Source organism: Pseudomonas sp. Tav-5-1A, from assembly GCF_055755055.1.
Genome location: NZ_CM146901.1, coordinates 2252187 through 2362410 on the forward strand (window position 1 = coordinate 2252187; position 110224 = coordinate 2362410).

General features: G+C 65.8%; 111 protein-coding genes (2 of these 111 only partly in view). 57 read left to right on the forward strand and 54 right to left on the reverse strand.

Annotation, left to right across the window (positions count from 1 at the left end; genetic code table 11):
• Positions 1 to 557, reverse strand: the beginning of a protein-coding gene (tcuC, locus tag AC0J42_RS10250) for a tricarballylate/proton symporter TcuC (RefSeq protein ID WP_473006040.1). The gene continues 733 nt to the left of window position 1, outside the view; the window shows 557 of its 1290 coding nt (coding positions 1–557); its start codon is at positions 555 to 557; its stop codon lies beyond the left edge, outside the window.
• Between the two features lie 159 nt (positions 558 to 716).
• Positions 717 to 1340, reverse strand: a complete 624-nt coding sequence (locus tag AC0J42_RS10255; protein ID WP_416423437.1) for a chalcone isomerase family protein — start codon at positions 1338 to 1340, stop codon at positions 717 to 719.
• Here AC0J42_RS10255 and AC0J42_RS10260 point away from each other — a divergent pair.
• Positions 1335 to 2357, forward strand: coding sequence for an FAD:protein FMN transferase (locus AC0J42_RS10260; RefSeq protein ID WP_473006041.1), 1023 nt, complete (start codon positions 1335 to 1337; stop codon positions 2355 to 2357). The two genes, AC0J42_RS10255 and AC0J42_RS10260, sit on opposite strands and share 6 nt — an antisense overlap.
• Positions 2358 to 2510: 153 nt before the next feature.
• Positions 2511 to 3905 (forward strand): Si-specific NAD(P)(+) transhydrogenase, encoded by a 1395-nt coding sequence (sthA, locus tag AC0J42_RS10265; protein ID WP_416423439.1) that lies wholly within the window; start codon positions 2511 to 2513, stop codon positions 3903 to 3905.
• 42 nt (positions 3906 to 3947) lie between these two features.
• Here the strand turns inward: sthA and AC0J42_RS10270 are convergent, their stop codons facing one another.
• Together AC0J42_RS10270 and AC0J42_RS10275 are read right to left on the reverse strand one after the other, a co-directional pair.
• On the reverse strand, positions 3948 to 4670 hold the full coding sequence (locus tag AC0J42_RS10270) for a glycerophosphodiester phosphodiesterase (protein WP_416423440.1): 723 nt from the start codon (positions 4668 to 4670) through the stop codon (positions 3948 to 3950).
• Between the two features lie 44 nt (positions 4671 to 4714).
• Positions 4715 to 5302 carry a PilZ domain-containing protein gene (locus AC0J42_RS10275; RefSeq protein ID WP_473006043.1) on the reverse strand — a complete coding sequence of 196 codons (588 nt, stop codon included), beginning with the start codon at positions 5300 to 5302 and terminating at the stop codon, positions 4715 to 4717.
• A gap of 94 nt (positions 5303 to 5396) precedes the next feature.
• Between AC0J42_RS10275 and AC0J42_RS10280 the strand changes: the two genes are divergently transcribed.
• The 4 genes from AC0J42_RS10280 to queF all read left to right on the forward strand — a co-directional run bounded on the left by AC0J42_RS10280 (position 5397) and on the right by queF (position 9643).
• Positions 5397 to 6644, forward strand: a complete 1248-nt coding sequence (locus AC0J42_RS10280) for a lipoprotein-releasing ABC transporter permease subunit (protein ID WP_416423442.1) — start codon at positions 5397 to 5399, stop codon at positions 6642 to 6644.
• A 7-nt stretch (positions 6645 to 6651) separates the two neighbouring features.
• Complete coding sequence (gene lolD / locus AC0J42_RS10285; protein ID WP_416423443.1) at positions 6652 to 7335, forward strand: lipoprotein-releasing ABC transporter ATP-binding protein LolD; 684 nt, start codon at positions 6652 to 6654, stop codon at positions 7333 to 7335.
• Positions 7336 to 7395: 60 nt separating this feature from the next.
• Entirely contained in the window at positions 7396 to 8640 is a 1245-nt protein-coding gene (locus AC0J42_RS10290) for a lipoprotein-releasing ABC transporter permease subunit (protein ID WP_473006044.1), read from the forward strand.
• A gap of 172 nt (positions 8641 to 8812) precedes the next feature.
• Positions 8813 to 9643 (forward strand): NADPH-dependent 7-cyano-7-deazaguanine reductase QueF, encoded by an 831-nt coding sequence (gene queF / locus AC0J42_RS10295; protein WP_473006045.1) that lies wholly within the window; start codon positions 8813 to 8815, stop codon positions 9641 to 9643.
• A 108-nt stretch (positions 9644 to 9751) separates the two neighbouring features.
• Here the strand turns inward: queF and AC0J42_RS10300 are convergent, their stop codons facing one another.
• On the reverse strand, positions 9752 to 10015 hold the full coding sequence (locus AC0J42_RS10300) for a DUF4404 family protein (protein ID WP_416423446.1): 264 nt from the start codon (positions 10013 to 10015) through the stop codon (positions 9752 to 9754).
• A 122-nt stretch (positions 10016 to 10137) separates the two neighbouring features.
• Complete coding sequence (locus AC0J42_RS10305) at positions 10138 to 10725, reverse strand: phosphonoacetaldehyde phosphonohydrolase-related protein (protein ID WP_473006046.1); 588 nt, start codon at positions 10723 to 10725, stop codon at positions 10138 to 10140.
• 197 nt (positions 10726 to 10922) lie between these two features.
• On the opposite strand from AC0J42_RS10305, the gene AC0J42_RS10310 reads away from it, so the two are divergent.
• Entirely contained in the window at positions 10923 to 11624 is a 702-nt protein-coding gene (locus AC0J42_RS10310) for an MlaA family lipoprotein (RefSeq protein ID WP_416423448.1), read from the forward strand.
• Between the two features lie 50 nt (positions 11625 to 11674).
• Here AC0J42_RS10310 and AC0J42_RS10315 read toward each other — a convergent pair whose 3' ends face one another.
• Positions 11675 to 11974, reverse strand: coding sequence for a PilZ domain-containing protein (locus tag AC0J42_RS10315; RefSeq protein WP_416423449.1), 300 nt, complete (start codon positions 11972 to 11974; stop codon positions 11675 to 11677).
• Positions 11975 to 12243: 269 nt separating this feature from the next.
• Here AC0J42_RS10315 and rssB point away from each other — a divergent pair, with 269 nt between their 5' ends.
• Positions 12244 to 13428: a two-component system response regulator RssB gene (gene rssB, locus AC0J42_RS10320; RefSeq protein ID WP_473006048.1), complete on the forward strand. Its 1185-nt coding sequence runs from the start codon at positions 12244 to 12246 to the stop codon at positions 13426 to 13428.
• Positions 13425 to 13907: an anti-sigma factor antagonist RssC gene (rssC, locus tag AC0J42_RS10325; RefSeq protein ID WP_416423451.1), complete on the forward strand. Its 483-nt coding sequence runs from the start codon at positions 13425 to 13427 to the stop codon at positions 13905 to 13907. The genes rssB and rssC overlap by 4 nt, the downstream gene beginning before the upstream one ends.
• 124 nt (positions 13908 to 14031) lie before the next feature.
• On the opposite strand, the gene tal is transcribed toward rssC, so the two are convergent.
• The 6 genes from tal to AC0J42_RS10355 form a co-directional block, all read right to left on the reverse strand.
• Complete coding sequence (gene tal, locus AC0J42_RS10330; RefSeq protein WP_416423452.1) at positions 14032 to 14958, reverse strand: transaldolase; 927 nt, start codon at positions 14956 to 14958, stop codon at positions 14032 to 14034.
• 195 nt (positions 14959 to 15153) lie between these two features.
• Positions 15154 to 16155, reverse strand: coding sequence for a tRNA dihydrouridine(20/20a) synthase DusA (gene dusA, locus AC0J42_RS10335; protein ID WP_473006049.1), 1002 nt, complete (start codon positions 16153 to 16155; stop codon positions 15154 to 15156).
• A gap of 122 nt (positions 16156 to 16277) precedes the next feature.
• The gene (locus tag AC0J42_RS10340) at positions 16278 to 16706 is read right to left on the reverse strand and encodes a hypothetical protein (RefSeq protein WP_473006050.1); all 429 of its coding nucleotides are present in this window, start codon (positions 16704 to 16706) and stop codon (positions 16278 to 16280) included.
• A complete protein-coding gene (locus AC0J42_RS10345) occupies positions 16703 to 17566 on the reverse strand; it encodes an endonuclease/exonuclease/phosphatase family protein (RefSeq protein ID WP_473006837.1) in 864 nt (287 codons plus the stop codon). The genes AC0J42_RS10340 and AC0J42_RS10345 overlap by 4 nt, the downstream gene beginning before the upstream one ends.
• 150 nt (positions 17567 to 17716) lie before the next feature.
• Positions 17717 to 18139, reverse strand: a complete 423-nt coding sequence (locus tag AC0J42_RS10350; protein ID WP_473006051.1) for an NUDIX hydrolase — start codon at positions 18137 to 18139, stop codon at positions 17717 to 17719.
• An 11-nt stretch (positions 18140 to 18150) separates the two neighbouring features.
• On the reverse strand, positions 18151 to 19050 hold the full coding sequence (locus AC0J42_RS10355; protein WP_473006053.1) for a LysR family transcriptional regulator: 900 nt from the start codon (positions 19048 to 19050) through the stop codon (positions 18151 to 18153).
• Between the two features lie 181 nt (positions 19051 to 19231).
• On the opposite strand from AC0J42_RS10355, the gene AC0J42_RS10360 reads away from it, so the two are divergent.
• The 7 genes from AC0J42_RS10360 to AC0J42_RS10390 all read left to right on the forward strand — a co-directional run bounded on the left by AC0J42_RS10360 (position 19232) and on the right by AC0J42_RS10390 (position 26453).
• Positions 19232 to 20266, forward strand: coding sequence for an Ldh family oxidoreductase (locus AC0J42_RS10360; RefSeq protein WP_473006054.1), 1035 nt, complete (start codon positions 19232 to 19234; stop codon positions 20264 to 20266).
• An 88-nt stretch (positions 20267 to 20354) separates the two neighbouring features.
• Positions 20355 to 21659 (forward strand): CitMHS family transporter, encoded by a 1305-nt coding sequence (locus AC0J42_RS10365; RefSeq protein ID WP_473006055.1) that lies wholly within the window; start codon positions 20355 to 20357, stop codon positions 21657 to 21659.
• Positions 21660 to 21707: 48 nt separating this feature from the next.
• Positions 21708 to 22613 (forward strand): LysR family transcriptional regulator, encoded by a 906-nt coding sequence (locus AC0J42_RS10370; RefSeq protein ID WP_473006056.1) that lies wholly within the window; start codon positions 21708 to 21710, stop codon positions 22611 to 22613.
• Positions 22614 to 22698: 85 nt separating this feature from the next.
• Complete coding sequence (locus AC0J42_RS10375) at positions 22699 to 23673, forward strand: hydroxyacid dehydrogenase (protein ID WP_473006057.1); 975 nt, start codon at positions 22699 to 22701, stop codon at positions 23671 to 23673.
• 14 nt (positions 23674 to 23687) lie between these two features.
• Positions 23688 to 24377 (forward strand): RraA family protein, encoded by a 690-nt coding sequence (locus AC0J42_RS10380; protein WP_473006058.1) that lies wholly within the window; start codon positions 23688 to 23690, stop codon positions 24375 to 24377.
• An 81-nt stretch (positions 24378 to 24458) separates the two neighbouring features.
• The gene (locus tag AC0J42_RS10385; protein WP_416423459.1) at positions 24459 to 25748 is read left to right on the forward strand and encodes a CitMHS family transporter; all 1290 of its coding nucleotides are present in this window, start codon (positions 24459 to 24461) and stop codon (positions 25746 to 25748) included.
• A 9-nt stretch (positions 25749 to 25757) separates the two neighbouring features.
• Positions 25758 to 26453: a TerC family protein gene (locus tag AC0J42_RS10390; protein ID WP_473006059.1), complete on the forward strand. Its 696-nt coding sequence runs from the start codon at positions 25758 to 25760 to the stop codon at positions 26451 to 26453.
• Between the two features lie 65 nt (positions 26454 to 26518).
• On the opposite strand, the gene AC0J42_RS10395 is transcribed toward AC0J42_RS10390, so the two are convergent.
• Both AC0J42_RS10395 and AC0J42_RS10400 read right to left on the reverse strand, forming a co-directional pair.
• Positions 26519 to 27937 carry a YncE family protein gene (locus AC0J42_RS10395; RefSeq protein ID WP_473006060.1) on the reverse strand — a complete coding sequence of 473 codons (1419 nt, stop codon included), beginning with the start codon at positions 27935 to 27937 and terminating at the stop codon, positions 26519 to 26521.
• Positions 27938 to 28052: 115 nt separating this feature from the next.
• Positions 28053 to 30263, reverse strand: a complete 2211-nt coding sequence (locus tag AC0J42_RS10400) for a TonB-dependent siderophore receptor (RefSeq protein ID WP_473006061.1) — start codon at positions 30261 to 30263, stop codon at positions 28053 to 28055.
• Between the two features lie 233 nt (positions 30264 to 30496).
• Here AC0J42_RS10400 and AC0J42_RS10405 point away from each other — a divergent pair, with 233 nt between their 5' ends.
• Both AC0J42_RS10405 and AC0J42_RS10410 read left to right on the forward strand, forming a co-directional pair.
• Complete coding sequence (locus AC0J42_RS10405) at positions 30497 to 31210, forward strand: response regulator transcription factor (protein WP_473006062.1); 714 nt, start codon at positions 30497 to 30499, stop codon at positions 31208 to 31210.
• Positions 31207 to 32550, forward strand: a complete 1344-nt coding sequence (locus tag AC0J42_RS10410; RefSeq protein ID WP_473006063.1) for a HAMP domain-containing sensor histidine kinase — start codon at positions 31207 to 31209, stop codon at positions 32548 to 32550. The genes AC0J42_RS10405 and AC0J42_RS10410 overlap by 4 nt, the downstream gene beginning before the upstream one ends.
• A gap of 118 nt (positions 32551 to 32668) precedes the next feature.
• Here AC0J42_RS10410 and AC0J42_RS10415 read toward each other — a convergent pair whose 3' ends face one another.
• The 7 genes from AC0J42_RS10415 to AC0J42_RS10445 all read right to left on the reverse strand — a co-directional run bounded on the left by AC0J42_RS10415 (position 32669) and on the right by AC0J42_RS10445 (position 40643).
• Complete coding sequence (locus AC0J42_RS10415) at positions 32669 to 33838, reverse strand: fumarylacetoacetate hydrolase family protein (RefSeq protein WP_416423465.1); 1170 nt, start codon at positions 33836 to 33838, stop codon at positions 32669 to 32671.
• 16 nt (positions 33839 to 33854) lie between these two features.
• Entirely contained in the window at positions 33855 to 35639 is a 1785-nt protein-coding gene (locus AC0J42_RS10420; RefSeq protein WP_473006064.1) for an IlvD/Edd family dehydratase, read from the reverse strand.
• Between the two features lie 16 nt (positions 35640 to 35655).
• The gene (locus AC0J42_RS10425) at positions 35656 to 36540 is read right to left on the reverse strand and encodes an NAD(P)-dependent oxidoreductase (RefSeq protein ID WP_473006065.1); all 885 of its coding nucleotides are present in this window, start codon (positions 36538 to 36540) and stop codon (positions 35656 to 35658) included.
• Complete coding sequence (locus tag AC0J42_RS10430) at positions 36537 to 37895, reverse strand: MFS transporter (RefSeq protein ID WP_473006067.1); 1359 nt, start codon at positions 37893 to 37895, stop codon at positions 36537 to 36539. The genes AC0J42_RS10425 and AC0J42_RS10430 overlap by 4 nt, the downstream gene beginning before the upstream one ends.
• A gap of 53 nt (positions 37896 to 37948) precedes the next feature.
• Positions 37949 to 38923: a D-erythronate dehydrogenase gene (gene denD / locus AC0J42_RS10435; protein WP_473006068.1), complete on the reverse strand. Its 975-nt coding sequence runs from the start codon at positions 38921 to 38923 to the stop codon at positions 37949 to 37951.
• Between the two features lie 108 nt (positions 38924 to 39031).
• Positions 39032 to 39880: an ureidoglycolate lyase gene (locus tag AC0J42_RS10440; RefSeq protein WP_473006069.1), complete on the reverse strand. Its 849-nt coding sequence runs from the start codon at positions 39878 to 39880 to the stop codon at positions 39032 to 39034.
• A gap of 22 nt (positions 39881 to 39902) precedes the next feature.
• Positions 39903 to 40643, reverse strand: a complete 741-nt coding sequence (locus tag AC0J42_RS10445) for an SDR family oxidoreductase (protein ID WP_473006071.1) — start codon at positions 40641 to 40643, stop codon at positions 39903 to 39905.
• 98 nt (positions 40644 to 40741) lie between these two features.
• Here AC0J42_RS10445 and AC0J42_RS10450 point away from each other — a divergent pair, with 98 nt between their 5' ends.
• On the forward strand, positions 40742 to 41674 hold the full coding sequence (locus AC0J42_RS10450) for a LysR family transcriptional regulator (RefSeq protein ID WP_416423472.1): 933 nt from the start codon (positions 40742 to 40744) through the stop codon (positions 41672 to 41674).
• Between the two features lie 83 nt (positions 41675 to 41757).
• On the opposite strand, the gene AC0J42_RS10455 is transcribed toward AC0J42_RS10450, so the two are convergent.
• From AC0J42_RS10455 to AC0J42_RS10465, 3 genes are all read right to left on the reverse strand, one after another.
• A complete protein-coding gene (locus AC0J42_RS10455) occupies positions 41758 to 42027 on the reverse strand; it encodes a hypothetical protein (protein WP_473006072.1) in 270 nt (89 codons plus the stop codon).
• Positions 42028 to 42338: 311 nt separating this feature from the next.
• A complete protein-coding gene (locus AC0J42_RS10460; protein ID WP_473006073.1) occupies positions 42339 to 43649 on the reverse strand; it encodes a sensor histidine kinase in 1311 nt (436 codons plus the stop codon).
• On the reverse strand, positions 43646 to 44389 hold the full coding sequence (locus AC0J42_RS10465) for a response regulator (protein ID WP_416423474.1): 744 nt from the start codon (positions 44387 to 44389) through the stop codon (positions 43646 to 43648). Before AC0J42_RS10465 ends, AC0J42_RS10460 begins: the two co-directional genes overlap by 4 nt.
• 187 nt (positions 44390 to 44576) lie before the next feature.
• Here AC0J42_RS10465 and AC0J42_RS10470 point away from each other — a divergent pair, with 187 nt between their 5' ends.
• The 4 genes from AC0J42_RS10470 (at position 44577) to AC0J42_RS10485 (ending at position 48396) form a co-directional block, all read left to right on the forward strand.
• Complete coding sequence (locus AC0J42_RS10470) at positions 44577 to 45608, forward strand: alpha/beta fold hydrolase (RefSeq protein ID WP_473006074.1); 1032 nt, start codon at positions 44577 to 44579, stop codon at positions 45606 to 45608.
• A 36-nt stretch (positions 45609 to 45644) separates the two neighbouring features.
• On the forward strand, positions 45645 to 46106 hold the full coding sequence (locus tag AC0J42_RS10475; RefSeq protein ID WP_473006838.1) for a cytochrome P460 family protein: 462 nt from the start codon (positions 45645 to 45647) through the stop codon (positions 46104 to 46106).
• 103 nt (positions 46107 to 46209) lie between these two features.
• Entirely contained in the window at positions 46210 to 46974 is a 765-nt protein-coding gene (locus AC0J42_RS10480) for an alpha/beta fold hydrolase (protein WP_473006075.1), read from the forward strand.
• A 138-nt stretch (positions 46975 to 47112) separates the two neighbouring features.
• Positions 47113 to 48396, forward strand: a complete 1284-nt coding sequence (locus AC0J42_RS10485) for an MFS transporter (RefSeq protein WP_473006076.1) — start codon at positions 47113 to 47115, stop codon at positions 48394 to 48396.
• Positions 48397 to 48479: 83 nt separating this feature from the next.
• Here the strand turns inward: AC0J42_RS10485 and AC0J42_RS10490 are convergent, their stop codons facing one another.
• From AC0J42_RS10490 to AC0J42_RS10515, 6 genes are all read right to left on the reverse strand, one after another.
• Entirely contained in the window at positions 48480 to 48689 is a 210-nt protein-coding gene (locus tag AC0J42_RS10490) for a YXWGXW repeat-containing protein (RefSeq protein WP_416423482.1), read from the reverse strand.
• A gap of 83 nt (positions 48690 to 48772) precedes the next feature.
• Positions 48773 to 49246, reverse strand: a complete 474-nt coding sequence (locus AC0J42_RS10495; protein WP_416423483.1) for a periplasmic heavy metal sensor — start codon at positions 49244 to 49246, stop codon at positions 48773 to 48775.
• A complete protein-coding gene (locus AC0J42_RS10500) occupies positions 49243 to 49677 on the reverse strand; it encodes a hypothetical protein (protein WP_416423484.1) in 435 nt (144 codons plus the stop codon). The genes AC0J42_RS10495 and AC0J42_RS10500 overlap by 4 nt, the downstream gene beginning before the upstream one ends.
• Positions 49667 to 50242 (reverse strand): RNA polymerase sigma factor, encoded by a 576-nt coding sequence (locus tag AC0J42_RS10505; RefSeq protein ID WP_416423485.1) that lies wholly within the window; start codon positions 50240 to 50242, stop codon positions 49667 to 49669. Before AC0J42_RS10505 ends, AC0J42_RS10500 begins: the two co-directional genes overlap by 11 nt.
• Before the next feature lie 79 nt (positions 50243 to 50321).
• A complete protein-coding gene (locus AC0J42_RS10510) occupies positions 50322 to 50642 on the reverse strand; it encodes a YXWGXW repeat-containing protein (protein ID WP_416423486.1) in 321 nt (106 codons plus the stop codon).
• A gap of 10 nt (positions 50643 to 50652) precedes the next feature.
• A complete protein-coding gene (locus AC0J42_RS10515) occupies positions 50653 to 50820 on the reverse strand; it encodes a hypothetical protein (protein ID WP_473006077.1) in 168 nt (55 codons plus the stop codon).
• Here AC0J42_RS10515 and AC0J42_RS10520 point away from each other — a divergent pair.
• The 3 genes from AC0J42_RS10520 (at position 50819) to AC0J42_RS10530 (ending at position 52586) form a co-directional block, all read left to right on the forward strand.
• Entirely contained in the window at positions 50819 to 50959 is a 141-nt protein-coding gene (locus AC0J42_RS10520; protein WP_473006078.1) for a hypothetical protein, read from the forward strand. The two genes, AC0J42_RS10515 and AC0J42_RS10520, sit on opposite strands and share 2 nt — an antisense overlap.
• A gap of 93 nt (positions 50960 to 51052) precedes the next feature.
• The gene (gene deoC, locus AC0J42_RS10525; protein WP_473006079.1) at positions 51053 to 51715 is read left to right on the forward strand and encodes a deoxyribose-phosphate aldolase; all 663 of its coding nucleotides are present in this window, start codon (positions 51053 to 51055) and stop codon (positions 51713 to 51715) included.
• A 343-nt stretch (positions 51716 to 52058) separates the two neighbouring features.
• Positions 52059 to 52586, forward strand: coding sequence for a BRO-N domain-containing protein (locus AC0J42_RS10530; RefSeq protein WP_473006081.1), 528 nt, complete (start codon positions 52059 to 52061; stop codon positions 52584 to 52586).
• Positions 52587 to 52715: 129 nt separating this feature from the next.
• Here the strand turns inward: AC0J42_RS10530 and AC0J42_RS10535 are convergent, their stop codons facing one another.
• The gene (locus AC0J42_RS10535; protein ID WP_416423490.1) at positions 52716 to 53216 is read right to left on the reverse strand and encodes a GNAT family N-acetyltransferase; all 501 of its coding nucleotides are present in this window, start codon (positions 53214 to 53216) and stop codon (positions 52716 to 52718) included.
• A 1013-nt stretch (positions 53217 to 54229) separates the two neighbouring features.
• On the opposite strand from AC0J42_RS10535, the gene AC0J42_RS10540 reads away from it, so the two are divergent.
• The 6 genes from AC0J42_RS10540 (at position 54230) to AC0J42_RS10565 (ending at position 60751) form a co-directional block, all read left to right on the forward strand.
• Complete coding sequence (locus AC0J42_RS10540; protein ID WP_473006082.1) at positions 54230 to 54934, forward strand: energy transducer TonB; 705 nt, start codon at positions 54230 to 54232, stop codon at positions 54932 to 54934.
• 102 nt (positions 54935 to 55036) lie between these two features.
• A complete protein-coding gene (locus tag AC0J42_RS10545) occupies positions 55037 to 55765 on the forward strand; it encodes a MotA/TolQ/ExbB proton channel family protein (RefSeq protein WP_416423492.1) in 729 nt (242 codons plus the stop codon).
• The gene (locus tag AC0J42_RS10550; RefSeq protein WP_416423493.1) at positions 55765 to 56184 is read left to right on the forward strand and encodes an ExbD/TolR family protein; all 420 of its coding nucleotides are present in this window, start codon (positions 55765 to 55767) and stop codon (positions 56182 to 56184) included. The genes AC0J42_RS10545 and AC0J42_RS10550 overlap by 1 nt, the downstream gene beginning before the upstream one ends.
• Positions 56185 to 56253: 69 nt before the next feature.
• Complete coding sequence (locus AC0J42_RS10555; protein WP_473006083.1) at positions 56254 to 58383, forward strand: TonB-dependent receptor; 2130 nt, start codon at positions 56254 to 56256, stop codon at positions 58381 to 58383.
• Positions 58373 to 59647, forward strand: coding sequence for a histidine-type phosphatase (locus tag AC0J42_RS10560; protein WP_473006084.1), 1275 nt, complete (start codon positions 58373 to 58375; stop codon positions 59645 to 59647). Before AC0J42_RS10555 ends, AC0J42_RS10560 begins: the two co-directional genes overlap by 11 nt.
• A gap of 51 nt (positions 59648 to 59698) precedes the next feature.
• The gene (locus tag AC0J42_RS10565) at positions 59699 to 60751 is read left to right on the forward strand and encodes a DUF1615 domain-containing protein (RefSeq protein ID WP_473006839.1); all 1053 of its coding nucleotides are present in this window, start codon (positions 59699 to 59701) and stop codon (positions 60749 to 60751) included.
• A gap of 103 nt (positions 60752 to 60854) precedes the next feature.
• On the opposite strand, the gene AC0J42_RS10570 is transcribed toward AC0J42_RS10565, so the two are convergent.
• Both AC0J42_RS10570 and AC0J42_RS10575 read right to left on the reverse strand, forming a co-directional pair.
• Positions 60855 to 62036: a YncE family protein gene (locus AC0J42_RS10570; RefSeq protein ID WP_473006840.1), complete on the reverse strand. Its 1182-nt coding sequence runs from the start codon at positions 62034 to 62036 to the stop codon at positions 60855 to 60857.
• A 108-nt stretch (positions 62037 to 62144) separates the two neighbouring features.
• On the reverse strand, positions 62145 to 62954 hold the full coding sequence (locus AC0J42_RS10575; protein ID WP_473006085.1) for a glycosyltransferase family 2 protein: 810 nt from the start codon (positions 62952 to 62954) through the stop codon (positions 62145 to 62147).
• A gap of 408 nt (positions 62955 to 63362) precedes the next feature.
• On the opposite strand from AC0J42_RS10575, the gene AC0J42_RS10580 reads away from it, so the two are divergent.
• From AC0J42_RS10580 to AC0J42_RS10605, 6 genes are all read left to right on the forward strand, one after another.
• Positions 63363 to 63968 carry a LysE family translocator gene (locus AC0J42_RS10580; protein WP_416423514.1) on the forward strand — a complete coding sequence of 202 codons (606 nt, stop codon included), beginning with the start codon at positions 63363 to 63365 and terminating at the stop codon, positions 63966 to 63968.
• Positions 63969 to 64029: 61 nt separating this feature from the next.
• A complete protein-coding gene (locus AC0J42_RS10585; protein ID WP_473006086.1) occupies positions 64030 to 64662 on the forward strand; it encodes a TetR/AcrR family transcriptional regulator in 633 nt (210 codons plus the stop codon).
• 528 nt (positions 64663 to 65190) lie between these two features.
• Positions 65191 to 66273 carry an efflux RND transporter periplasmic adaptor subunit gene (locus AC0J42_RS10590; RefSeq protein WP_473006087.1) on the forward strand — a complete coding sequence of 361 codons (1083 nt, stop codon included), beginning with the start codon at positions 65191 to 65193 and terminating at the stop codon, positions 66271 to 66273.
• Positions 66270 to 69467 (forward strand): efflux RND transporter permease subunit, encoded by a 3198-nt coding sequence (locus AC0J42_RS10595; protein ID WP_473006088.1) that lies wholly within the window; start codon positions 66270 to 66272, stop codon positions 69465 to 69467. The genes AC0J42_RS10590 and AC0J42_RS10595 overlap by 4 nt, the downstream gene beginning before the upstream one ends.
• Positions 69464 to 72571, forward strand: coding sequence for an efflux RND transporter permease subunit (locus tag AC0J42_RS10600; RefSeq protein WP_416423518.1), 3108 nt, complete (start codon positions 69464 to 69466; stop codon positions 72569 to 72571). The genes AC0J42_RS10595 and AC0J42_RS10600 overlap by 4 nt, the downstream gene beginning before the upstream one ends.
• A gap of 17 nt (positions 72572 to 72588) precedes the next feature.
• A complete protein-coding gene (locus tag AC0J42_RS10605) occupies positions 72589 to 74022 on the forward strand; it encodes an efflux transporter outer membrane subunit (protein ID WP_473006090.1) in 1434 nt (477 codons plus the stop codon).
• 106 nt (positions 74023 to 74128) lie between these two features.
• Here AC0J42_RS10605 and AC0J42_RS10610 read toward each other — a convergent pair whose 3' ends face one another.
• The 3 genes from AC0J42_RS10610 to AC0J42_RS10620 are packed head-to-tail and all read right to left on the reverse strand — an operon-like array spanning position 74129 to position 75400.
• Positions 74129 to 74710, reverse strand: a complete 582-nt coding sequence (locus tag AC0J42_RS10610; RefSeq protein ID WP_416423520.1) for a GNAT family N-acetyltransferase — start codon at positions 74708 to 74710, stop codon at positions 74129 to 74131.
• Positions 74711 to 74749: 39 nt separating this feature from the next.
• Complete coding sequence (locus tag AC0J42_RS10615; protein ID WP_473006091.1) at positions 74750 to 75172, reverse strand: 3-isopropylmalate dehydratase; 423 nt, start codon at positions 75170 to 75172, stop codon at positions 74750 to 74752.
• A 9-nt stretch (positions 75173 to 75181) separates the two neighbouring features.
• The gene (locus AC0J42_RS10620; protein ID WP_008368335.1) at positions 75182 to 75400 is read right to left on the reverse strand and encodes a hypothetical protein; all 219 of its coding nucleotides are present in this window, start codon (positions 75398 to 75400) and stop codon (positions 75182 to 75184) included.
• Positions 75401 to 75600: 200 nt separating this feature from the next.
• On the opposite strand from AC0J42_RS10620, the gene AC0J42_RS10625 reads away from it, so the two are divergent.
• Both AC0J42_RS10625 and AC0J42_RS10630 read left to right on the forward strand, forming a co-directional pair.
• Entirely contained in the window at positions 75601 to 75894 is a 294-nt protein-coding gene (locus AC0J42_RS10625; protein ID WP_473006093.1) for a type II toxin-antitoxin system Phd/YefM family antitoxin, read from the forward strand.
• 12 nt (positions 75895 to 75906) lie between these two features.
• Positions 75907 to 76194: a type II toxin-antitoxin system RelE family toxin gene (locus AC0J42_RS10630; protein ID WP_473006094.1), complete on the forward strand. Its 288-nt coding sequence runs from the start codon at positions 75907 to 75909 to the stop codon at positions 76192 to 76194.
• Between the two features lie 75 nt (positions 76195 to 76269).
• On the opposite strand, the gene AC0J42_RS10635 is transcribed toward AC0J42_RS10630, so the two are convergent.
• The 3 genes from AC0J42_RS10635 to AC0J42_RS10645 form a co-directional block, all read right to left on the reverse strand.
• Positions 76270 to 76752, reverse strand: coding sequence for a DUF4142 domain-containing protein (locus tag AC0J42_RS10635; protein WP_416423524.1), 483 nt, complete (start codon positions 76750 to 76752; stop codon positions 76270 to 76272).
• 188 nt (positions 76753 to 76940) lie between these two features.
• Complete coding sequence (locus AC0J42_RS10640; RefSeq protein WP_473006096.1) at positions 76941 to 77585, reverse strand: hypothetical protein; 645 nt, start codon at positions 77583 to 77585, stop codon at positions 76941 to 76943.
• 26 nt (positions 77586 to 77611) lie between these two features.
• Positions 77612 to 78994: an AAA family ATPase gene (locus tag AC0J42_RS10645; protein ID WP_473006097.1), complete on the reverse strand. Its 1383-nt coding sequence runs from the start codon at positions 78992 to 78994 to the stop codon at positions 77612 to 77614.
• A gap of 503 nt (positions 78995 to 79497) precedes the next feature.
• On the opposite strand from AC0J42_RS10645, the gene AC0J42_RS10650 reads away from it, so the two are divergent.
• Positions 79498 to 80139: an HAD family hydrolase gene (locus AC0J42_RS10650; RefSeq protein WP_473006098.1), complete on the forward strand. Its 642-nt coding sequence runs from the start codon at positions 79498 to 79500 to the stop codon at positions 80137 to 80139.
• Here AC0J42_RS10650 and AC0J42_RS10655 read toward each other — a convergent pair.
• The gene (locus AC0J42_RS10655; protein ID WP_416423526.1) at positions 80136 to 81458 is read right to left on the reverse strand and encodes a cation:proton antiporter; all 1323 of its coding nucleotides are present in this window, start codon (positions 81456 to 81458) and stop codon (positions 80136 to 80138) included. The two genes, AC0J42_RS10650 and AC0J42_RS10655, sit on opposite strands and share 4 nt — an antisense overlap.
• Before the next feature lie 112 nt (positions 81459 to 81570).
• On the opposite strand from AC0J42_RS10655, the gene AC0J42_RS10660 reads away from it, so the two are divergent.
• Together AC0J42_RS10660 and AC0J42_RS10665 are read left to right on the forward strand one after the other, a co-directional pair.
• On the forward strand, positions 81571 to 81888 hold the full coding sequence (locus tag AC0J42_RS10660) for an EthD family reductase (protein WP_416423527.1): 318 nt from the start codon (positions 81571 to 81573) through the stop codon (positions 81886 to 81888).
• 60 nt (positions 81889 to 81948) lie between these two features.
• Positions 81949 to 82425: a cupin domain-containing protein gene (locus AC0J42_RS10665; RefSeq protein WP_473006100.1), complete on the forward strand. Its 477-nt coding sequence runs from the start codon at positions 81949 to 81951 to the stop codon at positions 82423 to 82425.
• 124 nt (positions 82426 to 82549) lie between these two features.
• On the opposite strand, the gene AC0J42_RS10670 is transcribed toward AC0J42_RS10665, so the two are convergent.
• From AC0J42_RS10670 to AC0J42_RS10685, 4 genes are all read right to left on the reverse strand, one after another.
• On the reverse strand, positions 82550 to 82951 hold the full coding sequence (locus tag AC0J42_RS10670) for a low affinity iron permease family protein (protein WP_416423529.1): 402 nt from the start codon (positions 82949 to 82951) through the stop codon (positions 82550 to 82552).
• A 78-nt stretch (positions 82952 to 83029) separates the two neighbouring features.
• Complete coding sequence (locus AC0J42_RS10675; protein ID WP_416423530.1) at positions 83030 to 83554, reverse strand: hypothetical protein; 525 nt, start codon at positions 83552 to 83554, stop codon at positions 83030 to 83032.
• Between the two features lie 17 nt (positions 83555 to 83571).
• On the reverse strand, positions 83572 to 84678 hold the full coding sequence (locus AC0J42_RS10680; RefSeq protein ID WP_473006102.1) for a Gfo/Idh/MocA family protein: 1107 nt from the start codon (positions 84676 to 84678) through the stop codon (positions 83572 to 83574).
• 88 nt (positions 84679 to 84766) lie between these two features.
• Positions 84767 to 85630 carry an MBL fold metallo-hydrolase gene (locus AC0J42_RS10685; protein ID WP_473006103.1) on the reverse strand — a complete coding sequence of 288 codons (864 nt, stop codon included), beginning with the start codon at positions 85628 to 85630 and terminating at the stop codon, positions 84767 to 84769.
• 81 nt (positions 85631 to 85711) lie between these two features.
• Here AC0J42_RS10685 and AC0J42_RS10690 point away from each other — a divergent pair, with 81 nt between their 5' ends.
• From AC0J42_RS10690 to AC0J42_RS10720, 7 genes are all read left to right on the forward strand, one after another.
• Entirely contained in the window at positions 85712 to 86065 is a 354-nt protein-coding gene (locus tag AC0J42_RS10690; RefSeq protein WP_473006105.1) for an ArsR/SmtB family transcription factor, read from the forward strand.
• An 11-nt stretch (positions 86066 to 86076) separates the two neighbouring features.
• Complete coding sequence (locus AC0J42_RS10695) at positions 86077 to 87330, forward strand: NAD(P)/FAD-dependent oxidoreductase (protein ID WP_473006106.1); 1254 nt, start codon at positions 86077 to 86079, stop codon at positions 87328 to 87330.
• Positions 87331 to 87341: 11 nt separating this feature from the next.
• Positions 87342 to 88142 (forward strand): sulfite exporter TauE/SafE family protein, encoded by an 801-nt coding sequence (locus AC0J42_RS10700; RefSeq protein ID WP_473006107.1) that lies wholly within the window; start codon positions 87342 to 87344, stop codon positions 88140 to 88142.
• Between the two features lie 164 nt (positions 88143 to 88306).
• Positions 88307 to 89677: a GntT/GntP/DsdX family permease gene (locus tag AC0J42_RS10705; RefSeq protein WP_473006108.1), complete on the forward strand. Its 1371-nt coding sequence runs from the start codon at positions 88307 to 88309 to the stop codon at positions 89675 to 89677.
• Positions 89678 to 89848: 171 nt separating this feature from the next.
• Entirely contained in the window at positions 89849 to 91183 is a 1335-nt protein-coding gene (locus AC0J42_RS10710) for an MFS transporter (protein ID WP_473006109.1), read from the forward strand.
• Positions 91164 to 92093 (forward strand): 2-hydroxyacid dehydrogenase, encoded by a 930-nt coding sequence (locus AC0J42_RS10715; protein WP_473006110.1) that lies wholly within the window; start codon positions 91164 to 91166, stop codon positions 92091 to 92093. Before AC0J42_RS10710 ends, AC0J42_RS10715 begins: the two co-directional genes overlap by 20 nt.
• A gap of 52 nt (positions 92094 to 92145) precedes the next feature.
• The gene (locus AC0J42_RS10720) at positions 92146 to 92721 is read left to right on the forward strand and encodes a flavin reductase family protein (RefSeq protein WP_473006112.1); all 576 of its coding nucleotides are present in this window, start codon (positions 92146 to 92148) and stop codon (positions 92719 to 92721) included.
• 130 nt (positions 92722 to 92851) lie between these two features.
• Here AC0J42_RS10720 and AC0J42_RS10725 read toward each other — a convergent pair whose 3' ends face one another.
• A complete protein-coding gene (locus AC0J42_RS10725) occupies positions 92852 to 93913 on the reverse strand; it encodes an NAD(P)-dependent alcohol dehydrogenase (protein ID WP_473006114.1) in 1062 nt (353 codons plus the stop codon).
• Between the two features lie 262 nt (positions 93914 to 94175).
• On the opposite strand from AC0J42_RS10725, the gene AC0J42_RS10730 reads away from it, so the two are divergent.
• A complete protein-coding gene (locus tag AC0J42_RS10730; RefSeq protein ID WP_416423541.1) occupies positions 94176 to 94814 on the forward strand; it encodes a Dps family protein in 639 nt (212 codons plus the stop codon).
• A 200-nt stretch (positions 94815 to 95014) separates the two neighbouring features.
• Complete coding sequence (locus AC0J42_RS10735) at positions 95015 to 97135, forward strand: hybrid sensor histidine kinase/response regulator (protein WP_473006115.1); 2121 nt, start codon at positions 95015 to 95017, stop codon at positions 97133 to 97135.
• On the opposite strand, the gene ada is transcribed toward AC0J42_RS10735, so the two are convergent.
• The 3 genes from ada to AC0J42_RS10750 all read right to left on the reverse strand — a co-directional run bounded on the left by ada (position 97136) and on the right by AC0J42_RS10750 (position 99031).
• Positions 97136 to 97969 carry a bifunctional DNA-binding transcriptional regulator/O6-methylguanine-DNA methyltransferase Ada gene (gene ada, locus AC0J42_RS10740; RefSeq protein WP_473006117.1) on the reverse strand — a complete coding sequence of 278 codons (834 nt, stop codon included), beginning with the start codon at positions 97967 to 97969 and terminating at the stop codon, positions 97136 to 97138.
• A 76-nt stretch (positions 97970 to 98045) separates the two neighbouring features.
• Entirely contained in the window at positions 98046 to 98594 is a 549-nt protein-coding gene (locus tag AC0J42_RS10745) for a cupin domain-containing protein (RefSeq protein ID WP_277961032.1), read from the reverse strand.
• 95 nt (positions 98595 to 98689) lie between these two features.
• The gene (locus AC0J42_RS10750) at positions 98690 to 99031 is read right to left on the reverse strand and encodes an FKBP-type peptidyl-prolyl cis-trans isomerase (protein ID WP_416423545.1); all 342 of its coding nucleotides are present in this window, start codon (positions 99029 to 99031) and stop codon (positions 98690 to 98692) included.
• Positions 99032 to 99349: 318 nt separating this feature from the next.
• Here AC0J42_RS10750 and AC0J42_RS10755 point away from each other — a divergent pair, with 318 nt between their 5' ends.
• From AC0J42_RS10755 to AC0J42_RS10775, 5 genes are all read left to right on the forward strand, one after another.
• Positions 99350 to 99814, forward strand: coding sequence for a GlcG/HbpS family heme-binding protein (locus AC0J42_RS10755; RefSeq protein ID WP_416423546.1), 465 nt, complete (start codon positions 99350 to 99352; stop codon positions 99812 to 99814).
• A 129-nt stretch (positions 99815 to 99943) separates the two neighbouring features.
• Positions 99944 to 100477: a sugar dehydrogenase complex small subunit gene (locus AC0J42_RS10760; RefSeq protein ID WP_416423547.1), complete on the forward strand. Its 534-nt coding sequence runs from the start codon at positions 99944 to 99946 to the stop codon at positions 100475 to 100477.
• Entirely contained in the window at positions 100470 to 102074 is a 1605-nt protein-coding gene (locus AC0J42_RS10765; RefSeq protein ID WP_416423548.1) for a GMC family oxidoreductase, read from the forward strand. The genes AC0J42_RS10760 and AC0J42_RS10765 overlap by 8 nt, the downstream gene beginning before the upstream one ends.
• A gap of 14 nt (positions 102075 to 102088) precedes the next feature.
• A complete protein-coding gene (locus AC0J42_RS10770) occupies positions 102089 to 103402 on the forward strand; it encodes a c-type cytochrome (RefSeq protein ID WP_416423549.1) in 1314 nt (437 codons plus the stop codon).
• Positions 103403 to 103521: 119 nt separating this feature from the next.
• Positions 103522 to 103875, forward strand: coding sequence for a gamma-glutamylcyclotransferase family protein (locus AC0J42_RS10775; RefSeq protein WP_473006120.1), 354 nt, complete (start codon positions 103522 to 103524; stop codon positions 103873 to 103875).
• 72 nt (positions 103876 to 103947) lie between these two features.
• Here AC0J42_RS10775 and AC0J42_RS10780 read toward each other — a convergent pair whose 3' ends face one another.
• The 5 genes from AC0J42_RS10780 to AC0J42_RS10800 all read right to left on the reverse strand — a co-directional run.
• Positions 103948 to 105546: an ABC transporter ATP-binding protein gene (locus AC0J42_RS10780; RefSeq protein ID WP_473006121.1), complete on the reverse strand. Its 1599-nt coding sequence runs from the start codon at positions 105544 to 105546 to the stop codon at positions 103948 to 103950.
• A gap of 2 nt (positions 105547 to 105548) precedes the next feature.
• Positions 105549 to 106571 (reverse strand): ABC transporter permease, encoded by a 1023-nt coding sequence (locus AC0J42_RS10785; protein WP_473006122.1) that lies wholly within the window; start codon positions 106569 to 106571, stop codon positions 105549 to 105551.
• The gene (locus AC0J42_RS10790; RefSeq protein WP_416423552.1) at positions 106571 to 107635 is read right to left on the reverse strand and encodes a microcin C ABC transporter permease YejB; all 1065 of its coding nucleotides are present in this window, start codon (positions 107633 to 107635) and stop codon (positions 106571 to 106573) included. The genes AC0J42_RS10785 and AC0J42_RS10790 overlap by 1 nt, the downstream gene beginning before the upstream one ends.
• 1 nt (position 107636) lies before the next feature.
• Positions 107637 to 109499 (reverse strand): extracellular solute-binding protein, encoded by a 1863-nt coding sequence (locus AC0J42_RS10795; protein ID WP_473006124.1) that lies wholly within the window; start codon positions 109497 to 109499, stop codon positions 107637 to 107639.
• Positions 109500 to 109625: 126 nt separating this feature from the next.
• Positions 109626 to 110224 carry the final stretch of a TonB-dependent receptor gene (locus AC0J42_RS10800; RefSeq protein WP_473006125.1) on the reverse strand. Its footprint extends 2101 nt past the window's final position, so 599 of the gene's 2700 nt are visible here — the last part of the coding sequence; the start codon falls outside the window, past its right edge; the stop codon is at positions 109626 to 109628.

Consider the following 110224-nt stretch of genomic DNA (forward strand, 5'->3'; position numbering starts at 1 on the left):
ACGCGCCAGCCCCAGTCGCCCATCTGCTCGGGGCTTAGCCAGTGGTTCAGGGCTACGCCCAGCAGGCCGGCGAACACCACGGCAGCCTGCTGGCTGGCGGACTGCCAGCTGACGAAGAAGCCCTTGCGGCCGGGCGTGGCGATTTCCGCCAGGTACACCGACACGCCGCCCAGTTCCACGCCGGCCGAGAAGCCCTGCAGCAAGCGGCCCAGCAGCACCAGCAGCGGCGCCGCCACGCCCAGGGTGGCGTAGCCGGGCACGCAGGCGATCAGCACGGTGCCCATGGCCATCATCGCCAGGGTGACGATCAGCCCTTGGCGGCGGCCATGGCGGTCGATGTAGGCACCGAGGAATATCGCCCCCAGCGGGCGCATCAGGAAGCCGGCGCCGAACGTCGCCAACGACAGCATCAGCGAGGCGAAGGCACTGTCGGAGGGGAAGAAGGTCTTGGCGATGGCGGTGGCGTAGAAGCCATACACCATGAAGTCGAACATCTCGAGGAAGTTGCCGCTGACAACGCGAAAAATCGCCTTGCCCTTGCCTGTGGTCGAGGCCATGGAAGTGCACTCACTGCAAATTGTTGTAGTTGGTGGCCGCAGCGCACGGCCTTTCGCAGGCTTTGGGGCCGTTTTGCGAAAAATAATTTGTAACAATATGTATAAGTGTAGGACTTGGCAACGATTCTGCCTGGAAGGTGTAACGTTTCAGCCGATCGATCAAGATGCCCGAGGCTGCAAAAGTGCCTCGCGCAAGTTGTCAGAAAGGCCCCTGGGGGCCAGCCAGATGTTCAGGTATAAGCGTGCCAAGTCCTTGTCTTTGCTGATAAAAATGACCTGGCCGTTGCGCTCCAGGGTGAGCCCCGATGCGCTGTTGTAGGTGAGGGCATAACGGTCACCGGCATGGATGTCGATAAAACTCTGGTGCAGGCGGTCGATTTCCGGCCGGGCCGCCCGCAGCTGGTTGGGGCTGGCCTGGCGTTGCAGGGTCTGGTTGGCGGCCTTGATCACGTCGTCGCGGCCGATGTCGTGGAAGTAGAACAGCTCCAGGCGCTGGTCGCGCAGGCTGTCCACGGCCTGCTGCGGGCTGACGTCGGCTTCGGTATAGAAAGCGGCGGCGTAGACGTCGACGAATAGGTAATTGAGCAGCGCCTGGTTTTTGCGCTGCAATGTCGGCGACTGTCCCCATTGCGTGGCGAAATTCGCCTCGTTGAGACGGTCGGCGCTGTTGCCCCAGGCCAGGGCGCAGAAGAAGAGCAGAAGCAACAGCGGCTTGTGGCGCATAATGGCGTCTTCCTCGAATGTCTGCCTCAAGGTTAAGTCAAAATTCGCCTGCCCATGCACCTTGCCCGTCCTTTTCTCCTGCTCAACCTGCTGACGGCCCTGGCGGGTTGCAGCGCTGGCGACCCGGTGGAGTCCTTCAGCGGGCCCACCATGGGCAGTCGCTACACCATTCAATACGTGCCCACCGCCCAGACGCCACGGCCCGGCCAGGTGCAGGCGGAGGTGGAGCGCATCCTCGGCGAGCTTGACCAGCAGGTGTCGCTGTACCGCGACGACTCCGAACTGGTGCGCTTCAACGCCTTGCCGGCCGACAGCTGCCGGGTGATGCCGCCGGCTGTGCTGGAACTGGTGCAGTACGGCCAGTCGCTGTCCAGTGCCAGCGATGGCGCCTATGACCAGACCGTGGGGCCGCTGATGAACCTGTGGGGCTTTGGTCCGCACAGCCGCCTGCAACAGGTGCCGCGCCCGGCCGTGCTGGCCCTGACCCGCCAGCGCGTGGGCTACCGCCACCTGAGTATCAGCGGCAACCAGTTGTGCAAGGACGCCGCCGTGCAGGTCGACCTCAACAGCGTCGCCGCCGGCTATGCGGTGGAGCGTATCGGCGCGCGGCTGCAGGCCCTGGGCATCGGCAGCTACCTGGCCGAGGCCACGGGCGAGCTGAAAGCGGCGGGGCGCAAGCCCGATGGCAGCGCCTGGCAGGCCAGCGTGCCCACCCCGCGCGCCGACGACCAGCAGGCCAGCCAGGTGCTGGGCGTCGACGGTTACGGCGTGTCCACTTCGGCCGAGCACCGCCACTACTTCGTGCAGGAGCACCGCCGTTATTCGCACCTGCTCGACGCGCGCACCGGCGCGCCCATCACCCACGCCCTGGCCTCGGTCACGGTGATTCATCCTTCGGCGTTGTCGGCCGATGGCCTGTCGACCTTGTTGATGATCCTGGGGCCGGAGCAGGGCTGGGACTACGCCAGTGGCCACGACATCGCCGCGCTGTTCGTGCGCCGCGATGGCGAGGTGCTGTCCAGCCGGCCGACGCCTGCATTCGAACGGATGGCGGCAGCAGGAAAAGTTGATCATTGACGTGCAGGTGATAGCCTTTGACGCGACCAAGGGTTAATGTTCGCGGCAATTCCGCTTCTATAGACTGCATCCCCGAGTTTTCGATGCCGCGCTGGCGGCATGTTGAGCCGGAGGTACCAGAGTGGTGCCTCGGCCTGTTCTGAAGGAGTACGCATGGCTGTCTACAACTATGATGTAGTGGTGCTGGGTTCCGGGCCCGCGGGTGAAGGCGCGGCAATGAACGCCGCCAAGGCGGGGCGCAAGGTGGCGATGGTCGACAGCCGCCGCCAGGTCGGCGGCAACTGCACCCACTTGGGCACCATCCCGTCCAAGGCCCTGCGTCACTCGGTCAAGCAGATCATCCAGTTCAACACCAACCCCATGTTCCGGGCCATTGGCGAGCCGCGCTGGTTCTCGTTCCCGGATGTGCTGAAAAGCGCCGAGCAGGTAATCGCCAAGCAGGTTGCCTCGCGCACCACCTACTATTCGCGCAACCGCGTCGACGTGTTCTTCGGCACCGGCAGCTTCTCCGACGAGCAGACCGTGGAAGTGATCTGTGCCAACGGCGCCCAGGAAAAACTGGTGGCCAAGCAGATCATCATCGCCACCGGCTCGCGCCCGTATCGCCCGGCCGACATCGACTTCCACCACTCGCGCATCTATGACAGCGACACCATCCTGAGCCTCACCCACACCCCGCGCAAACTGATCATCTACGGCGCCGGGGTCATCGGCTGCGAATACGCGTCGATCTTCAGCGGCTTGGGCGTGCTGGTGGAGCTGGTGGACAACCGCGAGCAACTGCTGAGCTTCCTGGACTCGGAAATTTCCCAGGGCCTGAGCTACCACTTCAGCAACAACAACGTCATGGTCCGCCATAACGAAGAGTACGAGCGCGTCGAAGGCCTGGACAACGGCGTGGTGCTGCACCTCAAGTCCGGCAAGAAGATCAAGGCCGACGCCTTGCTGTGGTGCAACGGCCGTACCGGCAACACCGACAAGCTGGGCCTGGAGAACATCGGCATCAAGGTCAACGGCCGTGGCCAGATCACCGTCGACGAAGCCTACCGCACCAGCGTGCCGACCATTTATGGCGCCGGCGACGTGATCGGCTGGCCGAGCCTGGCCAGTGCCGCCTATGACCAGGGCCGTTCGGCGGCTGGCAGCGTGGTGGACAATGGCAGCTGGCGCTACGTGAACGACGTGCCGACCGGCATCTACACCATCCCCGAGATCAGCTCCATCGGCAAGACCGAAGCCGAGCTGACCCAGGCCAAGGTGCCGTACGAGGTGGGCAAGGCGTTCTTCAAGGGCATGGCCCGCGCGCAGATCTCCGGCGAGCCGGTAGGCATGCTGAAGATCCTGTTCCACCGCGAGTCGCTGGAGATCCTCGGCGTGCATTGCTTCGGCGACCAGGCGTCGGAGATCGTGCACATCGGCCAGGCCATCATGAACCAGCCGGGCGAACTCAATACCCTGAAGTATTTCGTCAACACCACCTTCAACTACCCGACCATGGCCGAAGCCTATCGGGTAGCGGCCTATGACGGCCTGAACCGGCTTTTTTGAGCGGCTCCGGCCGGTGGCCTGAGCCGGCCGGGGATACCGATTTCAGCGATTCCCGAGCGTGGCGGTGGCCAAACCGGGAAAGTCTGTAATCAGGCTGTCAACGCCGAAGTCGGCGAGCCGGCGCATCAGTGCCGGCTCGTTGACCGTCCACACCGACACATGCAACCCCTGGCGCTGGGCCTTGATCAGGCGCTCGGGGGTGCAGTGCGTCCAGTTCAGCGCCAATAGATTGCAACCGTAGTTCTGGGCCACCTTCAGCGGGTCCAGCCAGGCGTATTCGGCCACCAGCCCACGGGCCAGGTCCGGGGTCAGCTCGGCAGCGGCGCGCAGCACTTCCCGGGAGCTTGAGGTGATGGTCACCTTGTCCAGCATCCCGTATTCCTGGGCCAGTTCGCGAATTGCCAGCACCGTGGTGGCGGCGCGGGTGCGTGAGGCACTCTTGACCTCCAGCTGCCAGTGCTCGAAATCGCACGCCTTGAACAGGTCTTCCAGGCGCGGGATGGGGCAGGGCTGCACCCAGCCCGGGCCGCCCTTGCGCGCGTCGTAGGTCACCAGCTCCGCGGCGTCGTGCTCCACCACCTTGCCGCGGCGGTCGGTGGTGCGCTTCAGGGTCGGGTCGTGAATGACCATCAACTCGCCGTCGCGGGACAGGTGCAGGTCCAGTTCGCAACGGCGCACGCCGTGCTTGAGGCATTCCTGGAAACTGGTGAGGGTGTTTTCCGGTGCTTCGCCTTTGGCGCCGCGGTGGCCATAAATAAGGGTCACGTCTGTTCCTTCAAAAAATGCAGAAGTCGGAGGAGGGCTGAAACTCAGGCACCCGGGGAATCGTTTTGTTCACGTTCGCGGCGCCGTTCGGCCGCTTGTTTTTGCAGGATGTAACGGGCCAGCAGCTGGCGCTGGGCGTCACTGATGTCATCGAACTCGGTGCCAATCTCGAACTGGCCGTCGGGCTTGGCGTCGCAATGGGTGACCTTGGCACGCAGCAGCAGGCCCAGGGCCTGGGGCATCAGCGCCATTTTCACCGACACGCGGCTGCCCGGCGTAATGGCCTCGGCCTGGCGGAATTCCACGCCACCCTCGGACAGCACCACCGGCCGTGGCTCGCCGATGTGCCCCAGGATGGTCTGCGCCACCACCTGGCTGAGCAGGTCGATGCGCTTGTTCTGGGCCTTGAGGAAATTGCCCAGGGTGCGGTCGCTGTCGCTGAGCTGGCGCAGCAGGTGCTGGGACTCGAATTCGCTGAGGTGCAGTTCGCTGAGCAGGTTGAACAGCGGTGAAGCATCTTGCAACAAGTCCGTGCCAGTGGCGTCGGCAGCCGAAAGCGGTTGAATTTCCAGTGCGATCCTATCGTCGATACGGTAGTATTCGCGGCGATCTTCTTCATCTAATGTCGACATGGCGAACCCATGGTAGCGGCGGTGGTCTGAGTGTAAAGCTGCTCGTCAAGCCCCGCCACAAGGACGTTCCTCTTTCATTCGAACAAGCCCCGACATGTTCAGACCTCTCTTCGTTTTCATCGGCGCGCGTTACACCCGCGCCAAGCGTCGCAATCATTTTGTGTCATTCATTTCCCTGACCTCGATGATCGGACTCGCCCTTGGCGTGATCGTGATGATCGTGGTGCTCTCGGTGATGAACGGCTTCGATCATGAAATGCGCACCCGCGTGCTCGGCATGGTGCCCCACGCGACCATCGAGTCCAGCAAGCCCATTGATGACTGGCAGGCCCTTGCCAGTAAAGTAAAGCAGAATCCCGCGGTGCTGGAGGTAGCCCCCTACACCCAGATGCAGGGCCTGATGACCAATGACGGCAAGGTCCAGAAGATGCTGCTCAACGGCGTCGACCCGGCCGAGGAGCGCAAGGTCACCATCCTTGACCAGTTCATCAAGCAGGGCAGCCTCGACGACCTGAAGGCCGGCGAGTTCGGCATCATGCTGGGCGACAACGCGGCCAACAAGCTGGGCGTGAAGGTGGGCGACAAGGTGACCTTCGTCACCCCGGAAGTCAGCATCACCCCGGCCGGCATGTTCCCGCGCATGAAGCGCTTCACCGTCACCGGTACCTTCCACGTGGGCGCCGGCGAGATCGACGGTTACCTGGGCCTGACCAACCTCGACGACCTGGCGCGCCTGCACCGCTGGCAGCCGGGCCAGGTGCAGGGCGTGCGGCTGAAGTTCGCCGACCTGTTCCAGGCGCCGCGCATTTCCTGGCAGATCGCCCAGGGCCTGGGCGACGAGTACTACGCCCGCGACTGGACGCGCACCCACGGCAACCTGTACCAGGCCATCGGCATGGAGAAATCCATGATCGGCCTGCTGCTGTTGCTGATCGTCGCGGTGGCGGCGTTCAACATCATCTCCACCCTGGTGATGGTGGTGAACGACAAGCGCGGCGACATCGCCATCCTGCGCACCCTGGGCTCCACGCCCGGGCAGATCATGCGTATCTTCATGGTGCAGGGCACCGTCATCGGCGTCGTCGGCACCCTGATCGGTGCCGGGCTGGGCATGCTCGCGGCCGTCAACGTCAGCGGCGCCATCGCGCTGCTGGAAAAGGTCATCGGGCACAAGTTCCTCAACCCCGACGTCTATTTCATCGATTACCTGCCGTCGCAACTGATGGCCAATGACGTGTTCATGGTCTGCGGTGCGGCACTGGTCCTGAGTTTCCTCGCGACCCTGTACCCGGCGTGGCGCGCAGCGCGCACCCAGCCGGCAGAGGCGCTACGTTATGAGTGAGTTGGGCATGAGTGATAAAGCAGTGCTGAGTTGCCGCAACCTGGGCAAATCCTACGAGGAAGGCCCGGAGTCGGTGGTGGTGTTGTCGAACCTGCAGCTGGAGCTGTTCGCCGGCGAGCGCGTGGCCATCGTCGGCCAGTCGGGCTCGGGCAAGAGCACCCTGCTGAACATGCTCGGCGGCCTCGACACGCCCAGCACCGGCAGCGTCTGGCTGGCCGGCGAGCAGCTGTCGGCGCTGAACGAGAAGGCCCGCGGCCTGCTGCGCAACCGCGCGCTGGGCTTCGTCTACCAGTTCCACCACCTGCTGCCCGAGTTCACCGCACTGGAGAACGTGTGCATGCCCCTGCTGATCGGCAAGACGCCGATCCCCGAGGCCAAGCAACGTGCCACGGCGCTGCTGGAGCGCGTGGGCCTGGGCCATCGGCTGTCGCACAAGCCGGCCGAGCTGTCGGGCGGCGAGCGCCAGCGCGTGGCCATCGCCCGTGCGCTGGTGAACAAGCCGGGGCTGGTGATGCTCGACGAGCCCACCGGCAACCTCGACCAGCACACTGCCCAGGGCATCCAGGACCTGATGCTGGAGTTGAGCGTGTCGCTGCGCACCGCCTTCCTGGTGGTGACCCACGACCTCAACCTGGCCCGGCAGATGGACCGTGTGCTGCGCCTGGAAGAGGGCCGTCTGGTCCCGATCTAAGCCCTTGCGCCCGGGTTCGCCCGGGCGTTGCTCCAACCCTTTTTCCAGGTGCCTTGACGTATGTTCAGACCCTTATCCATCTTCGTCGGCGCGCGCTACACCCGGGCCAAGCGCCGCAACCATTTCATCTCGTTCATCTCCATGACCTCGATGATCGGCCTGGCCCTCGGCGTGCTGGCGATGATCGTGGTGCTGTCGGTGATGAACGGTTTCCAGAAGGAAATGAGTTCGCGCATCCTCGGCATGGTGCCCCACGCCACGGTCCTGGGCGCCAAGCCCCTGGACGACTGGCAGCCGGTGGCCGCCGCCGCGTTGAAGAACCCTGAGGTGCTGGCCGCGGTGCCGTTCACCGACATGGACGGCATGCTCTCGTACAAGGGCTACATGCAGCCGATCCAGGTCAGCGGTGTGGACCCTGCCCAGGAAGGCAAGGTCTCGATCGTTGCCGACCACATCACCAAGGGTGCGCTGCAGGACCTCAAGCCGGGCGAGTTCGGCGTGGTCATCGGCGACATCACCGCGCGCCGCTTCGGCCTCAACGTGGGTGACAAGATCACCCTGATCGTGCCGGAGCTCAGCGGCGAACCGGGTGGCATCACCCCACGCCTGCAGCGCCTGAACGTGGTGGGCGTGTTCAAGGTGGGCGCCGAGCTGGATGGCTCCATGGCCCTGATCCACATGGCCGACGCCGCGCAGATCCAGCACTGGCAGCCCAACCAGGTGCAGAGCGTGCGGCTCAAGCTCAAGGACCTGTACATGGCGCCCCAGGTGTCCAAGGCCATCGCCGCCAGCCTGGGTGAGGGCTACAAGGCCGACGACTGGACCCACACCCAGGGCAGCCTGTTCAGCGCCATGAAGATGGAAAAGACCATGATCGGTCTGTTGTTGCTGATGATCGTCGCGGTGGCTGCGTTCAATATCATCGCCACGCTGATCATGGTGGTGAACGACAAGGGCGCCGACATCGCCATCCTGCGTACCATCGGCGCCACGCCGCGGCAGATCATGGGCATCTTCATGGTCCAGGGCACGGTGATCGGCGTGGTCGGCACCCTGATCGGCGGCGTGCTGGGCGTCATCGCCGCCATCAACGTCAGCGCCGTGGTGGGCTGGCTGGAGCGCACCACCGGCCAGCACATCTTCACCTCGGACGTGTATTTCATCAGCAACCTGCCGTCGGACCTGCAGGCGGGTGACGTGATCATGATCTGCAGTGCCGGCCTGATCCTCAGCTTCCTGGCCACCGTGTACCCGGCCTGGCGCGCCGCGCAGATCGAACCGGCCTACGCGTTGCGTTACGAGTGACCCCCTGACGCGGCCTGCGGCCGCTGCTACGACTGGCCCCCCCCTGACGCGGCCTGTGGCCGCTGCTACGGAGGGCCCTGTAGCAGCGGCCAGGGGCCGCGTCGAATGCAACCACTGGGCACGCAAAGTGCGTGGTAAACTGGGCGGGTTTACTCACGTCCAGGTTTCCAACATGCATCCCGCAGCCGAACATTCGCCGTTGGGCAAGTCCAGCGAATACATCTCCACCTACACGCCATCCCTGCTGTTCCCCATCCCGCGCGCGGCCAAATGGGCCGAGCTGGGCCTGAGCGCCGAGACCCTGCCGTACCAGGGCGTCGACTTCTGGAACTGCTTCGAACTGTCGTGGCTGCTGCCATCGGGCAAGCCGGTGGTGGCCATCGGTGAATTCAGCATCCCGGCCGACTCGCCGAACATCATCGAGTCGAAGTCGTTCAAGCTCTACCTCAACTCCCTGAACCAGACCCCGTTCGACAGCGTGCAGGCGCTGGAAGTCTGCCTGGTCAAGGACCTGTCTGCCGCTGCTGGCAAGCCGGTAGGCGTGCGCGTGCGTTCGTTGGCCGAGGTGCAGGCCGAAGGCGTGGTGGCCTTGCCGGGCGTGTGCGTCGACGACCTGGACGTGAGCATTTCCAGCTACGAGCACCCGCAGCCGGAGCTGCTGCGCTGCGACCCGTCGCGCGTGGTGGAGGAGAGCCTGCACAGCCATCTGTTGAAGTCCAACTGCCCGGTCACCAGCCAGCCCGACTGGGGTAGCGTGGCCGTGCACTACCGCGGCCCGGCCCTGGACCACGCCAGCTTCCTGGCGTACCTGGTGAGCTTCCGCCAGCACTCGGACTTCCACGAGCAGTGCGTGGAGCGCATCTTCATGGACTTGAAGCGCCTGCTGGACCCGCAGGAGCTGACGGTGTACGCGCGCTACGTGCGCCGCGGCGGGCTGGACATCAACCCGTACCGCAGCACCTCGGCGGTCACCCTGGAAAACGCACGGTTGGTGCGCCAGTAACGGATTCTGTAGCCGCTGCCGCAGGCTGCGCTGGCCGGTGTGGACCCTGAAGTTCTTCAGCGAGGCATCGGGCCAGCGCAGCCTGGCGGCAGCGGCTACGGGGCTGGGTCAGATCCCCATGCCACCCAGGGTCTGGACGATGTTGCGCAGCGTCCCGGCAAGCCCCGGGTGCTCCACTTCGAAGCGCTCCACGGCCAGGTTCACGCCGTCGGCGAGGTTGGGGTTGTTGGTGGCGGTTTCCAGTTGCAGCTCGGCCTCGATCTGGGCCATCAGGTCGTGCAGGTTGGCACGCTCCTCTTCGTTAAGCGGCGGGTTCTGCTCCAATTGCTCGCGCAATGTGTTCAATTGCTCTTGCAGTTCGCGGGCAGGCATGGCGATCTCCCTTCAATGATAGGCACAGCCATTGACCGCGGCGCGGTGCCAAAGGTCCATGACTGACCTTTAGATTAATCCAGCACCGCGTTCCCTGCATGATCCTGATCAATGCAGTCGTATCAGGGTTTTTCACCCTTGTAGCGACGCAGGGCGATGTCGGCCAGGCAGGCCTCCAGCTCTTCCAGGTGGTCGATCACCGAGTGCACCCCCAGGGCGAACAGCTTCAGCGTGGCCTTGCCGCGCAGCAGGTCGCGCTCGCGCGCTTCCAGTTCGCCCCATTGCTCGACGGACAGCCCGCACAGCGGCCCGCACGACGCCAGGCCCACGGTCCACAGCCCGGCGTTGAGCCCCGACTGCAACAGCCGCGGGTTGCCGCTGACCAGCACGCAGCCGTCCAGGCGCGAGACGTTCAAGTGCATCAGCGCCTGCCAGCAGGCATCGGGGGCGGGCCAGGGGTTGCCATCGGGCACGCCGACGGCTTTTACCCAGCGCGGCAGCGGCGCGGCCAGGGGCAGGGCAAGGGTGTCGTCCAGTTCATCCAGCCACGCGCAGGGCACGCTCTGGTGACGCAGCAGTTTCAACGCTTGCAGGGCGCCCGGGGTAGGGCCGGCGTCGGGTTCGGTGCGTGCGCCGAAATCCACCAGGCAGCCGCTCAGGCCGAACAGCAGCGCGGTGAAAGTGGGGACGCAGGGTGCGGTGTCAGGCATGTCGGCTTCCCTGTTTGGACCGATGAAGGCTACGGGGAATGCGTGACAGTTGTATGAATGCTGCGTGACGCTACTTTGGTCGGAGAATGCCCACCTTGCGACTAAACTGACGCAGTTGGTCCAGAAGCCTTATACTGTGTCACTTTGTAATGCGGCCCCGCAGCGGGGGCGTGAATCGAATCCAAGGAGTAACATCTATGCGCTTGATCGGTACGGGTGTGATCGATCGTCTGGCCAAGGCCTGCCTGATCGCCGGCGTAGTCCTGGCCCCGGTTGTGGCCCAGGCCGCCGATGAAGACCCATGGGAAGGGGCCAACCGCGTCATTTTCCGCTTCAACGACACGTTGGATACCTACGCGCTGAAGCCGATCGCCAAGGGCTACCAGTGGATCACGCCGCAGTTCATGCAGGATGGCGTGCACAACTTCTTCAACAACATCGGTGACGTCGGCAACTTCGCCAACGACGTGCTGCAGGCCAACCCCCAGGCCGCCGGCGTCGACACCGCGCGCCTGCTGCTCAACACCACCCTGGGCGTCGCCGGCCTGTTCGACGTGGGTACCCGCATGGGCCTGCAGCGCAACGACCAGGACTTCGGCATCACCCTGGGCAAGTGGGGCGTGCCGAGCGGCCCGTACGTGATGATCCCGCTGCTGGGCCCGAGCACCGTGCGTGACGGCATCGCCAAGTACCCGGACAGCTTCACCCAGCCGTACCGCTATATGGACGACATGTCGCTGCGCAACAGCCTGTTCGCCCTGAGCATCGTCGACACCCGCGCCCAGCTGCTGCAGGCCGAGAAGATGATCAACGGCGACAAGTACATCTTCATCCGCAACGCCTACCTGCAGACGCGCGAATACAAGATCAAGGACGGCCACGTCGTCGACGATTTCTGATTCACCGCGGCATGAAAAAAAGGCGACCCGTGTGGTCGCCTTTTTGCTGCTCAGCGCATTTCCACGATGCTCAGGCCGATGGTCTGCAAGCCGGCGCCCAGTTCCTCGATGCGCACCACCTCCGCCTGGGCGTCGAGGTCGCGCAGCGCCGCGTGCTCGGAGGGCAGGTGCACGCCCACCACGTCACCCACCCGCAACGCGCTGCGCGCCTCGATCTGCATGCCGGTGCTGGACAGGTCGCGGCACACGCCCAGCACGCGCTGGCCGTCGACGATGAGAAACACCTTGGCGTTGATCGTCATGCGGATGAAATCACGTTTTTCGGCGAAGTCGCGCTCGGCTTGGGACATGGGCTGCATCCTTCCATTAGGTTGCTTGCGGATAGGTTTTTATAACCCCCGGTGATTTGCGCTGTAAAGACAGCAAGCGACCATCGGCACACGCTTGAAACACCCGGCGGATGGGAGTACCGTCTGCGCCTTAGAGGGCACCTCTGGTTCAGTGTGGCAGGCTTTGGCCTTGCAACCACTGCCAAGAGAGGCTAGAAGTGAATCCAGTAAGCGAGCTCAGGCCCGGCCGAGTACCTTACGCCAACCAATTTCTGGCGCCGTTTGCCCACATGCAGAAAACCAGTGCCACGCTGCTGATAATCGATGATGACGACGTAGTGCGTGCGAGTCTCGCCGCCTACCTGGAAGACAGTGGTTTCAGCGTCCTGCAGGCCTGCAACGGCCTGGAGGGACTTCAGGTATTCGAGCAGGAACAGCCCGATCTCGTGATCTGCGACTTGCGCATGCCGCAGGTCGGCGGCCTTGAGCTGATCCGCCAGGTCACCGAACGCGCGCCGGACATGCCGGTGATCGTGCTGTCCGGTGCCGGGGTCATGAACGATGCCGTCGAGGCCTTGCGCCTGGGTGCGTCCGACTACCTGATCAAGCCCCTCGAAGACCTGGCGGTGCTCGAGCACTCGGTGCGCCGGGCGCTCGACCGTGCCTGGCTGTTGAAGGAAAACCAGCGTTATCGCGAAAAGCTGGAAACCGCCAACCGCGAACTGGAAGCCAGCCTGCACCTGTTGCAGGAGGACCAGAACGCCGGGCGCCAGGTGCAGATGAACATGCTGCCCGAGAGCCCCTGGGTGGTCGACGGCTTCACCTTCGAGCACCAGATAATCCCCTCTTTGTACCTTTCAGGTGATTTCGTCGACTGTTTTCGCGTTGATGAGCGTAGAGTGGCATTCTATCTGGCTGACGTTTCCGGGCATGGTGCCTCCTCGGCCTTCGTGACCGTGCTGTTGAAATTCATGACCACGCGCCTGATGTTCGAATTCAAGCGCAATGGCACCCTGCCGGAGTTCAAACCGTCGGAAGTGCTGGGCCACATCAACCGCGGGCTGATCAACTGCAAGCTGGGCAAGCATGTGACCATGGTGGGCGGGGTGATCGACGAAGACACGGGGCTGCTGACCTACAGCATCGGCGGGCACTTGCCGCTGCCGGTGTTCTTCAGCCAGGGCCAGGTGCGTTACCTGGAAGGGCGTGGTTTGCCGGTGGGCCTGTTCAACGAGGCCACCTACACTGACCACGTGCTGGAATTGCCGGAGAGCTTCAGCGTGACCTTGTTCTCTGATGGCATTCTGGACCTTTTGCCCGGCGAAACACTCAAAGATAAAGAGGCTGCCTTGCCGGAAATCGTCAAGGAAGTCGGCGGCGGCCTGGATGGCCTGCGGCGCAAGTTTGGATTGGCCACGCTTGGGGAGATGCCGGATGATATCGCCCTGATGGTGCTAAGCAGGAACCTAGAATGAGTACTGGTAGAATCCAGTTCGCTGAACAAAATGGCACTTTCGTGCTGAAATTTGTTGGTGAAGTGCGCCTGACCCTGTGTTCGGCGCTGGATGCGACTATTGAGAAGATCTTCACTGCCCTGAACTTCTCGGCGATCGTCATCGATCTCACCGAGACGCGCAGCATTGACAGCACCACGCTGGGCCTGTTGGCCAAGCTGTCGATCCTGTCGCGGCAGAAGGTTGGCTTGCTGCCCACCGTGGTCACGACCCACGAGGACATCACGCGCCTGCTGCAATCCATGGGCTTCGACCAGGTGTTCAACATCGTCGGCCGGCCGATCCCGTGCCCCGAGTGCCTGACCGACCTGCCGTCCCAGGACCAGTCCGAAGACATCGTGCGCACCAAGGTGCTGGAGGCGCACAAGATCCTCATGGGCCTGAACGACTCCAACCGCGAGGCGTTCCACGACCTGGTCAGCGCCCTCGAACGCAGCTGACCCGGCTCGCTTTTGTAGGAGCCGAGCTTGCTCGCGATGCGGCCACCGCAACTCTTCCGCCAGGCCAGGCACAAAAAAGGGCGACTCCCGTGGGAGTCGCCCTTTTTTCATTGCTGCGGCGCGATCAGATCTTGGCTTTGAGCAGCGCTTCCAGTTTTTCCTGGTCGCGGGCGAACTGGCGAATGCCTTCGGCCAGCTTCTCGGTGGCCATGGCGTCCTCGTTGGACTCCCAGCGGAACTGCGCCTCGGTCAACGGGTGCTTGGCTTCGCCGCCATTGCCTGGCTTGAGCTTGTGCGCCAGGGTGCCGGTGTCATCCGACAGCTTCTGCAGCAGCTCGGGGCTGATGGTCAGGCGGTCGCAACCGGCCAGTTCTTCGATCTGGCTGATGTTGCGGAAGCTGGCGCCCATCACCACGGTGTCGTAGCCGTTGGCCTTGTAGTAGTTGTAGATGCGGGTGACCGACTGCACGCCCGGGTCTTCGGCACCGGTGTATTCCTGGCCGGTGGACTTCTTGTACCAGTCGTAGATGCGGCCCACGAACGGCGAGATCAGGAACACCCCGGCGTCGGCGCAGGCGGCGGCCTGGGCGAACGAGAACAGCAGGGTCAGGTTGGTCTGGATACCTTCCTTCTCCAGCTTCTCGGCGGCGCGGATACCTTCCCAGGTGGACGCCAGCTTGATCAGCACGCGGTCGCGGCCAACGCCGGCCTTGTCGTACAGGTCGATCAGCTGGTGGGCCTTGCCCAGCAGGGCCGGTTCGTCGAACGACAGGCGGGCGTCCACTTCAGTGGAGATGCGGCCCGGGATCACCTTGAGGATACCGCTGCCCACCGACACCGCGAAGCGGTCGCAGGCCAGGCCGATATCGCCCTTCACGTCGCGCACGGCGTCGTTCAGCAGCTCGGCGTAGCCGGGCATCGACGCGGCCTTGAGCAGCAGCGAAGGGTTGGTGGTGGCGTCCACGGGCTTGAGGCGGCTGATCGCATCGATGTCGCCGGTGTCGGCAACCACAGTGGTAAATTGCTTGAGTTGTTCCAGCTTGGAAGTCATGAGCGTGCTCTGTCCTGTGCGATTGAGTGACATTACCCGACCGCCGCCAAGCGCTCAAGCGCCGCGGCCACCGGGTGGAAGAAGACTGCCGTTTAGAGCCCCAAAAGGCCGTAACGGTTCCCCGTAGCAGCTGCCGAAGGCAGCGTCACGTGCGCAACGTCCATGACGCGGCCTGGCGGCCGCTGCTACAGGGCGTCAGCGACCTTCGAGCAACATACCCGCCTGGTCCAGCAACCCCAGCGAATCCTTGGTCTTGTGAATATCCACCGACAGCAACTGGCGGAACTTGCGTGCCCCCGGGAAGCCCTGGCCCAGGCCGAGGATATGCCGGGTCACGTGGTGCATCGCGCCACCTTCCTCGATATGCCGGGCGATATAGGGGCGCATCTTCGCCAGGGTTTCGGCACGGGAAATCACCGGCGCCGTGCTGCCGAACAGCTCCTGGTCCACCGTCGCCAGCAGGTACGGGTTGTGATACGCCTCGCGGCCCAGCATCACCCCGTCAAACGTATTCAGGTGCGCCTGGCACTCGGCCATGGTCTTGATGCCGCCGTTCAGCACGATTTCAAGGTCCGCGAAATCAGCCTTCAACTGCGCCGCCACGTCATAGCGCAGCGGCGGAATATCACGGTTCTCCTTGGGCGACAGGCCCTCCAGAATCGCAATGCGCGCATGCACAGTAAAGCTGCGGCACCCGGCCTCACGCACCTGGCCGACGAAATCGCACAGCTCGGCATAACTGTCGCGGCCATTGATACCGATGCGGTGCTTCACCGTCACCGGAATCGACACCGCATCGCGCATCGCCTTCACGCAATCGGCCACCAACGCCGGGTGCCCCATCAGGCACGCGCCGATCATGTTGTTCTGCACCCGGTCACTGGGGCAACCCACGTTCAGGTTCACCTCGTCATACCCGGCCTCCTGCGCCAGGCGCGCGCACGCCGCCAGGTCGGCAGGCGTGCTGCCACCCAGTTGCAGCGCCAGCGGATGCTCGGTGTCGTCGTGGCGCAGGAAACGCGCGGCGTCGCCGTTGAGCAGGGCGCCGGTGGTAACCATCTCGGTGTAGAGCAGGGCGTTGGCGGAGAGCAGGCGCAGGAAGAAGCGGCAGTGGCGGTCTGTCCAGTCCATCATGGGGGCCACGCTGAAGCGGCGCGAGGGTTCAACGGCAGTTACGGCAGCGGTATTGGTAGACATATTGCTCGGACATTCTGGGCGTAGGGGCGGCATGGTCAGGGTGCATGCTGCCGAGGGCCCATGGGTGATGGGCGGATCTAGGCCGCTATTCTACCAGACCCGCCCGCAGCCCGGGTTTCCGCTTATTCCAATGCCGCCACCAGCGCCCGGCCAAAGCTGGCCGTGCTGAATAGCTCCGAGAAGGCCGCGCGCAGGTCATCACCCGTTGTGCAGGTGAACTCTTCCCCTTCAAATGACAGCACGCAAGGGAAGCCATCGGTGTGCTGGCGCCACTTCGCGATGACCGACGTGGTCGAAGCGCCCTGTGTTGTCACGGTGATTTGGATGACATCTTCGGGGACGTATTCGCTGGTGACTTCGGTGAAGAAGCTGGTCACTGATTTTATTGATGCGACGGTGGATACCGTTCGTGCAAGCTTGAGGTTTACCGATTCGTCGAATCGCGCCAGGTCCAGGTTGATGGCCTCGAATATCGTGTTGACTTCACAGGTGGCAGCATCGGCCTCGCGCGCCTTGCACATTCCCTGTTTTACGGCGTCTAGAAAGTTCATGGGATGGCGCTCTTGAGAGTCAGGAAGATAGGGTAGTGGTCTGATACTTTTTTCCATTCCTTGGCGGGTATCTCATTGAGCACCGCTCTATCCGCCACTTTCCAGCAGCGCAAGGCCGCCGAGCACAGCATCATGTGGTCGAACATCAGCAGCGAGGACACGCCCTTGCCACTGGTGAGGAACGTGCCGGGAGGCAGTTCGCTGCAACTGGGCGACCCCATCAGGGGCCAGAATGGGTTGAACAGGGCGTTTTTCCGGGTCTTGAGCAGCGATACATCGCGGGTGGCGCCCAGCCCATGTACAACGGAGGGGTCAAAGGGCTCGTCGTTGTAGTCGCCGCATAGAATGATGGGCGCGCCTGGGTTTTCACGACGAATCTTCGTCACCGTCGCATTTAGCGCCACGCCCAGCTTGAAACGCGAGGGTGAGCCCTCTGGCAGGGTATTACGGCTTTGCCAGTGAGACAGCCCGATGAATACAGGCCCAAGGCCGTGCAACTCAAGGCATATGAAAACACCTGCTTTCAGCCACGTGTCGTAGGTGGTATCGCGAGCGTTGGCGTATTGCGGCGTACCCCTCGGTACAAGCCGGGTTGTGTTGTAGATCAGGCACAAGTCGTCAATGGAGCGGCCTTTTTTGTAAAGGCTGATGACCTTGAAGTGTGAGAGGGCGGGGCGTTGCAGCAATTGCTCTATATGTTCGATATCCGTGTCATCAACTTCGCATAATCCAACGATGTCCGAATTCCGGTCCTCCAGCAGCGACCTGATGATTTCATCGAAGGCTGGGGTGATGGGGTATCGGGAGGCGCCTGCCGCCGGTGGTGCAAGTCGACAGTTCCACCATGTCATGTTCAGCATCACGATAGCCAACCTTCAGGTCATTGCCGCGTTGCAATTGATCGCTGCTCACTCCTTTATCATCTTGAAGTTGCCGCAGAGTCTGGAGGCCGGAATTGTATCGTGGCGGCCGCTTCGGACAATCCTTGAACTGTTACCCTTTGAGACCCGTCACCGTGCCGAAAGGTACTCGCGCAGCCGCGCCTGCAGCCGGTCGATGCCGTCGCTGCGCGCCAGGAACGCTTCCACGCTGGTCACCTCCCAGCGCTGGCCTTCATCACCAAACACCACCTGCTCGAAGGTGCCCACCGGCACCTGGGCAACAAAGAACCAGGTGTCCAGCCCGTTCATGCCCTGGCCAGGGTAGACCCGGGTCCAGACGATCCAGCTCTCATCCAGGGTCAAGCCGAACTCTTCCCAGGTCTCGCGGGCGGCGCATTGCACAGGCGTTTCATCGTCTTCGCGGCCACCGCCGGGCAAGTCCCACAGCCCCGGCCAGGGGATGCTCGGCTTGTCGTCGCGCTGGTAGGTGAGGATCTGGCCTTCGCACAGCAGGGCGATCTTGGCGCCAAAAAAGGGCGGGTGGTGTGGCATCGTGCAATTCCTCAAGGGCTCAAGGCGGCCCATTCGCCATTCCTCAGTACATTGAGCAGGCAGACGGCGGCGGGTGACAAAAAGCTTTCCTGCCGGTAGATCACGCCAAAGGTGCGTTTCATGGTGGTGCCGGCGATGGGTACTTCCTGCAGCGGGTCCCCTGGCCGCCCAGGGCCGAGGTTGCGCCGTGACAGCAGGCTGAGCAACTGGTTTTCCACGATCAGCCCCGGCAGCGACAGGATTGAGTTGGTCTCCACTTGCACCGCCGTCGGCGGCAGGCCCGCCTGGCTCAGATGGGTGTCCAGCCAGCGCCGGGTGGAGGCCTGGGTGGAGGCGAGTATCCACGGGTAGCGGGCCAGCTGTGCCAGGTCCATGGGGCCGGCGAAGATCGGGTGCCCGGGGGCTGCGACCACTACCACTTCGTCGTCCAGCAACGGCAGGGCGATGTTGCTGGTGTCGCTGCTGTCCAACGGCCCCAGCATGATGTCGATGTTGCCGGCATTGAGCAGGTCGCGGAGCATGTCGTTCATGCCGATTTTCAGCTCCATGGTCACCTTCGGCGCATCGGCCAGGAAGCGCGCGGTCACCGTCGGCAGCACCAGTTCGGCCATGGTGGTGGACGCACCCAGGCGCACGTGGCCGGTGATGCCCTTGGAAAAATCGGCGATCTGGCGCCGCGATTCCTCCATGCCGCGGCGCATGATCTTCGCCCGCTCCAGCAACAGCGCCCCCACTGGGGTGAGGGCAATGCGCCGGCCGCTGCGCTCGAACAACTGCGCGTCCAATTCCTCCTCCAGGCGCCGCACGCATGTGGACAGCGCCGACTGCGTGCGGCACAGCCGGTCCGCCGCCAGCCCCAGATGGCCAAGTTCGGCGATAGTCTCGAAATAGCTCAGGTCACGGTAATCCATGGGCGGCGCACCTATTCCTCGGATTCAACGGTTGCGGAAAATTAGCCATTGGACCGGCTTGGCGAACGGGTCCAAGAATAGGCGCACAGGCAGGCGGCTGAACAGCGGATGAAGCCGACCTGGCCCTTGGCGCGGGGCATCCCGCGGCCCATTACAACCTCATCCGCCAGGTGCAGACCCGATGCCAGCAACCACCGTTGTTTCCCATGAAGACTTGTCCCGGCAAGTGACGCGCATTTTCGCCGCCCACTTGGCCGACGCCGACGCCCGCTATGTGGCCAACTGTCTGATCGACGCCGACGCCCGTGGCGTCAGCTCCCATGGCATCGGGCGCATCCCGGTGTACACCCGGCGCCTGCGCGAGGGCGTGGTCAACCCGCGCCCGGCGCTGACTGTCAGCGGCGGGCAGGGCGCCACTGCGCACCTGGACGGCGACAACGGCATGGGTTACCTGGTGGCGCGCAAAGCCATGGACGAAGCCATCCAGCGCGGCCGGGAGCACGGCATCGGCATGGTCCTGGCCTCCAACAGCAATCATTTCGGCATGGCCGCCAGCTACCTGCAGCAGGCGCTGGACGCCGGCCTGGGGGCGCTGGTGCTGACCAACGCGCCGCCACTGATGCCGGTGTGGGGCGCGCGGGCGCCGTTCCTCGGCACCAGCCCGTTCGCCTTCGCCGCCCCTGGCCGGCTGGCGCCGATCATGCTGGACATGGCCACCTCGGTGGTGGCGTTCGGCAAGATCCGTCGCGCCGCGCGCCTTGGCGAGCCGATTCCCGGCGACTGGGCGCTGGACGCCCACGGCGCGCCCACCACCGATCCGGCCGCGGCGCTGGACGGCGTGGTGTTGCCCATGGCCGGGCCCAAGGGCTCGGGCCTGGGGCTGATGATGGAACTGATGGCTGGCGTCATGTCCGGCGCCGCCTTCGGTGGCCAGGTGCGCAACCAGAACACTGATTTCACCCGACCACAGAACGTGGGTCATACCTTCATCACCTTCCGCCCCGACGCTGCATTGCCCATGGCCGATTACCTGCAGCGCGCCGATGAATTGGTGCAACGCGCCCGGGCGCTGCCGCTGGCCGACGGCTTTGACTACGTGCACATGCCCGGCGAGCGCGAAAACCTCGCTGCCGCGCGGGCGCGCAGTGAAGGGTTGAGCATCAGCGCCGCCGACCTGCAGATGCTCAAGGAGGAATTGCACCTGGCCCGGGCCTGAGCCACCGCTGCTGTCTCCCGTCGCCACGACGGTCCCATAACAACAATAATCCGCGCCGGCACGGCCGGCGCGCTGCGGAGACAACCCTATGTTGACCTTCCTCGGAGGTTCCATGGTCGCGGCCTTCATGGCGCTCATCATGACGCGCCGCATGTCGGCGCTGGTGGCTTTGGTGGTGGTGCCCATTGCGTTCGGGCTGTTGGTGGCCGGCCCGCAGATTGGCCCGATGATGCTCGACGGCCTGCAGAAACTGGGCCCCACGGCGGCGCTGCTGATGTTCAGTATCGTCTACTTCAGCATCATGACCGACGCCGGAGTATTCGACCCGGTGGTGCGTGGCGTGGTCCGCGTGGCCCGTGGCGACCCCTTGAAAATTTACCTGGGCACCGCAGTGATGAGCCTGTGCGTGGCCCTGGATGGCGACGGTTCCACCACCTACATGATCTGCGTGTCGGCGCTGCTGCCGGTGTACAAGCGCCTGGGCCTGTCTGTGCAGTACATGGCCACGCTGATGGTGATGGCCATCGGCATCATGAATATCCTGCCGTGGGGCGGGCCCACCGCGCGGGCCGCGTCGGCGTTGCACGTGGAGGTGGCCGAGGTGTTCGTGCCGCTGATCCCGGTGATGGCCTGCGGGTTCATCTACAACCTGGGCGTGGCCCTGGTGTTCGGCCTGCGCGAGCGGCGCCGGGTGGGTGTGCTCACTGACGCCGAGTTCGACGCGGTGAAGCGCGACATCGCCCACACCCCCGACTATCGCCGGCCCCGCATGCTGTGGGTGAACGTGTTGCTCACCGTCGGCCTGCTGGTGGCGCTGATCATGGGCCTCATGCCGTTGCCGATTCTGTTCGTGGCGGCGACGGCGGTGGCGCTCATGATCAATTACCCCAGCCTGCAGGAACAGAAGGAGCGCCTGAGCGCCCACGCCTACAACGTGATCTCGGTAGTGGGGCTGATTCTCGCGGCCGGGGTGTTCACCGGTATCCTGTTCGGCACCGGCATGGTCGACGCCATGGCCAAGGACCTGCTGCTGGTCACCCCCGCCTGGCTGGGCCCCTACCTGGGGCCAGTGACGGCGCTGTTCAGCGGCGTGGCCACCTATTCGGTCACCAACGATGCGTTCTACTTCGGCATGCTGCCCATCCTGGCGCAGACCGCCCATGCCTACGGCATCGAGCCGGCGGCCATGGCCCGCGCCTCGGTGCTGGGCCAGCCCATGCACCTGCTCAGCCCGCTGGTGGCATCCACCTATCTGCTGGTGGCGCTGCTGGACCTCAACTATGGCGACAACCAGCGGCGCTGTTTCCCCTGGGTGATTGGCCTGATGCTGGTGCTGCTCACCAGCGGGGTGGTGCTGGGCGTGGTGCCCTGGCACGGACTCGCCGCTACTTGAGGTATCCTCCCGCGCACACCCACAAGGATTGCCGGGAGCACCGCCTCGATGAGCATCAACCTGCAGATTCGCGATCTGGTCTACTTCATCAAGGTCGCCGAACTGGGCCACTTGGGGCGGGCGTCCGAGGCGCTGCATATCTCCCAGTCGGCGTTGTCCAAGTGCATCGACCGCCTGGAAAACGCCTACGACGCCGAGTTGTTCGAGCGCATTGGCCGCGGCATCCGTCTCACCGATGCCGGGCAGCTGCTGCGCGACCGCTCGCTGCTGATCGAGCGCATGCTCGACGAAACCCATCGGCAGACCTCGTCGCTGGGCAAGGGCCTGGCCGGCACCATTCGCGTCGGCGCGGCAGCCACCACCGCCGAATACCTGATGCCGCGCGCCTGCCGGCTGTTGCAGGAAGAGGCGCCGGCGGTTGTGCTGGATTTGCAAATTGGCATGAACGACGTGCTGCACGACTCCCTGCGCAAGGACCTGCTGGACCTGGTGGTGGGGCCTTTGGGCACCCGCAACGATGACCTGGTGGAGCTGCCCATCGCCAGTGACGAAGTGGTGGTGGCCGCCAGCGCCCACCACCCGCTGGCCGGGCGCCAGGTGCCGTTGGAAGCGTTGTGCGAGTACCGCTGGATTCTCTCGGCGCCATCGGTGGCCACGCGCCAGTGGCTGGACCAGGCGTTCCTGGCCCAGGGACTGCCGGCGCCGCGGGTGGCCATCGCCACCAGCTCCATCGCCGCGGTGCCCAACCTGATCACCGAGACCGGGCTGCTGAGTTTCCTCTCACGGCGCAACCTGGCCGACAGCCGCCACGGCGGCGGCCTGGTGGAAATTCCCAACCCGCTGACCACCATGGCCCGGCGTTTCGGCGTGCTGCACCGCGCCGATGGCTACCTGTCGCCGGCTACGCGGCGCTTCATTGAGATCCTGCAACTAAATCATTCCTACGAAGAATGATTTCTTGAAAATACGCTAATAGAAATAAAGGATAACCGCGGGGATACTTTCGGCAGCGAACAATAACAAGCCAGAGATCCTGCCCATGCCTCATACCATTCTTGTGACCGCCCCACGCCTGGCGCCCGCTGGCCTGGAGCTGCTGCGGGCCCAGGGTTGCCGGGTGCTGTACGTGACGCCCGAGCAAGGCCCCGCCGACATCGAACGCATTCTCGCTCGCGAGCCGGTGGACGCCGTTATCTCCCGCACCCTGGACCTGACCGCCGCCGCCATCGACGCCTGCCCCACCCTGAAAGTCATCTCCAAACACGGCGTTGGCGTCAGCAACATCGCCGTGGCTGCTGCCACTGGGCGGGGCATCCCGGTGTACGTGACGCCCGGCGCCAACGCGCAGTCGGTCACCGAAATGACCCTGGGCCTGATGTTCGCCGCCGCCCGCCGGGTCAGCTGGATGGATCGGGAAATTCGCCAGGGCCGCTGGTCTCGTGCCCAGGACGGCCTGGAGCTGAGCGGCCGCAGCCTGGGCCTGATCGGCTTTGGCCAGGTGGCGCGGCGCGTGGCCCGGGCCTGCCAGGCCATCGGCATGCAGGTGCTGGTGCACGACCCGCTGCTGCCCGCCGACGCCGCGCTGGATGGCGCCGAGCGCATCGACGACTTGAGCGTGTTGCTCGGGCGCAGCCAGGTGCTCAGCCTGCACGTGCCGCTCACCGCCCAGACCCGCAACCTGATCGGCGCCGAACAGCTGGCGCTGCTGCCCGAAGGCGCGCTGCTGATCAACACCGCCCGTGGCGAAGTGGTGGACGAAGCTGCGCTGGTGCAGGCGCTGGCCAGCGGCCAACTGTACGCCGCCGGCCTCGACACCATGGCCGTCGAGCCGCTGCCGGCCGACAGCCCGCTGCTGCGCCTGGACAACGTGGTGCTGACCCCGCACGTCGGTGGTTCCACCCCGGCGGCGCTGGCGGCCATGGCCGCGGGCGCCGCGCGCAACGTGCTGGGCTTCCTTGACGGCACGCCGCCTGCGGCCAGCGCCTGCGTCAACCCACAGGTTCTTCAACACTGAACTGGAGTACTGCCATGACTGCTCAACAATGGCCTGCGGGCTACCGCATCAACCCACGCGTCGCCAGCCTGCCGGCAGACCTGGTGCACGCCTTCCGCGAGATTCCCGTGGCGGTTGCCGGTGATTGCATGGGCCGCAGCATCGGCGCCCGCGGCCTGCGCGCCTACCACGGCGACCTGTCGCTGAAGCTCTGCGGCCCGGCCTTCACCGTGCGCGTGCGCCCCGGTGACAACCTGATGGTGCACAAGGCGCTGATGATGGTGCAGGCCGGCGACGTGCTGGTCATCGACGGCGGCGGCGACGTCAGCCAGGCGGTCATCGGCGGCCTGGTGCGCACCACCGCGCTGCGGGTGAAGCTGGGCGGCATCGTCATCGACGGCGCCGTGCGCGACCTGGAAGAACTGGCCGAGGGCATCGTCCCGGTGTTCGCTGCCGGCCACACCCACCGTGGCCCGAGCAAGGACGGCCCGGGCGAGATCAACGTGCCCATCGCCTGCGCCGGCCTGTGCGTGCTGCCCGGCGACCTGGTGCTGGGCGACGCCGACGGCGTCATCGCCATCCCGGCCCAGGACGCCGCGGCGCTGCTGCCCAGGACCCTGGCGCACCTGGACCGCGAGGCGGGCATCCGCGAGACCAACCGCGCCGGCACTGCCGACCCGGAGCGCTTCGATTCATTGCTGCGCAGCAAGGGCCTGCCCGTCTGACTGGCTAGAATGTCGGCATCATCGGTTGCGGTGATGCCGCTCGCGGCACCCCTGTACAACTATAAAAAACAGGAAAACGCCATGCTCATGATGCTCAGTTTTATCATGTTGGCCTGCTTCATCTTCTTGCTGATGAGCAAGAAACTCTCGGCGTTGACCGCGCTGATCCTGATCCCCACGGTGTTCGCGCTGATCGGCGGCTTCCACGCCGACGTCGGTAAATTTATCCTCGACGGCGTGCGCATGGTTGCGCCCAACGGCGTGATGATGGTGTTCGCCATGCTGTTCTTCCTGACCATGACCGAGGCGGGTATGTTCGACCCGCTGGTGACGCGCATCGTCAACGCGGTGCGCGGTGACCCGGTGAAAATCTTCGTCGGCACCGTAGCGCTGGCGTTCATCGTCGCCCTGGACGGTGACGGCGCCACCATCTATATGATCGTGCTGTCGGCGTTCCTGCCCATCTACAAACGCCTGGGCCTGTCGCTGCCCATGGTGTGCTGCCTGCTGCTGCAAGTGGCGGGGCTGGGCAACATGGTGCCCTGGGGCGGGCCGACCGCACGGGCGGCCACGGCGTTGCACGTGGACGTGGGCGAGATGTTCGTGCCCATGCTGCCGGGCCTGCTGGCCTGCATGCTGTGGACCTTCGCCCTGGCCTGGCTGTTCGGCCGCCGCGAGCGCGCGCGCCTGGGCGGTGCCATTGACCTCAACGGTCATTTTGCCGACCACAAGGAGCACCGTGGCGACAGCGGCTGGCGCTTTGTCTTCAACTGGTGCCTGACGGTGCTGCTGATCCTGGCGCTGTGCCTGGAACTGCTGCCGCTGAGCTACCTGTTCATGATTGCCGCGTGCCTGGCGCTGGTGGTCAACTTCCCGCGGCTCAAGGATCAGCAGGCGCAGCTGGAGCTGCATGCGCCGCCGATCCTGGCGGTGTCCAGCCTGATCTTCGCCGCCGGCGTGTTCACCGGCGTGCTGACCGGCACCGGCATGGCCGACTCGGTGGCCCAGGGCCTGCTGAAGGTGATACCGGAAGCGTTCGGGCCGTTCATGGCGGTGATCACCGCGCTGGTGAGCATTCCGGTGACCTGGCTGGTGTCCAACGACGTGTTCTATTTCGGCATCATGCCCATCCTCGCGCAGACCGCCCAGGCCCATGGCATCAGCGCCATCGAGATGGCCCGCGCCTCGCTGATCGGCCAGCCGGTGCACATCCTCAGCCCGTTGGTGGCGTCCACCTACCTTGTGGTCAGCATGCTCAAGCTCGACTACGCCGAGAGCCAGCGCTACACCCTGCGCTGGTCGCTGGTGAGCTGCCTGATCCTGCTGGCGGTGTCGCTGCTGACCGGCATCTTCCCGCTGTTCGTTCATTGAGGTGCCCCCGTGAACTGGATAACCGACCCTTTCCTGTGGACTGCCCTGGCGCAGATCATCGCCATCGACCTGCTGCTGGGTGGCGACAACGCCGTGGTCATCGCCATGGCCTGCCGGCGTCTGCCCAAGGCGCTGCAGCGCAAGGCCATCTACGGCGGCATGGCCGGGGCCACTGGCGTGCGGGTGGTGATGCTGGGTTTCGCCATGCAGCTGCTGGCGGTGCCGTGGTTGAAGCTGGTGGGGGCGCTGCTGCTGTTGTGGATCGGCATCAAGCTGGCCGCCAACCGTGAAGATGACGCCGAGGCAATCGATGGCGGCACGCGCCTGTGGGGTGCCATCAAGGCCATCATCGTCGCCGACGTGGTGATGTCCCTGGACAACGTGCTGGCGGTGGCCGGGGCAGGGCGGGGCAACGTCTACCTGGTAGTGGCGGGCGTGCTGATCAGCATCCCCATCATCGTCCTGGGCAGCCGCTTCGTGCTGGCGGCGATGCAGCGCTGGCCGTGGCTGGTGCAGGCGGGCGCGGGGTTGATCGGCTGGATCGCGGGGGGCATGGCCGGTGACAGCGCGCGGCTGGTGCCGGGGGTGGTCGAGGTGACGTGGCTGCATTGGCCGGCGAGTGCGGCGGGGGCAGTGCTGGTGGTTGCCTTGGGCGCCTGGTTGGGCAGCCACCAGCCGGCCGCCCAGGCTTCGCGTCGCCTGTGACGCGGCCTGCGGCCGCTGCTACAGGTCAACCCGTAGCAGCGGCCGCAGGCCGCGTCAGGGGGCTATCAGCGCACCTGGGTGATGCGCGTGATGCGGTCGCCATCCTTGTCATCAGGCCCCTTGGACTTGTTCACCGCAAACACGTTGCCCTGGCCGTCAGTGGCGACGTGGTTGGGGAAGGTGCCGTCGTCCAGGTTGGCCACCAGCTTGCCGTCCGGGTCGACCACGGTGACGGTGCCGGCGCCGCGGTTGCTGACGTAGGCCAGGCGTTTGACCGGGTCGAAGGTGACGTTCAGCGGGCCGGCGCCGGTAGGCACCAGGTGCAGGGTCTTGCCGCTGGCGACGTCGACGATGGCCAGGTTGTCGCTGTTCTGCGCGGCCACGAACAGGCGGTTGGTCTTGGCGTCGTAGGTCACGCCCATGGCCATTTTTACGCCTTCGATAGGGAACACTTTTTCCACGTTGCCGGTCTTGGCGTCGATCACCGCCGCTTCGTTGGTGCTCAGGCTCACGGTGTAGAGTTTGTGGTTCTGGGCGTCCAGGTGCAGGCTGGCGACGGTGAACGGCGCGGCGCGCTCGCCGCGCTGGTTGGACTTGATCTCGATGGTGCGTTCCACGGTCTGCTTGCCGGCGTCGAACATGACGATGGTCGATGTGCCGGTGGCGCCGGCGAAGGCCTTGTCCAGGCCGGCGTCCACCACCACGTCACGGGCGTGGGCGACGGTGTCGGGGGCGAACTGCTTGACCAGGCCCAGGTCGGACTGGCGGTACACGGCCACGCTGTTCTGGCGGGTGTTGGTGACCCAGACGTTGCCGTTGCGGTCGTCGACGCCCACGCCGTATACGGCATAGACGTTCCCCGGCTCGCGGCCCGGGGCGGCGGCCGGGGTGACGCGGGCTTCGACGGCCAGGGTGTTGGGGTTGAGCTTGAGCAGCTGCGATTCCTTCACCGGCGGGCGGCCCACGGCGGCGGTCACGAACACCGCGCCGCTCTTGGCGCTGACCGCCGACTGGTACAGGCCCGGCACCAGCTTGGTGCTGGTCTGCTTGAAGCGCTCAGTGCCCGACAGCGGCACCACCGGGGAAATTTTCAGCGGCAGCACGGCGGCGGCCGCCGGGTTGCTGACGGTGACCACGATTGGCTGCTGGCCCACGGCGGCGTCGGCCGGCACTTTCAGTTCGCCCTTGAAGCCGCCCTGGGCGTCAGCCACGTAGGCTTCGGCGTTGAGCACGGTGGTGCCGCGGGTCAGGGTGATGTGCTGGCCCGGCTTGAAGCCGCGGCCCATCAGGTGCACGTCGCTGCCGGCGGTGATGGCGCCGCCTTCGGCCGGCATGGCCATGATCTGGCCCTGGTAGTCCGGGTCCGGGGTGTCGAACGCCGACTGCGCCATGGCGGCCTGCATGCCCAGGCTCATCAGGCCGATCAGCGAGGCCAGCTTGCACAGTTGGCTGGCGGGGGACAGCGCGCGATTGCGAGGTTTCATCGAAGACTCCATGTTTAAAGGGGGGCATGCCCCGCGGTGGTCCGCGGGGCAGCGATCATATCAATAAGCAATGATTCGCATTCTGATTTTTACACTTTGGTACATTTGTAAAGCATCAGAACGAAGTGGCCACGCTGGCGTACACCGCCTGGCCGTGCTGGTTATAGGTGGCCGCGCCGGCGCTGTTGGAGTTGCCTTCGCGGTACAGCTTCTTGTCGAAGAGGTTGTTCACGCCGGCGCCCAGGCGCACGTTCTTGGTCAGCTGGTAGCCGACGTTGAGGTTCACCAGGCTGTAGGCGCCCACCTCGTCGGTGTTCACGCCGGCGGCATCGACCTTGGTGGTGCCCACGGTGGGTGGCTTCTGGCGGCCGAAGCTGGTGATGCTCAGCTGGGTGGAAAGCTTGTCGTTCACCTGCCAGTCCAGCATCGAGTTGACCGTGTACTTGGGAATCATCGACAGCACGTTGCCGGTGTCCAGGTCCTTGTTTTCCTGCATGTAGGTGCCGTTGGTGGTCCAGGTCAGGTTGTCGGCCAGCGGTACCGTCAGGTTGGCTTCCAGGCCCTGGGTCACGGCCTTCCTGGCGTTTTCCCACTTGAGGATCATGTTGCCGCCCGAGGAGTAGCCCAGCACGTCGGTGCCGGCCACTACCTTGTTGTGGTAGTCGTTGCGGAAGAAGGTCAGGCCCGCCACCCAGCCGTCGCGCTTGAATTCCAGGCCGATTTCCTTGTTGACGCTGGTCTCGGCCTTGAGGTCGTCGTTGCCCTGGATATAGCAGCTGCCGGTGCTGCCGATGGGGCAGCCATTGCCCGAACTCAGCAGCAGGTAATTAGGGTCGAGCTGGTACAGGTTCGGCGCCTTGAACGCCCGGGCGATACCGGCCTTCAGGGTGAAGTCCTGGTTGAGCTTCTGCGACATGTTCAGGCTGGGCGACCAGTTCACGCCGAAGTCGGTGTGGTCGTCCATGCGCACGCCCGGGGTCAGGGTGGCGCCTTCCCAGGGCTCGATGTTGTCCTCGGCAAACAGCGAGCCGATGTTGGCCGCCGCCTTGCTGCTGCGCGTACCGGATGCCAAGCCGGCGATGCTGTCGGCGGCGGTGCTGCCGTTGTAGTAGCTGCCCGAGGACAGCGCCTGGCTGGTGGAGGCCGGGTCATCGAGTTCCTGGCGGTTGAACTCGCCGCCCAGGGTCAGCACCTGGGACAGGCGGGTGGCCAGCGGCAGGTTGAATTCGCCGTGGGCCAGGTAGCTTTTCAGGTCGCTGGTGGAGAAGTCGGTGGAGTCGATGGTGCCTTCCACGCCACCGGTCAGGCCCTCGTCCAGGCGGCGGTTGCGGGTGTGCTCGTACTGCAGGAAGAACTTGCTGGTGCCGAAGTCCCAGTCGCCGTTGTGGGTGATGGCGAAGTTGTTGCGGTACATCACGTTGGTTTCGCGGCCCACCCACGGCGCGGCGCTGGCGGCCTTCTTGCTGGTGAGGCTCTGGTTGTACTGGTTGTCGCCGGCGTAGATGTTGCCCTGGCGGCTGTAGCTGGCGTCGAAGTCGAGGCTCTGGCGGTCGTCCAGTTTCCAGCTCAGGCGGCCATTGATGTCCTTGTTGCGCACGCCCTCGGCGCCCGAGGCGGCGGCTTCGCCCTCGGCTTCGTGGCCCACGTTGATGTCACTGCTGTCGCGGTCGGTCTTGCTCAGGTTGCCGTACACCCGGTAGGTCAGGTTGTCGGTCAGCGGGCCGCTGAGGCCGAAGGTGGCGCGCTTGGTGGCGCCCTCGTCCTTGTCCTTGGGCATGTCGGTGTAGACGCTGAAGTTGCCGTGGGTTTCTTGGGTGGGCTGCTTGGTGATGATGTTCACCACGCCGCCCGCCGCGCCGTTGCCGTAGCGGGCGGCGGCGGGGCCGCGCAGCACTTCGATGCGCTGCACCTCATCGGCTGGCACCCAGTTGGTGTCGCCACGGGTGTCACGGTCGCCGGTGCGGCCGTAGCGCACCGAGTTGCGCGACTCCACCGGCAGGCCGTCGATCAGGATCAGGGTGTTCTCCGGGCCCATGCCGCGAATGTCGATCTGGCGGTTGTTGCCGCGCACGCCGCTGGCGCTGTTGCCGGTGAGGTTGACGCCGGGCATCTTGCGGATGATGTCGGACAGGTCGTTCACCGGCGGGGCTTTCTGGATATCGTCGGCGGTGATCACGGACACGCCCGGCGCCTGCTTGAGTTCTTTCTCGGCGGTGACCAGGGTGTTGTCCAGGGTGATGGCAGCGTCTTCGGCCAGCAGCGCGGGTGAGACGGAGGCCGCCAGGATGGCCAGCGTGAGACGACTGAATGAGGCATGAAAAAGCACGACGATAACTCCCCTTGAGTGATTGAGGCCCCGGCCGCGGCAGTCCTTGTCGCAGGGCGGGGCAGTCGTCCAGACGGGGGGCGATGATAGGGTGTCGTAATTGAGAGTAAATCGTATTTACAAAATTTACCCCCAGCGCCGGTTTGTAAATTTCGTAAAGGTGGTTTGGCTATATTTGATAACAATTATAATTTGCATCCGAGTTGCCCCGTAGTCCGCCGAGAGCTTGCCCCGTGATTCCCAGTACCTGCCCACCTGTTGCCGCGCCGCGAATCCTCGCCGTGGAAGACGACCTGTTGCTTGCCGCCCACCTGGGCCAGCACCTGCGCAAGCGCGGCTTTGAGGTGACCGTGTGCAACGACGTCGCTGGCAGCGACGACCTGCACGATTGGCGCGGCTACGACCTGATCCTCATGGACATCATGCTGCCCAGCCGCGACGGCCTGAGCCTGCTGGGCCAGCTGCGGCGGCAGAACCGCGTGCCGGTGATTCTGATGTCGGCCCTGGGCGCCGAGCAGGACCGCATCGTCGGCTTCAACCAGGGCGCCGACGACTACCTGCCCAAGCCGTTCAGCATGGGCGAGATGGACGTGCGCATCGACGCCGTGCTGCGCCGCGTGGCCTATGAGCGCACGCCGCCGGTGTGCCACGCAAGCGGGGCGCTGCGCCGCTGCGACGACGGCAGCCAGGACCTGGTGCTGGGCCACGCGCGCGCCGGGCTGACGCCGGTGGAGTTCCGGCTGATGGAAACCCTGCTGGCCAACCCCGAGGAAGTGCTGAGCAAGACCTTCCTCTACCAGCGCGTGCTGCACCGCCCCTATTCACTGCAGGACCGGGTGCTGGACCTGCACGTCAGCCACGTGCGCCGCAAGCTGGCGGCCATCGGCTTCGAGGGCCGGGTGGAGACGGTGTGGGGCAAGGGCTACGTGCTGAGGAACCAGCCATGAAGCTGCCGGGGCGTCACTCGTTGTTCTGGAGCCTGAGCGGGCTGCTGCTGGTGCTGATCCTTTTGATCATCTGCGTCAGCCGTTCCTGGGGCATGCATTTCGAGCGCGAGGGCTATCGCCTGTCGCCCGCCGCGCAGCACACCTTGCAGGGCTACGCCGCCGAAGCCGAGGCGGTGTGGCGCAACGGCGGCCCGGCGGAAATCGACCGCTGGCTGCTGCAGTTCAACGCCCGCGAGCCGGGCTGGGCAGTGCTGCTGGGCCCCGACCTGCAACCCCTGGGCGAGCGCCGCCTGAGCGGCGTGGAGCGCCACCGCCTGGGCTTCGCCCGCGAGCTGGACTGGGCCATGAGCGACCGCGCCCGCGAGCGGCCGATCATCAAGATCGCCTTTCCGGTAGACCCTGGCAGCGGCCAGCTGGTGATGCGCCTGCCCGAACGTTTCGTGCCCACCACCTCGGTGGGCTGGCAGGTGGTGGCCCACTGGCTGGTGCCCGGCGCCCTGGCGCTGCTGCTGGGCGCCTTGCTCTACCGGCTGCTGATCGGCCCGCTGGCGCACCTGCATGCCTACGCCAATGCCCTGCGCGAAGGCCAGCTGGGCGCGCGGCTGGACCCGGCCATCAGCCGCCGTGGCGACGAGCTGGGCGACCTGGGCCGCGCCTTTCATCACATGGCCGACCGCCTGCAACGCACCGTGGCGTTGCAACGGCGGCTGCTGCGCGACATGTCCCACGAGCTGCGCACGCCCCTGAGCCGCCTGCAGGTGGCGGTGGAAAGCGACGCCGACGCCGAGGCCCTGCGCCAGCGCCTGGCGCGCGAGGTGCAGGGCATGCGCCAACTGGTCGACGACACCCTGGAGCTGGTGTGGCTGGACACCGAGCGCCCGCAGCTGGCGCTGGACGCCGTGGACGTCGGCACCCTGTGGGAGATGCTGCGCGAGGACGCCTGCTTCGAATCTGGCTGGCAGCCCGAGCAGTTGCCCAACACCCTGGACGACGCCTGCTGGGTGCGCTGCCACCTCAACGGCCTGGCCCAGGCCCTGGAAAACATCCTGCGCAACGCCATCCGCCATTCCCCCAGCCACGGCCAGGTGCGCCTGGGCGGCCGGCGCGAGGCGGATCACTGGCACCTGTGGATCGACGACCAGGGCCCGGGCGTGGCCGAGGGCGCGCTGGAGGGCATCTTCGAACCCTTCACCCGCCTCAGCGCCAGCCGCCCGGGCGGCGATGGTTTTGGCCTGGGCCTGACCATCGCCCGCTGCCGGGTGCAGTTGCAGGGCGGGGAACTGTGGGCGCAGAACCTGAACCCGGGGTTACGGTTGAACCTGCGGTTGCCGGTGGCGTGATGGACCGTGTGGGCCTCGGACGCGATGTTGTGGGAGCTGGCTTGCCAGCGAGCTGTTGAGGCCCTAAAAACTCGCTGGCAAGCCAGCTCCCACAAAGACAGTCGCAGCCAGGGGCGGGCTACAAATACCCGCGGCGGGAGAGGTTGCGCATCAGCGCCGCCACGCCGAAGGTCCACGGCGGCGCCTGGTCGCTGCCGGTGACGTGGTTGTGCAACCCGCCCAGGGCCGGGCTGTGGATGCTGACACGGTCGCCGGCCTTGTGGGTAAAGCCTTGGCCAGGCTGGTCGCGGTCTTCGGTGGGGGCGAACAGGGTGCCCAGGAACAGCACGAAGCCATCGGGGTACTGGTGGTTGGCGTTCAGCGCCTGGCCGGCCAGGTCTTCGGGGTCGCGGCTGATCTGCGCCATGGAACTGCGGCCCTGCAGCACATAACCGTCTTCGCCCTCCACACGCAAACCCACCTCGCAGCCGCGCACCTCGTCCAGGCTGAAATGCTCGTCGAACAGCCGAATGAACGGCCCCAGCGCGCACGAGGCGTTGTTGTCCTTGGCCTTGCTCAGCAGCAAGGCGCTGCGGCCCTCGAAGTCGCGCAGGTTGACGTCATTGCCCAGGGTGGCGCCATGAATGCGCCCGTGGCTGTCCACCGCCAGCACTACTTCAGGCTCGGGGTTGTTCCAGTGCGAGCCGGGGTGAACGCCAATGGCGCTGCCGCTGCCCACCGCGGCCAGCACCGGCGCCTTGGTGAAAATCTCGGCGTCGGGGCCGATGCCCACCTCCAGGTACTGCGACCACATCTGCTGTTCGATCAACACCTGCTTGAGTTGCATGGCCTGCGGCGAGCCGGGCTGCAGGTCGCGCAGGTTGTCGCCGATCACCTCGTGCACCAGGGCACGAATGCGCTCGGCCTGGCGCGCGTCGCCAGCGGCCTTTTCCTCGATGACCCGCTCGATCATGCTGGCGGCGAAGGTCACCCCGGCGGCCTTGATCACCTGCAGGTCGATGGGCGCCAGCAGGGAAGGGCGGCGGTCGTCGCGCTGTTCGCCGCTGTTGCCCAGCAGTGCCTCGACGCTGCCCAGGTCGGTGCCGCTGGCGCCGCGCACGGCGGCCAGCGGGTCGTGGCGGTTGAGCAGTTCGCTCACCGTGGCGAAGCTGGCGGTGCAGTCCAGCACCCGGCCGTCGCGAATCACCACCACGGCGGGGCCGGCGATGGTGCCGGGGCACCAGGCGCGGCCGATCAGCGTGGCGCGTTGCCAGTCGTGGGGCAGGGAGTTTTCAATGGTCAGTGACATAAGGCCGTCCTTGCACTCAGTGAGAATGGCGCGGCGCGCCGTTTTCCGGAATCACCCGCCAGTACAGCGTGGCCGGCTCCAGGCAACCGCCGGTGGACAATTGCCCCACCAACTGCCGGTACAGCTCCTGCCACGGCGTCTGCGAGGCCGGGATGGCCGGCAGCGCCTCCTGGCGCCGCAGGTCCAGGGTGGCGTCATCCACCAGCAGGTTGACGCTGCGGCTGTTGAGGTCGATGCGCAGCGTGTCGCCGGTGCGCAGCAGCGCCAGGCCGCCGCCCACCGCTGCTTCCGGGGACATGTTGAGAATCGACGGGCTGGCCGAGGTGCCGCTCTGGCGGCCATCGCCCAGGCACGGTAGCGAGTCGATGCCGCGCTTGATCAGCTCGGCCGGCGGCGCCATGTTCACCACCTCGGCGCTGCCGGGGTAGCCCACGGTGCCGCAGCCGCGAATCACCAGGATGCAGCGCTCGTCCACTTCCAGCGCCGGGTCGTTGATGCGCGCCTGGTAGTCCTCCGGGCCGTCGAAGACGATGGCGCGGGCGTCGAAGCAGTTGGGCTGCTGCGGGTCGCTCAAATAGGTGCTGCGGAACGCCTCGCCGACCACCGACATCTTCATGATGGCGCTGTCGAAGAAGTTGCCGCTCAGCACGATGAAGCCGGCGCGGTGCTTGAGCGGTTCTTCGTAGCTGCGGATCACCTGGCGGTCGACGGTCTGCGCCGCCGCGACGATCTCGCCCATGCTGCGGCCGCTGACGCTACGACAGTCGCGGTGCAGGCGGCCGACCTTGTCCAGTTCGTGCATCACCGCCGGCACGCCACCGGCGCGGTGGAAGCCCTCGCCGAGGAATTCGCCGGCCGGCATGCAGTTCACCAGCAGCGGCACGTCTTCGCCCACCCGCTGCCAGTCGTCCAGGCTCAGGTCGATGCCACTGTGGCGGGCGATGGCGATCAGGTGCGGCGGGCAGTTGGTGGACGCGCCCAGGGCCGAGGCCACGGCGATGGCGTTCTCGAACGCGGCGTGGGTCATGATCTGCGAGGGGCGCACGTCCTCGCGCACCAGGTCGACGATGCGCAGGCCGGTGGCGTAGGCCATCTGCCCGCGCTCGCGGTACGGCGCCGGAATGCTCGCGCAGCCGGGCAGCGACATGCCCAGGGCCTCGGCCAGGGCGTTCATCGACAGCGCCGTGCCCATGGTGTTGCAGTGGCCGATGGAGGGCGAGGCGGCGGTGGTCATTTCCATGAAGCCTTCGTAGTCGATGTCGCCGGCGGCCAGCAGGTTGCGCGCATGCCACAGCACCGTGCCCGAGCCGATCAGCTTGCCCTTGTGCCAGCCGTCCAGCATCGGCCCGCCCGACAGCACAATCGACGGCAGGTCGGTGGTGGCGGCGGCCATCAGGCACGCCGGGGTGGTTTTGTCGCAGCCGGTGGTCAGCACCACGCCGTCCAGCGGGTAGCCGTGCAGCACTTCCACCAGGCCCAGGTAGGCAAGGTTGCGGTCCAGCGCCGCGGTGGGCCGGCGCGACTGCTCGGCGATGGGGTGCACGGGGAATTCCATGGGAATGCCGCCGGCGTCGCGAATGCCGTCCTTGACCCGCTTGGCCAACTCGATGTGGTGGCGGTTGCAGGGCGTCAGGTCGCTGCCGGTCTGGGCGATGCCGATGATCGGCCGGCCCGACTGCAGCTCGGCGCGGGTCAGGCCCTGGTTCATGTAGCGTTCGGTGTACAGCGCGGTCAGGTCGGCGTGGCTGGGGTCGTCGAACCACAGTTGGCTGCGCAGGCGGCGGGGTGGGGTTTGGCTCATGGCAGGCTCCGGGGCGTCAGGCAGGCAGTTGGTTGTGGCGGCGCAATTGGCGGATCAGGGCGGCGTGGTCCAGGTCACCGTCGCCGGCGTCCACCAGCGCGCTGAACAGGCCATCCACCAGGGTCGCCACCGGCAGGCTCAGGCCCAGGCCGTGGGCATGGGCCAGGGCGGTGCGGGTGTCCTTGAGCTGCCATTTGGCCGGGCCGCCGGGGGTAAATTCATCGTCGATCATGCGCTGGCCGTGCTGGCGCCAGATGGGCGAATCAACGAAGCCGCCCATCAGCGCTTCATGCACCTTGGCCGGGTCGGCGCCGCCGCGTTCGGCCAGCAACAGGCCTTCGGCGACGGTGGCGATGGTGCTGGCGACAATCAGCTGGTTCACCAGCTTGGCCAGTTCACCGCTGCCCGCCGGGCCCACCAGCACCGGCCGGCCCATGGCCGCCAGCACCGCCAGGCCCTGCTCGAACGCCTGCGGCGTGCCGCCGGCCATGATCGCCAGGCTGCCCTCGCGGGCGCCGCGCTCGCCGCCCGACACCGGTGCGTCCAGGTACGCAAGGCCCAACTCGGTGCAGCGGCGGGCGTGGTCGGTGGCGGCGTCCACCGGTATCGAACTCATCACCACCACCAGCGCACCGGGGCGCAGGGCCAGGGCGGCGCCATTGGCGCCAAACAGCACGTCGGTGCAGGTCGGCCCGTCGCTGAGCATGCAAATCAGTACATCGGCGCCCTGGGCCGCCGCCGCGGCGCTGTCCAGCACCTGGGCGCCGTCGGCAGCCAGCGCGGCGGCCTTGCCCGGCGAGCGGTTCCAGGCGCGCACGGGGAAGCCGGCGCGCAGCAGGCAGCGCACCATGGGCGCGCCCATGATGCCGGTGCCGATGAAGGCGATTACGGGGTGGCTCATGCTTTGTCTCCAATCAGGTTGGCGTCGGCCGCAGGTGCCGGGCGGCGGGGCATCAGCATCATGCCGATGCCGGCCGCGCCCACCAGGGCGGCGATCACCAGGAAGCCCGGCGTGTAACTGCCGGTGGTGGTGTAGAGCAGGCCGGTGATGTACGGCCCGGAGAAACCGCTGAGGTTGCCGATGGAGTTGATCAGGCCGATGCCGGCGGCGGCACCCACCCCGGTCAGCACCTGGCCCGGCACGGCCCAGAACACGTTAATGGCGCTGTACACGCCGATGGCCAGCAGCACGAAGCCGATGACGATGATCCACGGTTGGTTGATCAACAGCGCCAGGGCGATCGACACCGACGCCAGCAACGCGGCGCCGCCGGCGTGCCAGTGGCGCTCTTGCAGGCGGTCGGAACGGCGGCTCCAGAGAATCATCGCCACCGCCGCCAGGGCGTAGGGAATGGCGCTGATCAGGCCGTTCTGCATCAGCCCCAGGTCCAGGCCGAACGAGGCGCGGAACGACTGCAGCACGCTGGGCAGGAAGAAGTTCATGGCGTTGGAGCCCGAGGTGATGCCGAAATACACCAGCGCCAGCAGCCACACCTGGCGGTTGCCCAGGGCCTTGCGAATCATCTGGCCCTTGCTCAGGCCGGCATCCACCGCCAGCGCCTTGCTGCGTTCTTCGCGCTCCAGGGTGTCCATCAGCCATTGCCGTTGCTGCGGCGTCAGCCAGTGGGCATCGGCGGGGCGGTCGGTAAGGTAGAAGTAGCAGACCACGCCCAGCAGAATCGCCGGCACGCCTTCGGCGATGTACATCAGCCGCCAGCCGACCACGCCGATGCTGTCGCCCAGCTGCATCAGCCCCACCGACAGCGGTGCGCCGATCACCTGGGCAATGGGCACGCCGAGGTAGAAGGTGGCGATCATCCGCGCCCGGTAGCGGCTGGGGAACCACAGCGACAGCAGGTAGATCACGCCGGGGAAGAACCCGGCCTCGGCGATGCCCAGCAGCACGCGCAGGGTGATGAAGTGCCCGGCGGTCTGCAGCAGGCCCATGGCGCCGGCGATCAGGCCCCAGGTCACCATGATGCGGGCAATCCACACCCGCGCGCCGAAGCGGTGCAGCATGATGTTGCTGGGCACCTCGAACAGGAAGTAGCCGAGGAAGAAGATCCCGGCGCCCAGGCCATAGATGGTCTGGTTGATGCCAATGTCCTGGTTCATTTTCAACGCGGCGAAACCGACGTTGGTGCGGTCCAGGAAGGCCACCACGAACAGCAGGATGAGGAAGGGCACCAGGCGTTTGGTGACGCGGCTGATGGTCTGTTTTTCAAGGTCCAGGATGGCTGGATCGGGTGTGTTCATGTCGCGTGGCCTCGCCTTGTTATTGTTGTGGGGGCGTGTGCAAGCGGTCTTGCCTAGCGGGGCGCGGTGTCCTCGATATGTGCTTGCACGATGGCGTCGAAGTCGGCGTCGGCGCTGAAGCCCAGGCCGCTGGCGTAGGGCGCCTCGACCTGGCTGGGCCAGCCTTCGACGATGCGCTGGATGGTGGCGTCGGGTTCCCAGCGAATCAGTTTTACCGCCTCGGGGCCGGCCACACGTTCCAGCGCCTTGACCATGTCGGCGACGGTGGTGGTCAGGCCGGGCAGGGGGATGACGCGCCGGCTGCCCAGGGTCTCGGGGGCCAGGGTCATGCCCAGCAGCATCGCTTCCACCGCGCGGCGCGGCGACGACAGGTACACCTGGGTGTCGGGGCGCACCGGGCACACGGCGGGCAGGCCCACCAGCGGCTCGCGGATGATGGAGCTGAAGAAGGTCGAGGCGGCCTTGTTCGGCTTGCCCGGGCGCACGGCGATGGTCGGCAGGCGCAGCACGCGGCCGTCGATAAAGCCCTTGCGCGCGTAGTCGGCCACCAGCAATTCACCCACGGCTTTCTGCATGCCGTAGGAGGACTGCGGGGTCAGCGCGGTGTTGTCGTTGACCACCGCCGGCAGCGTGCCGCCGAACACCGCGAAGCCGCTGGCGTACACCACGCGCGGCTGCCGGCCTTGCTGGCGCAGAGTCTCCAGCAGGGTCATGAGGCCGTGCAGGTTGACCTGCATGCCCAGGTCGAAATCCGCCTCGGCGGCGCTGCTGACCACGGCCGCCAGGTGCCACACCAGGTCCACGCCGTCGGTGACCCGGGCCAGGGTGGCGGCGTCGCTGACGTCGCCGGTAATCACCTCCACGCGCGGGTCTGTGGGTACGCCTTCGCCTTCGAAAGCGTCGAACAGCACGATGCGTTCGATGGGCTGGGCGGCCTGGCCCTGCAGGGTGAGGCTGCCCAGGTCCAGCAGGCGCTGGGCCAGTTGCTTGCCGATGAAACCGGTGCCACCGGTGATCAGAATGCGCATGATGTTTTCCTTGTTCTTATGGTTTCAATGCCCCGTAGCAGCTGCCGAAGGCTGCGTCCGCCCCACCGCTGTGGCGCAAGGGACGCGGCCTGCGGCCGCTGCTACGGGTTAGTCGGCTTGGGTGGTGTGTTGGCGCTGTTCGCCCAGGCCGGTGATGCCCAGGCGCATTTCCTGGCCAGGGCGCAGGAACACGGGATTGGGCTTGATGCCCAGGCCCACCCCCGGCGGCGTGCCGGTGGAGATGATGTCCCCCGGCTGCAGTGACATGCAGCGGCTCAGGTAGGCGATCAGCGCCGGAATCTGGAACACCAGCGTGCGGGTGTTGCCGTGCTGGTAACGGTGGCCGTCCACCTCCAGCCACAGGTCCAACTGGTGCGGGTCGGCGATTTCATCGCGGGTCACCAGCCACGGGCCGATGGGGCCGAAGGTGTCGAAGCCCTTGCCCTTGTCCCAGGTGCCGCCACGCTCCAACTGCCATTCGCGTTCGGAAACGTCGTTGATCACGCAGTAGCCGGCCACGTAGTCCATGGCGTTCGCCTCGCTGATGTAACGCCCGGCCTTGCCGATCACCACGCCCAGCTCCACTTCCCAGTCGGTCTTGTTCGAGTCGCGGGGTATTTCCACGTTGTCGTTGGGGCCGCAGATGGCGCTGGTCCACTTGTTGAAAATCACCGGTTCGCTGGGCACCGCCATGCCGGATTCGGCGGCGTGGTCGGCGTAGTTCAGGCCGATGCAGACGAACTTGCCCACCTGGCCCACGCATGGGCCGATGCGTGGGTTGCCTGGCACCGCCGGCAGGCTGCGGGCGTCCAGTTGCGCCAGCCTGGCCAGGCTGGCGGCTTCCAGGGTGGCGCCGCCGATGTCGTGCACGTGGCCGCTGAGGTCGCGCAGTTGGCCCTGGTCGTCCAGCAGGCCGGGTTTTTCCTGGCCCTTGGGGCCGTAACGCAGCAGTTTCATGGTCAGTTCCTGGTCAGGGGGATTAGTTGCTCATGCCGCCGTCGATGACGTGCACGCCGCCGGTGGTGTAGGCGCTGGCGTCGGAGCCGAGGTACACCGCCAGCCGGGCGATTTCCTCGGGGGTGCCCAGGCGGCCCATGGGCTGGCGAGCGACGAAGGCCTGGTACACCTCGGCCTCGCTGCGGCCTTCGGCGCGGGCCTGCTCGGTGATGCGCTGGCGCAGCGACGGCGAGTCGACGGTGCCGGGGCAGATGGCGTTGCAGCGGATGCCCTTGGCCACGTAGTCGGCGGCCACGGACTTGGTCAGGCCGATGACCGCCGCCTTGCTGGCCGAGTAGGCGAAGCGGTTGGGCACCGCCTTCACGCTGCCCGCCACCGAGGCCATGTTGACGATGCTGCCGCTGCCCGCCGCCAGCATGCCCGGCAGCACGCCGCGGATCATGCGGTACATGGCGGTCACGTTGAGGTCGAAGGAACGCTGCCAGGCCTCGTCGTCGCAGGCCAGCAGGTTGCCGCTGTGCACGAAGCCGGCACAGTTGAACAGCACATCGAGTGTGCCCACCTGGGCGGTCAGCTGCTGCACGGCCTGGGCGTCGGTGACGTCCAGGGCCAGGGCCTGGATGCCGGGCACATCACGCAGGCTGTCGATGCGCAAATCGGTGGCAATCACCTCAAAGCCGGCCTGCTGAAAGGCCAGTACCGAGGCGCGGCCGATGCCCTGGGCGGCGGCGGTGATGAGAACGCGTTTTCCGGTGACGGTCATGGCGGGTCATCCTGTTGTTATTGTGGGTCAACACTAGAACGCCTTGCCGATAAGCGCCAATGAGATATCCTCAAGGTTCAATAACCGGGGGTTATCGCATGGCGGATGTTTCCTTCAATCAACTGTGCAACTGGCTGCGCTTTCGCCACCTGGTGCTGATCGACACCCTGGCGCGCACGCGCAACATGCACGCCACGGCGGAGCAGATGAGCATCAGCCAGCCGGCCGTGAGCAAGATGCTGCGCGAGGCGGAGAAAATGCTCGGCTTCGACCTGTTCCAGCGCCTGCCGCGCAGCCTGGTGCCCACCGACCTGGGCGTGCACGTGGCGCGCTACGCGCAAATCGCCCTGAACGACGCCCGCCACTTCGTCGGCCAGGTCAACGACCTGCGCGAAGGCGGCCACGGCCTGCTGAAAATCGGCACCATCTTCGCCCCCACGTCCCAGGCCTTGCCCCAGGCCATCGTCGGCATCAAGCAGCGCTGGCCGCTGCTGACCCTGGACGTGCTGGAGGGCACCAGCGCCAACCTGCTGAGCCTGCTGGAGCACAAGCAGCTGGACCTGGTGATCGCCCGTTTCACCCTCGACCGCCACCGCCAGCTCTTCGACTTCCGCGCCCTGGCCCCCGAGCCGCTGTGCCTGGTAGCCGGCAGCCAACACCCGCTGGCCGGCAACAGCGACCTGCCACTGGCCGAGCTGGGCAACTGGCCGTGGATCGTCTACCCCGCCGGCACGCCCATGCGCGCGCGCCTGGAGCGCGCCTTCGCCGAAGCCGGCATGGCCTCGCCGGGCAACACCGTGGAGACCATCTCCATGCAGACCACCCTGCAACTGCTGCAGACCGCGCCCATGCTGGCGATGCTGGCCGAGTCCATGGTCGAGCCGGACATCCGCGCAGGCAGGCTGACGCGCTTGAACCTGCCGTTCCCGCTGGTACTGGATGATTACGGCGTGATCACCCGCCGCAACGAGGTGCCGGGGTGGGCGGCGCAAGCGTTCGCCGATCAACTGCTGGGCGCCGCAGAACCGTAGCGGCTGCCGCAGGCTGCGCTGGCCTGCGTGAACCCTGAAAATCTCCAGTGAGGCAGGGGGCCAGCGCAGCCTGGCGGCAGCGGCTACGCGAACGGTGTGGGCTGGCGCAGAAAGGCGCCACGCGCCTCAATCACCTCAAGCACCGCGCAACCCTCTTCCAGCAAGAGGTTCACGGTGTTGGCCACGGCTTTCAAATCCTGATCATCGCTGTTGCTCAGGGTAAGGCTGCTGAGGGTTTGCATAAGCTCCTGCGCGGTGCCGATGCGGTGCATGGCCAGGGCGTAGAGGGTGGCGATGGGGGCTTGAGAATCGAGGAATACGGCGGGGGAGTGGGGTAGGGGGATGTAGGACATACAAGATAATTCCTTTGGGTTTGTGGGGCCGCTGCATAGCTGTCATCGCGTGCCCCAGGCAAGAGTGCCATATGGTGCTTGTGATGAAACGATAACGGCAGGTCGCCAAACCCGGTTGCAAATGTGCTGCAACGGCGGGGAGGTTAGCGATGGCGGGTGTGAGGAGCAATGCGGCCGGGGGTATTTGGGAAATGTCCTACGAAATAGCCGGCCGGCAAGCGCTTGTAGCCGCTGCCGCAGGCTGCGCTGGCATGCGTGAACCCTGAAAATCTCCAGTGAGGCAGGGGACCAGCGCAGCCTGGCGGCAGCGGCTACGGGGCAGGGTTGGGGCCTAGGCTAACCTCCGCACACAACCCCCCACCCTCACGGTTATATAACCGCAACCTCCCGCCAAGACTCTCAGCCAACTGCACCGCAATCGCCAACCCCAACCCGGTCCCACCCGTGTCGCGGTTGCGCGAACTTTCCAGCCGGTAGAACGGCTGCAGCACCTGCGCCAACGCCTCTTCGGGAATGCCCGGGCCACGGTCCAGCACGCGCAGGGTGCAGCCGCCCTCCGTCAGCACCTGCACCTGGGCGGCGCCGGCGAATTTCAGGGCGTTGTCGATCAGGTTGGTCAGCAGCCGGCGTAGCGCCTGGGGGCGGGTGTCCAGCACCAGGTTGCCTTCCGCCGCCAGTTGCACGTCCTTGCCGGTGTCGTGGTAGTCGCCCACCAGGCTTTCCAGGAAGGGCGTGAGTTGCAGGCGGCAGCTGGCTTCGCTGGACGGTTCGGTGCTGCGGGCGTAGGCCACGCCTTCCTTGACCAGGTGCTGGATCTCGCCCAGGTCGCTCCACAGCTTGTCCTTGTCGGGGCTGTCGTCCATGAACTCCACGCGCAGTTTCATGCGGGTGATGGGGGTTTGCAGGTCGTGGGAGATGGCCGCCAGCAGCTGCACGCGCTCTTTGACGTAGGCGGCGATGCGCCCCTGCATGCTGTTGAAGGCGATGGCGGCGTAGGCCACCTCGGTGGGGCCCTGTTCGTCCAGGTGCACGGGGTGCTGCTTGAGGTCGAGGTTGTCCACTGCCTTGGCCAGCCGCGTTAGCGGGCGGATGGCGGTGCGCACCGCCAGCCAGGTGGCAGCCAGCAGCAACGCCAGTTGCCCGGCCAGCGTGACTGGCAGCCACGGCGACACCGGGCTGACCGAGGGGCGTACGTCGATGGTCAGCGGCTGGCCGTCCTTGAGGCGCAGGTGCGCCTGGTAGTGCGGGCGGCTGTCGGGGATGTCGCGAAAGCTCAGGGCGTAGTCGGGCGCCAACGTCATGCGCATGGACTGCACCGAGGTGGGCTCGCTGGCACTGGCCATGGCCTGGCCGGGGGCGCCTTCGTCCAATTGGTAGCGGTAGTTGGGGCGCTCCAGGCGCTTGAGCCAGGCCGGCCGTTCCGCCGCTGGCAGGCGGTCGAGGATGGCCACCGAGGTGGCGACGTCGCGCTCGAAGTTGCCCAGCATCAGGGTCTTGGCGCTGCTGTAGCGCTCGTACGCCTGCAGCGCCACGGCCAGGCCCTGGGCCAGCACCAGGCTGGTGAGGAAAATCAGCGACAGGCGCGAGGCGAGGGTGCGCGGCCAGCGCAGCCGGTGCTTCACGGCGCGTCCCCGAGCAGTTGCACCGGGAAGCTGAACACGTAGCCTTCGTTGCGCACGGTCTTGATGTAGGCGGGGTCGCGGGCGTCGTCCAGCAGGCGCTGGCGCAGGCGGCTGACCATCAGGTCGATGGAGCGGTCGAACAGGTCGACGTCGCGGCCCTGGGTCAGGTTCAGCAGCTGGTCGCGGCTCAGCACCCGCTGCGGGTGGTCGAGGAACACCCGCAGCATGCGGTACTCGGCGCCGCTCAGGGCCACCACTGAGTCGTCGGCGGCCAGCAGGTGCCGCGCCGTGGTGTCCAGGCGCCACACGCCGAAGGCCAGTTGCCGTGATTGCTCGCTGACCACCAGGTTGGGCGGCAGCATGCGCGTGCGGCGCAGCACGGCGTTGATGCGCGCCAGCAGTTCGCGGGCCACGAAGGGTTTTACCAGGTAGTCGTCGGCGCCCATTTCCAGGCCGATGATGCGGTCGGTGTCGTCGTCGCGGGCGGTCAGCATCAGTACCGGAATGTAGCGGTGTTTGCCGGCGCGCAGCTCGCGGCACAGCACCAGGCCATCGTCGCCGGGCAGCATGATATCCAGCACGATCAGGTCCACCTGGCCGGCTTCCAGGAAGCTGCGCATGGCCCGCCCATCGGCGGCCAGGGTCACGCGAAAACCGTTCTTTTTCAGGTAGTTGCCCACCAGCTCGCGGATGTCACGATCGTCGTCGACGATCAATACGTGGTCGGCGCGGGAGTCCATGGCGGCGTCCTTGCATCAGGGGAGTGGTGGCCAGTCTAGCAAGCCGGGGAGGGGCTAATGTATCTGTTTGTATCTGGAACGGGACCCGATACATAACCCGGCTTTTGCCGCCCGCAGGCGAAACATGGCGAACACATGTGGCGGGCCAAATAGCGCCATCGAGAACACCACGCCAAGGAGCTCCACCATGTACAAGACTCTGTCCAAACCGTTCGCTGTCTCCGTGCTGGCTGCCGTGCTGCAACTGGGTGCCTGGGCCAACGCCAGCGCCGCCGAAACCGCCGCCAACCAGGTGGCGCCCATCACCGTGGGCAGCCACACCTCGTTTGGCGCGCTGAAGCACGTGAAGGCCGGGCTGCTGGACGTGGCCTACGCCGAAGTGGGGCCGGCCACTGGCCCGGTGGTGATTCTGCTGCACGGCTGGCCGTACGACATTCACAGCTACGCCGACGTGGCGCCGGCGCTGGCCGACAAGGGCTACCGCGTGCTGATCCCCTACGCCCGCGGCTACGGCGACACCCACTTCCTCTCGGCCAAGACCCCGCGCAACGGCGAACCCGCCGCCCTGGCCCAGGACCTGATCGACTTCATGGACGCCCTGCACATCAAGCAGGCGGTGCTGGGCGGTTACGACTGGGGCGCGCGCACCGCCGACATCGTCGCCGCGCTGTGGCCCGAGCGCGTCAAGGCACTGGTGGCGGTGAGCGGCTACCTGATCGGTGGCCAGGAAGCCGGCAAGGCGCCGCTGCCACCAGCCGCCGAACTGCAGTGGTGGTACCAGTTCTACTTCGCCACCGAGCGTGGCCGCCTGGGCTATGAAAAGAACACCCACGACTTCGCCAAGCTGATCTGGAAGCTGGCCTCGCCGAAGTGGAACTTCGACGACGCCACCTACGACCGCAGCGCCGCCGCCCTGCAAAACCCCGACCACGTGCCGGTGTCGATCTTCAACTACCGCTGGCGCCTGGGGCTGGTGAAGGGCGAGGCACGCTACGCCGCCGTGGAGCAGAAACTCGCCGCCTCGCCAACCATCAGCGTGCCCACCATCACCCTGGAAGGCGACGCCAACGGCGCCCCGCACCCACCGGCCGAGGCCTACGCCAAGCGCTACACCGGTAAGTATGACTTCCGCCTGATCAGCGGCGGCGTTGGCCACAACCTGCCGCAAGAGGCACCCCAGGCGTTTGCCCAGGCCATCGTCGACGCCGACCACCTGTAAGCGCACGGAGGCGTCATGACACTCAAGTCAATCGTGATGGGCTGCGCCCTGGCCGCCAGTGGCGCGGCCCTGGCCGCAGGCCCGCTGTCGCCGATCTACGGCGTGGCGCTGCCCGACGGCTACCGCAAGTGGGCGTTGGTAGCCCCGGCCCAAGAGGCCGCGCCGTTGAACGAATTGCGTGCAGTACTGGGCAACGACACCGCCATCAAGGCTTATGAAGCTGGCAGCCAGCCGTTCCCCGACGGCACGGTGCTGGTCAAGCTGGCCTGGAAGCACGTGCAGTCGCCGGAGTTCGAGCCGGCGTCCATTCCCGGCGCGGCCACCACGGTGCAGGTGATGGTCAAGGATTCGCAACGCTATGCCGCCACCGGTGGCTGGGGTTTCGGCCGCTTCATCAACGGCCAGCCGGCGGACGCGGCGCAGCACCAGACCTGTTACGCCTGCCACCAGGCCAAGGTGCAGAACCACGACCTGGTGTTCACCCGTTTCGCCCCGTGAACACCTAGGACGCAGCCTTCGGCAGCTGCTACGGGTAACCCCGTAGCAGCGGCCAAAGGCCGCGTCCAAGGCACCTGTGAACCACTTCAATACGGAGTCACCCATGAAAAAAGTCATCGCAGCACTGGCCTGTTCCGTCTGCCTCTCGGCCTTCGCCGAACCGGCCAAACCCACCATCGTCCTGGTGCATGGCGCCTTCGCCGATGCCTCCAGCTGGAACGGCGTGGTGAAGATCCTCGAACACGACGGCTACCCCGTGGTGGGTGCCGCCAACCCCCTGCGCGGGGTGAAGAGCGACGCGGCCGCCGTGGCCAACCTGGTCAGCAGCATTCACACGCCAGTGGTGTTGGTGGGCCATTCCTACGGCGGCAACGTGATCACCAGCGCCGCCGACCAGCAGGCCAACGTCAAGGCGCTGGTGTACGTCAGCGCCTTCGCCCCCGACGCCGGCGAAAGCGTGGCGCAGCTGGTGGGCCAATTCCCCGGCAGCACCCTGGGCCCAACCCTGGCGCCACCGGTCAGCCTGGCCGACGGTGGCAAGGACCTGTACATCCAGCAGGGCAAATTCCACGACCAGTTCGCCGCCGACGTGCCCGCCGCCCAGGCCGCGCTGATGGCCGCCACCCAGCGCCCGCTGGCCCAAGGCGCGCTTGACGAGAAGACCGACGCGGCCGCCTGGAAGCACATCCCGTCGTGGTACATCTACGGCGACCACGACAAGAACATCCCGCCCCAGGCCATGGCGTTCATGGCCAAGCGCGCGGCGGCCAAGGCGGTGGAGGTGGTGAAGGGCGGCTCCCACGTGGTGATGGTCTCGCACCCTGAGGCGGTGGCGAAGCTGATCGAGACGGCGGCGGCAGCGGGTTGAACGCCGTACCAGGCGATCGATAACCCCAGGTTATCGCCCAATGGAATGTTGTCATTGGGCAAACCCCACCACGCTGACTAGAGTGCAACGACGCCCGTGCCCCGGCATGCAGGCGTCAACCGCTCAAAGAGGCGTGTCATGAAAACAATAAAAAGCTTCAAGACGCTGACCATCGTTTTTCTGTTCATGATCGGCGTGGTCAACTACCTGGACCGCAGCGCGCTGTCCATCGCCAACACCTCCATCCAGCACGACCTGGCCATCAGCCCCACGCAGATGGGTTTCCTGCTGTCGGCGTTTTCCCTGGCCTATGCGTTCTCACAACTGCCCATGGGCGCGTTGATCGACCGCCTGGGCAGCAAGCTGGCGCTGGGCGGTTCGCTGATTGTGTGGTCGCTGGCGCAGGCGGCGTTCGGCCTGTTCAGTGGCTTCGGCCACCTGCTGGGCATGCGCGTGCTGCTGGGTATCGGCGAGGCGCCGGTGTTCCCTTCGGCGGCCAAGGCGCTGTCGGAGTGGTTCGATACCCAGGAGCGCGGCACCGCCACCGGCTGGGTGTGGTCGGCCACCTGCATCGGCCCGTGCCTGGCGCCGCCGCTGCTGACGTTGTTCATGGTGCACCTGGGCTGGCGCGGCATGTTCGTGCTGACTGGCATCATCGGCCTGGTGCTGGCGGCGTGCTGGTTCACGTTCTACAAGAGCAAGGCGCAGTACATGGCCGAGACTGGCCGTACCGAGCCACAGCCTGTGGTGGCGAAAACCGCGCCCAAGCTGCGCTGGTCGGCGCTGCTGCGCGACCGCAACACCTGGGGCGCCTTCCTGGGCTTCATGGGGGTGATCTACATGATCTGGCTGCACCTGACCTGGATGCCCGGCTACTTCGAGAAGGCCCATGGCCTGGACCTGTACCGCACGGCGTGGGTGGTGTCGCTGGCCTACCTGTTCGGCGCCGCCGGCACGGTGGTGGCGGGCAAGGCCTGCGACGCCCTGGTGGCGCGCGGCATGAAGGTGCTGGCCAGCCGCAAGCTGGTGATCATCACCGGCCTGCTGGGCGGGGCGCTGTTCACCCTGATCGTCGCCTTCGCCAGCAACCTGGCGGCGTGCGTGGCCTTGCTGTGTGCGGCGCTGTTCTTCATCAACATCTCCAGCGCCACGGCGTGGATGATCGTCAACACCATCGTGCCGTCGGAGCGGGTGGCGTCGTTTGGTTCCATCCAGAACTTCGGCGGGTACCTGGCAGGCTCCATCGCACCGATCCTCACCGGCTTCAGCGTGCAGCAGAGCGGCTCGTTCTCGTCGGCGTTCGTGATCAGCGCGGTGGTGGCGACCTGCTCGGCGCTGGCCTACTTCATCCTCCTGAAGGATCCCAACACCCCCGTAGCAGCTGCCGCAGGCAGCGTCCGGGCCCAGGCGCGGTCGGCCTGATATGCCGCGGCGGCCGTGACGCGGCCTGCGGCCGCTGCTACAGGTTTCGTAGCAGCTGCCGCAGGCGGCGTCAGGAGTGGCGATCAATACCGCCAATGCCCCGGCACCCACACCCAACGGCCCGGGCCCCAACGGTAGTGCCCCGGCACCCAGTGGTAGCCCGGCGCCGGCATCACCGGCACCACTTCCACCGGCGGTGGCGGGCGGCGTGGGTGGACGGGTTCGACGATACAGCCAGACAGCGATGCCGCCACCAGGGTGGCGATGATGGCAGCCTTGAAAGTCTTGAACATGGGAGGTTCCTTGCGTAAGCCATAGCCACGCCGGTTCGGCGGGCTTGCAAGGTTTAACGCCGGCGGCGGGAAAATCCGTCGCCTTATGGCTGCGGCCTGTTGGCCTTGCCCTGGCCGCGCAGGTACATGGATTTGGCCAGCTGTTCGCGCTCGTCCGCCGGGAGGGTGGCGGCGAAGTCGGCCAGGCTGGTTTCCACCCGGGCGCGCAGGGCCAGGTCGGCGTCGCGGGCGCGGCCCAGGTCGGCCACCAGGGCGTCGCGGTCGAGGGTGGGCGCGCGCAGTTGCTGCATCACGTCCTGGCGCGCCTGGCGCCCGGCCAATATCAACGGCTGGCTCTGCTCGCGAGTTTCGCGCAGCAGGCGCCGCAGTTCATGGCGGCGCTGCACCGGCAGTTGCACCATCACCTGGCGCAGCCCGTGCTGCACCACCGGGCCGACCACGGGCGCCGGGTGCGACAGCCATTGGTAGGCGCCGCCGGCCACGCCGCCGATGAGGAACACGTTGAGCACCAGCGAGGCGGCCAGCCAGGGCTTGAGTGGGCTACGGGCTTGAGTCATTGTTCGCTGTCCTCGGTACTGATGGAGTAGACGATATCGGCATCGTTTTGGTCGAAGATGCTCGGCAAGGCTTCCGCGCCGTTGCCCATGGACAGGCTCAGCGACACCGCCAGCATGCCCGCCGCGATACCGGCCAGGCCCACGCCCAGCAGCCCCAGCCGCGACCACAGGGTCTGGTGGCCGCGCCACAGTGAACGCCGCGGCGCCAGTGCCGCGGACGCAACAATGCGGTGTGCCAGGGCAGGGTGGGGCGCGGGCAGGCGGTGGCTGTCCAGCAGGGTGTCCAACGCCAGCGCCTGGGCCAGGCTGGCGCGGGCCTGGGCATCGCCGCTGTCCAGCAGCGCGCGCGCCGCCGGCTGTTCGGCGGCGGGCCAGCGGCGCAGGTTGGCGCCGTAGGCATCGGCCAGGTACTCAAAGCGTTCAGGCGTCATGCTGTTTTCCTCCCGGGCCAACCGGTTCGGCGAGTTGCTTGCGCAGGTTGCGCCGGGCTCGCGATAGCAGGCTTTCCAATGCCTCGACGCTGATGTCCATCAGCGCCGCTGCCTCGATGTTCGACAGTTCCTGGTAGTACTGCAGCACGATGGCCTCGCGCTGGCGGTCGGGCAGGGCGGCCAGGGCGGCGGCCATGCGCGCTTGCTGGTCGCTGGCCAGCAGCTGGTCCTCGGGGGCGCCGGCCGGGTCGGCCAACTGCTCCAGCGTCGCGTCGTCGAGGCCGTGGGCCTTGCGGCGGCGCAGGTGGTCGTAGCACAGGTTCAGGGCCACCCGGTGCAGCCAGGTGTCGAACCGCGCCTGGCCGGGGCGCCAGCTGGCAGCCTGCTTCCAGATGCGCAGAAAGCTCTCCTGGGCCACGTCGCGGGCTTCGTCGGCATCGCCCAGCAGGCGGCTGGCCAACGCCAGCAGGCGCGGCAGCTTGCGCGACACCATCTCGTTGACGGCCGCCGGTTCGTTGTTGCCGATGCGGGCCAGCAACTCCACGTCCGGGTCAGTTTCGTTCAATCGCGCGTCTCGGTGAGTGGGTGGGGCGTCAGCTCGAATAACGCCTGGGCGCGGGCGCTACCCGCACCCAGGCAGTGCTTCAGCGGGCCCAGTGGCCGTCCACCCAGCGCCAGCCCGGGCCGCGCTGCGCCCAGTGGCCAGGGATCCAGTGGCCGCCGCGCATCATCGGTTGCCAGTGCCCCGGGACCCACTCGTAGTGGTTGCCGGCCCAGCGCCAGTGGCCCTGGTCCCAGGCGTAGCCGGGGCGCTCGCGGGGGAACATCTCGGCGCGCGGGGGCGGCGGCGCCTGGCGAATGATGATCTCGGGTTCGGCGAAGGCCGGCACGCTCATCAGCGAAGCCAGCGCAAACGGGATGATCAGGACATAGCGTAGTTTGGCCAGAGGTCGGGCAAGTCTCATGACAACTCCTTCAAGCGCGTTCGACGGTGAACGCTGCTGATGGGTTTAACGGCAAGGTCGGCGCAATCCGTCGCACGAAAATGAAATTTTTTTCGGCGACGGATTTCACCCCCGTCCGGCGTTCAAAACAGTAACCGCCCGCCATGGGCGCTTGCCCCAACCAGAGGAATACCATCATGACCCGCCGCCTTGCCGTGCTGTTGACCGTGATCATGCTGACCAGCGTGAGCGGTTGTGTGTTTGTCCCGGGCCATCGCCATTGCTGCTGGCGCTATGGCGCCATCGAACAACCTTCTGCGGTCGCCGATCTAGCGTAGCAGCGGCCTGCGGCCGCGTCCCACGGGTGATGGGCGGGGCCAGGGTGTGTTAGTTTCGTGCTGGCACGCTAATTACCCGCAGGAGCACCCGTGATGAGCAAGCTGGACTGTGCCGCCCTGGCCGCCATGATCGACCACACCCTGCTGGCGGCCGACGCCGCCAGCGCCCAGGTCACCCAGCTGTGCCAGGAGGCGCGGCTGCACGGCTTCCACGCCGTGTGCGTGAACTCGGCCCAGGTCTACCACGCGGCGCAACGGCTGCGCGGCAGCGGCGTGAAGGTGTGCGCCGTGGTGGGCTTCCCGCTAGGGGCGTGCGTGAGCCAGGCCAAGGCCTTCGAGGCCGAGTGCGCCATCGCCGCCGGTGCCACGGAAATCGACATGGTGTTGAACATCGGCTGGCTCAAGGAAGGCCTGTTCGACCATGTGCGCGAGGACATCGCCCAGGTGCTGCACGCCTGTGGCGGCGTGCCGTTGAAAGTGATCCTGGAAACCTGCCTGCTCGACGACATCCAGAAAATCCGCGCCTGCGAAATCTGCCGCGACCTGGGCGTGGCGTTCGTCAAGACCTCCACCGGTTTCGGCAAGGCCGGGGCGACCGTGGCCGACGTGGCGCTGATGCGCCGTATCGTCGGCCCGGGCGTGGGTGTCAAGGCCTCCGGCGGTGTACGCGACGCAGCCACCGCGCTGGCGCTGATCGAAGCCGGCGCGACGCGCCTGGGGTGCAGCGCCAGCGTTGCCATCGTCAGCGGCAATTGACTGTAAACCCCCGTAGCAGCGGCCGCTAGGCCGCGTCCCTCTCGCCGCGCGCGGCCTGACACACCGCGTTGCAGCCTTGCCGGTCGCCAACCCACGCTGTATCCTCGCGCCGTCGCTGCACATCAGCGATCGGGTTTGGTCGCCCGTCTTACGAAAGGTGCAACAGCCTTGCTATTGCCGATGCCGGTATTTTGCCTGCACGTGGCTTTATGGCGGCTGTGTGCGGGAGGCATTCGTGCCTGCCGGGTTCCTTTCGTCCCGGTCGACCAACCTGTGCACAGCTGCCACCCAATCTTGCTTGGTCGCAAGGGTTGGCAGCTCCTCTACGAAAGGAGCTTCACCTATGCACGGATCAAATCTATTCGCGGCATCCGATACCCAGCCTTACGACAGCATTCCCTTCCTGCGCCACGGGCGCTTGCTCAAGGCGGTTACATTTGACGATCAGGCCTGGTTTTGCCTGAAGGATCTCGGCCGTGTGATGGGCACGGGCCTGGACGAGCGCCAGGCCGTCAAGCTGGATGCCGACCAACGTCGAATGATGTGGTTGCGTTATCAAGGCGAGTTGCATCATACGGCGATGGTCAGTGAGTCGGGCGCGCTTGCGTTGCTGGTGTATCACTACGTTCCGGAAAATCGTGCGCTGCGGCAGTGGCTGACCCAAGTGGTACTGCCTACGCTGCGCGCGGCTCCCGCTGGCGAGCGCGGACCGCTGGTAGGGCAGATGTCTTGGCCGCGATTGTCGTTGAGTGTGCTGTATTGGCAAGACGAGCCTTGGGTTCGGTTGCGCGACATGCCGCAACTGCTGCCGGCAAGCGCGGGCACTCGCCGAACTTCCTGGTGGCGGCGGTTGCTCGAGAGGCGCGCGTAACGAGGCAGAAACTGCCAACGCCGCCCCCCGTAGCAGCGGCCGTCAGGCCGCGTCCGCAAGCGCCGCGTGCTTTCAGGCCCACCGCGTTGCAGCTGGACGCCGCCTGGCGGCAGCTGCTACGGGTAGCTGTCAGAGGGTCAGGGCGTAGAACTTGCTGTCCACGGCCATCAGCGGGAACGAGGCGGGCAGGTTGTGCTTGGCCACTTCGTGGAAGCCGTGTTTCTCGTAGAAGCGGTGCGCGGCGAGGAACTGTGCGGTGGTGCCCAGCAGGATCTGCTGCACGCCGCGTGCGCGGGCGGCTTCCAGTAGCGTGGTGAGCAGGCGTGAGGCGGTGCCGTACGCGGCGCCGCGATAGGCTTGCGCGACGAACATCTTGCGCAGGGCGGCGCGGCCTTCGCCAATGTCTTTCAGGCCGATGGTGCCCACCACTTCCTCGCCGGCCTTGGCGACCCAGAAATCACCGTTGCCCTGTTGGTAGAACTCGCCGATGGCGCGCAGGTCCGGCTGGTCGGCGGCGGTGATGGGGATGCCGAATTCGGCTTGCTGGATCGGCAGGATAACGTTGATTACGCCGGGTTCGTCGGTAGGCTGGAAACGGGTTATTTGCAGGGGCTGGTTGGGGTGGGCCATGGTGGGGGTCCGAGGCAAAAAAGTGCAGTTTGCCCAGCACGTTGGGTGCATTCAAGTAGCACCAGCATTGGTCGCGCCGCGAACCGCTGTTGACCTTGACCTTGATCCCGTGCGGCCTTTGATCTTGATTGTGTGCCCCATAAAGCGCCAGGGCCGACTGGAGGCGGCGCTCAAGCGGTCCACGGCGTAGCCGGGGAAGACGGAACCGGAGGCGCTTCTATTCCGGGCCGTCGGCCGCTTGGGCGACGCCGGAGGGAGGGGACCCGCAGCGAAGCGTAGGGACCAAGCAGGGGCAAGCCTTTTTTGCTTACTTTTTGTGGCGTTTGACAAAAAGTGAGCCGCCGTAAGGGCGGAAAGGTGAAGTGGCATCACCCGAAAAAACGGATATGTTTATGGCCTTCGAATCTCGCTTCGGCGATTTCAAACATATCCATTTTCGTGGTGCGACCACCGACCGTTTCGCCCTTACGGCGACTCACTTTTTTTCAAACGCCAAAAAAAGTAAGCAAAAAACGCTTGCCCCTGCTTGGGCCCTCCGCTGCGCTACGGGTCCCCTCCTTCCGGCGCCGCTCAACGGGCAGACGGCACCCGCTATAGAAGCCTGCGGGTTACCGTCTCTTCGGCCTACGGCCTCGGCCCTTCGGGCAGCCCGTTGATCGACGCCTCCAGTCGGCCCGGGCGCTTTACGGGGCATACAATCAAGATCAAAAGCCAGATCAACAGCAGATCACAAGCCAGATCAAGATCTAGATCAAGCGCCGGATCACAAGCCGGATCACAAGCCGGATCACAAGCGTGGCAGCTTGCTGCGTACTTCCCGCCCGGGCGGGTGACTGGGGATGTGTAAGCGAAACATTACCAATTACTTCTCCCTCCCGTAACCCACCTGTCATCTGCGCTACCTACCATCAGCCCCCACAAACGCAGGGCCACGGGCCAGACACCCCGGCGGCCCCCGCAGCGCATATGGACAGCAGTCCCTGGCCCACCGCCAGGGTGGGAGAGTCACGACGATGCACACCGCTATCAGCACACCCCTGCCGTTACCCACGGTGCCCACCAAGCTACCGGCCCGCGCCGTGAAGGTGGCCGCGGTGGTGGCCGTGCACGTGCTGGCGCTGAGCTGGTTTGCCCGTCAGGCGCCCACGCCGCTGGCGGTCAGCCAGCCGCGCACGCTCTACGCGTCGGTGATCAATGAACCTGCGCCAGCCCCGGTCGCTGCGCCACAGCCGCCCGCCGCGCCGGTCACGCCGCCACCACCGCCGCCAACGCCTGTGGCCAAGCCGCTAGCCAAGCCCGTGGCCAAGGCGCCGACACCACGGCATGTGGCCGCCGCCAAGCCAACGCCAACGCCAGCGCCCACCCCAACCCCTGCGGTCGCTGCCGCCGCCGCACCTGCCGTGGCCGCGGCAGCCGTGCCGCCACCGGCGCCGCCGAAAACCATCACCCATGGCGTGGAATACCTGCGCGCCCCCGAGCCGCAATACCCCGACCGTGACCGCGAGGACGGCAACGAAGGCACCGTGGTGCTGCGCGTGCTGGTGGATGAAAGCGGCAAGCCGGGGCACATCGATGTGCTGCGCTCCTCGGGCTTCGGCAGCCTCGACGAGGCGGGCAGGGCGGCCGCCCGGGCGGCGCTGTTCAAGCCGTACCGCGAGGACGGCCGGGCCATGTCGGTGTACGTGATCGTGCCGCTGCGGTTCCAGCTCGACAGCTGACCGCGCCACCCTTTTTCAACCCTGAATCTCATCCCGTTGGCGGTCCTGCCAGGACAGCGCTCGGGCGCGTTTTATCCCTTTGATGACCTGGAGAGCAACACCATGCAAAATACTTCGTTAGGGCTGGACATGCTGTGGGGGCAGGCCGACGCCGTCACCCGTGGCGTGGCGCTGATGCTGCTGGCCATGTCGCTGGCATCCTGGTACGTGATCGCCGACAAACTGGTGCGCCTGGCCCTGTCCCGGGTGCGCACCCCGCGCCTGCTGGCCGCCTTCTGGGCCGCGCCGACCCTCAGCGACGGCCTGCGCCAGCTGGGCGGCGAGCCTTCCTATGCAGCGCTGACCCACGCCGGTGTCAGCGCCGCCACCCAGCACCGCGAGGCGCTGGACAGCGGCATGAACCCGCCGGCCTTCAGCGACTGGCTCAACCGTGCGCTGCGCCAGGCCACGCTTGGCGTGGGTGCGCGCTTGCAGGGCGGCATGGCGATTCTCGCCACCGTGGGCTCCAGCGCACCCTTCGTGGGCCTGCTGGGCACCGTGTGGGGCATTTACCACGCGCTGATGAAGATCGGCCTGACCGGCGACGCCAGTATCGACAAGGTGGCCGGCCCCGTGGGTGAAACGCTGATCATGACCGCTTTGGGCCTGGCCGTGGCCATCCCCGCCACCCTGGCCTACAACCTGCTGGTGCGCACCAACAAGCAGACCCTGGGCGAGCTGGGCAAATTCGCCTTCGAGCTGCATGACCTGCTGGTGATCGGCGCCCGCGCCACGCCCCAGGGCCAGTCACCGCAACGGGCCATGCCCCGGGCCCGCGCGGAGTACGTGTGATGGCCGGCGGACTGCAGGACGAACTGGAAGACGACAGCTTCAACCCGGAAATCAACACCACGCCGCTGGTGGACGTGATGCTGGTGCTGCTGGTGATTTTCATCATCACCGTGCCGGCCATCCAGCACAGCGTCAAGATCGACTTGCCCCACGCCGCCGCCCAGCAGGACAACAAGCCGCCGGTGGCCGTGGACCTGGCCCTGGACAGCAGCGGCCACCTGCACTGGGACGACCGCGACATCAGTGACAGCGAGCTGCCGGCGCTGGTGGCCGAGGCCGCGGCGCGCCAGCCGGTGCCCGAGCTGCACCTGCGTGCCCAGCGTGACACGCCCTACGAGAAAGTCGTGCAAGTAATGGCCACCGCGCAGTCCGGCGGCCTGGAAAAAATCGGCTTCGTCACCCAGGCCGTCACCCCTTAACCCAACGCCTCGATCGCCCCTGCCCGTACCCGGGTGGGCGGCGTCGTGCGCTCATTTTTCGGTACCGTCATGCGTCGCAACCACCCGTTCCACCCGTTGTCCCTGCGCACCGGCGCAGGCCTTGCCGCCTTCGCCCTGGCGCCGTCGATCTGGGCGGCCGACCCGGCCCCGGTCATCGATGACAGCCTGCTGGCAACCTTGCCCCAGGTCACCGTCAAGGCCGCCAAGGCGAAAAAGCCCGACCTGCACAAGCAGATGTCCAGTGGCGCCCTGGGCAGCAAGGCGGCCATCGACACGCCGTTCTCGCTCAAGAGCGTCAGCAGCGAAGAGATCCAGCAGCGCCAGGCCGGCATCCTCTCCGAGGCGGTGAAGTACGACGCCTCGGTGACCTCCATCAGCTCCAGCTACGGCACCCACCCGGCCACCCTGGCCGTGCGCGGCCTGCCCCTGGATGACCTGAACGGCTACAAGGTGGACGGCATGGCCAACATCAACCGCGGCGTGGAAATGCCCCTGGAGATGTTCGACAGCGTCGAAGTGCTCAAGGGCCTGTCGGGCTTCATGTACGGTTTCGGCAGCCCCGGCGGCATCGTCAACTACGTGACCAAGCGGCCGACCGACAAGAGCATTTTCAGCGTCGACGCCGGCTACCAGTCCGACAACGTCTACAAGGAGCACGTGGACGTGGGCGGCCGCCTGGACGACCCGCGCTTCGGCTACCGCCTGAACCTGGTGCACGAGGAGGGCGACGCAGCCAGCGGCGGCTCCTCGGTGAACCGCACGGCAGTGGGCCTGGCGCTGGACGCCAAGCTGACCGATGACCTGACCCTCAACTTCGACACCCTGTACCAGCAGCGCACCACCTCCGGCGGCACCGACATCGTGGTCAGCCCCTCGTACTCGCTGCCCAAGGCCATCGACGGCAGCAAGCGCCTGTACAGCAACGGCTCCTACACCGACGTCGACTACAGCCTGTCGACGCTGTCGGCCACCTACCAGTTCAACCCCAACTGGCAGGGCAAGCTTGCGTACCGCTACAGCGACTCGGACCGCCGCTACGTGAAGGACCAGTACCAGATCAGTAGCAACAGCGGCAATTACTCCGACAAGGTCACCTCCGAATACCACGGCTACGAATACAACGACGCCATGGGCACCCTGGAGGGCAAGTTCGACACCGGCTGGTTCAGCCACGACGTGGTGCTGGGCGGCAGCTACTCGCAGCTCGATTCGCGCAAGTCGGTGAACACGCCCAAGACCACCGTCGGCAAGGGCAACCTCTACGACCCGACGATTTTCTCGGTCTACGACATCGACTACAGCGGCGGCACCTACGGCGACGACCAGATCAAGGAGAGCGCGGTCTTCGCCAGCGACACCATCGGCCTGGGCGAGCAGTGGTCGTTACTGCTGGGCCTGCGCAACGAAACCTTCCGCGAGATGACCCACGACTCGGCCACCAGCGACGCCGTGCGCTACAAGGCGCGCCCGGCCACGCCCACCGTGGCGCTGATGTACAAGCCGATCAAGGACCTCACCGCCTATGTCAGCTACGTCGAGTCGCTGGAAGCGGGCGGCACCGCGCCCACCGGCACGGTCAACGAAGACAGCACCCTGGGCCCGCTGCGCAGCAAGCAGTATGAGATCGGCATGAAGGTGCAGCGCCGCAACTGGAGCGCCACCGCCGCCGCCTTCCGCATCGACCGCGGCGCGGAATACACCAACAGCCAGAACGAATACGTGCAGAGCGGCACCATCCGCTACCAGGGCCTGGAGCTGAACGCCAGCGTCGACCCCATCGACAGCCTGACCCTTGAAGGCAGCCTCATGTCCCTGGACTCCGAGTACCTGGACGCAGGCGACGTCGACGGCAACCGCGCCGCCGGCGCCGCCCACTACCAGGCCGCCGCCCAGGCCACCTACCGCATTGGCGCGTTGCCGGGCCTGTTCGTGCGTGCCGGGGCCCAGCGCATCGGCCCCATGGCGGTGGACTCGGGCAACGTCAACACCCTGGACGCCTACAACCTGTTCGACGCCGGCGGCGGCTACCGCATGAAGCTGGCCGGCGGCCACGCGCTGACCTTCGGCGCCAACGTCACCAACCTGGCCAACAAGAAATACTGGACCTGGTACCAGGAAAACTACCTGCAACCCGGTTCGCCTCGGACCCTGAGCGTGAATGCCCGTTATGACTTCTAAACCGCTGCGCCTGTTCACCCTGGCCCTGGCGCTGGCAAGCAGCGCCATTGCCCATGCCGATACCCTCGACACCCATGGCCTGCGCCTGGACAAGGTGGTGCTGGTGATGCGCCACGGCATCCGCCCGGCCACCGACACCGCGGCGCTGGACGCCGGTTCCGGCAAACCCTGGCCGAGGTTCGCGGTGGCTGACGGCCAGTTGACCGAGCATGGCCGCGCCGCGACGGTGCTGCTGGGCCAGTGGCAACGCGGCTACCTGAAGGACCAGGGCCTGCTGGCCGCCGACGGCTGCCCCGGCGCCGGCCAGGTGTACCTGTTGGCCAGCCCGGCGGCGCGCACCCGCGCCACCGGCAAGGCGCTGCTGGACGGCATGTTCCCGGGCTGCCAGGTGCCGGTGCACCACGGCCGCGCCAGCCAGGACCGGCTGTTCCACGCCAGTGAAAACGGCCTGGGCGCGCTGGACCGCCAGCAGGCCGAGCAGGCCATGCTCAGCGCCATGGGCGGCAGCCCGCAGGCGGCGCATGACCGTTACAGCGCGGCGTTGCTGCGCATGCAGCAGGTGGTCGGCGTGCCTGCCAGCTGCGCCAAGGGCAAACCCTGCGCGCTCAGCGAGCAGGCCTGGGGCCTGAAAGAGAAGGGCAGCACCGTGAAGCTCAGCGGCCCGCTGAGCCTGGGCGCGGCCATGGCCGAGACCATTCGCATGGAGTACGCCGAGGGCATGCCGTTGGCCCAAGTGGCCTTCGGTCACGCCACCAATGCCGCGCAAGTGGCGGGGTTGATGGAACTGCGCAGCGGCAAATACGCTCTGACTCAGCACCTGCCCTACATTGCCAGGCGCGGCGCCTCGCAATTGCTGCACCAGGTGCTGTTGGCGCTGGCGCAGGCCGACCGGTCGCTGGCCGGTGGCCCGCCGCCTGCGTCGTGGCTGGCCTACGTGGGGCATGACAGCAACATCGCGCAGTTGCGCACGCTGCTGGGCTTTGACTGGAAGATTGCCGAGTACCCGCAAAACGATGCGGCGCCCGGCGGCACGTTGTTGTTCGAACGCTGGCTGGACCCGCGCGACGGCCAGCGCTACGTGAGCCTGGCGTACGTGGCGCAGAGCCTGGACCAGTTGCGTGACCTGAGCCACGCCGCGCCGTACCGGGTGCAGTTCAGCGGCCCGAACGGCAAGGCGCTGGTACCCCTGGCGCAGTTCGAACAGGCCATGGCTGCGCGTATCGACACTACCGCCACCGAGCCGCAGGCCTATGCTGATGAATAAACCCTGAAACCGAGGTGAGGATTGAGCCAGCTGAAACACGTTTTACTGCTGATGGGAATGCTGGCGCTGGCCGCCTGTAGCCATCAGGCGCAGCAGCCCAGCCTCACCCCCGAGCAGGTGCGCGCCAAGGTGGCGCGCCTGCTGCCGCCCTCGGCCAGCCAGCGCCAGGGCTGGGCGGCAGACATCCAGGCGGCGTTCCAGGCCCAGGCCCTGGAGCCCAGCACGCAGAACCTGTGTTCGGTGATCGCCGTCATCGAGCAGGAGTCCAACTTCCAGGCCGACCCGCAAGTGCCCGGCCTGGGTGGCATCGCCCGTGCCGAGATCGACCGGCGTGCGGCGCGCCTGCACGTGCCGGGCTTCCTGGTGGACGCGGCGCTGGCGATCAAGTCCCCCACCGGCAAGAGCTACGCCCAGCGCATCGCCAGCGTGCGCTCGGAGCGCGAGCTGAGTGATGTGTTCGATGATTTCATCGGCATGGTGCCCTTGGGTGGCCAGCTGTTCGGCACCCTCAATCCAGTACACACTGCCGGACCCATGCAGGTCAGCGTGGCCTTCGCCGAACGCAACGCGCGTGGCTACCCGTACCCACTGCAGGGCACGGTGCGCCGCGAGGTGTTCAGCCGCCGCGGCGGGGTGTATTTCGGCACCGCCCACCTGCTGGGTTACCCGGTGCACTATCCCGAGCCGTTGTACCGTTTCGCCGATTTCAACGCCGGCCACTACGCCAGCCGCAACGCGGCTTTCCAGGCGGCGTTGAACCGCCTGGTGAAGGCGCGGCTGGCGCTGGACGGCGACCTGATTGACTACGGTTCGCTCAGCGCCGGGCAGACGGAGCTGGCGGTGCGCTCGCTGGGCAAGCGCCTGGACATGAGCGACAGCGCCATTCGCAACGCGCTGGACAAGGGCGAGCAGCTGGATTTCGAGGACACGCGGGTGTACCAGCGGGTGTTCGAGCTGGCCGACCAGGTGGCCGGCAAGCCGCTGCCGCGGGCGATTCTGCCGGGCATCACCCTGGAAAGCCCGAAGATCACCCGCCACCTGACCACCGCCTGGTTCGCCCGCCGCGTGGACGAACGCCGCGCCCGCTGCGTGGCGCGCGACTGACCAACTCCCTGTAGCAGCTGCCGCAGGCTGCGTCCGATGCCACCACGGTGTGGCTGGAAGGACGCGGCCGGCGGCCGCTGCTACGGGGAGTGTAAGGGTGGGGTCAGCGCGGGGCGCTGCGCAGCGACGACGGGCCGCCGCTCAGTTCGATGCGCTGCTTGCTGTCCACCAGCTTGCCGTTTTCGATGCTGTACAAGCCCAGCTGATGCTCGACGTTGAACTGCACGATCACGTGCTTGCTGTCGGCGCTGAACACCACGCCCTGGGACGAGTTGCCGTCGGCCACGTCGTTGACCCTCTCGGCCTTGCCGTTGCGCAGGGCGAACAGAGTCACGCGGCCATGGGCGCGCACGCCGGGGTTGTCCGGGGTCAGGTTGGAGCCGTCGATGGACTGCGCGACGATCCACTTGCCGTCCGGCGAAATCGCCACGCCTTCAGGCAGCGACGGCACGTTGAGGTGCTGCACCGCGCGGAACGGCACCTTGGACACGTCGACCAGGGTCACGCTGTCTTCGTCACCGGCCAGGCGCCCCTTGTAATTGGGCAGGCCGGCCAGGCCGACGTTGCTGACCACCGCCCAGTGGCCGTCGCTGGACACGTCGATGGTGTAGGGCGCCACGCCGGTGCTGATGCGGTCGCCGCTGTCGGCCCACTTGCCGTCCACCAGGCTCAGCACCGCCACGCCTTGCTCATCGCGCAGCGACACCAGCACATGCTGGCCGTCGTGGGTGAACGCCGCGCCGGCCAGGCGCTTGCTGCCCAGGACGATGCTATCGAGCACGGTTACCTGATGGCCGTCGATGCGCAGCGGGCGCACGCCACCGTCCACGCAGGTAACCACGCCCCACTTGCCGCTGCGGTCGAAGGCCACGGCCTGCGGGTGGCTGCCCAGTTCGATCTTGCTGACAGTGGCGGGCTTGGCGGACAGATCCACCACCTGCAGGAAGGTGTCCATCTGCAGTTGCTTGGCGGCGTGGTCGTAGCGGGTGGGGGCCGCCACCAGGGCCAGGCTGCCGTCGGGGCTGATGGCGGCGGCCTGGGGCGGGCCCTGGATGCCGTTTTCCACTTCCACGGTCTGGTTGACCTTGGGCGGGAACACGCTAGCGTCCAGCACGGTGAGGGTGTCGGGCTTGGCGGCGTCGGGGTAGGTGTCGCGGCCTTGTACCCGCTGGTACTTGCCGTCGTTGGACGATACAACCCAGTCGGCAGCGCTCACGGAGTGGGCGGCGAGCAGCGACAGGGTTAGGACTGAAACCGGTTTCAACATGGCGCGCAAGGTCAGCATTGAGGCCACAGGGACATCCTCGAAAAGGGCAGGCTGGGAAAGTGCGACACTATAGCGCAGCCATGCCCCCAAGGCCCCTGAAAATAACGCCTTGCGGGGTGAGGTGGATCAGGTGCCGGCGGTTTTATGGTGCAGGCGCGCCAGGGCATGGTCGTACATGCGCGTGCGGCGGTGGTCCTTGCCGTAGGTGCCACGGGCGGCCACGGTGCCGGACTGAATGTGGTCCAGGTACTTGAACAGGCGGTGGGCGGAGAGGGTAGCAATGGAGAAGCCGGAGGCCACCATGCGGTCCTGCAGGGTGTAGCCCGGCACCCGGTCATCCATGCAGAAGTGCAGGCCCCGGTGCTTCATGGCCTTGGCGTTCCACAAGGTGCAGAAGCTCTTGAGGTGGGTTTCCTTCCACGGCTTCGGCTCGCGGGCCGACAGGCCCAGCGCCCGGGCCATGCGCCGGTAGTGATGCTTGCAATAGCGTGAACTGAAGCGCCATGCCGTGCGTACCAAGCCCCGGTCTAGTTGTTCATAACAACCCGCTGCTGCTGTGTTGGGGTTTTTGGTAATCATATCAAGCAATAAGCTGAACACTTCGGGTTTGTATATGAAAGTGTCAGTATGCATAAGCAGTATATAGTCGGTGTCGATACGCTCCAGGATCATATCCAGTGCCTTGCCGTGGGCAATATGGCCGGCTTCCCCCGCGGGTTGTACACGCTCCAGAAGATTGATCCAATCCAGGCTGCGCAAGTAGTCGGTGCTGTCATCCGCGGAGTTGTTGTCCACCACCCACACCGGCACGTCCAGGCCGACCAGCTGCTCGCGCAGCAACTCCAGGCAGGCACGGGTCATCTCGCAGGTCTTGTAGTTGACCATGGCGATACTGAAGCGTGGCGCGGTCGGGATGGGGTCGGTTGGAATGTTCATGTTGTCTCCTTGATACATCGCGTACATTGATGTCTGTAACTTGCCCAATAAGTCAGGCGCTGCGGGAAAACTCCGGGGGTAGGGAAGGCGATCATTGGAGTCGTTCAACAAGATGAAACTATCGCGCCAGTGGCGTGAAAATTTTGTTATAGGTGTGGCAAGGAAATGTCGACAGGGGCGAAAGTTGTGTAAGGCATATGTAAATATATGTTTCAAACATTGGCAGAAGTGCCTTTGATCGGAACACACTGTCGAGTCGCAGAGCTGAAACGGCGCGGTCTACAGCCGTCTGTAATGGTCAGTTATAGGAGTTGACGGAACTGTGCTGGTCCAATTTCCCATAGCTGTACCTGCTGCCCTACCGGGTGATGCCGTAGTGTTCTCAGCCTGCCCCCCGGAGTCCTTCCCATGCTGTCCTCCCTCGACCTGCTGTACGCCTTCGCCCTGTTCGCCCTGGTGTCGTCCATCACTCCGGGCCCGAACAACACCATGCTGCTGGCCTCGGGGGTGAACTTCGGTTTCCGCCGCTCCATGCCCCACGCGCTGGGGGTGAGCCTGGGCTTCATGGTGATGGTGATTGCCGTGGGGCTGGGCCTGGGCGAGGTGTTCAAGGTGCTGCCCTGGGCCTACACGGTGCTGCGCTGGGCCGGTGCCAGTTACCTGCTGTACCTGGCGTGGAAAATTGCCCGCTCCGGGCCGCCGTCCGCCGCCGTGGAAGATACCCGCAGGCCCATGAGCTTCCTGGGCGCGGCAGCGTTCCAGTGGGTCAACCCCAAGGCCTGGATCATGGCCATCGGCGCCATCACCACCTACGCGCCGGCCCAGGGCTACCTGGTGAACGTGTTCGTGATTGCCTCGCTGTTCGCCCTCATCAATCTGCCCAGCGTGGCGCTGTGGGTCAGTTGTGGCAGCGCGCTGCGCACGGTGCTCAGCCAGCCGCGCTGGTTGCGCCTGTTCAACTGGGGCATGGCGCTGATGCTGGTGCTGTCGTTGTACCCGCTGCTCAAGGGCTGAGATTTGCCGTGGCCGGGCGGATCGCGCTAGGGTGGGGCCTGGATAATAAAAGACGCTGTTCATGACTGCTGATTCCCAACCTGCCAAACCCGCGCCGCGCCAGCGCCGCGCGCCCAAGGGCGAGAAACGCCGCGAAGAGCTGCTGGACGCGGCTTTGCAGATGTTTTCCCTGGAAGGCTACGGCGGCGCCTCCATTGCGCGCATCGCCGAAATCGTCGGCATTTCCGTGGCCGGGGTGCTGCACCATTTCCCCAACAAGACCGCGCTGCTGATGGGCGTGCTGGACCGCCGCGACGCGGTCAGCCAGAAAATCGCCGACGAGGTGCGCGGCGAACCCACCCTCAGCGGGCTGCTGGGCAGCCTCAGCGCCATCAACCGCTCCAACGCCACGGCGCCGGGGGTGATCCGCGCCTTCAGCATGCTCAACGCCGAAAGCCTGGTGGAAGGCCACCCGGCCTGGGCCTGGTTCCAGGGGCGCTACAGCACCATTCATGCGCGCATGGTGGGGCAGTTGCAGGAGCTGGTGGCGCTGGGCGAGGTGCGCGCCGACGTCGACCTGGGCGGGGTGGTGCAGGAGTGCCTGGCGATGATGGACGGGTTGCAGCTGCAATGGCTGCGGTTCCCGGAGCAGTTGGACCTGGTGGCGCGATTCGATGGCTACCTGGCGCACCTGGAAGCCTCCATTCGCACGTGATCGCAAAACCCGTAGCAGCGGCCGCAGGCCGCGTCCAGGGCGCTGCGGTTTTCCCGGGACACCGCGGTGGGACCGGACGCCGCCTGCGGCAGCTGCTACGGGGGTGTGGGCTCTTCGTCAACATTTTGTAAATAAATGGCAAAGCCCGTTCGTCAGGGTTGGCATGGGGGGCAGGGCAGGGTCAAATGCCCCAATGAACTTACCGGCCCCTCACTGCTCTTACCCTGCGGCTCGCCTCGCAGGCGATGTCTGCACATTCCCTGCACATTTACTGGCTATGCTGCCAAGTGATTTGCCCAAAGCAGACCTGACGCCCGTTACCTCCCTTGTCCATTGCCCACGCAGAAGCTTTCAATGACCCAGATCCCGGCAGCCCGCTCTCGCAAGCGCCTCGTGCTTGTGCTCCTGATAGCCGCAGCCATTGGTGCGGCCTTTATCTACGTTCGGCACACCCCGTCGTCCAGCGAAACCCCTGAAGCCGGTGCCGCGCGTGCCGCAGGCCCGGGTGGCCGGCACGGTGGGCCGGGCATGGATGCCAACGCCACGGTCAGCGTCGCGGTCGGCACCGCTGGCACCGCCGACGTGCCGGTGATCCAGCAGGCGCTGGGCACGGTGATCCCCAATTATTCGGTGACAGTCACCAGCCGCGTCGACGGCGAGCTGATGGCGGTGTACTTCACCGAAGGCCAGTTCGTGAAGAAGGGCCAGTTGCTGGCGCAGATCGACCCGCGGGCCTACCAGGCCACCCTGGACCAGTACCAGGGCGACCTGGCGCAGAACCAGGCGTTGCTGAAAAGCGCCCAGCTGACCGCCGCGCGCTACCAGCGCCTGTTCGCCAAGGACTCCATCGCCAAGCAGGACCTGGACACGCAAATGGCCACCGTCGGCCAGTACCAGGGCGCGGTGAAGGCCGACCTGGCGCAGATCGACGCCGCCAAGCTGAACCTGATCTACGCCAAGATCGTCTCGCCCATCGATGGCTTCGTCGGCCTGCGCCTGGTGGACCCAGGCAACATCGTCGCGTCCAGCAGCACCACCGGCATCGTCACCGTGACCCAGACCAACCCCATCGCCGTGACCTTCAGCATTCCCCAGGCGCAGCTGGCAACCCTGCTGCCCAAGGTGCGCAAAGGTGAAGTGCTGGGCGTGCAGGCGCTGGACCAGCTGGGCACCACGCCGCTGGCCAACGGCACCCTGAAGTTCATCAGCAACGAGATCGACACCAGCACCGGCAGCATCAAGCTCAAGGCGCTGTTCGACAACCCGGACGAAAAGCTCTACCCCAACCAGTTCGTCAACGTGAAGCTGACCACCGACACCCTGCACAACGCGGTGGTGGTGCCCTCGGCGGCCGTGCAGTTGAGCAGCGACGGTGAGTTCCTCTACGCGGTGAAGGACGGCAAGGTACAGCGCCGCACCATCAAGGTGGGCCCGGTGTTCGGCGAACAGACCGTGATCGCCCAGGGCGTGGCCGCCGGCGAACAGGTGGTGACCCGCGGCATCGATCACCTGCGCGATGGCAGCAAGGTCGAGGTGGAGAAACCCGACACCGGCGCCAGCGCCAAGCCGGCTAAAACCGCCAAGCCCGCAGCCGGCGCGCAAACCGAATGAACCCGTCCAGACTCTTTATCCAGCGCCCGGTCGCCACCGTGCTGCTGATGCTGGCGGTGATGCTGGCGGGCATCTTCGCCTACCGGCTGCTGTCCACCTCGGCCCTGCCCGAAGTGGATTACCCCACCATCCAGGTCAGCACCCTGTACCCCGGCGCCAGCTCCAACGTGCTGGCCTCGGCGGTCACCGCGCCGCTGGAGCGCCAGCTGGGGCAGATGTCGGGCCTGTCGCAGATGTACTCGACCAGTTCGGCCGGTGCCTCGGTGATTACCCTGAAGTTCTCCCTGGACCTGTCCCTGGACGTGGCCGAGCAGGAAGTGCAGGCGGCCATTAACGCCGCCGACAGCCTGCTGCCCAGCGACCTGCCGAACCCGCCCACCTACAAGAAGGTGAACCCGGCCGACACGGCGGTGCTGACCCTGTCCGCCACCTCGGACAGCCTGCCGCTGACCCGCGTGCAGGACCTGATCAACACCCGCGTGGCGCTCAAGCTCTCGCAGATTTCCGGTGTGGGCATGGTCAGCCTGGCCGGCGGCCAGCAGCCGGCGGTGAAGATCGAGGTCAACCCCACCAGCCTGGCGGCCCACGGCCTGACGCTTGAAGACGTCTACGACAAGGTCAACGCCGCCAACGTCAACGGCTCCAAGGGCGGCTTCGACGGCCCCTCGCACTCCATCACCATCGACGCCAACGACCAGCTGCGCGACGCCGTGGAATACGGCGAGCTGGTGCTGGCCTATGAAAACGGCGCGGCCCTGCGCTTGAAAGACGTCGCCACCACGGCCGAGGCGCCCCAGGACCAGTACCTGTCGGCCAGCGCCAACGGCAAGCCGGCCATCGTCATCAACGTGCAGCGCCAGCCCGGCGCCAACGTCATCGAGGTGGTGGACAGCATCAAGCAGAAGCTGCCCACCCTGCAGTCGGCGTTGCCCGACTCGGTCAAGCTCACCGTCATCAGTGACCGCACCCAGACCATCCGCGCCTCCATCAAGGACGTGCAGATCGAGCTGCTGCTGTCCATCGGCCTGGTGGTGCTGGTGACCTTCGCCTTCCTCGGCAACTTCACCGCCACCCTGATCCCCAGCCTGGCGGTGCCGCTGTCGCTGATCGGTACCTTCGGCGTGATGTACCTGGCCGGCTTCAGCGTGAACAACCTGACGCTGATGGCCCTGACCATCGCCACCGGCTTCGTCATCGACGACGCCATCGTGGTGGTGGAGAACATCTCCCGGCACCTGGAGGAGGGCGAGGAACCCATGGCCGCGGCGCTGAAAGGCTCGCAGGAAATCGGCTTCACGATTATCTCGCTGACCTTCTCGCTGATCGCCGTGCTGATCCCGCTGCTGTTCATGGGCGACGTGGTCGGCCGCCTGTTCCGCGAGTTCGCCATCACCTTGGCGGTGGCGATCCTGGTGTCCATGGTCATTTCCCTGACCCTGACGCCCATGCTCTGCGCGCACCTGCTGCGCCACGTGCCCGAAGGCGGCCAGAGCCGCTTCGCGCAATGGGGCGACCGCCAGTACCACAAGGTGCTGAATGCCTACGACCGCGGCCTGGTGTGGGTGCTGGACCACCAGCGCCTGACCCTGCTGGTGGCGGTGGGCACCGTGGCCCTTACCGGCTTCCTCTACCTGGTGGTGCCCAAGGGGTTCTTCCCCACCCAGGACACGGGCCTGATCCAGGGCTTCACCCGCGCCTCCCAGGACGTCTCCTTCGGTGAAATGGAGCGGCGCCAGCAGGCCATGGTCGAGGTGGTGCGCCAGGACCCGGCGGTGGAATCGGTGTCGTCCACCATTGGCGTGGACGGCAATAACGGCTCGCTGAACAACGGCCGCCTGCAGATCGAACTCAAGCCGTTCGAGGACCGCGACGACACCGCCACCCAGGTCATCACCCGCCTGGAAAAGGCCGCCAAGGACGTGCCCGGCCTGCAGTTGAACCTGGTCAGCTCCCAGGACCTCACCGTCGACGACCAGCTGACGCCCAGCCAGTACCAGTTCACCCTGGACGACTCGGAAAGCGCCAACCTCTCGGCGCTGATCCCCAAACTGATGGAGAAGCTGCAGCACCGCAAGGAAATGCGCGACGTCATCGACAACCTGCAGGACCAGGGCCTGGTGGCCTACGTGGAACTGGACCGCGCCGCGGCCATGCGCTACGGCATCACCGCCTCCGACGTCGACACCGCGCTGTACAACGCCTTCGGCCAGCGCCTGATTTCGACCATCTTCACCCAGTCCAACCAGTACCGCGTGGTGCTGCAGGTGCCGGGCAAGTTCCAGCAGAACCTGGCGGCGTTCGATAACATCTACCTGGCGGCGGCCACCACCAGCACCACCGGCAGCAACAGCAGCACGGTGACCACCACCACGGGCACGACCACCGGCAGCAGTGCCTCGACCACCAGCTCGTCGACCACCACCACCGCCGCGCAGATGGTACGTTTGACCGACATCGCCAAGGTCGGCCAGCGCACCGGCTCGCTGTCGCTGAGCCGCCTGGACCAGTTCCCGGCCGTGACCCTGTCGTTCAACCTGGCCGATGGTTATTCCCTGGAGCAGGCGCAGCAGGCCATCAGTGACGTGATGAGCGAGTTGCAGGCGCCCAGCAGCATCACCCTGCGCTACCAGGGCGCCGCCGACGCGTTCCAGACCGCCACCGGCAACACCCTGTGGCTGATCCTGGCGGCGTTGATCACCATGTACATCGTGCTGGGCATGCTCTACGAGAGCTTCATCCACCCGGTGACCATCCTCTCGACGCTGCCCTCGGCGGCCATCGGCGCCTTGCTGGCGCTGCTGCTGACCGGCACCGAGTTCAGCCTGATCGCCCTGATCGGGGTGATTCTGCTGATCGGTATCGTCAAGAAGAACGCCATCATGATGATCGACTTCGCCCTGGAGGGCCGCCAGCACCAGCGCCTGAACGCGCGCGACGCCATCCACCGGGCGGCGCTGCTGCGCTTGCGGCCGATCCTGATGACCACCCTGGCGGCGCTGTTCGGCGCCTTGCCGCTGATGCTCGCCACCGGCGCCGGCGCCGAGCTGCGCCGGCCGCTGGGCCTGGTGATCGTCGGCGGCCTGCTGCTGAGCCAGGTGCTGACGCTGTTCACCACGCCGGTGATCTACCTGATGTTTGACCGCATCAGCGAGCGCGCCAAGGCCCGCTTCAACCGTGGCAGGGCGCAGGCATGAACCTGTCGCGGCTGTTCATCCGCAAGCCGGTAGCCACGCTGCTGCTGAGCCTGAGCATCACCCTGGCCGGGATCCTGGGCTACAAGCTGCTGCCGGTGGCGCCGCTGCCCCAGGTGGATTTCCCCACCATCATGGTCAGCGCCTCGCTGGCCGGCGCCAGCCCCGAGACCATGGCCGCCACGGTGGCCACGCCGCTGGAGCGCAGCCTGGGGCAGATCGCCGGCATCACCGAGATGACGTCCACCAGCAGCCAGGGCTCGACCACGCTGATTCTGCAGTTCGAACTGGACCGCGACATCAACGGCGCCGCCCGCGACGTGCAGGCCGCCATCAACGCCTCGCGCAGCCTGCTGCCCAGCTCCATGCCGTCGCTGCCCACCTACCGCAAGGCCAACCCCTCGGAGGCGCCGGTGCTGATGCTGGCGCTGACCTCGTCCACGCGCAGCCCGGGCGAGCTCTACGACCTGGCCTACAGCAAGCTGCAGCAGAAGATCTCCCAGGTCAACGGCGTGGGCGAGGTGTCGGTGCGCGGCGGCGCGTTGCCGGCGGTGCGTATCGATATCCAGCCCAACCTGCTGGCCAACGCCGGCATTTCGCTCGAGACCGTGCGCGAAGCCATCGACAACGCCACCAAGGCCAAGCCCAAGGGCATCCTCCAGGGCGACGGCCAGAGCTGGGTGATCGACGGCAACGACCAGATCGACAAGGCAGTGGATTACCAGCAGCTGGTGATCACCTACCAGAACGGCACGGCCGTGCGCCTGAGTGACGTGGCCAATGTCTACGACTCGGTGGAAGACGCCTTCGTCGGTGGCTACTACAACGGCCAGCCGTCGGTAACCCTGGGCGTCACCCGCCAGGCCGGCGCCAACATGCTGCAGACCATCGACAGCATCAAGGCGCTGATCCCCGAGCTGCAACGCGAGATTCCCGGCGACGTGCAGCTGATCCCGGTGATCGACCGTGGCCCCACGGTCAGTGCCTCGCTGCACGACACCGAGGAAACCCTGCTGATCGCCACCCTGCTGGTGATCGCCGTGGTCTTCGTGTTCCTGCGCAACCTGCGCGCCACGCTGATTCCGGCGGTGGTGCTGCCGGTGTCGCTGATCGGCACCTGCTCGATCATGTACCTGCTGGGCTACAGCCTCGACAACCTGTCGCTGATGGCGCTGATCATCTGCACCGGCTTCGTGGTGGATGACGCCATCGTGGTGCTGGAGAACATCGCCCGCTACCAGGAGATGGGCATGCGCCCGCTGCGGGCGGCGCTGATGGGCACCCGCGAGGTGGGCTTCACGGTGCTGTCCATGACCCTGTCGCTGATCGCCGTGTTCATTCCCATCCTGCTGATGGGCAGCATCGTCGGCCGGCTGTTCCGCGAGTTCGCCGTGACCCTGAGCATCGCCCTGGCGCTGTCCATGGTGGTGTCCCTGAGCCTGACGCCGGTGCTGTGCGTGATGCTGCTGCGCCAGCCGGCGCACGACGCCCGGGAACCGCGCATCTACCAGTGGATCGAGGCCGCGCTGGCGCGCCTGCAGGGCGCCTACATCGCCGCGCTGGGCTGGGTGATGCGCCACCGCCTGCTGACCATGTTCAGCCTGCTGCTGACCGTGGTGCTCAACGTCTACCTGTACGCCACGGTGCAGAAGGGCTTCTTCCCGGCCCAGGACACCGGGGTGTTGATGGGCGCCGTGCGCGCCGACCAGAACATCTCGTTCCAGGCGCTCAAGCCGCATCTGATGCAGATCGCCCACGACCTGGCCGCCGACCCCGACGTGGAGGCAGTGATGTCGTCCACCGGCAGCGGCCGCGCCGGCTCGCGCAACACCGGCGACTTCTTCATCCGCCTCAAGGACTACAAGCAGCGCACCAGCAGCGCCGCGGCCATTGCCAACCGGTTGACCAAGGCCAACAACAAGGTCGCCGGCATCCAGCTGTTCCTGATGCCCGCCGAGGACATCCGCGTGGGCGGCCGCAGCGCCAACGCCACCTACCAGTTCAGCCTGCAGGCCGACGACCTCGACCTGCTGCGGGTGTGGGAGCCCAAGGTGGAGGCGGCGCTGCGCGCCTTGCCCGAGCTGACCGGCATCGACTCCGACAGCCAGACCGGCGGCCAGGAGCTCAAGCTGCACATCGACCGCGCGGCGGCCAGCCGCCTGGGCGTCAGCGTCAGTGACATCGACAACCTGCTGAACAACTCGTACAGCCAGCGCCAGGTGGCCACCCTGTACAAGACCCTCAACCAGTACCACGTGGTGATGGGCCTGGACCCGGTGTACACCAGCGACTCGACCATGCTCCAGCGCATGTACGTGATCAACAGTGACAACCAGCAGGTGCCGCTGACCGCGTTCGCCACCTTCAGCCCCGACAACGCGCCGCTGGCGGTGGCGCATCAGGGCCAGTCGGCCACCAGCACCATCGCCTTCAACCTGCAGGACGGCGTGTCGCTGGAACAGGCCACCGCCGCCATCAACGCCGCCGTCGACAAGGTCGGCCTGCCACGGGACATCCAGGCCGGCTTTGCCGGCACCGCCCAGGCCTACGCGGCGCTGGCGGCGAGCATGCCGTGGCTGATCGCCGCGGCCTTGCTGGCGGTGTACATCGTGCTGGGCGTGCTGTACGAGAGCTACATCCACCCGCTGACCATCCTGTCGACGCTGCCGTCGGCGGGGGTCGGGGCGTTGTTGCTGCTCAAGGCGGTGAACATGCAGCTGACGGTGATCGCCTTGATCGGCATCCTGTTGCTGATCGGCATCGTCAAGAAGAACGCCATCATGATGATCGACTTCGCCCTGGTGGCCGAGCGCGAGCGCAAGTTGCCGCCCGAACAGGCGATCATCGAAGCCTGCCGCATGCGTTTCCGGCCGATCATGATGACCACCCTGGCGGCGTTCTTCGGCGCCTTGCCGCTGGCCCTGGGCAGCGGCGGCGACGCCGACCTGCGCAAGCCGCTGGGCGTGGCCATCGCTGGCGGCCTGGCGTTGAGCCAATTGTTGACGCTGTTCACCACCCCGGTGGTGTACCTCTATCTCGACCGTGCCAGCCGCGCCACCCGGCACTTCTGGCACACGCGTATCCGCCGCACCCACGTGCCCGGCTGACTGACAAGGGTTAATGAATGAACGCTCCACTGCCTTCCCGTCTCTGCGTTGCCGTGCTGCTGGCCAGCACCCTGCTGGGCGGCTGCATGGTCGGCCCGGACTACAAGAAGCCCACCGCGCCTATCTCCACCACCTTCAAGGAGGCCGAGGGCTGGAAAGCGGCGAGCCCCCAGGACGAGCTGCCCAAGGGCCCCTGGTGGGAGCTGTATCAGGACCCGCAGCTGAACGCGCTGGTGGCTCAGGTGCAGGTCAATAACCAGAACGTGGCGCTGTACGCTGCCCAGTACCGCCAGGCCCTGGCGCTGGTGCGCGAGTCGCGCGCCGACCTGTTCCCCACCCTGACCGGCACGGCGTCCAGCACCCGCAGCGAAACCGGCACCGGCTCGTCGAGCAGCAGCACCAGCACCTCCAGCGCCGCCTCGCCGAAGAACGAACACTCGGCCAGCCTCAGCCTGAGCTGGGAAGCCGACATCTGGGGCAAGCTGCGCCGCACCGTCGAAGAAGACCGCGCCAGCGCCCAGGCCAGCGCCGCGGACCTGGCCAACGCCACCCTCAGCGCCCAGTCCACCCTGGCCCAGGACTACTTCCAGCTGCGCATCCTCGACCAGCGCATTGCCCTGTACGGCGAGACCATCAAGGGCTACCAGCGCTACCTGCAGGTGATCCAGAACAAGTACGACGAGCAGATCTCCTCGCGTGCCGACCTGGCCACCGGCAAGACCCAGCTGCAGAGTGCCCAGGCGTCGATGCTCGACCTGCAATGGCAGCGCGCCCAGTACGAGCACGCCATTGCGCTGCTGATCGGCACGGCGCCGGCCGACTTCGCCCTGGCGGTGGACGCGGGCTGGCAGTACCACGTGCCTACCGTGCCCCTGGGCGTGCCGAGCCGCCTGCTGGAACGCCGCCCGGACATCGCCGCCGCCGAACGCCAGATGGCTGCCGCCAATGCCGCCGTGGGCGTGGCGACCGCCGCGTATTACCCCGACCTGACCCTGAGCGCCAGCGGCGGCTACCAGGGTTCGACCATCAGCAACCTGTTCTCGGTGCCCAACCGCTTCTGGTCCATCGGCCCGAGCCTGACCGGCACTATCCTCGACTTCGGCGCTACCAAGGCCGCGGTGGAGCAGGCGAAATTTGCCTACGACGCCAAGGTGGCGACTTACCGGCAGACGGTGCTGACCGGTCTGGGCGAGGTCGAGGACTACCTGGTGGAGCTGCGTACCCTGGAGCCGGAGCTGGTGGCGCGCCGCGCCTCGGCGCAGTCGGCGGAAGAGTCGGCCTCGGTGAGCCGCGACCAGTATGAGGCGGGGGTGATCGACTACCTGGACGTGGCGACCACCCAGGCCACCAGCCTCAGCGAGCGGCAGACGCTGCTGAGCCTGGTGGCGACGCAGCTGGTCACCAGCGTGCAGCTGCAGGCGGCGTTGGGTGGGTCGTGGACCGGGGAATAAGCGGCCGGCCCCCCTACCTGTAGCCGCTGCCGCCAGGCTGCGCTGGCCCTGGCGTCCGCTGGAGATGTTCAGCGAGGCATAGGGCCAGCGCAGCCTGCGGCAGCGGCTACGGGCGGTGTGGCTGTAATCGCGCTTCGAGCTGCGCCCGCACCTGCGGCCATTCCTCATCAATCACACTGAACCGCACCGAATTGCGCTTGCGCCCGTCAGGCATGATCCGTTCGTTGCGCACGATCCCTTCCTGTTTTGCCCCCAGGCGCAGGATCGCCGCCCGTGACCTGGCGTTGATCTCGTCGGTGGTGAATTGCACCCGCACGCAATTCAGCGTCTCGAAGGCAAAGCGCAGCATCAGGTACTTGGCCTCGGTGTTGACGAAGCTGCGCTGCCAGCGCGCGGCGATCCAGGTGCTGCCGATCTCCAGCTTGCGGTTCACCCGGTCGACCTTCCAGAAGCGCGTGCTGCCGATGACCTCGCCGGTGTCCTTGAGCACCGTCACGTAGGGCAGCACCGTGCCGGCGTCGCGGCCTTTGAGCGCCGCCTCGATATAGCCCTGCACCGTGGCGGCCGAGGGCACCACGGTGAAGGGCAGGGTCCACAGTTCGCCATCGCTGGCGGCGGCCACCAGGGCGGTGGCGTCGTCGGGTTGCAGCGGCCGCAACAGAATGCGCGGGCCTTCGAGTGCTTGCATGCAGGTCCTGCCAATACGCGAGTGAATGACCTGCGAAGTCTACGGCTTTTTGTCCTGCAAAATCGCGAAGCCCTGCTTGTTTTCGCTGACGATGCGCACGTTTTCCGCTTGCCCGGCGCTGGCCTGCACGAGGATCTCGCGGTTCAGGCTGCCCTTGCCGCACAGGGTGTCGTCGGCGGTGTCGGTGGCGATGCCGACGATGCGGTCGCCGGCGGGCACGTTGAAGGTGGCGATCTCGCCGATGCCGATGCGTGCCACCACGGTGCGGTCGACTTTCACCGCCACGTAGCAGCCGCCACCGAGCATGCCGATGTCACGGCGCACCACCAGGGTGCTGGCGTTGTCCAGCGGCGCCTGCAGGCCCAGCAGGCGTTCCTTGGGCACAGGGTCGGGGTGGTCGCTGCGGTAGGACGAACAACCACTGATCAGCAAAACACACATTGCCGTACAGATCAGGCGCATGGCGTTCCCTCACTTGTCCCAGGGCATGGGCAGGCCGGCGCGCACCTTGGCGCTCAGCGCCTTCAGGTACTCCAGCGGTTCCCCTTCGGAATGGGCGTGGCTCTGCTCGTCCACCCAGGTCATCACCTTCTGCCGGTCGAGGCTGGGGCGGGCATGCAACATCTCCTTGATCACCCGTTCGCAGTGCTGCGAATAGGCAATGACACTGGAAAACATCTGATGGGCCATGATCGCTCCTTGAGGCGGTTTTGCGAGGATCACATCAAGGTAGCACTCAATGGTGACAGGGGCGGGACAATCGTTGGGCGAGGTGATGGGGTGGATATGGCGACCGGCGGCAGCCTTGGCTTCTGATCCTGGCCACGGTAATGCTGTATGCTTTAAAACATGTACAAAAGTATGTGTAATTATCTGTTAAGGAGGTCGTCATGGCTTCATTGCTTGACCGTGCTGAACAGGCTGTTTCGGTCACGGCCCTGGTACGGGGCTTCAGTGCCAAGCTCAAGGAAGTGACCAGCCGGGCAACCGATCGGCTGGTGGTGTTCAAAGATAACGAGCCTGCGGCGGTCATTTTGAATGTCCAGGCTTACCAGGATATGCAGGATGAGCTGGAAAACCTGCGCATCGAAGCGGCTGCGCGCGACCGGCTGGCGACGTTCGACGCCACCAAGGTCATCTCTCATTCGGACATGCGCGCGCGCTACGCCAACAACGATCAATGACAAGGAGGCCCAATGACTTGGGCGGTTATCTACCATCCGGAAGTCACGGACGACTTCGATCAGCTTGGCGCCTACGCGGCTAACCGCATACTCGACGTGATTGAGGAGCGCATCGTCAATGGCGAGCCCGACAAGGTCGGGAAGCCGCTGAGGGGCAGCCTTGCTGGCTGCCGACGAATCAGGACGGGGGACACGCGGATTGTCTACCGGGTGGACGGCCAGTTGATCATCGTCCTGATCATTGCCGTGGGGGCCCGGCGTGACAGCGAAGTCTATGACGCAGCCGCTGAGCGCGTGTAGCAGCTGCCGCAGGCTGCGTCAGGGGTTCGCGGTGGCTGGGGACGCCGCCTGCGGCAGCTGCTACGGGGGCTGGGGTTACTTTTTGTAGGTCTTGGACAGGCGCTGGGCCATCTTGCCGTGGCGTTGCACGTCTTTGAGCTGTGCCAGGGCGAAGGCCTTGAGCTCGGGGGCGTCGTTGCTGTTGACCTCGGCTTCATAGAGGCTGGCCAGGTCCTGGGTGACCTTGACCTGGTACAGGGCGAAGCTGGCTTCGGCGGTCTTGCCGGCCACGGCAGGGGCGGGGGCGGCCTTGGTGGGGGCTGGCGGCAGGTCGATGTCGAGCTTTTTCGCCACGTCGGTCAGCTGCTCGCTGATGATGGTGTTGTCCTTCACCATCACGCCGGTGTAGGTCTGCATGTCGGGCTGCTGGAACTTGCCGGCGCCTTGCCGGGCCAGCAGCACCTGGGTGGCGGCGCCGGTCATGGCCTTGGTGACGAAGGCGTTGGGCGCGGCGAAGGCGGTGCCGGTGCTGGCGATCAGTAGGGCCAGGCCCAGTTGCAGGGTTGTGCGGTGGTTCATTGGGTTTCTCATTGCAAAATATGGCCCGAAGACCTAATAGTCCTATTAGAGCGAGCTTGTTACAAGGTAACAAATATGAAACTTTGTTCAAGCGCCTTCATCTGCGTCAGAGAGTGCGAAGCGTCATCCTTTTCCTAGCGGAGTATTGGGCTGTTGGGGCTTAACGTCAACAACTGCTCATTAACGATTTAGCCATGGTTCAGTAACTGTTCCGCTACCGCTGATATAGAACGTCGGAAACTTTTGTATGAGTCCAAGTCGTTGACTGGGCCGTTTGGGTCTAGGTCGTATGTAAGTCGAGCCCTCATTTCAGTAAAGCGTTTTTTGAATTTTTCGCGCCTTGCTCCCGATGTCTTGCTGGCTTCACAAAGCGCCTCGAGTAACAGTGTTTTGGAGTCTCGGATTGATTCGAGTTTGTTGGTCGCTGGCAAGCAGGTTAGCCCTGCTTTCGAGTTTCCAGCTCCGGCGACTCGCATGATGGCTGCCCTATCAGCCAGTAGCCACGTTTCCAACATGGTGACTGGTATGATCGGAATGGTTTTGTCTTGTATGAAAAGTTCGCTTGCTGCATCGGTGATCTCGCTGATTCGATGCTGAACGCCGACATTGTCCGCGTCTCGATGAACGAAAATTAGATCTGCGCTTGGATAGTAGTGGGTGATGGCGTGCAGCTTGTCTTTTACCGAATGGCCAACTTTTTTGGCCAGCAAGCCCAAGTTGGGTGACTCCCCCGTTACTTCCGAAAAACCTTCAGAGATTAAGATGTTTTCTATGTGTTCGGCTAGGCGAAGGTCGGAGGAGCCTTCTCCGGCAAGAATAAACCTTATTTTCATTTTTCTAATGTCACGTCCGAGTGATGTTATTCTGCGAAGTCAAACGTAATTTGGCTGTCAGGGGGGAGGGTTAAATACGCTACGATCGACCCTTTGTCTATTATCTCGTCTCCAGATTTTCCGCGCCAACTGTCTCTCAAGCTTTTGCAGCGGATTGTAGAGGCTGGTTTTCCGTCAGGGCCTTTAACCTTGACAACGTCTGCATAAATAAGATCGTCGGCGTTTTCAAGTTTTACCAGTACCGGGGAATGAGTTGCAATTAGGATTTGACGCATAGGGTTGTCTTCACCGGTGGCTAGCTGTGTGTCGACGGCTAGCTCTTTTAGAAGATCGAGCATGAACTCCATTTTGGCTGGATGAATTCCGTTTTCTGGTTCTTCGAAGCACAGTAGCCCCTTGAAGTCAGGATCCTCTGCCATGATACAAAGGGCCAGAAACCGAAGGGTTCCGTCTGATAGGGCTCGAGCCGGTAAAAAAGCGCCAGATCGCTCTTTGACTTCGATTGTTAATAGTTGTCTGACTTGGTCTACGTCCACGCGAATGTCAGATGTTGGAATTATGTCTGATAACCGGCTCGCGATGCGTGAATATACGTTTTCATCTTTTCTGTATAGCTTGTGAAGTGCGGCTGCTAATTTTCCGCCATCAGCGCCTACGCTGGTTTCCTCATGCATTTTGTTCGAGCGTCGCATTGCGGTGGGTTCTAACGACAGAAATCTCCAGGATTGCATCTCTCGACGCGCAGCCAGTATGGTTGGCCAGACTGAACTATTTGTATTCGCAATCACCGTCTTCGGGATGTGGCGGGCAGGGATTTTTTGAGGTTGACCGCTGCTTCCTCCATCTTGGTGAAGGTGGATTTCGGTAATTCCATCGCTCATTGTTTGTGTTGAAATGAAACCAGCGCCTTTACGTTTGTTTCTTACGACTTGATTTCGAAATTGAGATGCGCTCAGGGGGAATTGAAGCAGGTTGAATGCGTCGCCTTGTTTTATATGGTTGAGCGTTTCTTTTGCTAAGTATAAGCCGAGTGAGCCAAACTCTTCCTGTCGAATGTCGCGGGCAATTTCGACTTCATATCTTAGAAATGTAGAAGTTGCGACGGCTTTGCGCCCGAAGTCATCAATGATGTCCGAGGGGACGATCATTTCAACAGCGAGGGTCAAACGCTCCATTCGGTAGTCGCCGTTCGTCCAAAATATGTCCAGTGGATCGCTAGAGTCTGAGTCTCTAATTGCAACTGCAGCTTCAACGATAGTTTTTTCGCTGAGTAGTGATAAGAATTTAATTGCGTCAAAGATGTTTGACTTGCCGACGCCATTTAGGCCCGCAATGCAGTTAAAAGGTCCGAGCGAAACAGAAAAGTCGAGAAGGTTTTTGAAACCGTGGGCTTCAAGCTTGGTCAGCATGGAAACTCTCTTAGGAAAAACTGTTGCTAACAATGCCTTGAGTATCGGTGATGCTCGACGCATTCTCAAGGCCGTGAAGGCGAAATTTGAAAGGAATTGTTGCCGTTTTTCTAGCGTAATGAAGCTTAGGGCCGACCAACAACAGTCCTCCCGCATCGCTCGATTGACGGAGCGCAGACATCTTGTTGGCGTCCGTCCACCCCTGACCACACCATGTCACAGTCAGGATTAGCCGCCTACCCCCAATCTCATTTTTGCTGGATCTAGGGCGGTCGTCGGGCTCAGGTGAAAATGCACCACGGCACAGGCTGACTTAATGGGATACGTAGCCTTTTTGGGGGCGCAGATTTCTCTGGCGCCCCCATCAGGCATGAGTCCAATAAGTTATGGTACGGTGCCTATTGAAACAAGCAGTAGAAAATAGTGCTGTCGGCGGCTGCAATCACTGCTGTTTCTGTTGTCAGTGCTATCAAAATGAATGTAGGTAAAAGAGGAGCCACTCATTGACCATCAAAGGCGTTATTTTCGACAGCGACGGCACCCTGGTCGACAGTGAACGCATGGCGGCCGGGCTGTTGCGCCAGCTGCTGGCCGAACGCGACATTCACCTGCCCCACGAGGAAGTGCTGCGGCGCTTTCGCGGTGTGCAGTTCGCCATCTTCGTCGGCGAGCTGTGCGAAGAGCACGCGCACCTGGACGCCGAGCCCTTCATGCGCGACTTCCGCAGCCGCAGCCTGGACCTTTTCGCCGCCGGCCTGGAAGCCATGCCCGGCGCCCTGGATTTCGTCCGCGAACTGAAACTGCCCAAGTGCGTGGCCTCCAACGGCCCGCGCACCAAGATCGAGACCTGCCTGAAGACCGCGGGCCTGTGGGACGCCTTCGACGGCAACATCGTCAGCGCCTACGAGGTGAATGCCTGGAAACCGTCGCCGGAGCTGATCGTGGCCGCCGCCCAGTTGTTGAAGCTGGCGCCCGATGAGTGCCTGCTGGTGGATGACAGCATCCCCGGCGTGCAGGCAGGCCTGGCCGCCGGCGCACGGGTCGCCGGCTATGGTGACACTGACTTCGCCCAGTTCGACGGCCAGCCCGGCTTCCATCACGTGCCGGACTACCAGGCGCTCAAGGCCTTGCTCGCCAGCCTCTAGCCGGCCTTGCGGTGGCGGCGTTCATAGTGCGCCAGCAACGGCTGGGTGCTGACGCCGTGGAGCAGAATGCTCAGCGCCACCACCGACAGCGTCAGGCTGATGGCGCTGTGCTGGATGGACGCCGGCAGGCCGTGGGCAATGGCGAAGCACAGGTAGTACAGCGAGCCGATGCCACGAATGCCGAACCATCCCAGCAACGCCCGCTGGTGGCCGTCCAGGTACTTGCCGCGCACCAGCAGCCACACGCTCAGCGGGCGGATCACGCAGAACAGCGCCAGCCCCAGGCCGATGGCGCGCCAGTCCCAGTACAGCGACAGGGCCGCGCCCAGCAGGGTGATCAGCAGCACCTCCATGGAGCGTTCCACCAGGTCGCCGAAGGTGAGGATGTCGGCCATCATCGTGCCGGCGGCCAGCTGGCTGTCGTCCTGCTCTTCCTGGGGCGTGGGGCGGGTGTGCGGGTCCAGCGGCCGGGCCAGGTGCTCGGCGGGAATGTCGGTGTGCGAGGCGCGCGCCTCGGCCTGGCGCAGGCCGACGCCGGCGGCGAACACCGCGAGGAAGCCGAACGCGTCCACGCCATAGGCCACCACGTAGCTGATGGCGATCAGCGCCAGGGCGACGAAGTCGTTGGGTGATTCGGCGCTGTCGGCGTGGCGCACTCGCAGGGCAATCATCATCTGCCCCAGCAGGCGGCCCAGGCCGTAGCCGATGGCCAGCCCCGCCGGCACCCCCCACACCAGGTTCTTCAGGGCCCAGGCGCCGATGTCGGGCAGGCCCAGTTCCACGTGGTCGATCAGCATCAGGGCGAAGATCACGAACGGGAAGGCCACGCCGTCGTTGAGCCCAGCCTCGCCGGACAGCCCGTAGCGCACCTTGTCGAAGTCGTGGGCGCTGCTGACCTGGACCATGGCGGCCAGCACCGGGTCGGTGGGCGCGAGCATTGCCCCCAGCAACGCCGACAGGCCCCAGGACAGGTGCAGGCCGTAGTGGGCCAGCAGCGCCACGCCGGCGATCGACAGCAGCATCACCGGCCCGGCCAGCAGGTAGGCGGCGCGCCAGGCGGTGCGGCGCAGGCCCAGGCGCAGCTTGATGCCGGTGCCGAACAGCGAGAACAGCACGGCCATTTCGGTGAGGCGTTGCAGCCAGCTGGCGGCGCGGGCGAAGTCCATGTTCACCAGGCCCAGCCCCACCGGCCCCAGCGCCATGCCGAAGGCCAGGCACACCGCCGAGGTGGTCATCGGCAGCCAGCGCAGGTAGGACGAGGTCAGCGCCAGCAACAGCAGCAGGGCGCCGAGCACTGACATCCACAGAATGAAACTCATTGATTCCTCAACGTCTTGGTGCGTGGCAGGTACTAACTGTGACTTTGCCGCGACCGGTTAGTTGAATTGGCGTTACTATCGAGCGGTCAATTCATTCCCCCAGGAGACCGTGATGATCAAAGTCAGCGTGATGTACCCCTACCAGCCGGACGCGCGGTTCGACTTCGACTACTACCGCGACAAGCACATGCCGCTGCTCAAGGAGCTGATGGGCGCGGCCTGCCTGAAGTATTCGGTGGAGAAGGGCCTGGCCGGCGGCCTGCCGGGTTCCACGCCGCCGTACCTGGGCCTGTGCCATTTCTACTGCGAGTCGCTGGAGACCTTCCAGCAGGCCTTCGTGCCCCACGCCGCGGTGCTCAATGGCGACATCCCCAACTACACCGACCTGGTGCCAGTGGTGCAGATCAGCGAAGTGCTGGTCGAGGTCTGAGGGGAACAATCCCCGGCCTCAGGGTTTCCAACGCACATGCACAGCCACCGGGAGCCCCCCATGACCCCAGCAGAACAGCTGTTTTTTCGCGACGACGGGCGTGTGCCCAACAACCCGCTGCCGGCCCTGGTGTACCACCAGGTAGCCGGCAACGCGGCGGCGTTCGAGCAGCTGTTCGCGCGGCACCAGTGGGTGCCGCTGTGGCGTGACGGGATTTTCGACTATCACCATTACCACTCCAACGCCCACGAAGTGCTGGGCGTGGCCGGCGGCAGCGCACGGGTGATGCTGGGCGGCGAGCAGGGGCAGATCATCAGCCTGGTGCAGGGTGACGTGCTGGTGCTGCCGGCGGGCACCGGCCATTGCGCGCTGTCCCACAGCGACGATTTCCTGGTGGTGGGCGCCTACCCCCAGGGCCAGGAAGACTACGACATCCAGCGCCCCAAGGCCGCCACCCACCATGCCTCGCGCACGCGCATCGCCAAGCTGGCGCTACCGGCGCAGGACCCGGTGGTGGGTGGGGCGATCTGGGCTTGAGCGCATCCCGCGGTGTTCCCGGTCGCGTAAGGGCAGGTACACCGTGGCGTTTCCGGACGCGGCCCAGGGCATCCGTAGCAGCGGCCGAAGGCCGCGTCCCAGGCGCCGCGTAACGGTGGGCACGTCAGGCTGCCGGGTCGTCCTTGAGGGTGGTCTTGGATTCCGTCACCTCGATGGTCTCGTTGGTGCCCATTGACCGGTATTGCTTGCGAATGGTGGTCAGCTCCTTGGCGTCCAGGTCGTCCAGGTCCAGCGCCGCGTTTTGCGCGTCCTTGGTGGCGCGCAGCAGTTCGTCGATCTTGATGTGCAGGATGTCGTTATCGCGGTTCTGGGTGTTCTGGATCACGAACACCATCAGGAAGGTGATGATGGTGGTCGAGGTGTTGATGATCAGCTGCCAGGTGTCGTTGTAATGAAAGAACGGCCCGGTCACGGCCCAGACCACAATCAGCAACACCGCGACGATAAACGTCCGCGGGCTGCCGCAGGCCTTGGACAAGGCGTTGGAAAACAATGCGAATTTCATGGCAGTGGGGTCCTGAAGGGGGTTAACGGATAGACCCCGGCGCTGCGTCGAAATTCTTTGTTACAGATGCGATTTCATCTAGCCCAACTGGATCGCCAGGGCGAACGCCCCCAGGCCTATCCAGAACACCGCGAACAGCCACGGCGCGCGCATCGAGAACATCAGCGACTTGCGGTAGCCCTTGTGGCTGGACTCCATTTCGCTGAACAGCGGCTCGTCGTCATAGGCCAGGCCCATGGCCGGGGTGTCGCGCAGCAGGCCGCTCTGCTTGAAGTGCCAGTGGTCGATGATGTCGTAGGCCGCGCGAATGCCCGGCCAGGCGTTGAGCGAGCACAGCACCCCCAGTAGCGCCAGCACCGGCGGCACCACCAGGGTGAACAGCTTGCCCCATTCGGGGTTGAGGTTGGCCATGGACGAGGCGTAGGCGATCACCAGGAACGCCTGCGCCGAGAGGTAGGCGTTGGTGCGGTTGGAGAGGATCGCCGTCTCGTACTGGATCTCGCGGCGGTAGAAATCCAGGCGGTCCTTGGGGCTGCCGAACATTTGCGCTTCGCGGGCTTCGTCGGTGTCGTGCGGCAAGCGTGAAGTGATGATTCGGCTCAAGCGTTCGGCCCCCTGGCTCAGTCGTTCGGTTCGGCGGTGTTGATGTACGGCGGCACCTTGGCCAACGGCAGCTGCCGGGCCTGGCCGGGTTGGATGCCGCGGCGCGGCGCCAGTGGCTCCAGGCGTTGCGGCGTGCCGCTGGCCAGGGCTTTTTCGATGGCCGCCAGCACGCGCACGTCGCGCCAGGCTTCGTCGCCGTCGGGCTCGGGTTGCTCACCCTTGAGAATGCAGTCGGAGAAGTACTGGGTCTCGCCGCCGAACTGGTCCACCACCGGGTGTTCATGTTCGTGAGGCTCGCCGTCCTTGATCAGCCGGTAGCCGATGGCCACGCCTTCGCCGAAGCCGAAGCACGGCGAAGCCTCGATCTCGCCTTCGCTGCCCAGCAACTGGAAGCGCTGGCTGCCGGGCAGGCTGTAGCTGACGATGAACTGCGCCAGGCGTTCCTGGCTGAAGCGCAGGGTGACGGTGACGGTGTCATGGCTGTCGAAATGCCGGCCGGGGGTGTGGATGCCCACTGCGGAGACTTCCAGCGGCTCCTCGCCGAACAGGTTGCGCACCGCGTTGAGCGGGTAGGGGCCCATGTCGGCCACGGGGCCGGCCCAGTAGCCGCTGTGAGCGCGGTGGTTGGATTCCTTGGTGTGCTGGGTGAAGGTCGAGGTGAACAACCGCGGCTCGCCGATGGCGCCGGCGCGCACCTTGCCGATCATCTCCACCGTGGCCGGCTCGCAGTGCAGGCGGTAGGCGACCATCAGCAGCGCGTTGCTGCGCTCGGCCGCGGCGTTGATCGCCAGGCAGTCGGCCTCGCTGGTGGCCATGGGTTTTTCCAGCAGCACGTGGATGCCGGCTTCCAGGGCCGGCACGGCGAATTCGCGGTGGCGGAAGTTGGGCGTGGCGATGTACACCGCGTCGATCTCGCCGCTGGCCAGCAGCGTGGCGAACTCGTCGTAGTGGTAGCTCTTGAGCTGGTACTCGGCCGCCAGGTCGCGGGCCTTGATGGGGTCGCCGGTGACCAGCGCGGTCATCACCGAATTGTCGGTCTGGCCGATGCCGGGCATGAACGCCCCCTGGGAAATCCAGCCGCCGGCGACGACTGCGTAGCGAACCTTGCCGTGTGCATCAGGCATGTCATGACTCCTGCAAGACCGGCCGGTGAAATACCGGCGCCATGCAGGAATGGGCAAGCCTGGGCCCTACAAGTTCCGCCCGATTGCCTTACAGCCGGTCGAGCGGGATCTTGATGTAGCGCACGCCGTTGTCCTCGGCGGGCGGCAACTGCCCGGCGCGGATGTTCACCTGCACCGCCGGCATCAGCAGCACGGGCATGGGCAGGGTGGCGTCGCGGGCGGTGCGCATGGCCACGAACTGCGCCTGGTCGATGCCGTCGCGCACGTGGATGTTGCCCTGGCGCTGGGCGGCGACGGTGGTCTGCGATTGCGCTTCGCGGCCCTCGGGCGGGTAGTCGTGGCACAGGTGCAGGCGGGTGTCGGCGGGGAAGGCCAGCAGGGTCTGGATGGACTGGTACAGCTGCTCGGCGTCGCCACCGGGGAAGTCGCAGCGGGCAGTGCCAACGTCGGGCATGAACAGCGTGTCGCCGACGAACAGGTCGTGCTCACCGATCAGGAACGCCATGTCCGCCGGGGTGTGGCCGGGCACGTGCAGGGCGCGCACTGGCAGGTTGCCGATGCTGAAGGTCTGGTCGGGCGTGAGCAACTGGTCGAACTGCGAGCCGTCGAGGCGGAAGCCGGGCTCCAGGTTGAACACCGTCTTGAACACCTTCTGCACCTGGCGAATGCCTTCGCCGATGGCGATGCGCCCGCCCAGTTGCGCGCGCAGGTAGGGTGCGGCAGACAGGTGGTCGGCGTGGGCGTGGGTCTCCAGCAGCCACTGCACCTGCAGGCCCTGGGCGCGGACGAAGGCGATGATGGCGTCGGCCTGTTCGGTGCCGGTGCGGCCGGCCTTGTGGTCGTAGTCCAGCACCGAGTCGATGACTGCGCAGGCGCTGCCCGGCGCTTCATACACCACATAGCTGAAGGTCGACGAGCCGCTGTCGAAGAAGGGCTGGATACGTGGGGTCATGAATTGCTCCACAGTCTATTGTTCAATAATCTATATTTAAACATAATGTAATCACAGAAAGTGATCGAGAGCGACCCCGCCATGGAAACCTGCCTGACCACCGACGACGTCGTGCGCCTGCGCGCCAGTGCCTCCAAGGCCTGTGCGCTGTTGAAAGCGCTGGCCAACGAAGACCGCTTGCTGATTCTGTGCCAACTCACCCAGGGCGAGCGCAACGTCGGCGAGCTGGAAGCCGGCACCGGCGTGCGCCAGCCCACCCTGTCCCAGCAGTTGGGCGTGCTGCGCGACGAAGGCCTGGTGGCCACCCGCCGCGAGGGCAAGTACATCTACTACGGGCTCGCCAGCCATGAAGTCATCCAGGTCATGAAGACCTTGTCGGGCCTGTATTGCGGCACGGTGCTGGCCAGCCTCGGTTCGTCCCTTCTTCCTCAATAAGTGTGGACCCCATGCACGATAATGCGCAGCAACAGGGTGCGACCGCCAGCAACGCGGACATCCTGATCATCGGCGGCGGTGCTGCCGGCATCGGCCTTGCCGCCAGCCTGCTCAAGCGCCAGCCGGGCCTGGCCATTACCCTCATCGAGCCCAGCGACACCCACTACTACCAGCCGGCGTGGACCCTGGTGGGCGGCGGCGCCTACGACGTCGGCAACACCGCCCGGCCCATGGCCCAGGTGATGCCCAAGGGCGTGCAGTGGCTGCAGGCGGCGGTGCAGGGCATCGATGCCGATGGCCAGCGGGTAACCCTCGCCGACGGCCGCCACGTGGGCTACCGGCAGTTGATCGTGTGCCCCGGCCTGCGCCTGGCCTGGGAGCAGATCGAGGGCCTGGAGCAGACGTTGGGCCAGCACGGGGTGACGTCCAACTACCGCTACGACCTGGCGCCCTACACCTGGCAACTGGTGCAGCAGCTGCGCCAGGGCAAGGCGCTGTTCACCCAGCCGGGCATGCCGATCAAGTGCGCCGGGGCGCCGCAGAAGGCCCTGTACCTGTCGTGCGACCATTGGCGGCGCAGCGGCGTGCTCAAGCACATTGACGTGGAGTTCAACCTCGCCGGCCCGGCGCTGTTCGGCGTGGCCAGGTATGTGCCGGCGTTGATGAAGTACATCGAAAAGTACCGGGCGCAGCTGGCGTTCGGTTCGCAATTGGTCAAGGTCGATGGCCCGGCCAAGACCGCCTGGTTCGAAAGCCTGGACGCCAACGGCGCCCGCGTCCGCCAGGCCAAGCCCTTCGACCTGCTGCACGTGGTGCCGCCGCAGGTGGCGCCCGATTGCGTGCGTGAAAGCCGCCTGGCCAACGCGGGCGGCTGGTGCGAGGTAGACCCCGGCACCCTGCAGCACGTGCGGTACGCCAACGTGTTCGGCCTGGGCGACGTGTGTTCCACCAGCAACGCCAAGACCGCCGCCGCGGCGCGCAAGCAGATCGTGGTGGTGGCCGAGAACCTGCTGGCCCTGCGTGCCGGCCGCGCCTTGCCGCTGCGCTATGACGGCTACGGCTCCTGCCCATTGACGGTGGAGAAGGGCCGGGTGGTGCTGGCCGAGTTCGGCTATGGCGGCAAGCTGCTGCCCAGCTTCCCCTGGGACTCCACCGTGGCGCGGCGCTCGGCCTGGTGGTTGAAGGCCAGCTTCCTGCCGTGGTTCTACTGGAACGGCATGCTCAAGGGCCGCGAATGGCTGACCCGCTGCAGCGCTGCTGAATAGGAGGGCGGGGCATGCTCGCACTGGTATTGGGTGGCTTGATCGGCATCGTCCTGGGCCTCACCGGCGCCGGCGGTGGCATTCTCGCGGTGCCGGCGTTGGTGCTTGGCCTGGGCTGGCCCATGACCCAGGCGGCGCCGGTGGCGCTGCTGGCCGTGGGCGCGGCGGCGGCGGTGGGCGCCATCGACGGCCTGCGCAAAGGCATCGTACGCTGGCGTGCGGCGCTGTTGATGGCGGCGCTGGGCACGCTGTTTACGCCGTTGGGGCTGCTGGTGGCGCACCGCTTGCCGGATCATTTGCTGGTGGGCCTGTTCTGCGGCGTGCTGCTGATCGTCGCCTGGCGCATGTTCAGCCAAGCGCGCGAGGCCAAGTGCGCAGGGTCGGGCATCGACCACGGCTGGGAGCAGAAAAACTGCATGCTCAACGACCAGACCGGGCGCCTGAAATGGACCCTGCGCTGCAGCATCACCCTGTCGCTGGTGGGCTCCTGCTGCGGCTTCCTCACCGGGCTGCTCGGCGTGGGCGGCGGCTTCCTGCTGGTGCCGGCGTTCCGGCAGCTGACCGACATCCGCGTGCACGGCATCATCGCCACCTCGCTGATGGTGATTGCCCTGGTATCGGGCATGGCAGTGGTCGGTGCGCTGCACGCCGGGGTGCGCATCCCGCTGCAGGGCGGGGTGTTCATTGCTGCCAGCGTGGCGGGCATGGTGGCAGGGCGGCTGCTGTCGCCGCGCATTCCCGCGCGAGTTTTGCAGGTGGGGTTTGCGGGCCTGTGCGTGGCTGTCGCCATCTACCTGGGCTATTCCCTGGCCTGACGCTTTGTGGGAGCTGGCTTGCCAGCGAGCTTTCAGGGCCTCCACAGCTCGCTGGCAAGCCAGCTCCCACAGGGCGAGGGTAGGATTGGGATGTTGGGTGGTATCCTGTCGGCAAATTGCAACCAAATGTTGCAGCTGTATCTGCCAACAATAAGGAGTACCCGGTGGACCCGAACAACCTCGCCTGGCTTGCCCACGACACCCGCCTCATCGTCTGCTGTGCGGTGGCCATCGCCACCATCATCGTGTTGATCAGCGCCACCAAGTTACCGCCTTTCCTGTCCATTCTGGTCGGCACCTTCATTGCCGGCGTCGGTGCCGGGCTGGGGCCGGAGGAGGTGGCGAAGGCGTTCAGCAAGGGCGCTGGCGGCATCCTCGGCGAGGCCGGCATCATCATTGCGCTGGGCTCGATGCTTGGCGCGCTGATGGCGGAGTCCGGCGCGGCCGACCGCATCGCCAGCACCCTGCTGGGGCTGGGCAAGGGCCGCAGCCTGCCGTGGGTGATGGCCCTGGTGGCGCTGGTGATCGGCCTGCCGCTGTTCTTCGAAGTGGGCCTGGTGATGATGGTGCCGATCATCTTCGTCATGGCTCGCCAGTCCAACCAGCCGCTGCTGAAAATCGCCATCCCGGCGCTGGCCGGCATGACCACCCTGCATGCGCTGATGCCCCCGCACCCGGGGCCGCTGATCGCGGTCAGCGCGTTGCACGCCGACCTGGGCCTGACCATGCTGCTGGGCTTCAGCATCGCCTTGCCGGCGGTGATCCTCGCCGGCCCGCTGTACGGCAACTGGCTGTCGCGGCGCATGGACGTGCAGGAGCCGGCCGAGCTGGGCGCGCTGTTCAGCGCCAAGCCCCAGGCCCAGCGCCAGCCCGGCTTCGGCATTTCGCTGTTGATCATCCTGCTGCCGGTGCTGCTGATGCTCGGCAGCACCCTGGCCAAGGTGGCCCTGGCCCCCGAGACCACCCTGGCGCTGACCCTGAAGTTCCTTGGCGAGCCGCTGATCGCCCTGGGCATCGCCGTGCTGGCCGCCGTGGTCTGCCTGGGCTGGGCCAACGGCCTGCCGCGCGAGCAGGTCGGCAACACCCTGCGCAAGGCGCTGGCGCCGATCGCCGTGCTGCTGTTGACCATCGGTGCCGGCGGCGGCCTCAAGCAGACTCTGCTGGACGCCGGCGTCAGCCAGACCATCAGCAAGGCCGCCGAGGGCGCGCACCTGCCGTACCTGCTGCTGGCGTGGCTGATCGCCGTGGCCCTGCGCCAGGCCACTGGCTCGGCCACCGTCGCCACCACCACCACCGCGGGTATCCTGGCGCCGATGATGGCCGGGCTGGCCGCGACCCAGAGTTCGCTGGTGGCCCTGGCCATCGGGGCTGGCTCGGTGTTCTTCTGCCATGTGAACGATGCGGGCTTCTGGATGGTGCGCGAGTACTTCGGGCTGCAGTTGAAGCAGACCATCTGGGTGTGGTCGGTGTTGCAGACGATTGTCTCGGTGGTGGGGTTGGTGGGGACGTTGCTGTTGTGGCATTTCCTGGCTTGAGAATGTAGGACGCAGCCTGCGGCAGCTGCTACGTGGCTGCCTGCGGGACTGTAACGTTTCAGTTTTTATCCCATATATGGGGATGATAATTCATATATTGAATCTGCATCTGTGCTGGTTTATGGTCTCCCTCATTGCACCTCCATAACGACAACAATAGAGAGACCCGTCATGACCCAGCCCACGCTGAACGACGGCTTGCACGCCAGCACCCTGGCCAAGCTCAATCTCAAGCTGATCCCCTTCCTGATGCTGCTGTACATGGTGGCCTACATCGACAAGTCGAACATCTCGGTGGCGGCGCTGCAGATGAACGCCGACCTGGGCTTGTCGGCGGCGATGTACGGGCTGGGCGTGGGGCTGTTCTTTCTCACCTACATCCTGCTGGAAGTGCCCAGCAGCCTGATCCTCACCAAGGTCGGCGCGCGGCGCTGGATCGCTCGCATCATGATCACCTGGGGCATCGTCGCCGCCGGCATGAGCCTGGTGCAGACCGCCAACCAGCTGTACGTGATGCGCCTGCTGCTGGGCGCCGCCGAGGCTGGCTTCACGCCGGGCATCATTTATTACCTGTCGCAGTGGTACCCGCGCAGCGACCGGGCCAAGGCCATGTCGTTCTTCTACATCGGCGCGGCGCTGGCCTCGGTGATCGGCCTGCCGCTGTCCGGCGCGTTCCTGCACCTGGACGGCATGGCCTCGGTGAGCGGCTGGCGCTGGCTGTTCCTGCTCGAAGGCATTCCCGCCGCCGTGCTGGGCGTGGTGGTGCTGCGCTACCTGCCGGACTCGCCGCAGACCACGCATTGGCTGGACGCACGGCAGAAGACCTGGCTGGCCAGCACCATCGCCGCCGAGCAGAGCACCACGCTGATCTCCCATAACGATGCCTGGCACAAGGCGTTCCGCAGCCCGGTGGTGTGGCTGCTAAGCCTGTTCTGGCTGTTGCAGGCGTTCGGCACCATCGGCATCACCCTGTTCCTGCCGCTGATCGTGCAGTCGGTGTCGGGGCAGGGCTCGTTCGTGGTCAGCCTGATGTCGGCGCTGCCGTTCCTGCTGGCCTGCGTGTTCATGTACGCCAACGGCCGGCATTCCGACAAGCACGGCGAACGTGCCCTGCACCTGGGCGGCCCGCTGCTGGCGGCTGGCATCGTGCTGGGCGTGGCGGTGTTCTGCGGCAACCATGGCATGGCCTACGGCCTGCTGGTGGTTGCCGTGGCGTTGAACTGGGCAGCCACGCCGGTGTTCTGGGCCACCACCACTGAATACCTGTCGGGCCCGGCTGCGGCCGTGTCCATTGCCCTGATCAACTCCATCGCCAACCTGGCCGGCCTGGGCCTGCCGCCGGTGATGGGCTGGATCAAGGACGTCACCCACACCTACGACTACGCCCTGTTGCTGGTCGCCTGCGCCTTGCTGGCCGGCGGCGTGCTGGGGCTTTACCTGGGCGCCGAGCGCGCCCGTGGCCAGGCTCACCTGCAAGGAACCGTCAATGAACGCAAACGTGCTTAAGATCGCCCGCCTGCCGGAAAAGCTCACCGAACGCCTGCTGGCCGATTTCGCCGTGCTCGAGGGCGACGAGCAGGGCAGCCAGTTGGGGCGGGGCGCCGCGCATATTCGCGCGCTGGTGGCCAACGGTGAGTCGCGGGTCAGCCGCGCGCTCATTGAGCGCCTGCCGGCGCTGGAGGTCATCGTGGTGTTCGGCGTGGGCTACGACGGCGTCGACGTGGCGGCGGCACGCGAGCGCGGCATCGCCGTCACCCACACGCCCGACGTGCTCACCGACGACGTCGCCGACTTCGCCATGGCGCTGCTGCTGGGCATCGCCCGTGGCACCGGCCCGGCCGACCGTTTCGTGCGACAGGGCCGCTGGGCCGACGGCCCTATTGCCTGGACCCGCAAGGTCAGCGGCGCACGCCTGGGCATCATCGGCCTGGGCCGCATTGGCCAGGCCATTGCCCGCCGTGCCGAGGGCTTTGGCATGCACATCGCCTACTGCGGGCGTAATCGCCAGCCGGTGGATTACCGCTTCTATCCCGACGCGCAGAGCCTGGCCGCGGCGGTGGACTTCCTGGTGGTGGCGGTGGGCGGTGGCGCCCAGACCTTCCACCTGGTGGACGCCCAGGTGCTACAGGCGCTGGGGCCCGAGGGTTACCTGATCAACGTCGGCCGCGGCAGCGTGGTGGACGAGGCGGCGCTGTTCCAGGCCCTGGCTACCCGCCAATTGGCGGGCGCGGCGCTGGACGTGTTCGAGGACGAGCCGCGCCCGCACCCAGGCTTGCTGGGGCTGGACAACGTGCTGCTGACCCCGCACATGGCCAGCGCCACCTGGGCCACGCGCCAGGCCATGGCTGACCTGACCCTGGCCAACCTGGCGGCGCATTTCGCCGGCCGGCCGCTGCCCACGCCGATCCCGGCCTGACGCGGGCGGGCGGCAACTTGGTACACTGCGTGCTTTTGCCGGAGCCCATGCCATGACCGCCCACCACCGCCTGCCCGTGCCGCTGGACAAGGCCTACCGCCTGCTCAACCACGGCCCCACCGTGCTGGTCAGCGCCGCCCACCAGGGCCAGCGCAACATCATGGCCGCCGCCTGGGCCATGCCCCTGGACTTCGAGCCGCCAAAAGTGGCGGTGGTGCTGGACAAGTCCACCTGGACCCGGCAACTGCTGGAGGCCAGCGGCACCTTCGTGCTGCAGGTGTCCTGCGTGGCCCAGGCCGACATCGTCCAGACGGTGGGCAACACCGCCGGGCAGACCCTGGACAAGTTTGCCACCTACGGCCTGCAGACCTTCGCCGGCGAACAGCTGGACGCGCCGCTGCTGGAAGGCTGCGTGGCCTGGCTGGAGTGCCGCCTGCTGCCCGAACCGCACAACCAGGGCGCCTACGACCTGTTCCTGGGCGAAGTGATCAGCGCCCAGGCGGATGCGCGGGTGTTCAGCGAAGGGCATTGGCATTTTGAAGGGCATGATCAATTGCGCACGTTGCACCACGTGGCCGGTGGGCATTTCATGGCCATCGGTGCGCCAGTAAAAGGCAACATGCTCTAAGCAGGGCGTCCCACACACCTGTGGGAGCGGGTTCTACCCGCGAAAAGATCACCGCGTAGTATCTGATGCCGCGCGGTGCCCTTTTCGCGGGCAGAGCCCGCTCCCACAGAAGACGGCCGCTGCTACGGGGTTACGCGGCGTTTTCCTGTTTGAGGGTGGCCATGTCGATCACGAAGCGGTATTTCACGTCGCCCTTGAGCATGCGCTCGTACGCCTGGTTGATGTCCTTCATGGCGATCATCTCGATGTCCGAGACGATGTTGTGCTTGGCGCAGAAGTCGAGCATCTCCTGGGTTTCCTGAATGCCGCCAATCAACGAGCCGGCCAGGCTGCGGCGCTTGAAGATCAGGTTGAACACGGTAGGCGAGGGGTGCGGCGAGTCCGGCGCGCCCACCAGGGTCATGGTGCCGTCGCGCTTGAGCAACGCCAGGAACGGGTCGAGGTTGTGCGGCGCGGCCACGGTGTTGAGGATGAAGTCCAGCTGGTTGGCCTGGGTGGCCATCTCGGTTTCATTCTTCGACACGATGACCTCGTCCGCGCCCAGGCGCAGGCCGTCCTCGCGCTTGCTGGGCGAGGTGGTGAACAGCACCACGTGGGCGCCCATGGCGTGGGCGATTTTCACCGCCATGTGGCCCAGGCCGCCCAGGCCCACCACGCCCACCTTCTTGCCCGGGCCGACCTTCCAGTGGCTCAGCGGCGAGTAGGTGGTGATGCCCGCGCACAGCAGCGGCGCCACGGCCGCCAGGTTGTCCTTGTGGGGGATGCGCAGCACGAATTTCTCCTTCACCACGATGGTGTCGGAGTAGCCGCCGAAGGTGTTCTCGCCGCCGAACACCGGGCCGTTGTAGGTGCCGGTGAAGCCGTTCTCGCAGTACTGCTCCTCGCCTTCGGCGCAGGACGCGCAGTGCTGGCAGCTGTCGACCATGCAGCCGACGCCGGCCAGGTCGCCGACCTTGAAGTTTTTCACGTTGGCGCCCACCGCCGTGACCTTGCCGACGATCTCGTGGCCCGGCACCGACGGGTACAGGGTGTTGTGCCATTCGTTGCGCACGGTGTGCAGGTCGGAGTGGCACACGCCACAGTAGAGAATGTCGATCTGCACATCGTCGGCGCCGGGGGAGCGGCGTTCGAACCGGTAGGGCTTGAGGGCGTCGCTGGCGCTCTGGGCGGCGTAGCTGTATGTCTTGATCATGACACTCACCTTGGTGGGGGAAAAAAGCTTGGAACAGCATAGTCCCGCTTAAGTGCCATGAAACGTTTCACCGATGAATGAAGATTGGCAGGTCGAGGCGATCTGCCGCGAACACCTCTTGAAATGACGAAACCAAAGCCCAAGGTAATGATCAGATTGAGTTGCTGGAAAGCGACCTGTTAGGCTGGGGGATCAGCGCGTCGTCGAGACATTCGGCCGCTGCATGAATCTTCCGCTCCAAGACCGAAGGAGAACTACCGCAATGGCTACCCCGACCAAGAAGCCCGCCGCCGCGAAGAAACCTGCAGTGGCGAAAAAGCCCGCCGCCAAGCCTGCCTCGGCCAAAGCGCCTGCCGCTGCCAAGGCCGCACTCGACAAGCCTGCCGCCCTGAAGACCCGCGCCCGCGCGCTGGCCACTCCCACCGACCTGGGCAGCGACGCCACCCGTGACCTCAGCGGCGCGTTGAACCGCCTGCTGGCCGACGTGTTCGCGCTGTACCTGAAGACCAAGAACTTCCACTGGCACGTCAGCGGCCCGCACTTCCGCGACTACCACCTGCTGTTGGACGACCACGCCACCGAGATCTTCGCCATGGTCGACGCCATCGCCGAGCGCACCCGTAAAATCGGTGGCAACTCGCTGCGCTCCATCGGCCACATCGCGCGCCTGAAGTCGGTGCTCGACAACGACGCCGAATTCGTCCAGCCGCTGGACATGCTGGCCGAGCTGCAGGGTGACAACAAGGGCCTGGCCGCCTACATGCGCGAAGTCCACGAACTGTGCGACAAGTACAACGACATCGCCACCGCCAGCCTGATCGAGAACTGGATCGACGAAACCGAACAGCGCACCTGGTTCCTGTTCGAGACCAGCCGCAACGGCGACGTCACCGGCCACTGATGCCAGCCACGCCACGCAACCCGTAGCCGCTGCCGCCAGGCTGCGCTGGCCCTCCCATGCACTGAAGATCTCCAGGGTGCACGCGGGCCAGCGCAGCCTTCGGCAGCGGCTACGGGAGCGTCGCGCCGCCTATGTGCTTTCCCTCTCCCCAGCGTTAGACTCGAAGGGCGCAACCCCGCCCACGGAGTCCGAGCCCCGCGATGCAATTCCTTTCCAAAGACCACGGCTGTGAAGGCTGGCGTGGTGAAATGGCCACGCGTATTCGCGGCTTTGACTGGTCGCTGACCGAACTCGGCCCATTCGACCTCTGGTCGCCCGCCCTGCGCATGGCCACGCAGTTTCTGCTGGCTTCGCCAGTGCCGCTGGTGATGCTCTGGGGCCGCCCCGGCTACATGATCTACAACGACGCCTATTCGCTGTTCGCCGGTGGCCGCCACCCGTACCTGCTGGGCTCGCCCGTGGAAATGGGCTGGCCGGAGGTCGCCGATTTCAACCGCAACGTGGTCGACACCTGCCTGGCCGGCGGCACCCTGAGCTACCACAGCAAAGAGTTGGTGCTGCTGCGCAACGGCGTGCCCGAAGATGTATGGATGGACCTCTACTACAGCCCGGTGCCGGGCGACGACGGCAGCCCCGCCGGGGTCATGGCCATCGTCGTGGAAACCACCGCCCACGTGCTCTCCGAGCGCGCCCGTGAAGCCGCCGAACGCGCGCACCGGGCCACCAGCGAACGCCTGCAGATGGCCCTCAACACCGGCGCGGTGCTGGGTTCGTTCGTGTGGGACATCAAGGGTGGGCAGCTCTCGGGTGACGAGCGTTTTGCGCGTACCTTCCTCTACCCACCGGGCACGCCGCTGGAGCACTTGCCCGCCGAGCAGGCACTGGCGGCCATCCACGACGACGATCGCCAGCGCGTGCAGGCGGCCATCGACGCCGCCATCCAGCAGCACTCGGGCTACAACGCCGAATACCGCTTGCGGCGTGCCGATGGTAGTTACCGCTGGGTGCAGGCCAGCGGCCGCTGTGACTACGACGCCCAGGGGGCGCCGTCGCGGTTCCCGGGGGTGCTGATCGACATTCACGAGCGCAAGATCGCCGAAGACTCCCTGCTGCAGCTCACGCGCAACCTCGAACAGCGGGTGGAGCAGGAGGTGCGCGCCCGCTCCGAGGCCGAGGAAAAGCTGCGCCAGTCACAAAAGCTCGAAGCCTTGGGCGGCCTCACCGGTGGGGTGGCCCATGACTTCAACAACGTGCTGCAGGTGATCGCCGGCAACCTGCACCTGTTGGGTCGCCAGCAGCAGGACAACGCGCCGATCCAGCGCCGGGTGGCCGCCGCCCTGGCCGCCGTGGAGCGCGGTGCCAAGCTGTCGGCGCAGCTGCTGGCCTTCGCCCGTCGCCAGCCGCTGTCCCCCGGGGTCTATAACCTGCGCCGGCTGTACGACGGCCTGGGCGAACTGCTGCTGCGCGCCATGGGGGAAACCGTCCAGGTGCGCATGCATGCGCCCGAACAACCGTGGAGCATCCACGTTGACCGCAACCAGCTGGAAAACGCCGTGCTCAACCTGGCCCTCAACGCCCGCGACGCCATGGGTGGCGAGGGCGAGCTGGTGATCAGCGCCGACAACGTGGTGCTGGGCCACGAGTTCTGCACCGGCAAGGAACTGAGCCCCGGCGACTACGTGCGGCTGTCGGTCAGTGATGACGGCGTGGGCATGGCGCCGGCCACCCTGGCCCAGGCCTTCGAGCCGTTCTTCACCACTAAGCCCGATGGCCACGGCACCGGCCTGGGCCTGAGCATGGTGTTCGGCTTTGTCCGCCAGAGCGCCGGGCACGTGGAAATCTGCAGCGTTGAAGGCCAGGGCACCACGGTGCAGATGTATTTCCCGCGCAGCCACGCGGCCGAGAGCGTCGAGGAAGTGCCGGGGGCGGCGGTCATGATCGATGGCGAGGAGACCATCCTCGTGGTCGAGGACGACGAGCAGGTGCGCGCCACCGCCGCCGAGCTGCTGGAGCAGTCAGGCTACCGGGTGATCACCGCGGAAAACGGCGACGTGGCCATGCGCTTCCTGCTCGACGGCCTGCGGGTGGACCTGATCTTCACCGACGTGGTCATGCCCGGCCAGGTCAAGAGCGCCGACCTGGCCACCTGGGCCCAGGCACGCACGCCGCCGTTGCCGGTGCTGTTCGCCTCGGGGCACACCCGCGACATCATCTCGCGCAACTATGAACTGGCGCCGCACCAGCACTTGCTGCGCAAGCCCTATGGCCCCGACGCGCTGACCGCGATGGTGCGCCGCGTGCTGCAGGCCGAACAGGGCTGATCAGCGCGCCTCGCGCGCCAGCAGCTGGCGCTTGCGCTCCACGCCCCAGCGGTAGCCCGACAGTGCGCCGTCGCTGCGCACCACCCGGTGGCAGGGAATGGCCACGGCCAGGCGGTTGGCGCCGCAGGCCTGGGCCACCGCGCGGGTGGCCGTGGGCGCGCCGATCAACCGTGCCACCTCGGCGTAGCTGGCGGTGCTGCCCACCGGTATCGCCCGCAGCGCTTGCCACACCCGCTCCTGGAACGCCGTGCCACGCACGTCCAGCGGCAGGTCCAGGCCAATGCCGGGCGCCTCGACGAAGCCCACCACCTGGGCCACCCAGTGCTCGAACTCGGCATCGGCGCCAATCAGCTCGGCGTTGCGAAAGCTGTCCTGCAGCTCTTGCAGCAGTTGCTCGGGGTCGTCGCCCAGCAGGATCGCGCAGACGCCGCGCTCGCTGGCTGCCACCAGAATATCGCCCAGCGAACAGCGGCCCAGGGCGAAGCGCAGGGTGGCGCGGGCGCCGCCGTTGCGGAACTGCACCGGTTTCATGCCCAGGCGCTGGTTGCTGGACTCGTAGAAGCGGCTGTTGGAATTGAAGCCGGCCTCGTACACCGCCTCGGTCACCGTGCCGCCGGGCTTGAGCTGCTCGCGCACGCGCTGGGCGCGGCGTGCGTCGGCGTAGGCCTTGGGCGTCAGGCCGGTGAAACGCTTGAACAGCCGATGGAGGTGGTAGGGGCTCAGCCCCACCTCGGCCGCCAGCTGCGCCAGCGACGGCGGGCTGGCGGCGGCGTCCAGCACCGCGCAGGCACGGGTGACCAGGGCGGCGTGGGCATCGTGGGTGGTGGGTCTCATGGGCGTGGCCTGGCAGTTGAACGTGGCCCCAGCTTAGCCCTGCGGGGGCCGGCAAAACACTCCGAGTCTTGCGCGTTTAGAAGTTGGCCGGGGTGTTGGCGCTTATTACTTCCGCCTCGTCCTGGCCGATGTTGCGGAACCGGTGGGGCAGGGTGGTGGGGATGTAGTAGCCGTCGCCGGCATTGAGGATGCTGGTCTGGCCGTCGATGGTCAGCTCGATGGTGCCGCGGGTGACCACGCCACATTCCTCGCCTTCGTTGTGCACGATGAACTCGTCGCCCGAGTGCGCGCCGGGGGCGTACAGCTCGCGCAGCATGCGCATGTCACGGCCGGGCAGGGTGGCGCCCACCAGCAGCAGGCGCAGGCCTTCGCGGCCCAGGTCCGGCTGTTCGTCGGAGCGGAACACATAGCGCTCCTGCTTGGGCGGCTCGTCGAAGGTGAAGAAGTCGGCCAGGCTCATGGGAATGCTTTGCAGCAGTTTCTTCAGCGAGCTGACCGAGGGGCTGACGCGGTTCTGCTCGATGTTGGAAATGGTCGAGTTGGTCACGCCGCTGCGGCGCGCCAGTTCGCGTTGGGACAGTTGAAACCGTTCGCGCACCAACTTCAGTCGTGTTCCGGTATCCATAGGTGCCTTATTGTTCAGAGGGCTTCATGTCGAAAATGACCTGACCTTTATAACCATCGCCGCTGGCAGGTCAAGGCGTTTTAGCGGTTGCAGGCTCAATCGTCGCGAGTCAGCACTTCCAGCAGCTCGATCTCGAAATACAGGTCGCTGCCCGGCTTGATATGCGCGCCCATGCTGCGCTCGCCGTAGGCCAGGTGCGCGGGCACGAACAGCTTGCGCTTGCCGCCTACCTGCATGCCCATCAGGCCCTGGTCCCAGCCCTTGATCACGCGGCCGGTGCCGATCACGCACTGGAAGGGCTTGCCGCGCGACCACGACGAGTCGAACTCGGTGCCGTCCGCCAGCGTGCCGCGGTAATGGGTGGTGATCAGCGCACCCTTGACCACGGCCTTGCCGGTGCCAGGTTGCAGGTCTTCGACCAGTAGTTCGTTGCTCATCGAGGGTGCCTGTGAAATCGGGGCACCTAGTTTACGCAAATTGCGTCCCATATCCCACCGTAGCCGCTGCCGCAGGCTGCGCTGGCACTGTGCCTCGCTGGAGATCTTCAGTGACCACCAGGGCCAGCGCAGCCTGCGGCAGCGGCTACGGGATTTTGGGCGCATCAACGCGGTCGTGCACGCCATGCCAGGGCCTTGCGTGAAATGTCAATGCGGCAATTGTTCGCTTTTTTGTAACGATCATTTGCGCAAATGCGGATGGTTAGTGGACTAACCAGTTGGTTAAAATTGGTTACTGCTCATAGGAATGGCAACTTCATGAAAACCCTGTCTTTTTTCTTCGGTGCCAGCATTCTGGCTTTGGCATCCTCCAGCGCCTTCGCCGCGACCCACCAGCAACTGGATAACGCCCAGGCCCTGCAGGTCATCAGCAGCGTCAAGGCCAGCCTCGCCGCGCAGAAAAGCTTTGGTTGCGTAGCGGTGGTGGACGTCTCCGGCACCCTGCTGGCCTTTGAACGCCTGGACGGCGCGCCGCTGGGCTGCGTCGATGCCTCCATCGGCAAGGCCCGCACCTCGGCGCTGTACCGCGCGCCGTCGGTGAAATTCATGGAACGCCTGCAGAAAGGCGAGTCCACCGTGCTCGAAATCCCTCACGCCGTGGCCCTGGGTGGCGGCTACCCGCTGACCCTCAACGGTGAAGTGGTCGGCGCCGTCGGCGTCAGCACCCCGGTGCAGGCCCTGGACAACCAGGCCAGCGAGACCGCGGCGCAAGCCCTCAAGTAACACTCCTTGCTGTAACCGTTGCAACCGGTCCCGCGACAGGCTCATGCCCGTCGCGGCGCCCCACTGTGCACACCATTAAAAGCCCCGGAGCCTGGCTATCGGGGATGTGATCACATCGGACGATCAACCATGATAAATCTAAGCCGACGCCATCTGGTCTTCGGCGCCACCAGCCTCCTGGCTGCGGGTGCCCTGGGCAAGACCTTGCTGGTTTCCAACGCGTTCGCCAGCGCCCCGCTGGTCAACAACCTGACCTTGCCCGCAGACTTCCTGGCCTTGTCCATGCGCCTGACCGGCATCGACAAGCCCGACCTGCAACTGGGCCAGCGCCTGCATGACTGGCTCAAGCACGCCGACCCGCAGCTGGCCGCCAACATGGCCAGCCTCAACGGCCTGCTGGACGCGCACCAGGGCCTGGCCCCGGATGCCTTCCAGGCGCAGATCGCCGCGCAGCCCGCCGGTGTGGCCGCGCTGTACCAGGCCCTGCTGGGCGGTTGGTACCTGGGCGTGGTGGGCAGCAAGATGAACCCCGTGTGCGTCGGCTTCGAAACCATCGTCAGCTACCAGCTGCTGAGCACCTCCTTCACCCCGCCGAGCTACTGCGCCGGCGAACCGAATTTCTGGATTCAACCCCCCCAGTCCGAGAGCGTGGCCCATGTCTGATTCCCTCAGTGCAGATGTAGTCGTCATTGGTGCCGGCATCGCCGGTTCCCTGTCGGCGCTGAAAATGGCCAAGGCCGGTGCTTCGGTGCTGATGCTGGAGTCGGGTCCCGAGATCAAGCGTGACGAGGCCGTGGAGCTGTTCCGCAACAGCCCGCTCAAGGGCGATTTCACCGAACCCTACCCACCGAAACCCTGGGCGCCGCAGCCCAAGTTCCAGCCGGTGGACAACGGCTACCTGATCCAGAAAGGCCCGGACCCGTACCTGGCCTCGTACCTGCGCGGCGTGGGTGGCACCACCTGGCACTGGGCGGGGCAGGCGTTCCGCATCCTGCCTAACGACATGAAGCTGCAATCGCTGTACGGCGTGGGCGTGGACTGGCCGCTGAGCTATGCAGAGCTGGAACCCTATTACTGCGACGCCGAGTTCCAGATGGGTGTGTCCGGTGACAGCGACCTGGGCTCGCCACGTTCGCAACCGTACCCGCTGCCGGGCATTCCGCTGCCGTACGGCTTCGAGCGCATGAAGCAGCGCCTCAAGGGCCTGGGCTACGAAGTGGGCATCGGCCCGCAGGCGCGCAACAGCGTGCCGTTCGACGGCCGCCCGGCCTGCTGTGGCAACAACAACTGCATGCCGGTGTGCCCGATCGACGCCCAGTACCACGGCGGCATCGCCGCGCGCAAAGCCCTGGACGCCGGCGTGCGCCTGGTCGCCAACGCGGTGGTCTACCGCATCGAGGCCGATGACAAGGGCCGCATCGTCGCCGTTCACTACCTGGACGCCAACAAGGCCAGCCACCGCGTCACCGGCAAGCGCTTCGTGCTGACCGCCAACGCCATCGAAAGCAGCAAGCTGCTGCTGATGTCCACCAGCGACCGCCTGCCCAACGGCGTGGCCAACAGCAACGACATGGTCGGCCGCCACCTGATGGACCATCCTGGCTCCTCCGTGGAGTTCCTGGCCGACGAGCCGATCTACTTCGGCCGTGGCCCGATGCGCCCGAGCAGCATCAACAACATCCGCGACGGCGCCTTCCGCGCCGACCGTTCGGGCCTGCGCATCGACCTTGCCAACACCAACCCGACGCGCATGCTCACCGAGCGCCTGATCAAACAGGGCTACTACGGCAAGGCGCTGAACGAGAAGCTCAAGTACCAGGCCGACCACTACGTGCTGCTGAAAGGCATGATGGAAATCCTGCCCGACCGCGACAACCGCGTCATGCTCAGCAAGACCGAGAAGGACGCCTGGGGCCTGCCGCGCATCGAGGTGCACTACAAGTTCCCGGAATACGTGCACAAGGGCTACGACCACTCCATCGACGTCTACAAGGAAATCGCCAGTGCCATGGGCGGTACCGAAGTGGTGTTCAGCAAGCGTGGCGTGTACGACAACAACCAGCACATCACCGGCACCCTGAGCATGGGCGCAGACCCGGCTACGTCGGTGGTGGACCGCGACCTGCGCAGCCACGAGCACGAGAACCTGTTCATGGCCGGTACCGGTGTGATGCCGACCGCCGCCATCGTCAACTCGACCCTGACCGGCACCGCGCTGGCGCTGCGCATGGCCGACACCGTGCTCAAGAGCTTGGCATGAACCGGGAGCTATCGATGAAAAAATTCCTCATGGCGGTCCTGCCGCTGGTGGCCAGCCTGGGTGCCCAGGCCGCCGAACAATCCCCCGACGCGGCGCTGATCAGCCGTGGCGAATACCTGGCCCACGCCGCCGACTGCACCGCCTGCCACACCGCGCCCAAGGGCAAGGCGTTCGGCGGCGGCTACCCGGTGGGTACGCCGTTCGGCGTGATCTACGGCACCAACATCTCCTCGGACAAGGAGCACGGCATCGGCAACTGGACTGATGACCAGTTCGTCGCCGCGGTGCGTGACGGCGTGGGCAAGGACGGCGAACAGCTGTACCCGGCCATGCCCTACGACTCGTTCACCAAGATGTCGCGCGACGACGTGCTGGCCATCAAGGCCTACCTGATGTCGCTGCCGCCGGTGGCCGAGGCCTCGCCCAAGACCGACCTGCCGTTCCCGTTCAACCAGCGCTGGGGCATGACGTTCTGGAAGTTCTTCAACTTCAAGGCCGGCGAGCTCAAGCCTGACCCGAGCCAGACTGCCCAGTGGAACCAGGGCCGTTACCTGGTGGAAGCCCTGGCGCACTGCGGCACCTGCCATACGCCGCGCAACCTGACCATGGGCATGGACACCAAGAAGCCGTTCGCCGGTGGCGACCTGGGCAGCTTCGTGGCCTACAACATCACCCCGGACAAGGTCGCCGGCATCGGCAACTGGACCCAGGCCGAGCTGGTCACCTACCTCAAGACCGGCCACGTCGACGGTCGTGCCACGGCGTCCGGGCCCATGGCCGAGGCCATCGAGCACAGCCTGCAGTACCTGCCCGACACTGACCTGACGGCCATCGCCACCTACCTGCAGTCGGTGCCGGCCATTGCCGATGACAAGCAGCCAGGTTCGCGGTCGAGCTTCGGCAAGCCGAGCGAGGGCTACGTCGACCTGCGCGGTCAGAGCCCGGCGATCCTCGCCCAGGACCCGGCCCGTGCGTTGTTCATGGGCAACTGCGCCACCTGCCACGGCGCCAAGGGCCAGGGCGCGGGCAGCGGCTTCGGCGCCTACCCGGCGCTGTTCAACCACACCACCACCGGTGCGGCGGACGCCAAGAACGTGGTGTCGGTGATCCTGGGTTCGGTGAACCGCAAGATGGAGAAGGGCGAAATCCTGATGCCATCCTTCGCCGAAGACCTGACGGACGAGCAGGTGGCCCAGGTCACCAACTACGTCTTCACCCAGTTCGGCAACCCGGCGGCGGCGACCGTCGACGCCAAGCAGGTGGCCAAGCTGCGCAAGGACCAGGGGCTGCCTAACCCGCCGCTGGTGCTGCAGGGCGACAAGCTGTAAGTCACAAGCCTGCAAAAACCGAAGGCCGCCCCCGAAAAGGGGCGGCCTTTTTCATTTTTTGACCTGCTGTCGGTGGGTTAAAATGACGCCCCTTCCCCTCGTCAAAGGATACGAGCCTCGTGACCCCTTCTGCTGATCACCCCGTTTTGTTGTTCTCCTACGGCACCCTGCAGGACAAGGCCGTGCAACTGGCCAACTTCGGCCGCGAGTTGAGCGGCCAGGCCGACCGCATGCAAGGCTACCGCCAGGACTGGGTGGAAATCACCGACCCGGCCGTGCTGGCCACCAGCGGCCAGACCCACCACCCCATCGTCAGCCCCAGCAGCGCGCCGGACGACAGCGTGGCGGGCATGGTCTTCCAGATCAGCGATGCCGAACTGGCGGCTGCCGACGCCTACGAGGTGTCCGACTACAAGCGCGTCGCCGTGCCCCTGGCCTCGGGCCTTACCGCCTGGGTCTACGTAAAGGCCTGACGCGGTTTTAAAGGCATTCGGCGTAGCAGCTGCCGCCAGGCTGCGTCAGGGGCACACGCGGGTTGTCTGCTACTACGCGATTTGCGGTGTGCGTTTGTGAAGGCTGGAGGCCTTCAGCAGTTCCTGGGTATAGGCGTGCCGTGGGTCGGCGAATACGCGCCGGGCCGGGCCTTGCTCTACCACGCGGCCGTGGCGGATCACCATCAGGTCGTGGGCCAGGGCCTGCACCACCGCCAGGTCGTGGCTGATGAACAGGTAGGTCAGGCCATGGCGCAGCTGCAGGCTGCGCAGCAGCTCGATGATCTGCTTCTGCACGGTGCGGTCGAGCGCCGAGGTGGGTTCGTCCAGCAGGATCAGCGCCGGTTCCAGCACCAGGGCGCGGGCGATGGCGATGCGCTGGCGCTGGCCGCCGGAGAATTCGTGCGGGTAGCGGTGGCGGGTGGCCGGGTCCAGGCCCACTTCCTCCAGCACGCGGATCACCGCCGCCTCCTGCTCGGCCGGGGTGCCGATGCCATGGGTCTCCAGGCCCTCGGCGATGATCTGCTGCACTGACATGCGCGGGCTGAGGCTGGCGAACGGGTCCTGGAAGACGATCTGCATCTGCCGCCGCAACGGCCGCATCAGGCGCTGGCTGTGCAGGGTCAGTTCCTTGTTGCCCAGGCGGATGCTGCCCTGGCATTCCACCAGCCGCAATATCGCCTGGCCCAGGGTGGACTTGCCCGAGCCCGACTCGCCGACGATGCCCAGGGTCTTGCCCTTGAGCAGCTTGAAACTCACCCCGTCCACCGCCTTGATGTAGTCGCGCTGGCGGCTGAACAGCGGCTTGGGCAGCGGGAACCACACCCGCACATCGTCCACTTCCAGCAGGTACTGGTCGAACATCACCGGCACCGGCCGGCCGTCGGGCTCGGCGTCGATCAACTGGCGGCTGTAGGGATGGGCAGGGCGCTCGAACAGCGTCTCGCAGTCAGCCTCTTCGACGATCTCGCCACCGCGCATCACGCACACCCGCTGGGCCACGCGCCGCACCAGGTTGAGGTCGTGGCTGATCAACAGCAGCGACATGCCCAGGCGCGCCTGCAGCGAGCGCAATAGCTCCATGATCTTCTGCTGCACGGTCACGTCCAGCGCCGTGGTCGGCTCGTCGGCAATCAGCAGGTCCGGCTCGTTGGCCAGGGCCATGGCGATCATGATGCGCTGGCGCTGGCCGCCGGACAGCTGGTGCGGGTAGGCCTTGAGGCGCTTGGCAGGTTCGGTGATGCCCACCAGTGCCAGCAGCTCCAGCACTCGCGCCCGCGCTGCGCGGCCGGCCAGGCCCTTGTGCACCGCCAGTACCTCGCCGATCTGCTTCTCCACGGTGTGCAGCGGGTTCAGCGAGGTCATGGGTTCCTGGAAGATCATGGCGATGCGGTTGCCGCGCAGGTTGCGCAGCTGCTTGTCGCTGGCGCCCACCAGTTCCTCGCCGTTGAAGCGGATGCTGCCGCCGGTGTTGACGCTCTTGCCCGGCAGCAGGCGCAGGATCGAGTGCGCCGTCACCGACTTGCCCGAGCCGGACTCGCCCACCAGCGCCAGGCACTCGCCGCGGCGGATGTCCAGGTCGATGCCGTGCACCACTTCGCGCTCGCCGAAAGCCACGCTCAGGTGGCGGATTTCAATCAGGTTGTCGGTCATGCTCAGGTCCTTGGGTCGAACGCGTCACGGCAGGCCTCGCCGATGAACACCAGCAGCGAAAGAATCAGCGCCAGGGCGCAGAAGGCGGTGATGCCCAGCCAGGGCGCCTCGAGGTTCTGCTTGGCCTCGCCCACCAGCTCGCCCAGCGAGGCGCTGCCGGCGGGCATGCCGAAGCCCAGGAAGTCCAGGGCGGTGAGGGTGGAGATGGCGCCGGTGACGATGAAGGGCAGGTAGGTGAGGGTGCTGGTCATGGCGTTGGGCAGGATGTGCCGGCGCATCAGTGCGCCGTCGGTCACGCCCAGGGCGCGGGCGGCTTTCACGTACTCCAGGCTGCGGCCGCGCAGGAATTCGGCGCGCACCACGTCCACCAGCGCCAACCACGAGAACAGCGCCATGATCCCCAGCAGCCACCAGAAGCCGGGGGCGACGAAGCCGGAGAGGATGATCAGCAGGTACAACACCGGCAGCCCCGACCAGATCTCCTGCAGGCGCTGGCCGATCAGGTCCACCCAGCCGCCATAGAAACCCTGCACGGCGCCGGCGCAGACGCCGATCAGGGTGCTGACCACGGTCAGTATCAACGCAAACAGAATCGACACCCGCGCCCCATACAGCGCCCGCGCCAGCACGTCGCGGGCCTGCTGGTCGGTGCCCAGCCAGTTGTCGCGCGTGGGCGGGCTGGGCGAGGGCTGGCTGAGGTCGTAGTTCACCGACTGGTCGCTGAACGGAATCGGCGGGAACAGCATCCAGCCGCCCTTGGCGCTGATCAGGTCGCGCACGTACTGGCTGCTGTAGTCGGGCTCGAACGGCAGTTGGCCGCCGAAATCGGTCTCCTGGTATTCATGCAGGATGGGGTAGTACATCTTGCCTTGGTAGTGGATCAGCAGCGGCTTGTCGTTGGCCAGCAACTCGCTGCACAGGCACGTCAGCAGCAGCGCGATGAACAGCCACAGCGACCACCAGCCACGGCGGTTGGCCTTGAACGCGGCCAGGCGGCGCCGGCCCAAAGGGGATATCCGGAACATCAGGCAGTCCTCGCGGAGAAGTCGATGCGCGGGTCGACCAGGGTGTAGCACAGGTCGCCCAGCAGCTTGATCAACAGGCCGAACAGGGTGAACAGGAACAGCGTGCCGAACACCACCGGGTAGTCGCGCGACACGGCGGCGTCGTAGCTCATGCGGCCGATGCCGTCGAGGTTGAAGATGGTCTCGATCAGCAGCGAGCCGGCGAAGAACACGTCGATCAGCGCCTGGGGAATGCCCGCCAGCACCAGCAGCATGGCGTTGCGGAACACGTGGCCGTAGAGCATGCGCTGCTCGGTAAGGCCCTTGGCCCGCGCCGTGGTTACGTACTGGCGGCTGATCTCGTTGAGGAAACTGTTCTTGGTGAGAATGGTGAGCGTGGCGAAGCCGCCGATCACCAGGGCGCTGACCGGCAGCACCAGGTGCCACAGGTAGTCGCCGACCTTGCCCAGGGTGGACAGCTGGTCGAAGTTGCTCGACACCAGGCCCTGCACCGGGAACCAGTTGACGTAGCTGCCGCCGGCAAAGACCACGATCAGCAGGATGGCGAACAGAAACGCCGGCATGGCGTAGCCGATGATGATCGCGGTGCTGGTCCACACGTCGAAGCGCGTGCCGTGGTGCACCGCCTTGCGGATGCCCAGGGGAATGGAGATCAGGTAGGTGATCAGCGTCGCCCACAGCCCCAGGGACAGGGTGGTGGGCAGCTTCTGGGCGATCAGCTCGGTCACCGGCGCGCCACGGAAGAAGCTCGTGCCGAAGTCCAGGTGGGCGTAGTTCTTCAGCATCAACCACAGGCGCGCGTGCATGGGCTGGTCGAAGCCGTAGTGGTGCTTGATCTCCTCGATCAGCGCCGGGTCCAGGCCGCGGCTGGAGCGGCTGCCGCCACCCCCGGCGCTTTCCCCGCCACCGCCGCCCACGCCGTGGCCGCCGGCGCCCTGCAGGCGGGCGATGGCCTGTTCCACCGGGCCGCCGGGCGCGGCCTGGACGATGACGAAATTGACCACCAGGATGCACAGCAGGGTGGGAATGATCAGCAGCAGCCGCCGACAGATATAGCGCAGCATCTCAGTGCTCCTCGGAATTGCGCGCCAGTGCGCTCATTTGCAGGGTGGTGAGGGGCGTGGGGCTGACCTGCCACCAGGTGTCCAGGCCGACGTCGTAGGTGGGCGCGACCTTGGGCCTGCCGAAGCGGTTGAGGAACACCGTGGGCGTGCCTTCGCTGTAGTAGTTCTGGATCGAGTAGTAACCCCACTGCAGCACTCGGTCCAAGGCGCGGGCGTAGTGCACCATGTCGTCGCGGGTGGTGGCCTTGACCAGGCCGTCGATCAGGCTGTCCACCGCCGGGTCGCGCAGCACCATGAAGTTCGAGCTGCCCGGCTGGGTGGCGCTGGCGCTGCCGTACAGGCTGTACAGCTCGCGCCCGGGGGAAATGATCGGGTCGCCGCTGCGCGGGAACTGCACCACGGTGAAGTCGTAGTCGCGGGCGTTCATCAGGTTGTTGTACTGGCCAGGGTCGATGCGCCGCAGTTCCAGGTCGATGCCGATCTGCGCCAGGCTGCGCTTCATTGGCAGCAGCAGGCGGTCGAAGCCGCCCTGGCCATCGAGGAAGGTGAACTTCAATTGCTCGCCCTGGGCGTTGACCAGGCGGTTATGTACGGGGTGCCAGCCGGCCTCGGCCAGCAGCTTCAGCGCCTGCAACTGCTGCGGGCGAATGTTGCCGCTGCCGTCGGTGCGCGGCGAGTGGTAGACCTGGGTAAACACCTCGTCCGGCACCTTGCCGCGCAGCGGTTCCAGAATCGCCAGCTCCTGGGCGTCGGGCAGCTGGGTGGCGGCCAGGTCGCTGTTCGGGAAGTAGCTGTCCTGGCGGGTGTAGAAGCTGCGCATGATCTGCCGGTTGGCCCAGTCGAAATCCCACAGCAGGGTCAGCGCCTGGCGCACCCGGCGGTCCTTGAACACCGGCCGCTCCAGGTTGAAGACGAAGCCCTGGGCCCCTTTGGGCTGCGCGGGGGCGAGGATCTGCCGTTGCAGGCGGCCGTCGTCGAGCACCGGGCTCTGGTAGCCCACCACGTAGCCGCCCGAGGAGAACTCGCGGTTGTAGTCGTAGGCCTGGGCCTGCAGCAGTTGCCGGGCGATCTCGGTGTCGGCGTAGAAATTCACCGTCAGGCTGTCGAAGTTGTACAGGCCGCGGCTCACCGGCAGGTCGCGGGCCCACCAGTCCTTGTTGCGTTCGAAGGTGATGCTGCGGCCCGGGTCGACCTTGGTCACCCGGTAGGGGCCGCTGCCCAGGGGCGGGGTGAAGCCGCCGCCGCTGGCGAAGTCGTGGTCCTTCCAGTAGTGCTCGGGCAGCACGCGCATGGACGCCAGGTCCAGGGGCAGGGTGCGGTTGAGGTTGTTCTTGAAGTTGAAGCGCACCTGGCGCGGGCCTTCCACCACCACGTCCTGCACGTCGCCGTACAGCAGCCGGAAGCTCAGGCTGGCCTTGGTCATCAGCAGGTTGAAGGTGAAGGCCACGTCTTGGGCGGTGATGGCCGTGCCGTCGGCGAAAGTGGCCTTGGGGTTGAGGTAGAAGCGCATCCACAGGCCGTCGGGGTCGTGCTCCATTTTCTCGGCCACCAGGCCGTAGACGGTGTAGGGCTCGTCCAGCGAACGGTAGGCCAGCGGCGAGTACAGCCAGGTGTCGACCTGGACCACGCCGGTGCCCTGGTCCACGTAGGGCAGGATGTAGTTGAACTGGCCGATCTCCATGGACGAGCGGCTCAGGGACCCGCCCTTGGGCGCGTCGGCGTTCACGTAGTCGAAGTGCTGGAAGTTGGCCGGGTACCTGGGCGCGTCGCCGTACACGGTCATGGCGCTGACGGGCGCCGCGTGCGCCGGCAGGCTGGCCAGGCAGAACAGGCTGGCCAGCAGAAACTTGAGGGGCTGTGACATGCTTGGAATTCCTCGAACCGCGTTAACACAGGCCTGGAAAAAGCCCCCGGCGCAGAGGGACGCCGGGGGTGCGATATCGCAGGCGGATCGTGCCGGGGGCCGGAGCTCAGCCCCCGTCGATCCCGATCAGAAGTGGTAGGTCATGCGCGCGAACAGGGTGCGCCCCAACGGATCGGTGTAGCGCGGGTCATAGCCGCTCTGGAAGGTGTAGGCCTGGTTGGAGAACGGCGGGTCGCGGTCGAACACGTTCTTCACGCCCAGGTCCACGTCCAGCACCTTGCTGAAGGTGTAGCCGGCCGACAGGTCCCACAGCGAGTACGAGCTGACGCGGCTGTTGGTGGTGGGGTCGTAGTCGTTGTAGCCGGTGGTGAAGCGGTTGGTGACCGACGCGCGGTAGGCGCCGAAGTTCCAGCTGCCGGTGATGTTGTGTTTCCAGCGTTGCGCCACCTGGTCGCCCTGGAAGTCGCCGACGCGGTCGGTGTAGGACCCGCCGATGGTCTGCTGGTAGTCGTAGCGGGTGACGTAGGTGCCGGTCAGGTCCAGGCCGAACTGGCCGATGGTGGTTTGCGGGAAGCGGTAGTTGAGGTTGACGTCGATGCCGCTGGTCTTCACGTTGCCCAGGTTGGCAAGGCCGGTGATGATGTGGTCGATGGAGCCGTCGGCGGCGCGCACGATGCGGTCGGCGTACTCGTCGGGGTGGGCGAACACTTCCGACTCGGGGAACT

What these genes read in the sequence shown, in the direction of transcription:
- AC0J42_RS10360 (WP_473006054.1), top strand. Translation starts at nt 19,232, where the DNA reads ATGCCAGCAACCACCGTTGTTTCCCATGAAGACTTGTCCCGGCAAGTG.
- AC0J42_RS10735 (WP_473006115.1), top strand. Translation starts at nt 95,015, where the DNA reads ATGCAATTCCTTTCCAAAGACCACGGCTGTGAAGGCTGGCGTGGTGAA.
- AC0J42_RS10515 (WP_473006077.1), bottom strand. Translation starts at nt 50,820, where the DNA reads ATGATGGTATTCCTCTGGTTGGGGCAAGCGCCCATGGCGGGCGGTTAC.
- AC0J42_RS10710 (WP_473006109.1), top strand. Translation starts at nt 89,849, where the DNA reads ATGACCCAGCCCACGCTGAACGACGGCTTGCACGCCAGCACCCTGGCC.
- AC0J42_RS10660 (WP_416423527.1), top strand. Translation starts at nt 81,571, where the DNA reads ATGATCAAAGTCAGCGTGATGTACCCCTACCAGCCGGACGCGCGGTTC.
- AC0J42_RS10670 (WP_416423529.1), bottom strand. Translation starts at nt 82,951, where the DNA reads ATGAAATTCGCATTGTTTTCCAACGCCTTGTCCAAGGCCTGCGGCAGC.
- AC0J42_RS10545 (WP_416423492.1), top strand. Translation starts at nt 55,037, where the DNA reads ATGCAAAATACTTCGTTAGGGCTGGACATGCTGTGGGGGCAGGCCGAC.
- dusA (WP_473006049.1), bottom strand. Translation starts at nt 16,155, where the DNA reads ATGTCTACCAATACCGCTGCCGTAACTGCCGTTGAACCCTCGCGCCGC.
- AC0J42_RS10480 (WP_473006075.1), top strand. Translation starts at nt 46,210, where the DNA reads ATGAAAAAAGTCATCGCAGCACTGGCCTGTTCCGTCTGCCTCTCGGCC.
- AC0J42_RS10730 (WP_416423541.1), top strand. Translation starts at nt 94,176, where the DNA reads ATGGCTACCCCGACCAAGAAGCCCGCCGCCGCGAAGAAACCTGCAGTG.
- AC0J42_RS10575 (WP_473006085.1), bottom strand. Translation starts at nt 62,954, where the DNA reads ATGAACATTCCAACCGACCCCATCCCGACCGCGCCACGCTTCAGTATC.
- AC0J42_RS10690 (WP_473006105.1), top strand. Translation starts at nt 85,712, where the DNA reads ATGGAAACCTGCCTGACCACCGACGACGTCGTGCGCCTGCGCGCCAGT.
- AC0J42_RS10305 (WP_473006046.1), bottom strand. Translation starts at nt 10,725, where the DNA reads ATGCCTGACACCGCACCCTGCGTCCCCACTTTCACCGCGCTGCTGTTC.
- AC0J42_RS10790 (WP_416423552.1), bottom strand. Translation starts at nt 107,635, where the DNA reads ATGCTGCGCTATATCTGTCGGCGGCTGCTGCTGATCATTCCCACCCTG.
- AC0J42_RS10665 (WP_473006100.1), top strand. Translation starts at nt 81,949, where the DNA reads ATGACCCCAGCAGAACAGCTGTTTTTTCGCGACGACGGGCGTGTGCCC.
- AC0J42_RS10655 (WP_416423526.1), bottom strand. Translation starts at nt 81,458, where the DNA reads ATGAGTTTCATTCTGTGGATGTCAGTGCTCGGCGCCCTGCTGCTGTTG.
- AC0J42_RS10785 (WP_473006122.1), bottom strand. Translation starts at nt 106,571, where the DNA reads ATGTTCCGGATATCCCCTTTGGGCCGGCGCCGCCTGGCCGCGTTCAAG.
- ada (WP_473006117.1), bottom strand. Translation starts at nt 97,969, where the DNA reads ATGAGACCCACCACCCACGATGCCCACGCCGCCCTGGTCACCCGTGCC.
- AC0J42_RS10750 (WP_416423545.1), bottom strand. Translation starts at nt 99,031, where the DNA reads ATGAGCAACGAACTACTGGTCGAAGACCTGCAACCTGGCACCGGCAAG.
- AC0J42_RS10570 (WP_473006840.1), bottom strand. Translation starts at nt 62,036, where the DNA reads ATGCTGACCTTGCGCGCCATGTTGAAACCGGTTTCAGTCCTAACCCTG.
- AC0J42_RS10580 (WP_416423514.1), top strand. Translation starts at nt 63,363, where the DNA reads ATGCTGTCCTCCCTCGACCTGCTGTACGCCTTCGCCCTGTTCGCCCTG.
- AC0J42_RS10425 (WP_473006065.1), bottom strand. Translation starts at nt 36,540, where the DNA reads ATGAGCCACCCCGTAATCGCCTTCATCGGCACCGGCATCATGGGCGCG.
- AC0J42_RS10620 (WP_008368335.1), bottom strand. Translation starts at nt 75,400, where the DNA reads ATGGCCCATCAGATGTTTTCCAGTGTCATTGCCTATTCGCAGCACTGC.
- AC0J42_RS10550 (WP_416423493.1), top strand. Translation starts at nt 55,765, where the DNA reads ATGGCCGGCGGACTGCAGGACGAACTGGAAGACGACAGCTTCAACCCG.
- AC0J42_RS10365 (WP_473006055.1), top strand. Translation starts at nt 20,355, where the DNA reads ATGTTGACCTTCCTCGGAGGTTCCATGGTCGCGGCCTTCATGGCGCTC.
- AC0J42_RS10700 (WP_473006107.1), top strand. Translation starts at nt 87,342, where the DNA reads ATGCTCGCACTGGTATTGGGTGGCTTGATCGGCATCGTCCTGGGCCTC.
- AC0J42_RS10695 (WP_473006106.1), top strand. Translation starts at nt 86,077, where the DNA reads ATGCACGATAATGCGCAGCAACAGGGTGCGACCGCCAGCAACGCGGAC.
- AC0J42_RS10725 (WP_473006114.1), bottom strand. Translation starts at nt 93,913, where the DNA reads ATGATCAAGACATACAGCTACGCCGCCCAGAGCGCCAGCGACGCCCTC.
- AC0J42_RS10280 (WP_416423442.1), top strand. Translation starts at nt 5,397, where the DNA reads ATGTTCAGACCTCTCTTCGTTTTCATCGGCGCGCGTTACACCCGCGCC.
- AC0J42_RS10555 (WP_473006083.1), top strand. Translation starts at nt 56,254, where the DNA reads ATGCGTCGCAACCACCCGTTCCACCCGTTGTCCCTGCGCACCGGCGCA.
- AC0J42_RS10540 (WP_473006082.1), top strand. Translation starts at nt 54,230, where the DNA reads ATGCACACCGCTATCAGCACACCCCTGCCGTTACCCACGGTGCCCACC.
- AC0J42_RS10795 (WP_473006124.1), bottom strand. Translation starts at nt 109,499, where the DNA reads ATGTCACAGCCCCTCAAGTTTCTGCTGGCCAGCCTGTTCTGCCTGGCC.
- AC0J42_RS10385 (WP_416423459.1), top strand. Translation starts at nt 24,459, where the DNA reads ATGCTCATGATGCTCAGTTTTATCATGTTGGCCTGCTTCATCTTCTTG.
- AC0J42_RS10510 (WP_416423486.1), bottom strand. Translation starts at nt 50,642, where the DNA reads ATGAGACTTGCCCGACCTCTGGCCAAACTACGCTATGTCCTGATCATC.
- AC0J42_RS10395 (WP_473006060.1), bottom strand. Translation starts at nt 27,937, where the DNA reads ATGAAACCTCGCAATCGCGCGCTGTCCCCCGCCAGCCAACTGTGCAAG.
- AC0J42_RS10535 (WP_416423490.1), bottom strand. Translation starts at nt 53,216, where the DNA reads ATGGCCCACCCCAACCAGCCCCTGCAAATAACCCGTTTCCAGCCTACC.
- AC0J42_RS10640 (WP_473006096.1), bottom strand. Translation starts at nt 77,585, where the DNA reads ATGAAAATAAGGTTTATTCTTGCCGGAGAAGGCTCCTCCGACCTTCGC.
- AC0J42_RS10340 (WP_473006050.1), bottom strand. Translation starts at nt 16,706, where the DNA reads ATGAACTTTCTAGACGCCGTAAAACAGGGAATGTGCAAGGCGCGCGAG.
- deoC (WP_473006079.1), top strand. Translation starts at nt 51,053, where the DNA reads ATGAGCAAGCTGGACTGTGCCGCCCTGGCCGCCATGATCGACCACACC.
- AC0J42_RS10760 (WP_416423547.1), top strand. Translation starts at nt 99,944, where the DNA reads ATGATAAATCTAAGCCGACGCCATCTGGTCTTCGGCGCCACCAGCCTC.
- AC0J42_RS10615 (WP_473006091.1), bottom strand. Translation starts at nt 75,172, where the DNA reads ATGCGCCTGATCTGTACGGCAATGTGTGTTTTGCTGATCAGTGGTTGT.
- AC0J42_RS10260 (WP_473006041.1), top strand. Translation starts at nt 1,335, where the DNA reads ATGCACCTTGCCCGTCCTTTTCTCCTGCTCAACCTGCTGACGGCCCTG.
- AC0J42_RS10300 (WP_416423446.1), bottom strand. Translation starts at nt 10,015, where the DNA reads ATGCCTGCCCGCGAACTGCAAGAGCAATTGAACACATTGCGCGAGCAA.
- AC0J42_RS10380 (WP_473006058.1), top strand. Translation starts at nt 23,688, where the DNA reads ATGACTGCTCAACAATGGCCTGCGGGCTACCGCATCAACCCACGCGTC.
- AC0J42_RS10715 (WP_473006110.1), top strand. Translation starts at nt 91,164, where the DNA reads ATGAACGCAAACGTGCTTAAGATCGCCCGCCTGCCGGAAAAGCTCACC.
- AC0J42_RS10770 (WP_416423549.1), top strand. Translation starts at nt 102,089, where the DNA reads ATGAAAAAATTCCTCATGGCGGTCCTGCCGCTGGTGGCCAGCCTGGGT.
- AC0J42_RS10635 (WP_416423524.1), bottom strand. Translation starts at nt 76,752, where the DNA reads ATGAACCACCGCACAACCCTGCAACTGGGCCTGGCCCTACTGATCGCC.
- AC0J42_RS10430 (WP_473006067.1), bottom strand. Translation starts at nt 37,895, where the DNA reads ATGAACACACCCGATCCAGCCATCCTGGACCTTGAAAAACAGACCATC.
- AC0J42_RS10520 (WP_473006078.1), top strand. Translation starts at nt 50,819, where the DNA reads ATGACCCGCCGCCTTGCCGTGCTGTTGACCGTGATCATGCTGACCAGC.
- AC0J42_RS10455 (WP_473006072.1), bottom strand. Translation starts at nt 42,027, where the DNA reads ATGTCCTACATCCCCCTACCCCACTCCCCCGCCGTATTCCTCGATTCT.
- AC0J42_RS10350 (WP_473006051.1), bottom strand. Translation starts at nt 18,139, where the DNA reads ATGCCACACCACCCGCCCTTTTTTGGCGCCAAGATCGCCCTGCTGTGC.
- AC0J42_RS10410 (WP_473006063.1), top strand. Translation starts at nt 31,207, where the DNA reads ATGAAGCTGCCGGGGCGTCACTCGTTGTTCTGGAGCCTGAGCGGGCTG.
- AC0J42_RS10595 (WP_473006088.1), top strand. Translation starts at nt 66,270, where the DNA reads ATGAACCCGTCCAGACTCTTTATCCAGCGCCCGGTCGCCACCGTGCTG.
- AC0J42_RS10745 (WP_277961032.1), bottom strand. Translation starts at nt 98,594, where the DNA reads ATGGATACCGGAACACGACTGAAGTTGGTGCGCGAACGGTTTCAACTG.
- AC0J42_RS10485 (WP_473006076.1), top strand. Translation starts at nt 47,113, where the DNA reads ATGAAAACAATAAAAAGCTTCAAGACGCTGACCATCGTTTTTCTGTTC.
- AC0J42_RS10345 (WP_473006837.1), bottom strand. Translation starts at nt 17,566, where the DNA reads ATGCTGAACATGACATGGTGGAACTGTCGACTTGCACCACCGGCGGCA.
- sthA (WP_416423439.1), top strand. Translation starts at nt 2,511, where the DNA reads ATGGCTGTCTACAACTATGATGTAGTGGTGCTGGGTTCCGGGCCCGCG.
- AC0J42_RS10465 (WP_416423474.1), bottom strand. Translation starts at nt 44,389, where the DNA reads ATGGACTCCCGCGCCGACCACGTATTGATCGTCGACGACGATCGTGAC.
- AC0J42_RS10355 (WP_473006053.1), bottom strand. Translation starts at nt 19,050, where the DNA reads ATGGATTACCGTGACCTGAGCTATTTCGAGACTATCGCCGAACTTGGC.
- AC0J42_RS10720 (WP_473006112.1), top strand. Translation starts at nt 92,146, where the DNA reads ATGACCGCCCACCACCGCCTGCCCGTGCCGCTGGACAAGGCCTACCGC.
- AC0J42_RS10290 (WP_473006044.1), top strand. Translation starts at nt 7,396, where the DNA reads ATGTTCAGACCCTTATCCATCTTCGTCGGCGCGCGCTACACCCGGGCC.
- AC0J42_RS10450 (WP_416423472.1), top strand. Translation starts at nt 40,742, where the DNA reads ATGGCGGATGTTTCCTTCAATCAACTGTGCAACTGGCTGCGCTTTCGC.
- AC0J42_RS10490 (WP_416423482.1), bottom strand. Translation starts at nt 48,689, where the DNA reads ATGTTCAAGACTTTCAAGGCTGCCATCATCGCCACCCTGGTGGCGGCA.
- lolD (WP_416423443.1), top strand. Translation starts at nt 6,652, where the DNA reads ATGAGTGATAAAGCAGTGCTGAGTTGCCGCAACCTGGGCAAATCCTAC.
- AC0J42_RS10440 (WP_473006069.1), bottom strand. Translation starts at nt 39,880, where the DNA reads ATGAAACTGCTGCGTTACGGCCCCAAGGGCCAGGAAAAACCCGGCCTG.
- AC0J42_RS10370 (WP_473006056.1), top strand. Translation starts at nt 21,708, where the DNA reads ATGAGCATCAACCTGCAGATTCGCGATCTGGTCTACTTCATCAAGGTC.
- AC0J42_RS10600 (WP_416423518.1), top strand. Translation starts at nt 69,464, where the DNA reads ATGAACCTGTCGCGGCTGTTCATCCGCAAGCCGGTAGCCACGCTGCTG.
- AC0J42_RS10495 (WP_416423483.1), bottom strand. Translation starts at nt 49,246, where the DNA reads ATGACTCAAGCCCGTAGCCCACTCAAGCCCTGGCTGGCCGCCTCGCTG.
- AC0J42_RS10310 (WP_416423448.1), top strand. Translation starts at nt 10,923, where the DNA reads ATGCGCTTGATCGGTACGGGTGTGATCGATCGTCTGGCCAAGGCCTGC.
- AC0J42_RS10755 (WP_416423546.1), top strand. Translation starts at nt 99,350, where the DNA reads ATGAAAACCCTGTCTTTTTTCTTCGGTGCCAGCATTCTGGCTTTGGCA.
- AC0J42_RS10275 (WP_473006043.1), bottom strand. Translation starts at nt 5,302, where the DNA reads ATGTCGACATTAGATGAAGAAGATCGCCGCGAATACTACCGTATCGAC.
- queF (WP_473006045.1), top strand. Translation starts at nt 8,813, where the DNA reads ATGCATCCCGCAGCCGAACATTCGCCGTTGGGCAAGTCCAGCGAATAC.
- denD (WP_473006068.1), bottom strand. Translation starts at nt 38,923, where the DNA reads ATGCGCATTCTGATCACCGGTGGCACCGGTTTCATCGGCAAGCAACTG.
- AC0J42_RS10685 (WP_473006103.1), bottom strand. Translation starts at nt 85,630, where the DNA reads ATGACCCCACGTATCCAGCCCTTCTTCGACAGCGGCTCGTCGACCTTC.
- AC0J42_RS10765 (WP_416423548.1), top strand. Translation starts at nt 100,470, where the DNA reads ATGTCTGATTCCCTCAGTGCAGATGTAGTCGTCATTGGTGCCGGCATC.
- AC0J42_RS10500 (WP_416423484.1), bottom strand. Translation starts at nt 49,677, where the DNA reads ATGACGCCTGAACGCTTTGAGTACCTGGCCGATGCCTACGGCGCCAAC.
- AC0J42_RS10585 (WP_473006086.1), top strand. Translation starts at nt 64,030, where the DNA reads ATGACTGCTGATTCCCAACCTGCCAAACCCGCGCCGCGCCAGCGCCGC.
- AC0J42_RS10625 (WP_473006093.1), top strand. Translation starts at nt 75,601, where the DNA reads ATGGCTTCATTGCTTGACCGTGCTGAACAGGCTGTTTCGGTCACGGCC.
- AC0J42_RS10470 (WP_473006074.1), top strand. Translation starts at nt 44,577, where the DNA reads ATGTACAAGACTCTGTCCAAACCGTTCGCTGTCTCCGTGCTGGCTGCC.
- AC0J42_RS10530 (WP_473006081.1), top strand. Translation starts at nt 52,059, where the DNA reads ATGCACGGATCAAATCTATTCGCGGCATCCGATACCCAGCCTTACGAC.
- AC0J42_RS10610 (WP_416423520.1), bottom strand. Translation starts at nt 74,710, where the DNA reads ATGCAAGCACTCGAAGGCCCGCGCATTCTGTTGCGGCCGCTGCAACCC.
- rssC (WP_416423451.1), top strand. Translation starts at nt 13,425, where the DNA reads ATGAGTACTGGTAGAATCCAGTTCGCTGAACAAAATGGCACTTTCGTG.
- AC0J42_RS10375 (WP_473006057.1), top strand. Translation starts at nt 22,699, where the DNA reads ATGCCTCATACCATTCTTGTGACCGCCCCACGCCTGGCGCCCGCTGGC.
- AC0J42_RS10680 (WP_473006102.1), bottom strand. Translation starts at nt 84,678, where the DNA reads ATGCCTGATGCACACGGCAAGGTTCGCTACGCAGTCGTCGCCGGCGGC.
- AC0J42_RS10780 (WP_473006121.1), bottom strand. Translation starts at nt 105,546, where the DNA reads ATGACCGACAACCTGATTGAAATCCGCCACCTGAGCGTGGCTTTCGGC.
- AC0J42_RS10475 (WP_473006838.1), top strand. Translation starts at nt 45,645, where the DNA reads ATGGGCTGCGCCCTGGCCGCCAGTGGCGCGGCCCTGGCCGCAGGCCCG.
- AC0J42_RS10445 (WP_473006071.1), bottom strand. Translation starts at nt 40,643, where the DNA reads ATGACCGTCACCGGAAAACGCGTTCTCATCACCGCCGCCGCCCAGGGC.
- AC0J42_RS10630 (WP_473006094.1), top strand. Translation starts at nt 75,907, where the DNA reads ATGACTTGGGCGGTTATCTACCATCCGGAAGTCACGGACGACTTCGAT.
- AC0J42_RS10420 (WP_473006064.1), bottom strand. Translation starts at nt 35,639, where the DNA reads ATGAGCCAAACCCCACCCCGCCGCCTGCGCAGCCAACTGTGGTTCGAC.
- rssB (WP_473006048.1), top strand. Translation starts at nt 12,244, where the DNA reads ATGCAGAAAACCAGTGCCACGCTGCTGATAATCGATGATGACGACGTA.
- AC0J42_RS10590 (WP_473006087.1), top strand. Translation starts at nt 65,191, where the DNA reads ATGGATGCCAACGCCACGGTCAGCGTCGCGGTCGGCACCGCTGGCACC.
- AC0J42_RS10645 (WP_473006097.1), bottom strand. Translation starts at nt 78,994, where the DNA reads ATGCTGACCAAGCTTGAAGCCCACGGTTTCAAAAACCTTCTCGACTTT.
- AC0J42_RS10415 (WP_416423465.1), bottom strand. Translation starts at nt 33,838, where the DNA reads ATGTCACTGACCATTGAAAACTCCCTGCCCCACGACTGGCAACGCGCC.
- tal (WP_416423452.1), bottom strand. Translation starts at nt 14,958, where the DNA reads ATGACTTCCAAGCTGGAACAACTCAAGCAATTTACCACTGTGGTTGCC.
- AC0J42_RS10315 (WP_416423449.1), bottom strand. Translation starts at nt 11,974, where the DNA reads ATGTCCCAAGCCGAGCGCGACTTCGCCGAAAAACGTGATTTCATCCGC.
- AC0J42_RS10565 (WP_473006839.1), top strand. Translation starts at nt 59,699, where the DNA reads ATGGGAATGCTGGCGCTGGCCGCCTGTAGCCATCAGGCGCAGCAGCCC.
- AC0J42_RS10560 (WP_473006084.1), top strand. Translation starts at nt 58,373, where the DNA reads ATGACTTCTAAACCGCTGCGCCTGTTCACCCTGGCCCTGGCGCTGGCA.
- AC0J42_RS10605 (WP_473006090.1), top strand. Translation starts at nt 72,589, where the DNA reads ATGAACGCTCCACTGCCTTCCCGTCTCTGCGTTGCCGTGCTGCTGGCC.